Origin of the sequence: Phytohabitans sp. LJ34, from assembly GCF_052068095.1 — a bacterium.
Lineage (GTDB): Bacteria > Actinomycetota > Actinomycetes > Mycobacteriales > Micromonosporaceae > Phytohabitans.
The window spans coordinates 171,152-283,389 of record NZ_JBQHDG010000014.1 but is presented as its reverse complement, the minus strand read 5'-3'; the positions used below and the strand labels follow the sequence as shown (position 1 = coordinate 283,389).

Sequence of the window (112,238 nt, the reverse complement as noted above, 5' to 3'; positions counted from 1 at the left end):
TTTCGCAGCGGAGGCGCGGACTCGCCGGATGCCGTCGAGGATGGCCCGCTCGGCGGCCGCCAGCTGGTCGGCGGTCACCACGGCGCGGTCGGCGTGCCCGCGGATGAAATCGTCGAACGCGGCCGCGGTGGTGCGCGGCTCGAAACCGTACTCCTCGACGAGGCGGGTGGTGTCGACCACCCGGCCGTGCACGAAGAGGTCGAGCTGGTCGAGACCGTAGCGACCGAGCCGCAGCCCGCCGGCGAGCGTGGCGGCGGCGGAGAGGCCGGGCTCGAAGACCGGCACGGCGAGCCGCCCGGCCCGCCGGATGGCCTGGGAGAGCGCGAGCACGCCGGCACCTGCCACGTTGAACGTGCCCGGGTGGTCTTCTACCACCGAGCGGCGCAGCACCTCGAGCGCGTCGTCGACGTGCACGAACTGGAGCCGCGGGTCGCGCCCGAACACGGTGGGCACGAGCGGCTGCGCGAAATAGCGGGTGAGGCTGGTGTCTGCCGTGGAGCCGATGAACGGCGCGAAGCGGAGCACCGTCGCGCTCACGTCGGGCCGCCGGCGGCGGAAGCCGCGCAGGTAGCCCTCGACGTCGAGGATGTCTCGCGCGAACCCGCCGCGCGGCACCTGCCGCGGCTCGGTGTCTTCGGTGAAGACGGCCGGGTCGCGGAACGAGGCGCCGTATGCCGCCGTGGACGAGCGCATCACCAGCTTGCGCAGGTGGGGTGCCCGCTGGCAGGCGGCGAGGAGCTGCAACGTGCCGATGACGTTTTGCTCCTTCATCGCCGCCCGGCCGCCCGGCTCGGGCGACGTGACGAGCGCGAGATGCACCACGACCTCGGCGTCGAGCTCGGCCACGACGGTGTTGGCGGAACCGGCGTCGGCGCGCACGTGCTCGACGCCGCCGAGCATCTCCTGGAGCTCGGCGGCGGGCTCGTTGGGGTCGAGACCCACCACGCGACCGACGCGCTCGTCGGCGGCGAGGCGGGCGGCGACATGCGCGCCGAGATGCCGGCTGATGCCGGTTACCACGACGACGCCCAAGGCGGCAGTCACCGCCACCTCACGATTCGATGGTCGCCCGGCGCACGCGCCCGGACGCGGACTTACTTACCGAGACGGCGACGCTGGACGCGGGTCTTGCGCAGCAGCTTGCGGTGCTTCTTCTTAGCCATGCGCTTGCGGCGCTTCTTGACCACCGAGCCCATACGAAAGCCTTCCCATTGCGATTTCGACTACAGCCGGTCACCGACCGGCGACCAATCTGGACAGCGGACCGGAGCTAACTGGTGGGCGCCGACGCCCGTCGGACTCACGGTCGCCCACCAGGGTAGCCCCTGTTACGCCGACTCTTGGAACGCCCCCCGAAGGTATTCGTGCACCGCGTGCTCCGGGACCCGGAACGACCGGCCAACCCGGACCGCCGTCAACTCGCCGGAGTGCACTAGCCGGTAAACGGTCATCTTCGAGACCCGCATCAGCGTCGCCACCTCGGCGACGGTCAGGAACTTGACCTCCGACAGTCTGCTCTCGGACTGTGGTGATCCTGCCATGGCTCACCAACCCATCCCATCCCCGGCGCGTGCCGCCGGGCCGGATGCGCCGCGGCGGGCAACGCGCGTGTAACTAGTACGGTACCGGGACGGCTGTGACCCACGCGATCCCTTCAGCCAGATGATCATGATCAGTCAAGTCGCCACTCCGGGCGATTAGCTTAATTCACCCCAAGGGGGCATATCCCCTCTTGTGATCGAAGCTCGGTCACTCCGTGCGGAGGGCGACCACCGGGTCGAGGCGGCCGGCACGCTGGGCCGGCACCACGCCGAAGATGATCCCCACCGCGGCCGAGACGCCGAACGCCAGCGCCAGCGACCACCAAGTGATCGCCGCCGGCACCGGGGAGAGCTCGCCGACCAGCAGCGCCCCGCCCACGCCGAGGGCCATGCCGGTGACCCCGCCGATGGTCGTGAGCAGCACCGCCTCCAGCAGAAACTGCACGCCGATGTCGCGCGGCCGGGCACCGACCGCCTTGCGCAGGCCGATCTCCCGGGTCCGCTCGCGCACCGAGACGAGCATGATGTTGGAGACACCCACGCCGCCCACGAGCAGCGAGATGCCCGCGATGGCCGCCAGCACACCGGTCAGCACGCCGAGGATGTCCCCGAGTACACCGAGGATCTGCTCCTGCGTCACGGCGCTGAACTCGGTGTCCGGGTGGCGCTTGCTGAGCTCGGCCACGATCCGCTCGCCGAGCGCGTCGATCCGCTCCCGGTCGGGCGCCTTGACCGCGATGCCGTCGATGCGGTTGGTGCCGTACAGCCGGTGTGCCGTCGTCACCGGGATGTGCACCTCGTCGTCCCGGTCGACGCCGAGGCTCTGCCCGAGCGGCGCGAATACGCCGATCACGCGAAACCGCACGCCCGCGACCGACACCTGCTGGCCGACCGGGTCGCGGTCGCCGAAGAGGGTACGAGCCACGGTCGCGCCGAGCACCGCCACCCGCCGCGCCGTGTCCACATCGGACGCCGTGAGGTAGCTGCCCCGCCCGACATCGCGGACGAAGACCTGCGGCGTCGTCTCCAGCACGCCCTGCACGGTGGTGAACGTGGAACGGGTGCCGGCGCGGACCGTCTCGCCGGACGTGACCGTGACCGCCACCCGCGACGGATCGCCGACCACCCGGCTCACGGCGTCTACATCGGACAGTGAGAGGCGGGAGACGGAGGGCGCGGAGTTGAACTCCAGCCGCCCCGGCACGACGATCAGCAGGTTGGAGCCGAGCCCCTCGACCTGCTGCTCCACCTCGCGCTTGGCACCGGTGCCGATCGCGACGAGCACGACCACCGCGGCGACGCCGATCACCACGCCGAGCATGGTCAGCCCGCTGCGCAACCGGTTGGCCCGCAGGGCGTCGAGCGCGACCCGCCAGGCCTCGACGATCCTCACTCCGCGCCCTCGGGCACGATCTGGCCGTCGCGCATCGCGATCTGCCGGTGGGCCCGGGCGGCCACGTCGCGGTCGTGGGTGACGATCACGAGAGCCACGCCGGAGGTCGAGTTCAGGTCTTCGAGCAGGCCCAGCACGGCGGCGCCGGTCGCGGTGTCGAGGTTGCCGGTCGGCTCGTCGGCCAGCAGCACCGCCGGGTCGGTGACCAGCGCCCGCGCGATCGCCACCCGCTGCTGCTCGCCGCCGGAAAGCTGGTTGGGCCGGTGGTGGAGCCGGTGGCCGAGCCCCACCCGCTCCAGCATCTCCGCCGCCTTCGCCCGCCGCTGCCGGGCGCCCACGCCGCGGTACACGAGGGGCAGCGCCACGTTGTCGACCGCCGACGTCCGGGGCAGCAGGTGGAACGCCTGGAAGACGAAGCCGATCGTCTCGTTGCGCAGCCGCGCCATCTCCGGCGCGGAGAGCGTCGACACGTCTCGCCCGCCGATGACCAGGCGGCCACCGGTCGGCTGGTCGAGCCCACCGAGCAGGTGCATCAGCGTCGACTTGCCCGAGCCCGACGGCCCGACGATCGCCACGTAGTCGCCCGGCTCGACGACAAGGGAGACGCCTCGCAGAGCCGGTACGGAAACCCCGTCCAGCTCGTACGTCCGGGTGACGTCAGCCGCTTCGACCGTCACGATCTCACGGCACTTCTTGGCCGGCGGTGACCTGGTCGGTGCCGCGGACCACCACGCTGTCGCCGGGCGCCACCCCGGTGACGATCTGCACGACGTCTTGCCCCTGCACGCCGACGGTCACGTCGACCCGGGCGGCGCGGCCGTCGCGGACCACCCAGACCGCGTCGCGGCCGTCGGCGGAGAAGACCGCCGCGGCGGGCACGGTGACCGCGTCGGCCGCCTCGCGCACCTGGAGATGGACGACCGCGCTCATGCCCGGCCGGGGTGGCGGGGCGTCGCGGCCGTCGCCGAACTGCCCGGCGCCGAGGGCGAGCCGGACGCGGTACGCGACGCCGCCGCGCGCCGAGGCGGTCGGCAGCACGTCGACCGAGCGGACCTCGCCCGCGTACGTGGCGCCGGTCGCCGCGTCGAGCTCCACCGTCGCCTTCAGGCCGGGGCGGACCAGCAGCACATCGGTCTCGTCGACCTCGGCGACGAGACCGAGTGCGGACACGTCGACGATCGTCAGGATGGCGGTGCCCGCGGTGACCTGGCCGCCGACCGGCACGGCGACGTCGACGCCGGCCGCCGGGCCCTGCGCCGCGGGCGGGTTCAGCGCGCCGGTGGGCAGCTGCGCACCGGACCCGCCGAGCAGCCCGGCCAGCGCCTCGGCGGACGCGCCGCCGGCCGGCGCGGCGGCACCACCGAGCTGCACCACGCCGGGAATCGGCGCCCGCAGGGTCAGCGCATCCACAGTGGACTTTGCCAGGTCGTAGGCCTGCTGCGCCTGGAGGCGCTGGGCGGCCGAGAGCGCGCTGACCGCCGAGCTGAGCCCGGCCACGCCCCGCTGCACCGCGCGGACCGCTTGGCCGGCGGCGCGAGCGGCCGCCTCGTACTGCTTCTCCGCCGCGTCGACGTTGGCGAGCAGCACGCCGCGGATCCGCTGATCGGCGATCTTGCCGGCGGCGGCGCGGGCGGCGTCGAACGCGGCGGCCGCGGCCTTGTCGGTATTGCGCTGGACGGTCGTGAGGTTGACCCCGCCGCCGAAGCCGCCACCCGCCCGCTTGGCCGCGTCGAGCGCCGCCTTGGCCTGGGTGAGCCGCTGCTTGGCACCGGGCGAGTCGACGACCGCGAGCACCTGGCCGCGCCGCACGGTGGCGCCCGGACCCACCCGCATCACGGCGAGCGTGCCGTCGGCCGGTGAAGTGAGCGTGGCGGCCGCCTTCGCGGTGACCGAGGCCGGTGCGTCGACCACCTCCGCCACCTCGCCGCGGGACGCATTGCCAAGGGCCACGGCCGACTCGTCGTCGCCACAGGACGCGGCTGTCGCGCCGAGCGCGAGGAGGGCAGCGCCGGCGAGCAGGATCAGTCTTCGTGGCGGGGGGACGCCAGACACCCGAGTAATCCTACGAGGCCGCGCTCCGCACGTACGACACGCAGTCGTCCTGAAGGGCCTGCCACGGCTCGCCGAAGACCTTGGTGGACGCCGCCTCGGGTGACTTTCGCTCGTGCACGACCGCCTTGAAGAACGCGAGCATCGCCTCCTCGCCGTAGCGGTCGACGAGGTGGCGGACGGCGAGGTAGCCGACCCCGTACGCGGCGCTGACCTGCCAGTCCGTGGCTCGCTCGCCCGGCTCGGCCGCGCTCAGCGGACCGCGCCACCCGCCGGACACGAGCCGCCGCACGTCGCCCAGGCTCTCGTACCGGCTGACCGGCCGCCCGCCCGCGGCGGCGAGGTCGGCGAGGCCCTCGACCAGCCACCAGTTTTCACCGGTGCGGTAGCCGCCGCCGGGCAGCGAGGCCGCGTGCGTCATCTCGTGCCGTAGCAGGTCGTCGAGCACGCTGCTGTGCAGGCCCTTCGCGTTGAGCACCACGTCGAAGTGGCCACCCCCGACCGGCACCGCGTATCCGGCGGTCCACTCCGGCCGGTCGCCGCCGTACCAGCGCCGCCACTCCTTCTCGCCGGCGTAGAAGACCTGGTAGTGCCGGGGCGGCAGGCCACCGACCGCGTACCGGTCGGCGACCTCGGCCGCCCGCTCGGCCTCGCGCAGCACCTCGGCGAGGTGGCCCTTCTGCGCCGCCGTCGTGGCGACCACCGCCCGCTTGCCCAGGGCGACCACCAGGTCGCTGGCCTCCCACGGCCGCGGACCGTCCTGCGCCGAGGGCGACGGCGCCAGGGCGACCATGCGTGGCACGCCGCCGCGGTCGACCCAGGTCGTCTCGATGGATACCGGACCGGTGAGGCAGCCCGGGTCGACGAAGCAGTGCTCGTACGTCACCGCGACCCGCCACCGCGACCCGGCCCGGTCCGGGATGTCGGTGATCCGCACCTGCCAGGCGGTGACCTTCAGCGCCCGCAGCGACCGGAACTGCCGCCGCAGCGCACCGACCGCCGCCGACTTCGGCTCGGCGACCGCGAGGAACCCCCGCTCGTCGCCGCGGAGCAGCGCGCCGGCCTGCTCGGTGAGCACATCCGCGATCCGCTCGCGCAGCCAGAGCTGGGTCATCTGCTCCGGGTCGCCCGGCTCGGGGCTGTGGATGGCGATCGGGCTGGCGCTGGCCGACGCGCCCGGGCCGTGGTCGCGGAGGGTAACGATCACGACCAGCGGGACGGCGCAGGACAGCACCACGGCGACCGACCCGAGCGCCAGCCACAGCGGCCAGCGCCGGCGCGATCCCGGCTCCGGCCCCGGTGCGTCCGTCACACGCGGGACCTTAGCTCACGCCTTGCGGCTGACCGCCTTGAGGAAGAAGCTGACATTCGCCGGCCGTTCGGCCAGGCGGCGCATCAGGTACGGGTACCACTCCGTGCCGTATGGCACGTAGACACGCACCGTGTATCCCTCGGCGGCCAGGCGGGCCTGCTCGTCCGGGCGCACGCCGTACAGCAGCTGGAACTCGAACTCGTCGGGCGACCGGTCGAACCACCGCGCCCGGTCTTCGCCGATCGCGATCAGCCGGGGGTCGTGGGTGGCGAGCATCGGGTAGCCATCGCCCGACATGAGGATGTTGAGGCAGCGCACGAACGACTTGTCGACGTCCAGAGTGGATTGGTACGCCACCGACTCGGGCTCCTTGTAGGCCCCCTTGCACAACCGCACCCGCGAGCCCGCGGTCGCCAGCTCCCGGCAGTCGGCCTCGGTGCGCCGCAGGTAGGCCTGGAGCACGGCCCCGGTGGTCGGGAAGTCGGTGCGCAGCTTGGTCAGGATGTCCAAGGTGGAGTCGGTGGTGGTGTGGTCTTCCGCGTCCAGCGTCACCGTGGTGCCGGCCTCCGATGCGGCCAGGCAGATCGCTCGCGCCCCGTCGTACGCCAGCTGCTCGTCGAACTTCTGCCCGAGCGCGGAGAGCTTGACGCTCACCTCCGCGGCCGGGGTCAGCTCCGCGTCGCGGAGGGCGTGCAGCAACGCGACGTAGGCCTCGCGGGTGGTGACCGCCTGCTCGGGCGTCTCGGTGTCCTCACCGAGCACATCCAGGCTCACCGAAAGGCCGTCGGCGACCAGCTCACCGGTCGCCCGCAGCGCGTCGTCCGGCGACGTGCCGGCGACGAACCGCCGCACCACACCACGCGTGAGCGGCGCAGTCTCGACGAGCCGCTCCATCCGGGAAGACCGGGAAGCGGCGAGGATGACCGATCGCAGCATGAGGCGAGCGTAACGCCCGCCCCGCGGAGTGGCCCGGTTACCGTCCGCACGAGCGTGACGCGCCATGAGGGCCCCAAGTCGTCTACGGTTGTCGGGTGAACTTCGACGCGTACGCCAGGACGGCCGTTGACCTTGTCAACGCGTCGCTGGACGACCTCGACGGCCTCCGGGGCCTCTTCGGCGAGGAAAACTCCTGGATGGCCACCGAGGCAGTCGAGCGCGACCTGGCCATCTTCCGCCGGGCGCAAAAGCGCCTGCGAGATGTCTTCGAGTTCGGCACGTCCGGCCGCGACATCGAGGCTGTCGCCGAGCTCAACGCGCTGCTGGAGACCTTCCCGGTCCAGCCGCGCATCTCCGGTCACGACGCCAACGACTGGCACATGCACGTGACAAGCCGGGGCGCCTCCGTCAGCGCCGAGTACCTCGCCGGCGCCGTCTGGGGCCTGGCCGTGTGGCTCTGTGAGTTCGGCAGCGCCCGCTTCGGCGTCTGCGCCGACGAGCGCTGCGGCAACGTCTACCTGGACACCTCGTCCAACAACTGCCGGCGGTTCTGCTCGGAGCGGTGCGCCACCCGCTCCCACGTGGCCGCCCACCGCGCGCGCAAGAAGGAAAAGCTGCTTACCGCGGTGTGACCGGCGTCGGGGTGGCGAGATGCTGCCGGGCGTAGGCCAGCGACTCTCGCAGGTCGGCCTCGCGGACCGCCCGGCTGCTCGCCTTGCGCGTCGCCACCTCGACCGCCACCGAACCCGTGAAACCCCGCCCTGCCAGCGACGCCAGCAGCTCGCCGCAGGGCTGGCTGCCGCGCCCGGGCACCAGGTGCTCGTCGCGCCCCTCGCCCGTGCCGTCGCCGAGGTGCACGTGGGCGAGCTGGGCACCCATCGTGTCGGCCATGGCCAGCGGGTCGGTGCGGGAGGCCGCGCAGTGGGAGAGGTCGAGCGTGTACGCGTCGTAGCCGGTCTCGGTGGGATCCCAACCCGGCACGTACGGCACGAACTCGCGGCCGGCCATCCGCACCGGATACATGTTTTCCACCGCGAACGTGACATCCGGGTGCTTAGCGGCCAAGCGGGCCAGCCCGGCACCAAAGCCGCGCGCGTAGTCACGCTGCCAGGTGAACGGCGGGTGCACCACCACGGTGGGTGCGCCTAGCGTCTCGGCCAGCATCGCCGCCCGCCGCAGCCGCTCCCACGGGTCGGAGCTCCACACCCGCTGGGTGACCAGCAGGCACGGTGCGTGCACGGACAGCACCGGCACGCCGTAGTGCGTCGACAGGCCGCGCAGGGCACCGGCGTCCTGGCTGACCGCGTCGGTCCAGACCATGACCTCGATGCCGTCGTAGCCCAGGGTGGCGGCCATCTCGAACGCCGCCGCCGTCGGCTCGGGGAAGACGGAGGAGCTGGACAGGAGTACGGGGACGCGGGAACTCACGCTTGCCAGGGTATCGCCACGGTGGTAAATGCGCTTTGGCGCTACGCCGGCTCCAATTGGTCTAGACGGCGAAGAATGACCCCTTCGCGCAGTGCCCAGGGGCAGATGTCGACCGCGTCGATGTTGAGCCGGCGCATCGTCGCCTCGGCCACGACCGCGCCGGCGAGCAGCTGGTGGGCCCGGCGGCCGCTCACACCCTCCAAACCGGACAGTTCACGGGGAGAGATGTGGCGGATGAATCCGATCACCTGCCGGAGTCCGTCGCGGTGCAGCCGCCGGGGCGCCCACAGCCCGGCCGTCGAAGGGGCGGCGCCGGCGAGGCGGGCCAGCGAGCGGAACGTCTTCGACGTGGCGACCGGACGGTCCCAGCCGACCTCGGAAAGCTTCTGCACGGCCGGATCGAGCATCTCCTCGACGTACTCGGCCAGCTCGTCGACCCGGTGCGCGGACGGCGGCGTGGCGGTGCTGCCGTCGATGTGCAGCCGGTCGCGGGTCAGCCGGCCGGCGCCGAGCGGCAGCGACATGGCGAGGTCGGGGTCTTCGTCGATGCCGGCCGCGAGCTCCAGCGAGCCGCCGCCGATGTCCATCACCAGCAGGCGCCCGGCGGACCAGCCGAACCACCGCCGCACCGCGAGGAACGTGGCCCGCGCCTCGTCCGCGCCGGAGAGCACCTGAAGGCGTACCCCCGTCTCCTCCCGGACCCGCGAGAGCACGGCGGCGGAGTTTGTGGCGTCGCGGACCGCGGAGGTCGCGAATGCCAGCAGGTCGTCGGTGACCAGCCGGGCCGCCGCGGTCATCGCGTCGGCGGCCGCCTTGACGAGTGCGTCGGCGCCGGACTTGGTGAGCGCGCCGTCCTTGCCGATCTGCTCGGCCAGCCGGAGCACCGCCTTTTCGGAGTGGGCCGGCCAGGGGTGTGCGCCGTGGTGTGCGTCCACGACCAGAAGATGCACGGTATTGGACCCGACGTCGAGGACACCCAGCCGCATAGTTCAAACCTTACGGGTACCACGCGCGTAAGCTGACCAGGTGGCAAGCCTGCACGTCCTCGTCGACGACCCCCAAGACCCGCGGAGTAAGGAAGTCTCGCTCGACTTCCCCCGGGAGTGGATCGAGTTCGTCGACCCGGAGGACCCAAAGCACGTCGTACGTGCCGATCTCACTTGGCTGCTCTCCCGATGGACGTGCGTCTTCGGCAAGGCGTGTCACGGGATCATCGCCGGCCGCGCAGCCGACGGATGCTGCTCGCACGGCGCGTTCTTCACCGACTCGGACGACGAAAACCGGGTCAAGGCGGCGGTCAAGCGGCTGACGCCGGAGACCTGGCAGCACTACCGGCGCGGGTTCAAAAACTATACGGAGATGGACTCCATCGACGGCAAAAACCCGGCCCGCCGCACGGCCACGCAAGGCGAAGAGGGCCCGTGCGTGTTCCTCAACGACGCCGACTTCACCGGCGGTGGCGGCTGCGCCCTGCACGCACAGGCGCTCCGCGACGGCGTTCACCCGTTGGAGTACAAGCCGGACGTGTGCTGGCAGCTCCCGGTGCGCCGCGAGCAGGAGTGGTCCAAGCGGCCAGATGGCACCAAGGTGCTGGTGACGACGCTGACCGAGTTCGACCGGCGCGGCTGGGGCTCCGGCGGCCACGACCTCGACTGGTGGTGCACCTCGTCGCCGGAGGCACATGTTGGCACCGAGGCGATGTACCTGTCGTACGAGCCGGAGCTGACCGCGCTGGTCGGCAAGGCGGCGTACGCGAAGCTGGCCGAGATGTGCGCGGCACGGGCAAAGCAGGGCGTGATCGCCGAGCATCCGGCGACCACGGCCGCTGCTGTGCCGGTCAAGATCTCGAAGCGCCGGCCGCCCCGGTCTCAGGGCTCGAACTTGTAGCCAAGGCCGCGGACGGTGACGATGTAGCGCGGCGTGCTCGGCTCCGGCTCGACCTTCGACCGGAGCCGCTTTACGTGCACGTCCAGCGTCTTCGTGTCGCCCACGTAGTCGGCGCCCCACACCCGGTCGATCAGCTGGCCCCGGGTGAGCACTCGGCCGGCGTTGCGGAGCAACAGCTCCAGCAGCTCGAACTCCTTCAGCGGCAGCTGCACGGCCGCACCGGCCACGGTCACGACGTGGCGCTCGACGTCCATGCGCACCGGGCCGGCGGCCAGGGTGGGCGCGGAAAGCTCCACCGCGTCGACGCTCTGGCGGCGCAGCACGGCTCGGATGCGGGCGACCAGCTCGCGCGGCGAGTACGGCTTTGTCACGTAGTCGTCGGCTCCTATTTCCAGCCCGACGACCTTGTCGATCTCGCTGTCTCGCGCGGTCACCATGATGATCGGGACGTGGGAGCGCTGGCGCAGCTGGCGGCACACCTCGGTGCCCGACATCTCGGGCAGCATCAGGTCGAGCAGCACTATGTCCGCACCGGTCCGGTCGAACTCGGTGAGGGCGGAGGTGCCGGTCGCGGCGACCGAGACCTCGAACCCCTCCTTGCGGAGCATGTATGACAAGGCGTCGGAGAACGACTCCTCATCCTCGACCACGAGCACGCGGGCCAACGGACTTTCCTTCCTGTTGCTCGTCAGGCCTGTCGAAGCTCGGCCGGACCGGCCTCGATCTCAACTGACGGTGGTAGCGGCAGTACGGCGTCCGGCGGACGGGCGGGCAGCCGGATGGTGAACGTCGACCCTCCGCCCAGCCTGCTCGTCACCTCCACACGGCCACCGTGGTTTGTCGCGATGTGCTTGACAATTGCCAGGCCGAGGCCGGTGCCGCCGGTCGCGCGGGACCTCGCCTGGTCGGCCCTGTAAAACCGCTCGAAGATCCGGTCGAGGTCGCTCGGCCCGATCCCGATGCCCTGGTCGGTCACCGCGATCTCAACGTACTCGTCGTCACCGCGCGTGACCACATCCACTTTCGTGTGCTCCGCCGAGTAGGCGATCGCGTTTTCCACCAGGTTGGCGACGGCGGTGGCGATCTGGCTGTCGCTGCCGTACACCGTCAGGCCGCGGTCACCGGTCACGTCGACCTCGATGCTCCGGGCGGACGCGGCGGTGCGGGTGCGGTCGATGACCTCGGCCACCACCCAGTCGATCGCGACCGGCTCGGGCGCGGGCAACGGCTCGGCGCCCTGGAGCCGGGTCAGCTCCAGCAGCTCGTTGACGAGGCGGCCGAGGCGGGTGGACTCGGATTGGATCCGCTCCGCGAACCGGCGGGCGGCCGCCACGTCTTCGGCGGGGTCGGTGGTGACGCTATCCGGGTCGGTCGCGTCGAGCAGCGCCTCGGCCAGCAGCTGTAGCGCGCCGATCGGGGTCTTCAGCTCGTGGCTGACATTGGCGACGAAGTCGCGCCGCACCCGGTCGACCCGGTGCGACTCGGTCACGTCGGCGGCCTCGACGGAGACGAAGTTTCCACCCAGCGCGACCGCGCGCAGGTGGACGCCGAGCGGCGACTGCGGCCCGCCCTCCCGGCCTCGGGGCAGGTCGAGCTCCACCTCGCGGCGCACGCCCGTGCGGCGCACCTGGCCAGCCAGCGTGCGCACGATCGGGTGGGCGGCGATGGTGCCCGGCTGGGGTCCGGCGCGCAGGAGGCCCATCGCGCGTGCCGCCGGGTTGACCAGCACGGGCGTGTCGTCCTGATCGAGCACGACGACGCCGACCCGCAGCGCGTCGAGGCTCTTGCGGCCCAGCCCGGAGACCTGGCCCTGCTGATCCTTGGCGATAGCCGGCCTCCCGTTGTCGCGAGTGGCTTCTCCGAAGCCCCCGGCAGCAGCGCCCTCTCCCGCCGGCGACCGGCCGCCGGCAGGGACGAGCGGACCGCGCACCCCCGCGCGGCCGCGCACGGCGAGCAACGCAGCGGCTCCGGCCATCAGGCCGATGACGCTGCCGACCACGCCGGCTCCGACCGCCCACTCCACGTCGCGATCGTAGGGTCATTGTTAACCCAACTGATTCGCAGAATAGGACAAACCTGACCCGCTTCCAAGAGTGTTCACCGCTCGGCCGAGCGTCGTTCACCCCCGGACCGCGAAGATCACGAGGTATCGCCTAGCATCAACGCGATGCGTGACGAGCTGCGGGCAGACCTTCTCGAGGTGGGACGCCTCCTGGTTTCCATGGCCGAGGCGGTGCGTACGGCTATGTCTCACGCGACGGAGGCGCTGCTCACCGCCAACCGCGAGATCTGCGAGACGGTCGTCAGCCGCGACGCCGAGGTCGACGATCTCCAGCGACAGGTCGAGCAGCAGGTCTACGACACGCTCGCCCGCCAGGCCCCGGTCGCCACCGACCTCCGGCTCGTGATCACGGGCATCCAGATCGGCGCCGACCTGGAGCGGATGGGCGACCTCGCCGGCCACGTGGCCAAGACCGCACTGCGGCGCTACCCCGCGCCGGCCGTGCCGCCCGAGCTGCGCGAGGTGATCACCTCGATGGGCGGGGTGGCCGACCGGATGGCGGGCAAGGTGGGCCTGGCGCTCACCACGCAAAACGCGCGGCTCGGCGCCGAGCTCGAGGGCGACGACGACGCGATGGACGACCTACAGCGGCGACTCTTCAGCATCCTGCTGCACAAAGACTGGCCACACGGCGCCGAGGCCGCGATCGACGGCGCGCTGCTCGGCCGCTTCTACGAGCGCTACGCCGACCACTCCGTCAACGCCGGCCAGCAGGTCGTCTACCTGGTCACCGGCGAGACCACCGAGCCACCCAGCGCCGGCTGACCCATTCGAGCTACCGGCTGTTGCTCCCGCGACCTCAGCCGTTCGTGCGGCGTCGCGGTGTTTGTCCACAATGTCGCTTTGGCCGCTTGCTCACGCTGCGTGATGCGGCCTCGCGTCGGGATCAGTCGGCGTCGCGGGCGGCCGCCTGCTGGCGGATCCTGCGAACGAGGAAGAGGCTTCCCGCGGCGTGGGGCTTGTCGCGCGGAGCTGGCAGCGGAGGTCGGGGGTTTCGGCTCGCCCGCGAGCCGCCGACCTCCGCGGTCTCCGGCGGGAGCAGCGGTCCGCAGGTGACGCGGACCCGGGAAATACGGGGTAAATGTCCTAACGGCCCTGGTTGGCGACCGCAGCGGCGGCTTCCTTGGCCGCGTCCGGGTCGAGGTAGGTGCCGCCGGCCGTGACCGGGCGCAGGGAGGCGTCGAGGTCGTAGCGGAGCGGGATGCCGGTGGGGATGTTGAGCTTGGCGATTGCCTCGTCGGAGATGCCGTCGAGGTGCTTGACCACGGCGCGCAGCGAGTTGCCGTGGGCGGCCACCAGCACGGTGCGGCCGGCGAGCAGGTCGGGCACGATCGCGTCGTACCAGTACGGCAGGGCGCGGGCGAGCACGTCCTTGAGGCACTCGGTGCGGGGCATCAGCTCGGGCGGGAGCGTGGCGTAGCGGGCGTCGCCGGCCTGCGACCACTCGTCGTTGTCGTCGATCGGCGGCGGTGGCGTGTCGTACGAGCGGCGCCAGAGCATGAACTGCTCCTCGCCGTACTGCTCCAGGGTCTGCTTCTTGTTTTTGCCCTGGAGGGCGCCGTAGTGCCGCTCGTTGAGCCGCCACGAGCGGCGGACGGCGATCCAGTGGCGGTCGGCCGCGTTGAGCGCCAGGTCGGCGGTGCGGATGGCGCGCCGCAGCACGCTTGTGTGCAGCACGTCGGGGAGCAGGCCGTGCTCGCGGAGCAGGTCGCCACCGCGCCGCGCCTCGGCCTCGCCCTTGGCGGTCAGGTCGACGTCGACCCACCCGGTGAAGAGGTTCTTCGCGTTCCACTCGCTCTCACCGTGCCGTAGCAGCACCAGCGTCCCCAGAGTCATAGGGATCATCCTGCCACCGTGACCGCCACCACATGGAAATCGGGATGCGCGGCTCCCACTCACCGGACTAGCTTGTAAGGAACGGCATGGGTGGCAGCCGTTACGGGGGAGGGGTCTGGCGTGCGCAGCTGGTTACGGGAGACCACGGGTGGGCTTCCCACCACCTTCTGGTACCTGTGGACCGGCACCCTGGTCAACCGCCTTGGCTCGTTCGTCATGATCTTCATGGCGATCTACCTCACGAGCGAGCGCCACTTCACCCAGACCCAGGCCGGCCTCGTGATCGGCTTCTTCGGGGCCGGCAGCGCGATCGGCGTGATGGTCGGCGGCGTACTGGCCGACCGCTGGGGGCGCCGCCCCACGCTCTTCACCGCCCACCTGGGCGCGGCGACCACGCTGCTGGTGCTGGGCTTCGCCCGCGACCGCTGGACCATCACGCTCTGCGCGCTGGTGCTCGGCTTCTTCACGGACGCGACCCGCCCCGCGTTTCAGGCGATGATGGTCGACGTCGTGCCGCAGCGCGACCGGCTGCGGGCGTTCTCGCTCAACTACTGGGCCATCAACCTCGGCTTCGCGTTCGCCGCGGTGCTCGCCGGCCTCGCCGCGCAGGCCGACTTCCTGCTGCTCTTCCTGGTCGACGCGACCACCACGCTGCTCACCGCCGGCATCATCTTCGTGAAGGTGCGGGAGACCCGGCGGCCGCAGGGCTTCGCGCGGCGCCGCGACACCAGCGCGCCGGCGGCCGGCCTGCACACCGTCTTCGCCGACCGGGTGTTCCTCGGCTTCCTGCTGCTCAACCTGCTCACCGCGGTGGTCTTCCTCCAGCACATCTCGATGCTGCCGATCGCGATGGGGCAGGACGGGCTGTCGCCGTCGACGTTCGGCTGGGTGATCGCGCTCAACGGGGTGCTGATCGTCGCGGGCCAGCTCTTCGTCCCGCGCCTCATCCGCGGCCGCGACCGCTCCCGCACGCTCGCCGTCGCCTCGCTCGTCACCGGCCTCGGCTTCGGCCTGACCGTGGTGGCCGACGTCCCCTGGGTGTACGCGGTCACGGTCCTCATCTGGACGTTGGGCGAGATGCTCACGTCGCCCTCCAACGCGACGCTGATCGCCGAGCTCTCGCCGGCGAGCATCCGCGGGCGCTACCAAGGGGTGTTCTCGCTCTCCTGGTCGGCGGCGGCGTTCCTCGCGCCGACGCTGGGCGGCTTCGTTATGGAGCACGCCGGCAACAGCGCACTGTGGCTGGGCGCCGCGGGCATCGCCGCCGTCGTCGCGGCCGGCCAGATCCTCTCCGGCCCGTCACGCGAGCGGCGCGTGGCCGCCCTGGCGGCCAAGCCCGAGCCCGTCCTCGTTACCTGACGGGAGTTGGTGGGCCACACCGTTCGCCAGCAACACCTCGGCGTCGGGCACGGACCACTCCTCAAGTACCTCCCGCGTGTGTTCGCCGGGCAGGGGTGGCGGGAGCGACGGCACAGCGGCGGGTGTGGCCGAAAAGCGCGGGGCCGGCGCGGGCTGGCGCACGCCGTCCACCTCCACGAAGGCGCCACGGGCGCTCAGATGCGGGTCCGCGGGCGCCTCGTCCAGTGACAGCACCGGTGCCACGCAGCCGTCGCCGTCCGCGAAGACCCGGGTCCACTCGTCCCGGGTGCGGGCGGCGACACGGGCCGCGATGAGCGTACGGAGGCGGGGCCAGGACGCCACATCGAGCTGGTCCGGTGTCTCGGCCGGCTCGAGCCCCAGGCGGTCGGCGAACTCGGCGAAGAACTTCGGCTCCAGCGGGCCCACCGCGAGGTGGCGGCCGTCGGCGGTCTCGTACACGCCGTAGAAGGGTGCCCCGCCGTCGAGCAGGTTGGCGCCACGCCGGTCCTGCCATAATCCACTGTGGACCAGACCGTACAGCTGAGTGGCCAGAAGCGTTGTGCCGTCTACGATCGCGGCGTCCACCACCTGGCCCGCGCCGGTACGCTGGGCCTGCCACAGCGCGGCGAGCACGCCGGCCACCAGCAGCATCCCGCCGCCGCCGTAGTCGCCGAGCAGGTTGAGCGGGGGCACCGGTGGGCCGTCCGCCGGGCCGATCGCGTGCAGCACGCCGGTACGGGCCAGGTAGGTGATGTCGTGCCCGGCAGTGCTGGCGAGCGGACCATCCTGCCCCCAGCCGGTGACCCGGCCGTACACGAGGCGGGGGTTGACCGCGAGGCACTCGGTCGGCCCGATGCCCAGCCGCTCGGCCACGCCTGGGCGAAAGCCCTCGATCAGCACGTCGGCTCGTGAGGCGAGCGCGCGAACCAGCGCCGCGCCCTCGGGGCGCCTGAGGTCGACGGCGATCGAGCGCTTGCCCCGGCCCTGGAGATCCTCGCGCGGTGGGAGCGGTACCGCGTGTGCGCCAACGCGGTCGACACGCACCACCGTGGCACCGAGGTCGGCGAGCACCATGCCGGCGAAGGGAGCGGGCCCGAGCCCAGCCATCTCGATGACGCCCAGCCCAGCAAGGGGTCCAGTCATAAGAGCGACTCTAGGCGGAACGGGATCTTCGGCCCGGCGGCGGCGGGCGACACTCACCCCCGTAAGCGTCGCCCGCTCTCGCCGCCGGTCTTAGGTGGCGCCGTCCCCCAACGGCGTGTTGTCGCCACCCATCCCCCAGCGCTTATCCTGGCGCGGTCCCGACGACGGACCCTAGCTCCCCCGAACTGTTTGCCAGGTGCGGCGCGTGCTGATCACGTTACGGCGCAACGCTTTCTTGACACAAGGCGATTACGTTGTCTCGCCCGTCACACCGTTTGACTGCCGGTCCGCGGGGAACATGTGGGAAAAAGCCTGAAGGTTGGCCAGCGACTCGCCGCGCTTGACCCGCCACTCCCACTCGCGCCGGATCGCCGTGCCGAAGCCGATTTCGAGCATGGTGTCGAACGATTCGTCCGCGTACGTCAGCACGGATCCCAGCAACCGGTCGAGCTCGTCTTCGTCGAGCCCGGACAGTCCCACCCGGCCGGTCAGATAGACGTCGCCAACGGTGTCGATGGAGAAGGCCACCCCGTACATGCGGGCGTTGCGGCGCAGCAGCCACGCCCACAGCTCCTCGCGCCGCTCGTCCGGCTGGCGCATCACGAACGCCTCGACGCGCAGCGCGTGCTCGCCCACGATCAGGTTGCACACCGTCTTGAGCTTGTGGGTGCCGGGCAGCGTCACCGCGTAGGCGAGCTCGCCGGTCGCCTCGCACGGCAGCTCGCGCTCGGCGCAGACCGACTCGATCAGCGCGCCGACCTCTGCCCGGGTGGTCACGCCAGCGCCCGCAGGGCCGCGGCGTCGGCGTCGATCGAGGAGGCCATGCGCTCGCGATGCTCGGTCACCGCCTCACGGTAGACCGCGAGCAGCCCCGACGCCGTGCGGGTCCAGGAGAAGTTACGGGCGTGCCGGACCGCACCGGCGGCCAGCTCCTCGCGCCGCCCCGGACACGCCAGCAGCTTGCCGAGCACGATCGCCCAGTCGACCGGACAGTGCCCGTCGACGAGCACGCCGCTCACGCCGTCCCGTACCGCCGTCACCAGCCCGCCGACCGCGGCTGCCACCACCGGCGTGCCGCACGCCTGCGCCTCGAGCGCGACGAGCCCGAACGACTCGTTGTGCGACGGCACCGCGACGATGTCCGCGGCCCGGTAGAGGGCCGGCAGGTCCGCGCCGGTCTGCGGCGCCATGAAGCGGACCGAGTCGGCGACGCCGAGCGAGTTGGCGAGGTCGATGAGCGCGGTGGGCTGGTCGAGGCCGCTGCCGCTCGGCCCGCCGCAGATCACCACCGTGACAAGCTCGGCCAGCTCGGGCTCGCGGTCGAGCAGGGCGGCCAGCGAACGCAGCAGCACATCGGGCGCCTTGAGCGGCTGGATGCGGCCGACGAACGCGATCACGTAGCCCCGCTCGGGCAGGCCCAGCCGGCGCCGGGCCGCGGTCCGGTCTCCCGGGCGGAAGCGCTCCAGGTCGACGCCCGGCTCGACGACGGCGACGCGGGCCGGGTCGGCGCCGTACCGCGTGATGAGGTCGCGGGCCTCGACCTGGGTGTTGGCGACGAGCCGGTCGGCGACGGCGACCACCTGGTCCTCGCCCACCACGCGGGCCAGCGGCTCGGGGCGGTCGCCGTCGGCGAGCTGGGAGTTCTTGACCTTGGCGAGCGTGTGCGCGGTGTGCACGAGCGGCACGCCCCACCGCTCCTTGGCCAGCCAGCCGACCTGGCCGGAGAGCCAATAGTGCGAGTGGATCAGGTCGTAGTAGCCCGGCGGGTGGGCGGCCTCGGCGCGCAGCACCCCGTTGGTGAACGCACACATCTGACCCGGCAGGTCTTCCTTGGCCAGCCCTTCGAGCGGGCCGGACATAATGTGCCGGACGGTCACCCCGGGAGACATCTCCACGCACGCCGGGCGGTCCCTCGACGTGGCCCGAGTGAAGATCTCCACCTCGACCCCGGCGTCGGCGAGCCGGCGGGCGACCTCCACGACGTACACGTTGAGGCCACCGGCGTCACCGGTGCCCGGCTGGTCCAGCGGAGACGTGTGCACGGACAGGGTGGCGATGCGCCGCGGCGTCGGCCAGTGCGACAAGGGTGCTCCTTCCACGACGGCGAATACTCACGCCCCCCGGCAATGCAACCCCCGCGGCCGGACCCATCTTCCCGATAACCAGTTGAACGTGCATATAACGTGCCCCCAGACGTGATCCACCTCTCATACGTGAGCGAGCTTGCGAGCGAACCATCAGGCTCAGGGGTCTAACGCACGGCGTTAGGCCGCGCGGCCAGACGGGCTTCAGCCTGAGGAAGAATCGACGCCATGACCTCCTCGATCGCGATCGTGACCGGCGCCTCCAGCGGTATCGGCGCCGCCACCGCCCGGCGGCTGGCCGCCGAGGGCTTCCACGTCGTCGCCGCCGCCCGCCGAGCCGACCGGCTCGACGCCCTGGTGAAGGAGATCGCCGGCGCCGGGGGTGAAGCCACCGCCCTGACCTGCGACGTCACGTCGGACGAGTCGGTGGCCGCGCTGGCCGCCGGTGTCGGCGAGCTCGGCCGGCCGGTCTCGGTCCTGGTCAACAACGCCGGCGGCGCCCGCGGCCTGGATCCGGTGGAGAGCGGGTCGGTCGCCGACTGGCAGTGGATGTTCGACGTCAACGTGCTCGGCACCGTCCGGGTGACCCAGGCCTTCCTGCCGGCGCTGGACGCGTCGGGCGCGGGCACCGTCGTCGTGCTCAGCTCCACGGCGGGTCTCATCGTGTACGAGGGCGGCGGTGGCTACGCCGCGGCCAAGCACGCGCAGACCGCGGTCGCCGAGACGCTGCGGCTGGAGCTGAGCGGCCGGCCGATCCGGGTTGTCGAGATCGACCCGGGCATGGTGCGCACCGAGGAGTTCGGGCTGACCCGCTTCGGCGGCGACGCGCAGAAAGCCGACGCGGTGTACGCGGGCGTGGCCGAGCCGCTCGTCGCCGACGACATCGCCGACTGCATCGCGTGGACGGTGACCCGCCCGCACCACGTCAACATCGACCGCATCGTGGTCCGCCCGCTCGCCCAGGCCGCACAGCACAAGGTGCACCGGGTGTTCTGATGGCCGCTCGGCCGCAGGGCGAGATCACTCGCGGGACCACCAACCCCAACCGGCTCCGGCGGGTGGACAAATGGATCGCGGCCACGCTCGGCGGGATGCTGCGCGACGCGGCCGACCCGCTGGTGATCGACCTCGGATACGGCGCGAGCCCGGTGACCGCCGTCGAGCTGCGCGCCCGGCTGGTGTCCGCGGTCCGCTCCGACGTGCGCGTGGTGGGGCTGGAGATCGATCCCGCGCGGGTGGCGGCCGCCGCGCCCATGGCCGACCCGCCCGGCTTGACGTTCGCGCGCGGCGGGTTCGAGCTCGCCGGCCTGCGCCCGGCGGTGGTACGCGCGTTCAACGTCCTGCGCCAGTACGAGGAGTCGGCCGTGGAAGCCGCCTGGCGGACCATGGCCGTGGCGCTCGCCCCGGGCGGCGCGGTGGTAGAGGGCACCTGCGACGAGCTGGGCCGCCTCGCCTCCTGGGTGCTGCTCGACGCGTCCGGCCCGCGTACCCTCACGCTCGCCGCCAAACTGTCCACTCTGGACACACCGGCCACGCTCGCCGAGCGGCTGCCCAAAGCGCTCATCCACCACAACGTGCCGGGCGAGCCGGTCCACGCGTTCGTGTCCGCATTGGACGAAGGATGGCGGGACGCCGCGCCGTACGCCACGTTCGGGCCTCGGCAGCGTTGGCTGCGCGCGGTCTACGCCATACGGGCGGCGGGCTGGCCGATCGTGGACCGGCCAGCCCGCTGGCGTCATGGCGAAGTCACGGTCTCCTGGCCGGCCGTGGCGACCGGCCAGGGTTGACCGGCGGTCAGAGAGTCAGCCGAAGCCGCCGCCGGCGGGCGAGGAAGATCGCGGCGCCGCCGGCGATGAGCAACCCGGCGCCGGCGCCGGCCATCAGCACCGCGGGGCTGCCGGTCTGCGGCAGGCCGCCACCGGGTCCGGGCGTGGCGCTGGCGCTGGCGCTGGCGCTGACGCTCGCCGACGGGCTGGCGCTCGCCGTCGTGCTTGTCGACGGGCTGGGGCTCGCGGTGCTGCTTGTCGACGGGCTGGGACTCGCCGTGGTGCTCACCGACGGGCTGGGGCTTGTCGTCGAGCTCACCGACGGGCTCGGCGACGCGCTCGTGGTCGAGCTGACGGAAGGACTCGGCGACGGGCTGGTCGTGGAGCTGACCGACGGGCTCGGGCTCTTCGTGTACCCGTAGCCGCGCGTCCCTTCCGGTTGGACCGCGGCCCGCTCAGCCGCCGGACGGGGCTCCGTGCCCGCAAGCACGGTGGATGCCGTGGCGACGACGGCACCACTGATCCCGCAGACCAGGAGGCCAGCTATCGAGGCACGCCGGGCGGCGTGGGAGAAAGAGAAAGACGACACGCTCCGTGTAACGAGCGATCACCCAGATGCGCAACGGTCTGTCGTTTTACCCCGTTCTCGCCGGAAATATTCGTTACAGATTGTGATTTCGCGAGATTTTCTCGGGTACTTGAACGTCCTGTCCGAACGACTCACACGGAGAGGGTGATCGCGATGTCAACTCGTGGGAGATCGGGCCCGTGGGCGACGCTGGCGGCCGTCGCGGGGGCGGCCGTGATGAGCCTGACGCTCGCCGTCCCGGGGTACGCCGCCGCGCCGGTCACCGGCACCGCCCGGGCGTCGGCCGAGTCCGAAGTGATCCGACTGACCAACCAGGAGCGGGCCAAGCAGGGCTGCCGTGCGGTACGACGCGAGCCCAAGCTGAGCAACTCCGCGTATAGGCACAGCCAGGACATGGCCCGCAACAACTTCTTCAGCCACACCGGCAGCGACGGCAGCGACTTTTCGACCCGTGCCGCGCGGGCCGGCTACAAGCACGCCATGAGCGAGAACATCGCCAAGGGGCACCGCACGCCGGCAGAGGTCGTCAAGGGCTGGATGGGCAGCAGCCCGCACCGCAAGGCGATCCTCGACTGCGCTGCCAAGGCCGTCGGCGTGGGCGTGGCCCGGGCCAAGGACGGCGCGCTGTTGTGGACGCAGGACTTCGGCCGGGTGTGACCGGTCAGATGACGCAGTTGACCAGGACCGGTTCGGGGTGGAGCGTCACCCCGAACCGGCCTCGCACGCCGTCTCGGATCTCCCGCGCCAGACCGAGCAGCTCGGCCGTGGAGCCACCGCCCCGATGGGTGAGGGCAAGCGTGTGCTTGGTCGAGATGCCGACCGGGCCGTGGCCGTACCCCTTGGTGAAGCCCGCCTTGTCGATGAGCCAGGCCGCACTGACCTTGACCACGCCGTCGGGGCTCGGCCACGACGGCGGCTCGCCCAGGCCGGCGGCACGCTCGCGGAGCGCCGAGTACGCCGAGGCCTCCAGCACCGGGTTGGTGAAGAACGAGCCGACCGAGCGGGTGTCCGGGTCGTCCGGGTCGAGCACCATGCCCTTGCCGGCCCGCAGCTCCAGCACCGCCGCGCGGGCGTCGGCCAGCGGCACCCGGTCGCCGATCTCCACGCCCAACGTCCGGGCCAGCTCCGCGTAGCGCACCGGCGCCGACTCGCGCGAGCGGAAGAGGCGGAAGTCGACGGAGAGCACCACCCACCGGTCGCTGTGCTTGAAGACGCTGGTGCGGTACGCGAAGCCGCACTCCTCGGGCGTCATCACCAGGCGCTCGCCGGTGGTCCGGTCGAGGACCCTCACCGCCGTGATGGTCTCGGCGACCTCCTGGCCGTACGCCCCGACGTTCTGGATCGGGGTGGCGCCGGCCGACCCCGGGATGCCGGAGAGGCATTCGATGCCCGACCAGCCGGCCTCCACGGCCTGTGCCACCACGCTGTCCCAGGACTCGCCGGCCTCGACCGTCACGGTCGCCGCGCCGTCCTCGGTGTCACGCACCGTCACCCCGGTGGAACGGACCAGCACGACCGTGCCGGGATAGCCGCCGTCGCCGACGACCACGTTGCTGCCACCCGCAAGGATGAACGAGTTCGCGGGTGTTTGGGCCAGCTCATCCGCATTCGTGGCGATCAATACTCGCTGCGCTCGGCCACCAAGGCCCAAAGTGGTGTAGGCCGCGAGCGAATCGGGCACGGTCGGCTGGGCGGCAGTAGGCAGTTCGGCGCTAACGTCGGGCACGCCATTCACCCTAGGCTGGACCGCACGGGGGCAACCCAAGGGCCGCCCGGCCGCGTCGGGAGGGTGTTATGACCAGCAGATTGCACGGGTCGAAAGACTTCTGGATCGCCGGGCTTCGGGCCGAGGGTCCACCCTTCCGCGACGCCGTCACCCAGGCCTCTCCCGACACGCCGGTGCCCTCCTGCCCCGACTGGACCGTCACCGACCTCGTCCACCACCTCGGTTCCATCTACCGCTGGGTGCGCGGTCACGCCACCCGCGGCGTCACCTCCCCGCCGGAGTCGCGCCGCGTACCCGTCCCGGAGGGCCTCCCGACCGGCCCGGCCGCGGTCGAGTGGTGGCACGACGAGTACACGGAGCTTGTCGACACGCTGGAGGCGCTCGACCCGGAGCTCCCCGCGTGGAACTGGGCGCCACAGGCCAAGAAGGCCGGCTTCTGGCATCGCCGCATGGCACACGAGACCGCCGTGCACCGCTGGGACGCCCAGATGGCGATCGCGGCCGGCGAGCCGGTCGAGGCCAAGCTTGCGGTCGACGGGGTGAGCGAGGTGCTCGACACCTGGCTGCCCGCCGGCCGCCGCCACAACCCCACGTCACGGCAGGGCATGGTGCACCTCGTCGCGACCGACGCGTCGCAGGAGTGGTTCCTGCGGCTGCGGGGCGAAGGCGTCGCGCTGCTCGACACCGGCACGATCCTGGACACCGACGAGCACCCCGCCCGGGCGTACGCGGCGGGCACGGCGAGCGACCTGCTGCTGGCTCTCTACGGCCGCGTAGGCTTCGAAATGCTCGAGGTCACCGGCGACGCCACGCTGCTCGACTGCCTGCGTACGGGCTGACCGATGACGTTTGCCCTCGCTCCGCGAGGGCGGCTCGCCCCAGTCGCTCCGGTCGCCGCGCTCCCTCCGCTTGGTGGCGTCTGCGGACGGCGGCGGGCTCGCGCCCCTTCCACCGCGGCACGTGGCACATAATCGTAAGGACCGTGCCAGGGAGTGGTGAGGGGATGACGGTGGGCCTGGAGTTTCCAGACGGCTTCGTATGGGGTGCGGCCACCGCGGCGTACCAGATCGAGGGCGCGGCCCGGGACGACGGGCGCGGCCCTTCGATCTGGGACACGTTCTCCCGCACCCCGGGCAAGGTCTACGCCGGCCACACCGGCGACGTGGCGTGCGACCACTACCACCGCTACCCGGACGACGTGGGCCTCATGGCCGACCTCGATCTGCGGGCATACAGGTTTTCGATCTCGTGGCCCCGCGTGCGGCCCGACGGCACCGGCCCGGTCAACCCGCGCGGCCTCGACTTCTACGACCGTCTCGTCGACGAGTTGATCGGCCGGGGCATCGACCCCATCGTCACGCTCTACCACTGGGATCTGCCCCAGACACTGGAAGACCGCGGTGGCTGGACCAGCCGCGACACCGCCTACTGGTTCGCCGAGTACGCCGCGGCCGTGTACACCCGGCTGGGCGACCGCGTCTCCACCTGGACCACGCTCAACGAGCCCTGGTGCTCGGCCTACCTCGGCTACGCCTCCGGCGTGCACGCTCCGGGTCGGCAGGATCCCGCGGACGCGTTCGCCGCGGTCCACCACCTGCTGCTCGGGCACGGCCTGGCGGTGCGGGCCCTGCGCGCGGCGGGCGCCGAAAACATCGGCATCACGCTCAACCCCGCCGCGGTGCTCCCCGCCGACCCGGAGAGCGCGGCCGACGCCGAGGCCGTGCGGGTCGTCGACGGGCTGGCCAACCGCATCTTCTTCGACCCGATCCTGGCCGGTGGCTACCCGCCCGACGTGCTCGAGCACATGCGCCGCTTCACCGACCTGGGGTTCATCCAAGATGGCGACGAAAAGGCCATCGCGGCGGCGATCGACCTGCTCGGCGTCAACTACTACTCGCCCACCTACGTGGCGGGGCGCCCGGACGCGCCCGGCGGTGGCCTCGCCCACCCCGGCACCGAGGGCATCCTCTTCCTGCCACCGGCCGGCCCGCTGACCGAGATGGGCTGGCAGATCGAGCCGGCCGGCCTCACCGCGCTGCTGGAGCGGATCGGCCGCGACTATCCCACCACCCCGCTGTACATCACGGAAAACGGCGCCGCCTTCGACGACAAGGTGGGGCCCGACGGGCAGGTCGCCGACGCCGACCGCATCGCGTACCTCGACGGCCACCTCCGCGCCGTGCACACCGCCATCCAGCGCGGCGTCGACGTGCGTGGCTACCTGGTGTGGTCGCTGATGGACAACTTCGAGTGGGCGGAGGGCTACCGCAAGCGGTTCGGCATCATCCACGTCGACTACCAGACCCAGCGGCGCACGCTCAAGGACAGCGCGCTCTGGTATCGCGAGGTCGTCGCCCGTAACGGACTGACGTCATGACCATCGCGCGGGAGCGCCCGACCCTGGAGGCAGTGGCCCGCCGTGCGGGTGTCTCCCGCGCCACGGTGTCGCGCGTCGTCAACGGCTCGACGACAGTCGCCGAGCCGATCCAGGAGGCGGTGCGGCAGGCGGTGCGCGAGCTGGGGTACGTGCCCAACCTCGCCGCCCGCAGCCTGGTCACCCAGCGCACCGACTCGATCGCGCTGATCCTGCCCGAGTCGGCGACCCGCGTCTTCTCCGACGACCAGTTCTTCCCCGGCATCGTGCGCGGCGTCAGCCAGGAGCTGGAGGCGGCCGACAAGCAGCTCGTGCTCATCATGGCGGGCTCGGCGGCCAGTTACGACCGGGTCGAGCGATACACGACGGGCCGCCACGTCGACGGCGTCATGTTCGCCTCGATGCACGGCGTCGACCCGCTGCCCGGCACGCTCGCGCGGATCGGCATCCCGGTCGTGTGCAGTGGCCGCCCGATGGGCCGGGGCACGCCCCCGGTGCCGTACGTCGACGTCGACTCGGTGGGCGGAGCGGCGACCGCCGTGCGCCACCTGCTCGACGCCGGCCGCCAGCGGATCGCCACGATCGCCGGCCCGCAGGACATGGTCGCCGGCGTCGACCGGCTGGCCGGCTACCGCAACGAGCTGAAGGGCTCACGCCGCCGCTCGATCGTGGCCAACGGCGACTTCACCCGCGAGTCCGGCGCGGTCGCGATGCGCCAGCTCCTGGAAGACGACCCGTCGCTCGACGCGGTCTTCGTGGCGTCCGATCTGATGGCACACGGCGCGCTCCGCACGCTGCGCGAGGCCGGCCGCCGGGTGCCCGACGACGTGGCGGTGGTCGGCTTCGACGACGTGGAGATCGCCCGCTACACCGACCCGCCGCTCACCACCGTCCGCCAGCCGATCATCGACATCGGCCGTGAGATGGTCCGCCAGCTGCTCCGCATCGCCCACGGCGACGACGTCGAGGAAGCTCTGATCCTCCCCACCGAGCTGGTCATCCGCGAAAGCGCCTAGAGGATCCACTTCAGACAGATCAGGGCTACCGCGATGTCCGCGGTGGTCCGGACCGCTGCTCCCGCGGCCTCACCCTCCGCTTTTGGCCGCGGTCGCCCCTTTGCCTCGGCAGTGCGCGGCCCCGCGGTGCAGCGGTGTATGTCCACAATGCCTGTTGCCGAACAGGCGGCAGGAGGTCGAAACAGGGTTTCGTCGCTCTGAGTAACCGCCGCCATCGCATGCGCGGCTCAAGATTCGAGATCTTGGAGGGTTAGGGCGCTATATCAACCCTAACTGTCCTAGATCTCGACGTTCTCAGCTGAGACTGCTGACGCTGCGTCACAGACGGTGGCCCGCGAGGCCGGCTCACCCTGTGTGGGGTCCGGACCGCTGCTCCCGCGGCCTAACCCAGCGCTTTGGCCGCGCCCACCCCAGTCGGGTGCGCCGGGCCACCCAGACCCGGCGCTGCGATGAAGCGTCGCGGCCGCGCGGCTGTCCCCTGTGTGCTGGATTGCCTTTGCTCTGCTCCCCCATAGTGGGCGGCCGGCATGAGCCCTCGGGCGCAGGGTGTCTCCTATGGGTGAGCAGAGCAAATGCGAACGGCGCCACTACCTGCGCCCTCCCACCCACGGCCGTGACTTGCGCGCGAAGCGAGGCGCGTCCGCGTGACCAGCGGCGGACGGGTGAGGCCGCGGGAGCAGCGGTCTGGACCACGGCGGACATCGCGGTAGCTCAGATCTGGGAATTGGATCCTGACGGCGCGCTAGGAGTCGATGGGGCGGGGGCGTCGATCGGTAGGCCGAGCACCTTGCGGGCGAGCAGCGTGCCGCCCGCCACCGCGGCCGGCATGATGAGCACCGCGCCGAGCGGGATCAGGAAGCAGCAGAACACGCTCACCCCGAAGCCCAGCGCCAGTGGGCGGTGGCCGGCGAGGACGCGGCGGCGGTCCGGCAGGCGCAGGCCTCGGCGGAAGAACGCCACGCCGACAAGTTCGAGCGCGAGGAACCAGCCGCCGATCAGGGCGCCGATCACCGGGATCACCGTCTGGCCGACGAGCGGCAGCAGGCCCAGGAAGAAGAGCGGGATGCCGATCAGGAGGGAGAGGGCGATCAGCCGTATCGAGTCCCACAGGCTGCGCCGCAGGGAGCGCCACCAGGGCACCTCGACCTCGCCCGGGACGCCGCCGAACCGTGCCTCGATCTTCTCGGAGATCTTCTCGTAGAACGGGTCGCCGATGAGCAGCGTGACCGCGGTGAAGGTCAGCACGCCGATGAGTCCGCCGAGCCCGAGGATGCCGATCGCGGCGAGAAACTGCACGGCGTCGCGCAGCCCCTCGGACCAGTCGTCGGCAAACCAGGTGAACAGCTCCGCGAGGTCGGAGACGAAGTAGATCAGCGTCACGAACGCGGCGATGAACAGCAGCCCCGAGATGAGGGCCGGGATGATGCCGAGGATGACCAGGCGGGGGTTCCGGGTGTACATGCCGATGCCCCGGCCGAGCAGCCCGACGCCCGCGAAGAACTCACCAACCACGCCGGGAGCGTAGAACACCCGGCCCAGAACCGCCCGTCAGGCGCTGGGCGACGGGTCGGCGCTGACCGGTGGGGTGGACGGCGGCGGCGTGGGCTCGGCGGTCGCCTCGGGAGCGGTGGTCGGGCTCGGCGTGGGCACCGGCTCGGCGGTGGACGTTGCCGACGGCACCGGCGTGCCGGGCGCGGACGGCGAGGCCGACACCGACTGGCTCGCGCCCACCGGCAGCGAGGCCGGTCCCCTCCCCGGCCAGCCGCGGGCGGGTGCCGAGGCGCCGGGCGGCGCGGTGCCGAGGTTGCCCGCCCCTTCAGGCCTGGACGCCGGCGGCGGCCCGTCGGTGGCGAGGTGCCACCCCACCCAGACGGCAAGCGGCAGCCCTAGCACCACGATTGCCGCGAAAACCACCTTCGGCGTCTTGTCCACACCTTTTCACCGCGCAAGCGGTGAAAAGGTTACGCACCAAGCCGGATCCTCACTCGGCGGTTGGCTTTGCCCTTGCTCTCGACCTTGACGACCTGGACCTTGCCGATCTGGGCCGTCGCCGCCACGTGGGTGCCGCCGTCGGCCTGGACGTCCAGGCCGGTGATGTCGACGATCCGCACCTCTTGCTCGTCTGGCGGGATGAGGTTGGTCTGGGTGCGCACGATGTCGGGGATCGCGAGCGCCTCGGCGCGCGGCAGGACCCGCACCTCGATCGCGCGGTCGGCCACGACCTCGGCGTTGACGAGGTCTTCGAGCGAGGTCTTGAAGTCGGGCGGCACCTGCGGGAGGTTGAAGTCCATCCGGGCCTCGCCGGGCTCCATGTTGCCGCCGGTCACCAGCGCGCCGAAGTCGCGGAAGACCACGCCGCACAGCACGTGCAGGCCGCTGTGGGTGCGCATCAGGAGGCTGCGCCGTTCGTCTTCGAGCGCGCCGGTGACGGCCGTGCCGGGCGGTGGGAGCGGGTCGCCCTCGGCGGGCAGGAGGTAGAGGTCGTCGCCCTTGCGGGTGCCCACGATGCGGGTCTGCACCCCCTGCCAGAGCAGCACCCCGTGGTCTGGCGGCTGCCCGCCACCGCCCGGGTAGAAGGCCGAGCGGTCGAGCACGATGCCCTGCTCCGGGTCGGCGGCGAGCACCGTGCACTCCCACTCGCGCAGGGTCGGGTCGGCCAGGTCGAGCCGCTGGGTGCGGCCGTGGTGCGTGACGCCCATGATCCGGTCCTAGTCGTTCAAGAAGGCTGATATCCGATCGCGCAGGTCGGCCCGCTCGGTCCAGAGGATGCCGGGCCGGTCGTAGATGTGCAGCTCGGCGCTTGGCAGCGCGGCGGCCAGCCGCTCCGCGACCACCGCGGGGTGGAGGTCGTCGCCGATGCTGCCGATGACGAGCGCGCGGGCCGGCACGGCGGAGAGGGCGGCGCGGTCGGCGACCGCGGCCTGGCCGGCGAGACCGGCCAGCTCGGGCGCCAGGCCGTCGCGCATCAGCTGGTCGATGCGCTGCCGCAGATACGCCCAGCCGGCGGGTGTGTTGCGCACCGCCGGCGGGATCTCGGCCGAGACGGCGTCCGCCACGGCGGACACATCACCGGACTGCACCGCGTCGACGAGCGCCGCCAGCCGGTCACGCGCCGCCGTGGTCCTTGGCTCGTCGAGTACGGCCGGGAGGAAGAACACCACCCGCTCGAAGCGCTCCGGGCTCTCCGCCAGCAGCTGGCACAGCGCACCGGCGCCCAGGCTGGCGCCCACCGCGCGGGTGGCACCGGAGAGGTCGGCGATGGCTCGCAGGTCGCGGGCCAGGTCGGCATAGGTGATCGGTCCGGTCGGCGGATCCGACCGCCCGTGCCCGCGAAACTGGAAGAAGACCTTGCGCCCGGTGACCGCGCTGCCGAGGGGTCGGGTGGCCGAGATGCCGGTGGCGAACCCGTGCGCGAACACGGTGGCCGGGTCGCCCGAACCCGATACGAGGCGCTCCAGCCGCACGCCGTGTGGTGTGGTGACCAGCTCGGTCGCCGGCTCGGGCAGTGCCGGCCGGCCGGTGCGTGGCGCCGAGGGCCCCGGTCCGTACGTCCGCGGGCCGCCGTCGGGCGGCGGTGGCCAGCGGAAGTCTCTCACCAGAAGCCCTTGCCGTCCGTCAGGTCGCGCAGGCCGACGCGCACGTCGAGCAGGTAGACGGAGGCGGCGGCGATGCCGATCAGGCCGAAGATGTTGACCGCGCTGAAGAAGAAGAGCGTCAGCAGGAGCGAGACGCCGAGGATGGCCAGCCAGGCACCTTTCGGAATGGTGCCGATAGCCGGAAAAGCGTCGGACCGCTGCGTGAGGCAGTGCACGAGCGCCACGCCCTCGATCACCAGGGCGAAGATGAGCAACGCCATGTCGATGACGTACCGAACGTCGAGGTAGAACAGCGGCGCGGAGATGGCCATGTGTGAAAGCTTAGCCGTGGGCGCCGGCCGGGCCATGCCCTGCCGGCGCCCGTCGCCGTGGCGGTCGGTTACTTCTCCGCGGGGGTGGTGCGCTTGGCGGCCTTGGTGGCCTTCTTGGCGACCGGCTTCGTCTCGGTCTCGCTGGCCGGAGCGGCGGTCACCTCGGCCGGCGGCTCGGTGGCCTCGATGTCCGAGTTGACCGCGTCGGCCGTACGCACCACACCGGTGCCGACCACGCGCTCGCCGTGCGCCACGAGCTGACCGTAGAACGCGAACGCGCGCTCCTGGGCGGCCTGGGCGCCGGCCACGAGGGCGGCGGCGTTGCGACGGGCCGCCGCGCGCAGGCGCTCGGCGTCGAAGTCGGTCGTCGCGGCCCGGTCACGCAGGCTGGTCGCCGTGGTGTTGGCGGCCCGCAGCGTGGCGACGGCCTTGGCGCGCAGGTCGATGGTGCCGGCGGCGGCCTTGCCGCTCAGCTCGTTGACCACGGCCGGCAGCTTGCGCAGCTGCTGGTAGGCCAGGTCACCGGCGCCGGCGGCGGCGTAGAGCGGGGTGGGGATACGGGTCGAATTGTTCTGCTCGGTCATTGGTTCTCCTCCTCGGCCGCGGGTGCGACCGTCTTCTTGACCGCCTTCTTCACGGTCTTCTTCGCGGGCTGGGGGGTGGTGGTCTGCGAATCCGCCTCGTCCGGGTCGACGGAATCGGCGTCGGTGGCCGGGGCCTCCGCGGCGATGCGGGCGTTTTCCCGGCGGAACGTCTCGTAGATCTGGCTCAGCGACTGCTTTTGGGAAACCGTCAGGTCCGGGTCGGCCGCGATCGCGGCGAGCACGCCCTGCCCCTCTTTGGCGTCCAGCGCGTCGAGCAGCCCGGCCCGTAGGTACATCACCGGGGTCGAGACGCGCAGCGCGCTGGCCAGCTGCTGGAGCACCTCGGCGCTCGGCTTGCGCAGGCCGCGCTCGACCTGGCTCAGGTACGGATTGCTGACCCCGGCCTGGTCGGCCAGCTGCCGCAGCGAAATCTTGGCATTGCGCCGCAGGTCACGGATGAACCCGCCGATGTCGCGGGGCAGATCCTTCGGGGTGGCCATGCACTCGACCGTACGCCGGGGCGCTTGCTCTTGCAAGCAAACTGCTAACTGTGGGCTAACTCACCAGACGGCTTGGACGGCCCCCACGATCTCGCCGCCGCCTAGAATCGGCACTTCAGCCAGCTCTGACGCGTCCACTCCCAGCCTTCGCAGCGCCGAGACGACCACCGGCATACGCGCCCGCATCTGGCCGTCTTCGATCTTCAGGGCCACCGCACCCACGTCCGGGACCGCGACGGCCATCACGCCCTCGGCGCCGCCCTTCGACAGCAGCCCCGGCACGGCCCGCATGATCAGCGTGTCTTCGGCACCCGAACCGGCGACCACCTCGGGGTAGGCCCGCATCGCGTCGGCGACGGTGCGCTCGACCGAGCCGGGCGCACCCGACACCAGGCGCAGGAACGCCGAGGCGAGCCCGGCCAGCGACGCCGCGAGCACCGGCGCTCCGCACCCGTCGACGCCAACCGCCGCGGCCGGCTCGCCGGTGAACTCCTCCACCGCCGCCCGCAGCCGTACCTGGAGCGGGTGTTCGGGCAGCCAGTACTCCTCCAGCGACCAGCCGGACGCAAGGCAGGTGAGGAGCATGCCGGCGTGCTTGCCGGAGCAGTTCATCTGCACGCGGGAGGGCCCGCCGCCGGCCCGCAGCACCGCCTCGGCGGTCGCCTTGTGGAGCGGCAGGTCGGGCGGGCAGCGCAGCGCGCTCTCGTCAAGCCCAGCGCTGCGCAGCAGGGCACGTACCCGGGCCACGTGATGGTCTTCGCCGAAGTGGCTGGCGCAGACCAGCGCGAGATCGGCCGGGTCGACCAGGCGCAGCCCGGAGCGGAGCATGCCGATGGCCTGGAGCGGCTTGTTGGACGAGCGCGGAAACATCGGCGACTTCACGTCACCGGCCGAGTCGATCACCGCGCCGCTCGCGTCGAGCACCACCACCGAGCCGCGGTGCAGACCCTCCACGAATCCAGATCGGACGACCTCGGCCAGCGGGACCCCGCCGGTCATGGTGCCTCCGGCGCGGGCACGCCGAGGAGGGCGCGAGCCTGCGTGGGGGTCAGCGGCGGGCGCTGTGCCAGCTGGGCGAACCCGACCGCGCGGGCCACGAGCTGCATGTTGGACTCGACGGGGCTGCCCTTCGCGTACGTGATCGTGTCTTCCATGCCGACCCGCAGGTGCCCGCCGGCGGACAGCGACGCCAGCATGACGGGGATCGTCGAGCGCCCGATGCCGGTGGCGGAGAACGTCGTGCCCTCGGGCAGGTCGCGCATCGCCTGCCGGCACGCGACGAGCGCCTCGGTCGTGCCGGGCATCCCGCCGGGCACGCCCATCACCAGGTCGACGTGCACGTGCTCGCCGGCCGGCAGCCCGTGCTTGTCGAGCAGCCGCTGGAGCGCGGTGAGGTGGCCGAGGTCGAAGATCTCGTACTCCGGCACGATGCCCCGCTCGCGCATGCGGGTGTGCAGCTCGACGACGAACTCCCAGCGGTTCATGAAGACGTCGTCGCCGAAGTTGACGGTGCCCATCGTGCACGAGGCCATGTCCGGGCCGGCGTCGAGCACGGCGAGCCGGTCGGCCTCCGGGTCGGTCACGGCACCGCCCGACGACAGCTGCACGATCAGGTCGGTGGCGCCACGCAGCGCCGCGACGGTGGCCCGCAGCCGCCCGAGGTCGAGCGTCGGGCGCGCCTCGTCGTCGCGGATGTGCACGTGGATCACGCTGGCGCCGAGCGCCTCGCACTCTTTGGCCGTGACGACAAGCTCTTCCGGCGTCACCGGCAGGGCCGGCACGTCCGCCTTCGACGACTCCGCGCCGGTGGGCGCGACCGTGATCAACGTACCCGTCATCCGGTCAGCCTAAATCTATCGCGGCGACCGACTCACCGATCCGCAGGACAGCGTCGTCGGGCAGGTTTCGCTTTAACACCGCGAGGGCGACCATGCCCAGCTCGTAGTGGCGCAGCGCGGTGCCGACAAAACCGACAGCGCGCCCCTCCTCGCTGGTCACTGCCGTGCCCGGCGCCGGCGGCAGGTCGGTGGCCACGCCGTCGAGATGGAGGAGTACGAGCCGGCGCGGCGGCCGCCCCAGGTTGTGCACCCGGGCGACCGTCTCCTGTCCCCGGTAGCAGCCCTTGTCGAGGTGTACCGCGGGCGCGATCAGGTCGATCTCCGCCGGGATCGTGCGGTGGTCGGTCTCCAGGCCCAGCCGGGGTACCCGGGCCGCGACGCGCATCGCCTCGTAGGCCCACAGCCCGGCGAGCGGGACGCCCAGCCGCTCGACGACGTCGCCGACCGACTCGCGCGGCACGAGCAGGTCGATGCCCAGGTGGCCACGGCGGGCGAGCCCACCCTCCGGCAGGACTTTCACGTCGTACACCGTCGTGGGTGTCGCCGGCACGGAGCCGGCGGCGAACTTGGCGCCTGGCACCGCGCGGACCTCCGGCTCCTTGAGGTCGGGGACGACCTCGGCGGCGCGCGGGCCGACGAGCGTGAGCACGGCCAGCTCGCCGGTGGCGTCGCGCGGCTCGACCCGGGTGAGGAAGCGCATCTTCTCCAGGAACGTGAGCAGCTCGGCCGCCGCGCCCGGCTCGGTGTCGAGCCAGGTGGTGGTGCCGTCTTCGGCGACCTGGGCGTGGTGCTCGACGTGCCCGTGTGGGGAGAGCACGAGCAGCTCGGTGCCCTGGCCGGCCCGGAGGTCGGCGAGGTGCTGGGTGGTGATGCTGTGCAGCCAGCTGGCCCGCTCCGGGCCGGGCACGGCCACCACGCCCCGGTGCGAACGGTCGACCAGGCCCACGTCAGTGGCGAGCGTGCGCTGCTCCCGCATCGGGTCGCCGTAGTGCGCCGCCACACCGGCGTCTCGCGACTCCGGCTCCAGCGCCTCGACAGCCACCGCACCGTCCCGGTCGATCATTTCGCTCCCCCACATTCCTCGCAGGTGCCGAACAGCGCCACGTGACCGATGTCGAGCTGGAACCCGCGCTCCTTGGCCAGCCCGCCGGCCAGCGGCGCGAGCACCTCCGGCTCGATCTCGCTCACCGCACCGCAGCCCCGGCACACCAGGTGGGCATGCTGGTCCTCACCCACCGGGTGGTACGTCGGTGACCCGTGCGACAGGTGCGTATGGGTAACCAGCCCGAGGTCCTCGAGTAATTCCAAGGTGCGGTAGATGGTGGTGATATTCACGCCGGCGGCCACCCCGCGCACCGCCGTGTGCAGCTGCTCGGGCGTGGCGTGGCCCAGCTCGTGTACGGCCTCCAGCACCAGCTGCCGCTGGGCGGTCAGCCGCAGTCCACGGGCCCGCAGGATATCCGGGAGGGACGTTTCCGACACCGCCCGATAATAGTTCGGTGCGGGCTTCGATCGTCGCGGTGCTTGGTCGGGGGGTGGTGCCCACCGGCACCCCGGTCATGCGCGCCGACGACCCAGGGGTGCTCGGCGAGGGGCTCTTCGAGACGATGCTCGTCCGCGACGGGCGCCCGTGGCTGCTCGACGAGCACCTGGCCCGCCTCGCCGCCGTGGCACCCTCGCTCGGGCTCGCGGTGCCCACGAGCCTGAGCGACTTCGTGCTGGACGCGTGCGCCGAGTGGCCGGCCGACGTCGAAGGCGCGCTCCGGCTCGTGTGCACGCCGATGACCGCGTTCTGCACGATCGCGCCGGTGCCGCCCCGCGTGCTCTCGCTGCGGGTGCGCACGCTGCCGGCGGCGTCCGGGCTGCCGGTCAAGTCGCTGTCGTACGGCCCGAGCCTCGCCGCCCGCCGCTGGGCCGCGTCGCACGGGGTGGATGATGCGCTGTGGGTCTCCCCGGACGGATACGCGCTGGAGGGCCCGACCGCCAGCCTCGTGTGGCTGGACGGCGACGCCCTGTGCACGGTGCCGCCGTCGGCCGGCGTCCTCCCGGGGGTGACCGCCGCGTGGCTGCTCGCTCAGGCCGCGTCGCAGGGCTGGCGCCCCGAACACCGGATGATCAAGCCGGCCGAGCTGCTCACGGTCGACGGCGTGTGGCTGGCCTCGTCGGTACGCGGCCTCGCGGAGGTGTGCGCTCTCGACGGTAACGACCTGCCGGGGTCCACCCACACCGAACGCCTCCGCGCGCTTCTCGGCTCCTGACTGCGGGTTGGTGCTAGCCGCCCACGCGGATGAGGCGGGCGGACAGGTGTGGGGAGAGGCCGTGGCCGACGGCGGCCATGTCCTGGGCGTAGAGCAGCGCGCCCTCGACGATGCCGTAGAGCCGGTGGCCGGCCGTGACCTCCTTGGCCGTCGACGTACGCAGCACCGCGTCGGTCGCCATCTCCAGCTGGGTGCCGTTGACCCGGCCCAGGTACAGCTCCATGATCCCGGTGGGGTTGGTGAGCAGGGCCTCGACCTCGTCGGTCGCGCGGCCGTCCTGCATCACCGGGCGCAGCCAGCCGACCTCGCGCATCGCCGGGCGCACCGGCTGGCTCTGCCCGTCGAGGATCCACGCCCGTGACTCGTAGTGCAGGAACGGCCGGCCGTCGTGGCTGATCCGGATCTCCTGCGCGTAGTCGAAGTCTTCGATCGTGGGGAAGCCGCCCTTGCCGCGCCCGCGCCACTCCCCGATGTACGGCAGCAGGGCCAGCAGCGCGTGGTGGAGGTCGGGCCCCTTGCGAAGGTCGTACGTGTCTTCGAACGGGTAGGGGTCGACCGGCGGCGCGTTGAGCCAGGGCGGGGGTCCGAGCGGGTTGTCAGTCACCAGCGTCCTCTTGATATGCGCACGGCCAGATAGACCAGGCCACCGGCGAGCAGGCCAAAGCCCGCGACCAGCAGGCTGACGAACCCGATCTCGGTAACCATGACCGAGCAATCTTATGCTTTCCGCATGGCTCGTTCCCTCGTCGTCAAGGTAACCGCAGGGTCGGACGCGCCGGAGCGGTGCGCCCAGGCCTTTACGGTGGCCGCTACCGCCGTGGCCAGCGGCGTCGACGTGTCGCTGTGGCTGACCGGCGAGTCGGCGTGGTTCGCGCTGCCCGGGCGCGCCGCGGAGTTCTCGCTGCCACACTCGGCACCGCTGCCGGATCTGCTCGACGCCGTGCTGGCCGGCGGCCGGGTCACGCTGTGCACCCAGTGCGCCGCCCGCCGCGAGATCACCGAGGCCGACCTGCTCAAGGGTGTACGGATCGCCGGCGCCGCCGTGTTCGTGGAGGAAGCGCTGGCCGACGGCGCACAGGCGCTGGTGTATTAGCAGGGCGTGGTGAGCGTGGCGTCGAGCGCGCTGTCCTCGCCGGCGACGACAGCGACCATCGCCTCGTCGCTGCGGTAGGCGTACCGCTCGGCCGTGTCCACGAGGGCGGGGCCGGCCTGGGCCGAGCCGAAGAGCGGCACCAGCACGTCGCGCAGCGGCTTGCCGGCGCCGGTGCGGGAGCCGGCCGCGGCGACGGTGCGGACCGTGCCGCCGGCCGGGCAGGGCGCTTCGGCCACGGTGACCTCGTCGAGCGTGCCGCCCAGCGCCACCAGCATCCGGTCGGCGATGCGGCGGTCTTCGTCGCCGGGTGCCGGCGCCTGCGCGCCGAGCGACGCGGTCGGGCGGCAGCCGGTGCCGACGGTGAGGATCACGACGCCGGGAGCGGTGGCGCCGCCCCGCACCGAGACGAACTCGCCCGCGTCCGCGCGCAGCGTGTCGTGCTCCTTGCCGTGGTGGACCCCCGCTTGGTACGAGCGCGGGAGCCGCTCCGCGATCCGGTCGAGCAGGGCCGGCGCGTCGGTCTCGCCGGTGTAGACGGTGACGTCCCGCTCCAGCGTCTCCCCCGAGCGGAACGGGGTGATGCGGCAGCCGCCCGTCACCTCGTACCCGGAGATGGAGAGCACCGCGTCGGAGCCGGCGGCGACGGCCAGCTCGCCCACCGCGCGGTCGACGAGCGGTCTCGCCTCGCCGATGGTCCGCTGGTCGCGAACGGTCGGCGGGTCGTTTCGCACCGAGACGTAGGCCAGAACGCCGAGCGCCGCCGCCCAGGCCACCACGATCCCCACCAGCCAGCGCCCGCGGCGGCGCGGCGGGGTGCGCGGGGCGGGGCGGCTCCGTCCAGACGCCGCCGCGCCAACTCGCTCGCTCACCCGGTCATGGTGCCAGGCGGCGGCCAGCCGGCGGCTGCGGGGCCGAAGGCGGGCGGTCTCAGACGGCGGCCAGCCGGTAGCCCACCCCGCGGACCGTCTCCACCGACGGGCCGTCCGGGGCGGCACGCAGCTTGCGGCGCAGTCGCTTTACCGCCGAGTGGAGGATCGAGGTGTCGCCCAGGTAGGCGCCGCCCCACACGGTGTCGAACAGCCGCTCGTACGTCCACACGCCCACCGGCGGGCTGGCCAGCCGGGCCAGCAGCTCCCGCTCGAGCCGGGTCAGCGCCAGCGGCTTTTCCCGCCAGGTGACCAGATGGCCGGTGGTGTCGACGACGAGCTCGCCGAAACGCACCGGACCGTTGGTTGGCACGCCCGCCGGCAACGTGACCGCCGGAACCCCGGCCGGAAAGAGCATCGCCCGCAGCTCGGAAAGATCGGCGCAGAGCACGACCGCCCCGCAGTCGTCCAGCCGCCGCACCACCCGCTCCCGGACCGCGACGTCCGACGACACGCAGACGACGAACGGCACCTCTCCGCTGGCCACCGCATCCCCTCCCCAGGCCCACAGTGTCGCGTGAAGGACAGCCAACGCCGCAGAATTGACGAAGTCAACTGGATGTCGCCGAAACGTCGCAATCCGCAGGCAATTAAGGGCCAGTTGACAGGCTTCTGACCGACAACTGCCCGCCGGAATCCATTGATCACCGCCACTGCGCCGCAACAGCATGGCTGCAATGCGAGCACGGGGAGGGGCCATGTCGCGGTTACTGGTGCTGGGCTTGGTGACGACGCTGGCGGTGACATCGGGACCGGCGGTCGCGACCGCGGCGGCGCCCGGTGCGGAGGTCAGCAAGGAGGTCGTCGCCACCCTGGAGGCGAAAGGCACGGCCAGCTTCATGGTCTACCTCCGCGAAAAGGCCGACCTCGGCCCCATCGCCAAGCAACGCGGGTCGACCAAGGCCACGCAGGTGTACGGGAAGCTGACCGGCACCGCCGAGCGCACCCAGAGCGGCATCCGGGACCTGCTCGACTCCCGCAAGGCCGGCTACCGCCCGTTCTGGATCGCGAACGCGCTCCGGGTCACCGCCGACCGCTCCACATTGGACGCGCTCGCCGCGCGCGGTGAGGTGGAGCGGATCGAGCCGGTACGCGTACTCCCGCTGCTGGCACCCACCCGGGCGGCCGAGCCGATCGCACCGGCGGCGACCGAGTGGAACGTCGGCGCGGTCGGCGCGCCACGGGTGTGGAGCGAGTACGGCGTGCGCGGCGAGGGCATCGTCGTGGCGACCATCGACGGCGGCGCGCAGTTCGACCACCCGGCGCTGGTCAACCAGTACCGCGGCAACCTCGGCAACGGCTCCTTCGACCACAACTACAACTGGTACGACCCGGCCGAGGTGTGCGCCAACCCGCTCGTGCCGTGCGACGACGATGACGGCCACGGCACGCACGTGGCGGGCACCGCGGTCGGTGACGACGGCGGCGCCAACCAGATCGGCGTGGCGCCCGGCGCCAAGTGGATCGCCGCCAAGGGCTGCGACCCGCGCGGCTGCCCGACCGACGCGCTGCTGGCCGCCGGCGAGTGGGTGCTCGCGCCGACCGACCTCAACGGCGCCAACCCGCGTCCCGACCTGCACGCCGACGTGGTCAACAACTCGTGGGGCGGCGAGCAGGACGACCCGTTCTTCAACCAGATCCTCGCCGCCTGGACCGCGGCCGGCATTTTCCCCTCGTTCGCGATCGGCAACGACGGCCCGGCCTGCGGCACCGCCAACTCGCCCGGCGACGAGCCGCTCGCCTACGGGGTTGGCGGCCACGACGTCGACAACGCGATCTACACCAGCTCCGGCCGCGGTGCGTCCGCTGTGGACGGTGGAATCAAGCCGGACATCAGCGCGCCCGCGGTCAACGTGCGCTCCAGCCTGCCGGGCGGCCAGTACGGCGCGTTCAACGGCACCTCGATGGCGGCGCCGCACGTGACCGGCACGGTCGCGCTCATCTGGTCGGCCGCGCCGAGCCTGCGTGGCGACGTGGCCGCCACCCGCGACCTGCTCGACCGCACCGCGATCGACGTCGACTCGACAGGGTGCGGCGGCACCGCGGCGAACAACAACAACTTCGGCGAGGGCCGGCTCGACGCGTACCAGGCGGTCACCGCCGCGCCCCGCGGCGCGGTCGGGCGGATCGCCGGGCTGGTGACCACCGGCGGCGCGCCGCTGGCCGGCGCCACCGTGAGCGCCGCCGGGCGCAGCACCACCACCGGCCCGGACGGGCGCTACGCGCTGACCGTGGCGGCCGGCGAGCAGGAGGTCACCGCCTCGAAGTACGGCTACCAGGCGCAGACCGCCACCGTGACCGTGCCCGAGGGCGGCGCCGCGGCGCATGACTTCGCCCTCGTCACCGCACCGCTGGTCACCGTGAGCGGGCGGGTCACCGACGGGTCCGGCCACGGCTGGCCGCTCGCCGCCACCGTCGAGGTGGCCGGGCGACCGGGCGGTCCGGTGCGGACCGACCCGGTGACCGGGCGCTACTCGCTCGAGGTCCCGGGCGGTGCCACGTACCGGTTCACGGTCACCACGCGGTACACCGGATATCGCGTCGTGACCCGGGACGTGGCGGTCGGCGACGCGGACCAGACCGTCGACTTCGCCGTGATCGTCGAACCGGGCTGCACAGCGGCCGGCTACGCGCCGGTGCTCCGGGATCCGATCCTCAGCGAGTCCTTCGACGGCACCACCGCGCCGCCGGGCTGGTCCGTCGTCAACCGCACGGCGAGCGGCGGGTGGGTCTTCCAGGACGTGCGCAACCGCGGCAACCTGACCGGCGGCTCAGGCGGCTTCGCCATCGTCGACAGCGACGCGCTCGGCAGCGGCAACAGCCAGGACACCGACCTCGTCACACCGCCGCTGGACTTCTCCGCGATCGCCTCGCCGTTCCTGCGGTTCAACAGCGACTGGCGCGCGGTCGAGACCACCGACTCCGCCGACATCGACGTCTCCAGCGACGGCGGGGCGACCTGGACGAACGTGTGGCACCAGACCGCCAACCGCCGCGGGCCCCGCGTCGAGGAGGTGCCGCTCTACCCGGCCGGCGGCTTCGCGAACGTGCTCGTGCGGTTCCGCTTCCGCGGCACGTTCGCCTGGTGGTGGGAGGTGGACAACGTCCAGGTCCACAACCGCGCCTGCACGCCGATCCCGGGGGGCCTGGTGGTCGGCGACGCCACCGACGGCAACACCGGCGCGCCACTGCCCGGTGTCAAGGTGTCCAGTGTGGACGCTCCGGGCGACGCCGGCACCTCCGCCGCGGACGGCTTCTACTGGCTCTTCTCCTCGCTGGCCGGCGCGCAGCAGTTCACCGCCACCAAGTCGGATTACCAGAACCAGACGAAGCTCGTGCAGGTCGTCGCGGACTCCGCGACCAGGGCCGACTTCGCGCTCGCCGCGGGGCGCCTCGCGCTGTCGGCCACCTCCATCGAGGCGACCCAGGGGTACGGCAGCACGCGCAACGCCAACGTGCGGATCACCAACACCGGCAACGCACCGGCCACTGTGGACCTTCTGGAGATGGGCGGCGGCTTCGACCTCTTCGGGCGGCAGGGCGCCCCGCTCGCCGAACGGACGGTGCCCGGCGGCGCCCGGCGGGAGCGCGTGAGCGACGGCAAGGTGCCGCTCGGCGACGGCACGATGCGGGCGGCCCCGCTGGTCGAGGACGCCTGGAACACGGTGGCCGGCTACCCGGTCGACGTCTTCGACAACTCCGCCGCCGTGCTGGACGGCAAGGTGTACTCGGTCGGCGGCGGCGCACCCGGCACCGAGCGCCTCGCCTTCCGGTACGACCCGGCCGCGAACACCTGGACCCGCCTGCCCGACCTGCCGGTGGCCCGCAGCAGTCCCGCCGTGGCCGCGGTGGGCGGCAAGGTCTACGTGCTCGGCGGCTGGGAGGGCCCGGGCGAACCGGTCACCTCGGTCGACGTCTTCGATCCGGCCGTCGGCGTGTGGCGCACCGTGCCCGGCGCGGTAAACCCGGCACCCCGTGCCGCGCAGGCCGTCGCCGTGGCGGGCGGCCGCGTGTACCTGGTCGGCGGCTGCGTCGACGGCAACTGCACCGACTCCGCCGACCTGGTGGTGTTCAACCCGGCCACCGGCACGTTCGCGACCCGGCAGCCCTATCCGCACCTGTCGTCGTACATGTCCTGCGGCGGCATCCGCGGCAAGATCTACTGCGCCGGCGGCTCGACCAGCCAGGCACACCGCGACGCGCACGTGTACGACCCGGCCACCAACGCCTGGACCCGCCTGCCGGACATGCCGTTCGCCCTCTGGGGTTCGCAGTACTCCGCGGCGAGCGGGACACTCGTCATCGCCGGCGGCATCATCAACGGGCTGACCACGATCACCAACCGGGTCGTCGCGTTCGACCCCGCGGCCAACGCCTGGCGGGAGCTGCCCAACACCCGCTTCAGCCGGTACCGGGGCGCGGGCGCCTGCGGCGTGTACGCCATCGGCGGCGCACCGACACCCTTCGTCGGCTCCTCGGAGACCGAACACCTCCGCGGCCTCGACCTCTGCGACGAGCTCGGCGACGTGCCGTGGCTGACAGCCGAGCCGACGGCATTCACGCTCGCGCCGGGCGCCTCCCGCATGGTCCGCGTGTCACTGACGGCCACAGCCGCCGCCGGGATCGCACAGCCCGGCACGTACACGGCACGGCTGGGCATCCGCTCGGACACGCCGTACCAGGTGCCGCAGATCCCAGTCCGCACGACGGTGACGCCGCCGGCGAGCTGGGGCAAGGTCCAGGGCACCGTCCTCGGCACGACGTGCGGCGGCAACCAGGTCGGCGTACCCGTGACGATCCGCGTCAACCCGGTCGCCGACCCGTCCGCCGGCTACACGGTCCTGGCCGACTCGTCCGGCCACTACGCGTACTGGGTGCCACAGGGGCGGTACGACGTGGTGGTCGCGAAGGACGGCTGGCTGCCGGAGAGCCAACGCGTCCGCGTCCAGGCCGGCTTCACCCAGACCGCCGACTTCGCCCTCGCCCCGTCCGAACCCTGCCCACCCCCACCCAGCGGCCACTGACCTCATCCGATCGGGCGCTCGCCGGCTGGCTTGGCGAGCGCCCTGGGCATGGGACACTTCCGGGTGGCTCATGTCAGAGAGGGCTCGCGATGGAACTCGGCAGTTTGTGGGACACCCTCGAAGTCGATCTCCTCGAAGCCTTCCGCCATTACCGAGCACGCCTAGACACCCTCGATGTAGGCAAAAAGCCGGACGACACACTGCTCACCGAGGCCGACGTCGCGGTCGAAAAACTGATCGTCCAGCGAATTCGCGAGGTTGATCGCAATGCCGTTGTCGTCGCCGAGGAGGACAAACGGACGACCATACGCGGCGATGTGCTCGCGTCGCCCGAGCTGATCTGGGTCATCGATCCGATCGACGGCACGGCAGAGTTCGTCCGACACGATCGAGTCGAATTTTGCTCGGTTGTGTGCCTTCTCCGCGACCGTAAGCCTGTCGCGGCCTTTGTATTCGCGCCCGAACTGGGCAAGGGCCGGCAGCCGATCACCGTCACGACCGATGTCGCCACACCGGCCATATCGGTCAACCGTGTTCCGGCCGGACCTCGTACTGATCACCGGAAGTCGGCGTCGGTGACACGCAGCTCCGGGGTTACCCCTCGACCGTTCGAAGAGCCGATGCTCCAAGCGGGCTACCGACTCAAGACAAGGACCACCTCGCAAACCCTCGACATGGTCCGCACCGCCGTGGACCTCACTGAGGTGACCGACGGGCAGTTGTTTCCTTTCGACGTCTTTCACCGCAGACGCCAGAAGGTGTGGGACGGGTTGGCGGGCCTGTGCATGGGAGCGGCCGCCGGACTGTTGGCGGTGGACGCCAAAGGGCACAATCGAACTCCGGTGGACATCGAAACACTCAGTCAACCCGAGCCGACCTTCGATGCGACCACCATGGGGACGCCCGAGGAGGTCCGGTGGTTCCTGGGGATCACGTAACTCATCCGCTGAGTGGGAGCAGCGTCCTCGTCGACGTAACCTCACTCATCGGCGCCGAGGAATACATCGTGTCCCAAAACAGGCGGACACGGCCGCAGGATCCATTCGCTCGCCAATGCTTCGTCGAGATCGTGCAATCGCTCATATTCGTGCCGCAGGTCCACGTCGTTCACCCCACGCTGCCGGCGCCCACACCCGACGATTTCGGGGAGCAGCCGCAGCTTCTACGCGAGTTGATCCAGGCCGATCTCGTAAGCCCACTCGTCCTTCAGCCCGATGGGTGGGCGAGCGCCACCACCGCTCAAGCGCGGGCTCTGGACGACCTGACGACGACTCTCGGCACGACGAGCGTCATTCAGTTCGTCGACCAGGCTCTCGCCTGCGACAGCGCTCGCCCAGGCCGCGATTCGTTGTCTGCGAGGCTGGTCGATTGGGCTCGCTTCCAGCAAGCCAACGTGCGGGTGACCGGGCACCACAACGTCCGTATCGACAGCCACGACGGCATCGAGTCGGACGAGTTCGGCGACTGGGCCCGCTCGGCCGCGGTCGTGCTGCACCGCGCGCTGGCGCCGGTAGCGCCACCTGGTGAGGGCAAGTACCTGATGGCCACTCTGGCGCGGGGCCTCAAGTACCAGGCACGTGCGGACGCGGCGGCGATGTGCTACCAGCCGCATCCGATGCGACGGGACTTCCTGCTGACCTTCGACCTCAACCGGCAAGGTGCCGAAGACGTCCTCGTCCTGGACGTCATCAAGACCATTCGCGGCATTCCTGGTTCCATCGCCGAAGCCGCCGGTCACGCCGCGGCGCTCCGGCTGCGGCTGATGGAGTTCGAGCTGCCCCTGCTTGGCGGCCGGCTCTGGTCGGACGCGGAGACGGGCAAGGTGACCGACGGCGCGTGGATTCGTCACGTCGCCGACCGGATCAAGCGGTACCGAGCGGAGGCAACCGATCTCCGGGAAGCCATCGCCGCATGCGTCACCGACGAGGACCACCTGCTCCTGGCCCGCGACATCGAGGCGGTGCGGACCCGGCTGCTGGAGACGCTCGGCATTCGCCGCGCCGAGCCGTCACCTCTCGAACGCGACCTCGTGGAGGGGGTGGCGTCGGTCACGCAGACCGCTACCGGCCTGCCGATCGTAAGCGCGCTCTACTTCGGATCCCGAGGCATCGGACGAAGCGTCGTTCGGCGGCTCCGAAGCCGGCCCTTCCAGCAGTTTCTCTACCGGGAGTTCATCCGTGCCTGGAAGCTGTCCGGGTCCTGACGGCGGCGGTCGTGAGTCTGGGCGCTGCCACGAGTGCCAACCGAAAGAGCGGCCCGCACCGGGGTGCGGGCCGCTCTGCTGTCGACGGGGGTCAGGCGACCGTGACGCCGACCTGGTTGATGCCCTGGCTGGCGGTCACCGTGGCGTCGCCGTTGCCGTGGCGGGACAGGGCGCGCAGGGTCCAGGTGCCCGGTGCCGCGAAGAAGCGGAACAGGCCCTCCGGCGAGGTGACGACCTCGGCGGTGAACTCGCCGGTCGAGTCGAGCAGGCGCACGTAGGCACCGGCCACCGCCTCGCCCGAGTCGGCGAGGACGGTGCCCGTGATCACGGTCTCCTTCTCCAGGTCGACGCTGGCCGGGAGTGGAGCCGACTGGTCGGGCGCCGCGCAGCCGGCGGCGGTGTTGGCGGAGGTAACGGCAGTCATCGTCACGCCTTCCCCGGCTCGTCGCCGAGCGCGACCGGCACGCCCACGAGCGAGCCGTACTCGGTCCACGAACCGTCGTAGTTCTTTACGTCCTGGTGGCCGAGCAGCTCCTTCAGCACGAACCAGGTGTGCGAGGAGCGCTCGCCGATGCGGCAGTACGCGATGGTGGCCTTGCCGTCGTCGAGCCCGGCCTCGCCGTAGATCTGGCGCAGGTCGTCGTCGGACTTGAAGGTGCCGTCTTCGTTGGCGGCCTTGCTCCACGGCACGCTGAGTGCGGTCGGGATGTGGCCGGCCCGCTGCGCCTGCTCCTGCGGCAGATGGGCGGGGGCGAGGAGGCGACCGGCGTACTCGTCGGGAGAGCGGACGTCGACGAGGTTCTTCGTGCCGATCGCGGAGACCACCTCGTCGCGGAAGGCGCGGATGGAGACGTCGGGCTCCTGCGCCGTGTACTGGGTGGCGGGGCGGCTCACCGGGTCTTTGGTGAGCGTGCGGGCGTCGAGCTCCCACTTCTTGCGGCCGCCGTCGAGCAGCTTGACGTCGCGGTGGCCGTAGAGCTTGAAGTACCAGTACGCGTAGGCCGCGAACCAGTTGTTGTTGCCGCCGTACAGGATCACGGTGTCGTCGTTGCCGATGCCGCGCTCGGACAGCAGCGCCTCGAACTGCTGCTTGTTGACGAAGTCTCGGCGCACCGGGTCTTGCAGGTCGGTCTTCCAGTCGAGCTTGATGGCGCCCGGGATGTGGCCCGCGTCATACGCGGCCGTGTCTTCGTCGACCTCGACGAAGACCACACCGGCTGCTTCCAGGTTCTTTTCGGCCCAGTCGGCTGATACGAGTGCAGTGTCGCGACTCATCGAATGAACTCCTCTTGAGGATTGATTCGAGGTCGGCGCGCGGGCGCTCAATCTTCGCCGTAGCGCGCGACCCATGGGTTGGGACGGATCACGGGTACGTGCGACGGCGCCACTGCCGGGCGTAATGGATCAGAGGGTACGCAGAACCGGCCCCGCCGTCAGATGACGGGGCGACACAGGCAGGCGGCCACGCGGCACAGGTCGACCGCGCGCCGTTTGGTGAGGAGCGTCCCCATGGGGAGGGAGCTTACCAGCCGTTCTTCGAGTCGTGACAGAACCGACTCACCATCCGGGATGAGGTAGTTACCACTGGTTGAGTGCGACGTTGAGCGCCTGGGCGTCCACGGCGAGCCCATCCGGGCGTGCCTCGACGCCCTTGACGTCCAATTTGAACGGCAGCTCGGGCAGCGCCATGCTGATCGAGATCTGCTGGGCGTACTGGTTGAGGACCGCATCCGCGCCGGGCAGCTGGGGCAGCCCGTCGGCGGTCAGGTCGCGGAACCGGATCTGCACCCGCCCGTTCGTCACGCTCAGCTCGGCGGTGCCGCTGACCGTGACGCGCTGACCCACGACGTCGAGCGGGGCGGTGACGCGAAGCTGGCCGTCGCGCTCGGACAGCCGCAGGCCGGGCTGGTCCATCAGGGCGACGACGCTCGCGTACGCGATGGTGGCGGTGCCGTTGACGGTCTGCGCGACAACGTCGCCCTGGCCGTTGCGGATCGTCTCGAGCGGCGCGGAGACGTCGCGGGCGTCGACGTCGAGCCGAGGCACCCGCACGCCCTCGCCCTCGATGTTGCCCTCCAGGTCGCGGAGGCCGATCGTGATCGACTCGTACTTGCCCGAGAGCACCTGGGTGAGGAACGGGAACCCGCCGACCCCGACGTCCGGCGGAGACGACTTGACGTCCTGCGCGACGAGTTCCTTGGCGATCTCGTCGCTGATCGCGCGCTCGGCCACGCTCGCGGCCACCCGGTCGGCGACGACGAGCAGCCCGCCGAGCACCACCAGCAGCACGATGAAGACGATCAGCAGGCGCCGGCCCCAGCGCCGCCGGGGGCGCGCCGGTGCCGGTTCATAGGTGTACGTCGTCACGGCGGCCGTTATACCCCGCTCTCCTGGATGCGAGTCGTGCCTCAGGTCAGGAACAAGACGCACATGGCGTACGCGGCGGGCGCGGCGAGCGCGAACCCGCCGAGCGGCCCCTGCATGTGCCGGGCGATCCACATGGTCGGCGGCTCGCCGGCCATCTGCCGCCCCGCCTCCGCGTAGCCGACCGCGAGGTCGGCGAGCGCGCCGAGGCTGGCGGCCACAAGACCCGCGATGGCGGCGCTCGTGGGCGTGAAGCCGACCACGTAGCTGCCGATCACGGCGGCGACCAGCGTGCCGGCCATGGCGCCGAAGACCACGCCGGCGGCGCCGCGGGGCACCTGTGGGGCGAGCCGTGGCCAGGCGAGCACCGCGTCGGTAAGCCGCGCCACGATCAGCGACACACCGGTCGCGGTCAGGCACACGAAGATCGTCTGGGTGCCGAGCGGCTCGCGGCCCAGCACGATCAGCGACGCGAACGCCACCACGCCGAGCACGATGAGCAGCGTGGAGCCGAGCGAGTCTTTCGCCCGGGCCCGGTCGACGGCGCGGATCAGCTGGCTCACCACGGCGGCCACGAAGCCACCGATCGACACGTACACGAGTGGGACGACCGTCGCGCTCTGCGGCAACACGGCGCCCATGTCGGCGAGGAGCGCCGCCACCCCGCAGACCCCGGCCACGGCGGGCAGCGCCGGGGGGCGGATGGCCATCGTCCAGGCCAAGATGAAGAGGAGCTGCACCCCGAAGATCACGATCGCGTACGGGACGCGGGCACTGCCCGGGCCGGCCGTCTGCGCACCGAAGACCAGCCCGATGGCCAGCAGCGCGGCGAACCCGGCGATGGCTACCGAGAGGCTCGGCCGGACCGGGACGACCTCGACCTCCTCCACCTCGTCCTCGTCGCCCGCGGCGGTGGCCACGGCGCGCGGGGCGGTGTCGGAGGCGGAGGGGAACACGCCCCCGATACTAGGGCCCTGGCGCGCATCCGGCCGACCGGCGAAACAGAGATCGATGCTGGCCAATCTATGGCCGATCACACAAATGAACGGCCGGACACCGGAGTGTTTACAGCTGACCATCGGTTAAGCTCTTCCGAAGTCAACAGCACCCGCCCGTCAGCGACGCCGGGACCGACACAGAGTCACACCGGTAAGCCGGTCGTCCGGATTACCGCCGGTCACCGCGCGGCCCAGCGCCGCGAGGACGGAGGTCAGAGTGGAAATCCTGTTGCTGGTGACAGCCCGCGCCGGTGAGCCGTCAGCCGTGCTTCCCGCGCTCGACCTGCTCCCTCACTCGGTGCGCACCGCGCCGCGCGACGTGCGCACCCTGGTCTCCGGCCCAAGCCCTGACGCGGTCATGGTCGACGCCCGTTCCGAGCTGGCCGAGGCCCGCGCGACCTGCCGCATGCTCCACGCCACCGGCCTGGGCGTGCCGCTGGTCGCCGTGGTCACCGAGGCTGGCCTGATCGCGCTCAACGCCGACTGGGGCGTCGACGACGTGATCCTGGCCAGCGCCGGTCCCGCCGAGGTCGAGGCCCGCCTCCGCCTGGCGGTCGGTCGCCTCACCAACGCGACCTCCGGCGCCGGCGGCCTGATCCGGGCCGGCGAGCTGAGCATCGACCCGGACACCTACGCGGCCAAGCTCAAGGGCCGCCCGCTCGACTTGACCTACAAGGAGTTCGAGCTGCTGAAGTTCCTGGCCCAGCACCCGGGCCGGGTGTTCACCCGCGACCAGCTGCTGCGCGAGGTCTGGGGCTACGACTACTTCGGCGGCACCCGCACGGTCGACGTGCACGTGCGGCGGCTGCGGGCCAAGCTCGGCTCGGAGTACGAGTCGATGATCGGCACGGTCCGCCAGGTCGGCTACAAGTTCGTCGTGCCGCCGAGCCGCCCGCTGCCCGACAGCGAGCCGGCTCCGCTGCCCGTCTGACACCCGGCTACCCCGAAGCGCCATCCAGCGAAGGCTGGGTGGCGCTTCCTTATATGTAATGCATTTGGGCGTTTTTGGCCTTAAGTTTCTTAAGAGCGATTTATCCTCAAGGTCGTGCCTGTTACCCAGGAGGCCACCGAGGCCGGTGAGACCGACGAGCGCACCGGTACCGCTCTGTCCAACGTGCGCACGGTGGCGATCGTCGCGGGTGTGATAGCCGCGATCGTGGCGAGCGCCTACCTGGTGGGGCACCATCTCGCGCCCGACACCGCCCGGGAGCGCACGGCGCGCACCGTCGCGCCGGCCACCGGCGCGGCCCGACCCGTCGCCGCCGCGCCGAAGCCGCCCATCGCACCGGCCCCGCCGATGGCCGCGCAGCCGATCACCGGGCCCGGCCGCCCGCCGCTGCCCGCCGAGCGGGGCGGTCCGTTCGGCAGCCGCCGCACCACGGGTACGACCGGGGTGGCGCTGACCTTCGACGACGGTCCCGACCCGTCGCAGACCCCGCAGGCGCTCGCGATGCTGCGACGGTACGGCGTGAAGGCGACGTTCTGCCTGGTCGGCGTCAACGTCAGGGCGTTTCCCGGGCTGGTGCGGCAGATCGCCGCCGACGGCCACACCCTGTGCAACCACTCGTGGGAGCACGACGTGCGGCTCGGCGTGCGCACCAGGGCCGGCATCCGCACCGATCTCCTACGCACCAACCAGGCGATCCGCGACGCCGCGCCCGGTGCCCGGGTGTCCTACTACCGCCAGCCCGGCGGTGCGTGGACGGCGTCGATCGTGGCGGTATCCCGCGAGCTGGGCATGACGCCGCTGCACTGGACGGTGGACCCGCAGGACTGGCGCAAGCCCGGCGCGGGCAGCATCGCCAGCACGGTCAACTCCGGCACGACCCGCGGGGCGATCGTCCTGCTGCACGACGCGGGTGGCGACCGCCACGGCACGATCTCGGCGCTCCGCTCGATCCTGCCCAACCTGGGCCGCCGCTTTCAGCTCTGCGCGCTCCCGCCCGGCATCGACCCGCCCCGCATGCACGGCCGGGAGTGGCCGCTCAAGCTCGGCCAGATCTGAACCTGGCATACCGTGACGTGGTGACCTCCGTACATCCCGTCGCGGCCCGGACCGATCAGCTGACCGCGGAGGAGGTGCGGGAGGTGCTCGCTCTCGCCCAGGCCGCCGGCGACACGGACGGGGCGTACCCCCTCTCCGAGCACGTGGTGCTCCACCTGCGGCACGGCGGCGACGTACCGGCCGTTCACCTGCTGGCGCGGGACCACGACGGCGCGCTCGCCGGATATGCCCACCTGGACACCACCGACAAGGTCGAGGGCGCGTCCGCGGAGCTGGCGGTGCACCCGCTGCGCCGGCGGCACGGGCTCGGGCGGGCGCTCGTGCGGGCGGCGATGGACGTCACCGACAAGACCGACCCGCGCGGGCGGCTGCGTCTGTGGGCGCACGGCGACCACCCCTCGGCCGGCGCGCTCGCGCTCAGCCTCGGGTTCGTACGCGCCCGCGTGCTGCTGCAAATGCGCCGCTCGCTCTACGCACCGCTGCTGGAGCCGAGGCTGCCCGAGGGAGTGGCGCTGCGCCCGTTCCGGCCGGGCCAGGACGACGAGGCATGGGTGACGCTCAACGCGCGCGCCTTCGCCGACCACCCCGACCAGGGCCGCTGGACACTGCGTGACCTGCGGCTACGGATGGCGGAGCCGTGGTTCGACGCGGACGGCTTCCTGCTCGCGGTGGCCGGAGACGGCCGGCTGCTCGGCTTTCACTGGACCAAGGTGCACGGCGCCCGGGGGCACCAGCACGAGCCGATCGGCGAGGTGTACGTGCTCGGGGTCGACCCGGACGCGCACGGCACCGGCCTCGGTTCCGCGCTGACCGTGGCCGGCCTGCGCTACCTGCGTGGCCGAGGGCTGGATCAGGCGATGCTCTACGTCGATGAGTCGAACGTCCGGGCGGTGGCGCTGTACACCCGGTCGGGGTTCGCCCGTTGGTCTACGGATGTGAGTTACCGACGGGTTGTTCACCCGGTCACAGCAACGTCAACGTAACGTCGCGTAGCGATAACGGGCGACCGCCAATATCGGATATTCCCGGCACAAGCACCCTGGTTCACGGAACGGACAACTCCCCCTCAGCATTGCGCAATCTTGCCTGGTAGACGTGTTCACTCCTCGTTCATCCACGCCGTGGAAGCCGGCTACCTGCTGCTTTTAGCGTCGCCAGTGTTCGGCCCGTTCATGGCCGGACGCTCCCAACAGAGAGGCTTACCTGAGGTGAACCGCAACGTGCTCTCGCGGCGTGCCCTCGTCGGCGTCGCGATCGCCGCGCTCGCACTTGCCGGCTGCGGTGGCGGAGACGACGACAACGGCACCGACACCGGGACCGGCAATTCCGGCTCTGGCGCGGGCAACTATGAAAGCCTGTCCGGCGACATCAAGGGCGGTGGCGCCAGCTTCCCGAACGCTTTCTACACGGAGGCGATCGCCGAGTTCAAGACCGTGGCGTCGAAGGTGACTGTCACCTACAACTCCGTCGGCTCGGGTCAGGGCAAGAAGGACTTCGGCGCCAACCTCGTGGACTGGGCCGGCACCGACAGCACGGTCAAGGACACGGACGGCGTCGCCGCCGACTCCTTCCTGTACGTGCCGACCGTGGCCGCGCCGATTACGGTCTCCTACAACCTCTCGGGCGTGGACAAGCTTCAGCTCAGCCCGGACACGCTCGCGAAGATCTTCCAGACGGACATCAAGAAGTGGAACGACGCGGCGATCGCCGCCGACAACCCGGGCGTCAACCTGCCCGACAAGGCGATCACGGTCGCGCACCGCGCCGACGGCTCGGGTACGACCAACAACTTCACCAAGTACCTGAAGGCCGCCGCGCCGAGCTGGAAGCTGGACAGCGGTGACACGGTCAACTGGCCGTCCACCACCCAGGGCGCGCAGAAGAACACGGGTGTCGCGCAGATCATCAAGCAGAGCGACGGCGCGATCGGCTACGTCGACTTCAGCGACGCCAAGGAGAGCGGCCTCAAGTTCGCCGCGATCAAGAACAAGGACGGCCAGTTCGTCGCGGCCAGCCTCGACGGCGCCACGGCCGCCCTGGAAGGCGCGACGGTCAAGGACGACCTCACGTACGACCCGCTGAACGCGGCCGGCGCGACGAGCTACCCGATCACCGCCCCGACCTACATCCTCGTCCGCACCTCGTACCCGGACGCGGCGAAGAAGGACGCGGTTAAGGGCTTCGTCACCTACATCCTCAACGAGGGTCAGACGCTCGCCCCCGAGGTGGATTACGCCCCGCTGCCCGCGGCGCTCAAGACGAAGGCGCTCGCCCAGCTCGACAAGATCCAGTGAATCGATGACAGAGCCCAGGGGCGGGGTCCGACGATCCCGCCCCTGGCGGCGTCCCAGCCACCGGAGTTAGGACCGTGACGACTCAGACACCCGATCCGCCCAGCCCTCTCGCGAGCCGGGGCGGCGGCCCGAGGGCCGACCGCTCCTTCATGGCGTTGACCATCGGGGCGGGCCTGCTGGTGCTCGCCGTGCTCGCTCTCATCCTCATCACGACCACTCGCGAGGCGTGGCCGGCGCTGAGCAAGATGGGCCTCGACTTCATCACCAGCAAGACCTGGGACCCGCCGGCCGGGGTCTTCGGCGCGCTCGCGTTCATCTTCGGCACGGCGGTCGTCTCCCTCATCGCGCTGATCTTCGCGGTGCCGGTCTCCCTCGGCATCGCACTCTTCCTCACCGAGTTGGCCCCGCGCCGGCTGCGCGGCCCTGCGGTCACAGTGATCGACCTGCTCGCGGCCGTGCCGTCGGTGGTCTTCGGCCTGTGGGGTGTCCTCGTCGTCGCCCCCAAGCTCGTGCCGATCTACCAGTGGTTCCACGACGTGCTGGGCTGGATCCCGCTCTTCGGCGAGCCGGTCGGCAGCGGCCGGAGCTTCATGACCGCCGGGCTCATCCTGGCCATCATGATCACGCCGATCATCACGTCGATCTCCCGCGAGGTGTTCAGCACCGTGCCGCGGGCCGACAAGGACGCGGCGCTCGCCCTCGGCGCCACCCGCTGGGAGATGATCCGCGGCGCGGTCTTCCCGCACAGCTTCGGCGGCCTGGTCGGCGCCGTCATCCTCGGCCTCGGCCGGGCCATGGGCGAGACCATCGCGGTCGCCCTGATCATCGGTAGCTCGACCCAGATCACCGCGAACGTTTTCGCCAGCGGCAACGCGTTGCCGGCGGTGATCGTCGACCAGATCGGCGAATCGACGGGCGACTTCACCGCCGCCCTGATCGGCCTCGGCGTCGTACTGTTCGTGATGACGGTGATCATCAACACCGTGGCGCAGGCCATCGTCCGCCGTGCCGAGATCCGGATGAAGGGAGCGGCGTGATGACGACCACGGCTGAGCGTGTCAGTCGGCCAGGTGCCGGCGCGCCCGACCTGACCCGCCGTTCCCTCTCCGCCCGGCGCCGGATCACCAACCAGATCGCCACGGGGGCCATCGTGCTCGCCCTGATCGTCGCGGTCGTCCCGCTCGGCCTGGTGATCTACTCGGTGATCGCCAAGGGCGGCGGCGTGATGAGCTGGGAGTTCCTTTCCGAGGACATCTCGCTCTCGACGAGGCGCGCCGGCGGGGGTATGTGGCCGGCGATCGTCGGCACGCTGCTCACCACGGGCATCGCGGCCCTGATGGCGATCCCGCTCGGCGTCCTGGGCGCGATCTACCTCAACGAGTACGGCAAACAGCGGCCGCTCGCCCGGATCATCCGGATGCTGGCCGACATCATGACCGGTGTGCCCTCGATCGTGATGGGTCTGTTCATCTACACGATCTGGGTGCTGACCTTCGACGAGCGGACCGCCTTCGCGGGCGCGCTCGCGCTGGCCTGCCTCATGCTCCCGGTGGTCATCCGCAGCACCGAGGAGATGCTCCGGCTGGTGCCCGACGAGCTGCGCCAGGCCAGCCTGGCGCTGGGCGCCCGGAAGTGGCGCACGACCCTCACGGTCGTGCTGCCGGCCGCGATCTCGGGCATCACCAGCGGCGCGCTGCTGGCGATCGCTCGCGCCGCGGGCGAGACTGCGCCGATCCTCTTCGTCGTCGGCGCCGTCAACGAAACGAACTGGAACCCCTTCAGCGGCGAGAACACGGCACTGACCGCCCAGATCTTCCGCAACGCCAGCGAGCCGTTCGTGCCTCCTCAGGACCGGGCATGGGGCGCCGCGCTGACCCTGATCGTGATCGTGCTGCTCTTCACGATCATTGCCCGCATCATTGCAAACCGCTTCGCTATTAAGGAGCGCTGAACATGACCAGGCCCGACCCCAAGGTGGAGACAGTGACCGCCAGCGACCGCCCCTCTGTCAGCATCGGCGCGCCCAGCAGCGGTTGGGGTGCCGTCGGTGTCGACACGCCGCAGGCAGCCGGCGCTCCCGTCATGGACCTGCGTGACGTCAGCGTCTTCTACGGCAACTACGAGGCCGTCCGCGGCACCACGTTGCCGATTCGCCAAAACCAGATCACCGCCATGATCGGCCCGTCCGGCTGTGGCAAGTCGACCATCCTGCGCTCGCTCAACCGGATGAACGACCTGATCCCCGGCGCCCGCGTGGCCGGCAAGGTCACCTACCACGGCCAGGACCTCTACGCCAAGGATGTCGACCCGATCCAGGTGCGCCGCCGCATCGGCATGGTGTTCCAAAAGCCCAACCCGTTCCCGAAGTCCATCTTCGACAACGTGGCGTACGGGCTGCGGATCAACGGCATCAAGGGCAACCTCAGCGACCAGGTCGAGGAGGCGCTCACCGGCGCCGCCCTGTGGGACGAGGTGAAAGACAAGCTCAAGCAGAGCGGCCTCTCCCTCTCCGGCGGTCAGCAGCAGCGGCTGTGCATCGCCCGCACGATCGCCGTCCGCCCGGACGTGATCCTGATGGACGAGCCCTGCTCCGCGCTCGACCCGATCGCCACCGGCAAGATCGAAGACCTGATGCACGAGCTGACGAAGTCGTACACGATCGTCATCGTCACGCACAACATGCAGCAGGCCGCCCGCGTCAGCCACTACACAGCGTTCTTCACCGCCGAGGTTGACGACAAGCAGGTGCGGCACGGGCGGCTGGTCGAGTTCAGCGAGACCGGCAAGCTCTTCACCAACCCCAGCGACAAGCGCACCGAGGACTACATCACCGGCCGCTTCGGCTGACCCGCTCCACCGGCTTACGGCCGGGCGGCCCGCGGGTCGCCCGGCCGCTTGCTTTTACGTGATCCGCAGCCGCACGGTGCCGTCGGCGGCGATCTCCGCGCGCGGTGTCACGGCCGTCGCCGCGTCCCGCGCGGCCGCCGCCGCCAGCACCGCCGCGCTGTCCGGGTACCCGGCGAGCTCACGCAGCATCACGACGGTAGGCGGCAGCATGGCGATCTGGCCGGCCTCGTAGCGCGCGACCGCGTCCGCCGGCCGTACCCACATCGTGAGGTCGGCCTCGCCCGAGACGTCGCGGGCCAGCTGCCCCTCGGGCAGCGCGGCGACGAAGAAGTAGGTGTCGAAGCGCCGGGGCTCGAACTCCGGCGTGACCCAGCGCGCCCACGCGCCCAGCAGGTCCGAGCGGAGCACGAGCCCACGCCGGGCCAGCAGCTCGCCCAGGCTGGCGTCCCGGCGGACGAGCGCCTGGCGGTCGGCCTCCAGATCGTCACCGCCCGCCCCTTCGGCGAGCAGCACGCCGGACTCCTCGAAGACCTCGCGCACGGCCGCGCACACCACCGCCTGCGCCTCACCCGCGGGGCGCCCGAGACGGTAAGCCCACTGCTCCGGCGGCGGCCCGGCCCAGCCGATATCGGCACCGGCGTCGGCCGGGTCGACCCCGCCACCCGGAAAGGCGTACATCCCCGAGGCGAACGCCATCGAGGCCGCCCGCCGCAGCACGTACGCCTCGAAGCCACCGCCGGCGGGCCGCAACAGCACGACCGTGGCGGCGAGCCGCGGCGGCGGCGCCGGCCCGCTCTCGCCGGCCTCGAACCGCCGCACCTGCGCGACCAACGCCTCCGGCAGCCGCCACCCGTCCACGTCAGTCATCGGCCCCAGTATGCCCGTACGATCGCGAGTCATGAGTGAGCGCACGCGTTGGGGGATCCTGGCCACCGGTGGCATCGCCACCGCCTTCGTACACGACCTGAAGCTCATGCCGGACGCGGAGATCGTGGCCGTCGGGTCTCGGTCGCCCGAGTCGGCGCAGGCGTTCGCCGGCAAGCACGACATCCCGCGGGCGTACGGGTCGTGGCGCGAACTGGCCGACGACCCCGATGTGGAGGTCGTCTACGTGGCCACGCCGCACTCCGCCCACTACGCCGCCACCCGCATCCTGCTGGAGGCCGGGAAGGCGGTGCTGTGCGAAAAGCCGTTCACGCTGGATCTGACCACCACGGTCGAGCTGATCGACCTGGCCCGCGACCGCGGCCTCTTCCTGATGGAGGCCATGTGGATGCGGTGCAACCCGAGCGTGCTGCGGATGGTCGAGCTGATCCGCGACGGCGCGATCGGTGAGGTGATCAGCGTGCACGCGGACTTCGGCGTGGCCGGCCCGTTCGAGCCGACCCACCGGATGCGGGCGCCGGAGCTGGGCGGCGGCGCGCTGCTCGACCTCGGCGTCTACCCGGTCAGCTTCGCCCACCTGATCCTCGGCATGCCCGAGCACGTGCGCGCCTGGGCCAAGATCGGTCCCGAGGGCACAGACGAAAACACCGGGATCATCTTCGGGTACGACTCGGGAGCCCTGGCCGCGCTCACCAGCGGCATGCTCGGCCAGACCGCGCTCGGTGCCACGGTCAGCGGCACCACGGGGCGGATCGTCCTCGACCCGCCGTTCTTCCGGCCGGACCGGTTCACGCTGCACCGGGACGGCGCGGAGCCGGAGGTCGTGGAGGTGCCGCGCGAGGGCCTCGGCTACCGGTACGAGGCCGCGGAGGTGCAGCGCTGCCTCCGCGAAGGGCTGACCGAGAGCCCGCTCGTGCCGCACGCGGCGACGATCCAGGTCATGGAGCTGCTCGACAAGATCCGCGAGCAGATCGGCGTCTCGTACTAAGGACCTTTTGTCGGGGTGGCTAGCCCTGAATTCCTGTGAGGACGGAGATTTGAGCTACCGCGACGTCCGTCGTGGTCCAGACCGCTGCTCCCGCGGCCTCACCCTTCGCGGTTGGTCGCGTCACCCCTTGCGGGGTGACGATTTGCCCACGATGTCTGTTGCCGGATCGGCGCGAGGGCGGACAGCGGAGCTTCGTCGCCGACAGTAACGGCCGCGAGGTGCGGCCGGGGGTGGGCCGCGAGATCCTTCGGGGCTTGGCTCGCGGACCTGGCAGTGGACGGCCGGGGATCTCGGCTCGGTCTGCGAGCCGCCGGCCGGGAGCGGTGCCCGCGGGAGCATACGGTCCGCCGCTGACGCGGACGGGGGAAATCTGCCCTGGGAAAGTGACCCTAGGGCGGCGGCGACCCTGACTCCGAAAGCTCTGGTGCGGTAGGCCACCACCTTCGCCGGTCCGGCGAAAGCCGGCCAACGTTTGTGGGCCAACCGCACCAGGCCGCTCAGAAGAGGGGGCGGACCACCAGATACGCGAGGCTCGCGATCAGGCCGGCGGCGGGGAAGGTCAGCACCCAGCCGCCCACGATCGTGCCCGCCACCTCCCACCGCACCGCGGAGAGGCGTTTGGTCGCACCCACGCCCATGATCGCCGAGGTGATCGTGTGGGTGGTGGAGATGGGTGCGTGCAGCACGAGCGCGTTGAAGTACAGCACGGAGCTGGCCACCGTCTCCGCCGCGAAGCCCTCCGGCGGGCGGAGGTCGACGATCTTGCGGCCGAGCGTGCGGATGATCCGCCAGCCGCCCGCGTACGTGCCGAGCGCCAGCACGGTCGCCGAGGCCCAGAATGTCCACTCCGGGATATGCTCGGGGCTCCCCTGGTATCTGCCGACGTAGAGCGCGAGCACCACGATGCCGATGGTCTTCGCGGCATCCTGCATGCCGTGGCCGACGGACATGAAGGCCGCGGAGACGGTCTGTGCGATACGGAATCCACGGTTGAGCTTGGCCGGATGCCCGTGCCGGAAGATCCACAGGATGGCGAGCATGACCAGGAAGCCCAGCACGAAGCCGACGAGGGGCGACAGGATCATCGGCAGGATCACGTCTTCGACGATCCCGCGCCACAGCACGGTGCCGGAGGCGGCGAGCGTGGCGCCCACCAGCCCGCCGATCAGCGCGTGTGACGACGAGGAGGGCAGGCCGAAGTACCAGGTGATCAGGTTCCACACGATCGCGCCGAGCACGCCGGCGAAGACGATGCCGAGGCTGTCCCGGCCGGTCGGCAGCGCGACGAGGCCGGCACCGACCGTCTTGGCCACGCCGGCGCCGAAGTGTGCGCCCACGAAGTTGCCGACCGCGGCCATCAGCAGGGCCACCCGCGGCGTGAGGGCGCGCGTGGAGACGCTCGTCGCGATCGCGTTGGCCGCGTCGTGAAAACCGTTCGTGTAGTCGAACGCCAGCGCGATGACGATCACCGCGAGGACAGCGACGAGCTCCCCGCTCAACGGCTAAGACTCCTTGACCGCGATGGTCTCGACCGTGTTGGCCACGTGCTCGAACGCGTCGCAGGCCGCCTCCAGCTCGTCGGCGACCTCCTTCATCTTCAGCACGGTCAACGCGTCGTACTCACCTGAGAAGAGCCGCACCAGCAGCATCCGGTACGCGCGGTCGCCGTTGTTTTCCAGCCGGTTGCATTCGATCCAGTAGTCCTCCAGGGCCTTCATCGTCTTCAGCCGGGGCATCGCGTCGGCGGTCAGTTTGGCCTGCTCGTCGAGCACCGCGATCAGCTCGTGCATCTCGCGGGGCAGCGAGGGGAGTTTGGTGAGCCCGTAGAGGTAGAGCAGGCTTCCGACCGCCTCCAGGTGGTCCATCACGTCGTCGAGCTGCGAGCCGAGCCGGTAGATGTCTTCGCGGTCGAACGGCGTGATGAACGAGGAGTTGATTTTCTGGTACAGCTCGTGCGTGATCTGGTCGCTGTCGTGCTCGACCTCGGTGAGCCGCTCGCTGACCGACTGCACGTCGACGCCGGGGAGCGCGAGCTCGTTGAGCAACTCGGTGCCGCGGACCAGATTCTGCGCAGCCTTGGTGAAAAGCTCGTAGAAGGCGCCCTCCGTGGGCCGGAAGGAGAACCTCACGAGGCCATCGCCGGCGCGCGGTCCGCTTCCAGCCGCCGACGCTCCGCGTCGAGGTCGAAGTCAGCTTCGGGGTACGACAAACGCATATCCTTCAACGCCTCCAGCACGATGTTCGCGACTGCCCAGTCGCGGTACCACTTGCGGTCGGCCGGCACGACGTACCACGGGGCATGGTCTGTCGAGCAGCGGCTAAGCGCATCGTTGTAGGCCGCCTGATAGTCCGTCCACCGGGACCTGGCGTCTACATCGGCCGGATTGTACTTCCAGTGCTTGGTCGGGTCGGTCAACCGTTCCAGAAGGCGTTCGCGCTGCTCGCTGTATGAGATGTGGAGCATGACCTTGACGAGCGTGAATCCCTCGTTGGCCAGCTCGCGCTCGAAGCCGTTGATCTGCCAGTACCGCGACCGCCACACCCGCTCCGGCACGAGCGAGGCGACCCGCGCGACGAGCACGTCTTCGTAGTGCGAACGGTTGAAGACACCCACCAGCCCGGCGGGCGGCAGGGCGCGCCGGATCCGCCACAGGAAGTCGTGCTTGAGCTCTTCCTCGGTCGGCGGCCCGAAGCCGACGATGTGCAGGCCGAGCGGGTTCATCGCGCCGGCGACCTTCTTGATGGTGCCGTCCTTGCCGCCACAGTCCATCGCCTGGAGCACCAGCAGCAGCCGGCGGCGGTCGCCGGCGGCCTTCGCGGCCGCGAACAGCATCTCCTGCTGGCGCGCGAGCTCGACGCCCAGAGACCCGAGCTGCTCGCGAGCCCAACCCTTCGGGTCCTTGCCGGTCACCCTACGGCCGGGCAGACCGGGTGTGGAGCTCGGGTCGATGTCCTTGAGATCAACAGCCGGACCGACGCGCAGCAGCTCAGGTACAGACGTCATCCACCGATCATCGCTTACCCAGGGCGTCTGCGCCGCTTTAGGGTCTATCTGGTGGATCTTGTGGGTGCGAGGCGAGGTCCAGGCGGCGGTCCAGGGATGCCGCTGGCCGTCGCCTGGGCCCGCCGCCGCAGCCCCACAAGATCCACCAGATAGACCCTAAGGTGGGTAACACTGGACGGGTGCGGGATCTCGCCACGGAGTTCGAGGCAGAGCGGAGCCACCTGACGGCGGTGGCCTACCGGATGCTCGGCAGCCGAGCCGAAGCCGAAGACGCCGTGCAGGAGACCTGGCTGCGGTACGCTGACGCGCTCGCCGACCCGGCCGCCCGCGCCCAGATCCGTGACCTGCGCGGCTGGCTCACGACCACGGTCGGCCGCATCTGCCTCGACGTGCTGCGCTCCGCGCGGGTACGCCGCGAGGCGTACCCAGGTCAATGGCTCCCGGAGCCGCTCGTGAGCCGCCTGCCCGACGGCGGCCCGGACCCCGCGGAGCTGGCGGCCCGCTCCGACGAAGTGAGCATCGCGCTTCTCGTGGTGCTCGAACGCCTCACGCCCGAGCAGCGGATCGCTTTCGTGCTGCACGACGTGTTCGCGGTGCCGTTCGACGAGATCGCGAACGCCTTGGGCACGACCGTGGAGGCCGCCCGGCAGCTGGCCTCACGGGCCCGCCGGGCGGTCGCCGACGGCCCACCCAAACACACGGCCGACCTGGCTGAGCAGCGCCGCCTCGTCGCCGCGTTCTTCACCGCCGTGGAGTCCGGCGACGTCGACGCGCTGCTGGCGGTGCTGGCACCCGACGCCGTGATGATCGGCGACGGTGGCGGCGCCTTCCCCGCAGCCGGGCGCCCACTCTCCGGCGCCGCCGAGGTGGCCCGCTTCCTGCTCGGCCTCTTCAAGCAGGCCGGCAAGTTCATGCTGGAGGTCCGGGCGGCTCCGGTCGCGGTCAACGGCGGGTTCGGCATCCAAGTCGAAGGCATCTACAAAGACGGGCGCCCGTTTCGCGGCGTCATGGCGTTCGCGGTGGCAGACGGCCGGATCACCGGCGTCTTCAACCAGATCAGCCCGGAGAAGACCGCCGCCGTGCAGCCGCTGCCCGCCGAGGGCACGGCCTGGCCACCGCCGGGCCTCTAAAGGGCAGATCTGTCCCGGGCCGCGGCCGGCGCGGACCTTTCGGAGGATGCCTGTTCCCGGACCGGCGATCCGGGAAGGCAACAGGGGTCTCGTCGCCGCGAGTAACCGCCGGTGACGCTGCGTCAGGATGACAGGTCCGGGGATCTTCTAGGCGACCAGGGCCAGCCACTTTCGATACGCGGACGCGAACGGCTCGGTGCCGTCGCCGAGCGCGCCGAGGAGCCACCGTGCGGCGCCCTGGGCGTTGTCGGCCACGTCGGCGGGATAGCCGAACCGCTCGCGGTGCTCGGCGAACTCGTCTTCGTCGCGCAGCTCCACCGCGCCGGTCGCGCGCCGCCGCACGACGTCGAGATCCAGGTCGATGATGCGGACCGTGTCGCCGTCCCACTCGGCGGGAGTGGCGATGTCGCAATACACCTCGCTGGTACGCGGCGGCGGGTTGAACATGCCGGTCCACCACGCGTCGTGCGGCACCAGCACCACGAACGGGATCTGCTCCACCGAGGGGCGCCCGTGGTAGACGGAGCGGGTGCCCGCGCTCACGCCGAGCCAGGTGCCCAGGTCGTCTTCGGCCAGCCGGCGCGCGGGATAGTCACGGTGGGCTGTGCCGTCGTACTTGCGGTAGACGACCCGGACCATGTCGCTCGACATGCCCGAACCCTAACCGATGCCCCGATCGGTGGATGGGCACGTCCTCTGTCCGGCCGCTCGGCCACCCATCGAGAAACTTCGTTTTTCGCAATCCGTTGTCGTACAGTATTCGCCGGCGGCGCTTCGAAAAGACGATGAGGCCATGATATGTCCGAGTACGACAGTGCCCGACTCCTCGCCGATCTCGACGCACTACGCGCGCGAGCCGATGCCCTTACCACACGGCTGTCCGCAAAGCACGATCCGCGATTTCGCTACACCGGAGAAGATCGAAACAGTTTGGTGCGTGTGATTGTGGACAGTCATGGGCGTGCCACAGACGTGGTGGTGTCGCGCGATTGGCGGCAGGAAACAGATCCGGCCGGTCTCGCCCGCGCCATCCTGTCCGCGGTGGGAGAAGCGCAGGCCCGGCGCGTGGAAGCCGTGGGGGCGGGCAGCGCGCCTGCGACCGCGGCACTGCTCGACCGCACACCGGCGGCCGGCGGGTCGCTAGCCGGCGTGTCCGGCCCGGACCTGATTCGCGACCTGCTGCCGTTGCTCGACGATGCCGAGCGCCAGCTCGATGAAGCGCGCCACCAACTCGAACACCATTTCACCGAGAAATCACGCCTGACCAGCCCAGGCGGCGAATTGACCATTACCACGCAGGCGGGCCAGGTGACCGAGATCGAATTTGCCGATCGCTGGATCACCGCGGCCGGCAGTGACGAAGTCGCACGCCAGGTGTGCCATCTTTTGCAGGATGCACACGAGCGTGCATGGGCCGGAATCGGTGACCTCTTACCGCGGGAGCTGGGCGAACTAATGTCCTTTGCCGCCGACCCGGAACAAATGCTGCGACGTCTCGGCTTCCACACCTGATCGCCGCGCCACTCCGGGTGATGCCCGCCGTCGCGTTCAGGGCAAGGGCCTGTGGATAACGCGCGCCGCTTGTGGATAAGCGCGGATGCGTCGGTGGGGGCGGGTACGGTCGCACGGTGACCACCGCGACCAACGCACCACCGTCACCCTCCACGGCCCCAAAGCCCCGCTCCGGCGGGCAGGAGCCGACGGCGACGGACTTGTTGGCCGCGGCGGTCGGCGCGGTCCCGGGTGGTACATCGCGGCCTGGCCAGCAGGAGATGGCGCTGGCCATCGAGCGTTCGATCGAGACCGGCGAGCACCTGCTCGTCCAGGCGGGCACCGGCACCGGCAAGTCGCTGGCCTACCTCACGCCCTCCCTGCTCGTCGACGGGCCCGTCGTGGTCTCCACGGCCACGCTCGCCCTCCAGTCCCAGCTCGTCGACCACGACCTGCCGCGCCTGGCCGACGCGGTCGAGCCGGTGCTGCGCCGGCGGCCGACGTTCGCGGTGTTGAAGGGGCGGCACCACTACCTGTGCCTGGCCCGGCTCGACAACTCCGCGGAGGAGGAGCCCGACGACGGCCTCTTCGACGCGCCTGCCCCGGGCGCGACCAAGTGGCTGGGTGAGGCGGGCCGGCTGGGCAAGCAGATCCAGCGGCTGCGCGAGTGGGCGATGAAGACGACCACCGGCGACCGCGACGAGCTCGACCCGGGCGTCGACGACACCGCGTGGCGGCAGGTGTCGATGCCGGCGCGGGAGTGCGTCGGCGCCAACCGCTGTCCGTATGGCGGGGACTGCTTCGCCGAGGCCTCCCGCGCGCGGGCCCGCGAGGCCGACATCGTGGTGACCAACCACAGCCTGCTCGCCGTCGACATGCTGGCCGGGCGCCACATCGTGCCGCCACACAAGCTGCTCGTCGTCGACGAGGCGCACGAGCTGGCCGATCGCGTCTCGTCCGCGGCGCAGGCCGAGCTGACGCCCGACATGGTCGACCGGGCGGCGCGACGCGCCCGCACGTTCATCTCTCCGGAGGCATACGAGGCGCTTGCCGAGGCGGGCGACGCGCTCACGGTCGGGCTCGCCGAGGCGCCGGCCGGGCGCATCACGACCGGGCTGCCGCCGGCGCTGAGCGGTGCGTGCACGCTCCTCGACGCGGCGACCCGCACCGGGCTCGAAGCGATCGGCGACATCAAGTCCGACGACCCCGACCCGGTCCGCAAGCAGCAGGCCAAGGCGGTGCTCGACGAGCTCTCCAAGACCGCGCAGCGCCTGCTGGAGGAGGCGGCCCACGACGTGGCCTGGGTGGAAAAGCCAGACGTCGGCAGCCGCCGCGCGCTGGTGGTCGCGCCACTTTCCGTGGCGGGCACGCTCGCCACCCACCTGTACGACGAACGCACGGTCGTCGCGACCTCGGCCACGCTCACGCTCGGCGGCCAGTTCGAGACCGTGGCGAGGGCGCTGGGGCTGGCGGCGCCCGACGGCAAAGATGGCGACGACGGCGACTGGCACTCGCTCGACGTCGGATCGCCGTTCGACTACCCGCGGCAGGGCATCCTCTACGTGGCTTCACACCTGCCCCGGCCCGCCGCCTCCGGCCTGCCCGACGCCGCCGGTGAGGAGCTGCTCGCGCTGGTCGGCGCGCTCGGCGGCCGCACACTCGGGCTCTTCTCCTCCCGCCGGGCCGCCCAGCAGGCGGCGGAGCTGCTACGGGCCAAGACCGACCTGCCCGTGCTGCTCCAGGGCGAGGAGGCGCTGCCGCTGCTCGTCCGCCGCTTCCGCGAGGAGCGGGCCAGCTGCCTGTTCGGCGTGATGTCGCTGTGGCAGGGCGTCGACGTGCCGGGTGACTCCTGCCAGCTCGTGGTCATCGACCGGCTGCCGTTTCCACGCCCCGACGAGCCGCTGGCCGCGGCGCGCGCGGCGGCGGTCGACGCGAAGGGCGGATCCGGCTTCGCGTCGGTGAGCGTGCCGATCGCGGCGATCCGGCTGGCGCAGGGCGTGGGCCGGCTGATCCGCTCAAACGGCGACAAGGGCGTGGTGGCGGTGCTCGACTCGCGGCTGGAGACGGCCCGCGGCTACGGTCCCTTCCTGCGCAAGTCGCTGCCCCCGTTCTGGTATACGACGAAGCGCGAGGTCGCCCTCGGCGCCCTCAAACGCCTCCGCGAAAGCTAGCGCCCTAGGGCGGCGTCGCCTTCACCACGACCGCCTCGGGGGGCACCTCCGGACGGCGCGGGTTGCTCAGGCGACGGATGGCCGTGTTGAGGACGGCGACCAGCGGCACCGCCACCAGCGCGCCCACGATGCCGGCCAGCACCACGCCGGCGGCGATCGCCACGATTACGGCGAGCGGGTGGATCGCCACCGCGCGGCCCATGATGAGCGGCTGGAGCACGTGGCCTTCGAGCTGCTGCACCGCGATCACCGCGCCGAGCAGGATCAGCGCGCTTACCCAGCCGCGGTCGACGAGCGCGATGAGCACCGCGACCGCGCCGGAGAGGGTGGCACCGACGATCGGGATGAACGCGCCGAGGAAGACGAGCGCGGCCAGCGGCAGCGGGAACGGCACGCCGAGGATCCACACGGCCACGCCCACGCCCACCGCGTCGATGAACGCCACCAGGACCGTCGCCCGCACGTATGCCACCAGCGTCAGCCAGCCGGCCCGGCCCGCGTCGTCGACCTGCCACCGGGCCCGCAGCGGCAGCATCCGCACTATGAAGCGCCAGATGCGCCCACCGTCGCGGAGGAAGAAGAACGTCGAGAAGAGCACCAGGAACATCCCGGTGAGCACCTCGAAGAGCGTGGTCGCGGTGGAGACGCCGGCGCTGGTGAGCGACTCGGTGTTGTCGTCGAGCCACTTTTCCGCGGTGTCGACGTAGCTGTCGATCTGCTTGTCGGACAGGTGCAGCGGCCCGGTCTGAAGCCAGTCCTGGATCTGCCGGATGCCCTGCGTCGCGCTGTCGCTGAGCTGGGGCAGGCCGTCGATGAACTCGGTGATGACCAGCGTCAGCGTGCCGGCGACCGCGGCGAGGCCGCCGATGAGCACGACCGCGGTGGCGAGCGAGCGGGGGAAGCCGAGGCGCAGCAGCCAGCGGACGGCCGGTGACAGCAGCGCGGAGAGCAGGAGCGCGATCACCAGCGGGATGATCACGATGTGGACCCGGCTGATCACCTGGACCAGCGCCCACACGATGATGCCCAGGACGATCAGGCGCCACGACCACGCCGCCGCGATGCGCAGGGAGCGGGGCACCTCGCCGTCGTCGCGGCTCGCCGTCGTCGAGTGCACATCCGGAGGGGTCGTGACGGGCGGCTCCTCCTCACGGAACGCACCGTTGCCGTTACCCGCCTCGGCGGCGCGGCGTGCCTCCTCGCGGCGCGCGCGCACGGTCTCGCGACCCGCCTCGTACGCCCGGCGCAGATTAGCCCGCACCCGCTCGACCCGACTCACGAAACACCCCCTCCGCTGCCACAACGTTCCCTACCGTATCGGGCACGAACCTCTCAGCCCGGTCCATTCGTCCCTGAGTTCTCCCCCACATCGGGAGGCTGTAGCGTTCCGTACGTGACCGCCGATCCCGACCTCGATCCGGGCTTGCCGATCCGGCTGCTGCATGACCGTGTTCTCGTTCGCCAAGAGGGCAACGAGGGCGAGCGCCGGTCGACAGCTGGCATCGTGATACCGGCGACCGCCGTCATGGGACGCCGGCTGTCGTGGGCCACCGCCGTCGGCGTCGGGCCGCACGTGCGCTCGATAGTGGCCGGCGACCGGGTGCTCTTCGACCCCGACGACCGCTCCGAGGTCGAGCTGCACGGCCGGGAGTACGTGCTGTTGCGCGAGCGCGACGTGCACGCCGTGGCCGCCCAGCGGGTCGAGCCCGACGCGACCGGCCTCTACCTGTAAGGCCGGTAGTACCCGTAGTAGGGGGCCGGTGGCGGCGGCGGTGGCGGAGCCAGCACGACAGGGATCGGCACCACCGGCTCGTCCGGCGGCTCGAGTGTGCGGGCCACCCCGTCCGGAAACGTCACCGCGTAGCGGGCGCCATCCCAGCGGGCCACCGGCGCCTGCGGGTCGCGCCCCGCGAACGCCTGGCGGTAGCCGGTGATCGCCTCCAGCAGCTGCCGCTCCTCCGCGAGCGCCCGCTCCACTTCGTCAGGTGCACGGTAGAGCCCCCGGCGCATCCCGTCGCGCAGCAACGCCAGCCGGGTCGCGGCGAACTGGTATCCCCGCATCGCCTTCAGCCCGGCCTCGCCGGCCACCCGCCGCGCCCACCGCCGGGCGGAGTGCCGCCGCCCCAGGCTGCCGAGCGCGGCGACCTCGGGCGGGGAAAGCCAGCCGGCCCGCACGTACTCCGGGAGGGTGCGCTCGGTGAGCCGCCCTTCCCAGCTGCGCAGCCACACCGCGAAGCCGACCATGCCGAAGAACACCGGCACCATCACGCCGATGAACCCGTACAGCAGGATGAGGTTTTCGCCGGTGGCCTGGGCGAGCGTGGGGATCAGGTTCCACGAGCCGTGCAGGATCATCGCGAGCAGCAGGCCGGCGAGCGGGGCGATCCACCGGATGTGCCGCTCGCCGGTGCGGGCGGCGATGCCCAGCCCCACGCCGGTCATCGAGGTGAAGAGCGGGTGGGCGAAGCCGAAGAGCAGGATGCGCCCGATGAACAGGGCGAACACCATCTGCGCGCCGGTCGCCGGGCCGTACTGGTCGGCGCCCGACGCGTAGCCGTGGCCGCCGAGGTAGAGGATGTTTTCCACCATGGCGAAGCCGAGCGCCGACAGGCCACAGTAGACGATGCCGTCGGTGATGCCGGACCACTCGCGCCGGCGCCGCCACAGCAGCAGGAAGGGCCCGAGCGCCTTGCCGGTCTCCTCGATGAACGGGGCGACCAGCACCGCCACCAGCGCGTCCGGGATGCCCCACCGCTCGAAGAGCGCAGCGGCGCTGGAATTGACGGTCAGGGCGGCCAGCGTCGAGGGAAACGCGCCCCAGGCGAAGCAGAAGACGAGGTACTTGGCCGGCTCCGGCTCGTACCGGTCGAGCCACAGGAAGCAGGCGACCAGCGCGGGCACCGGCAGCACGGCCGCCACGAGGCCGACGATCAGCGCGGTGACGCCGATGTTGTAGCCCAGGAAGCCCAGCATCACGATCGCGCAGACCGCGATAAAAAGGATGACCGCACCGACCTGGAGGCCGCGCCGGACCGCCGACCGCCGGGACGGCGGCGCCGCCGCGACGTCACTCATGCCGCCCAGCCTAGCTTTCGCCCCCGAGCGTCAGCGGGGGTCCGCCGGGACGTGCCGGCCGACCGCCCGCCGGACCAGGCGGTTGGCCTCCTTAGCCTCCAGGCCGGTCGCCCGCACCAGGTCGACGGCCGTGGAGCGGACCTGGGCGACGATGACGCTCCCGGAGAAGCCGACCCCCTCCGCGTACGCGACGCCGGCCTCGCTCGCCGCCCGCAGCGCCCGCTCGCGGGCGGCCACCGGCTCGACCGCGTCGGCCAGCTCCCGGCGCAGCCAGGTCACCGCCTCGCCGAGCGCCCGCACGGCCTCGACCAGCGCCGGCGGTAGCTCCTCGCCGTCACGCACGAGCACCAGCGCCCGCCGTAGCAACACCCGGCTGTTGCGCAGCGCCCGCGCGACGTGCTCGGCCGCGTCGATGTACTGGTTGAGCGCACCCCGGGTCCGCCATCGCACCGGTGCCAGCGCCGCGGTCTCGCTCGCCGCCTCGATCGCCTCCTGGAGCGCGCGGAGGTCGCCCTCCGCCGCCCGCAGCCGCGCCAGCGCCGCCTCCACCTGGTCACCGTCGCGCGCCGCCAGCGCGTCGGCGGTCTCCGTCAGGCCGTCCGCGAGTACGTCCAGGGCCGGCCCGGCCGCGCGACCCACCACCGTCAACGGGTTGAGCGGGAGCAGCAGCGCCATCACGCCGAGCCCCACGAGGCCGCCGACGAGGGCGTCGACGAAGCGGTCGTAGGAGATCCCGGTCGTCGGCGGGGTGAGCGTGGCGACCAGCACGGCGGACGAGGCGGCCTGGGTGATCAGCGCGGACCCGCCGCCGGCGAAGATCGCCGTCACGATCGCGAGCGTGACCACGAGCCCGATCTGCCACGGCCCGCTGCCGATGAGGTAGATCAGCACGTCACCGACCGCGATGCCGATGGCCACGCCGAAGACCAGCTCGAACGCGCGCCGCAGCCGCTGGCCCACCGACACGGCCAGCGTGACCACGGCCGCGATCGGCGCGAAGAACGGCGCGCGGTGGCCGATCAGCTCGTGCGCGATCAGCCATGCCAGGCCGGCGGCGATCCCGGTCTGGAGGGCGAGCAGCACGTTCATCCGCACGCGCCGGACGCGGTCACGCAGGTGGGCGCCGGTGCGCCGGGCCAGCCCATCGGTCGCCAGCGCCATGCTTACCCCGCTCCGCCGCTCGGCGCTCGTCCGCCGTCGTGGTCGCGGTCCGTAGCCTCCCGGCTCCCGCTCATGCCGGGAGACTACCGGCATGATCGGCACATGACGCTTGTTGAGCGCTGGGTCGCAGCGGCGCGTGGTGCCGGTGCGACGGCCGGTGACGAGGCCCTGAGCGCGGCCGGCGAGGCCCTGCTCGCCCGCTGGCGGGAGCCGCAGCGGCACTACCACACCGTCGACCACCTCGCCGCGATGCTGTCCATCGTGGACGCCGAGGGCGGCGGCGACCCGGTACGCCTGGCGACCTGGTACCACGACGCCGTGTACGACCCGCGCTCACCGGGCGACGCCAACGAGCGGGAGAGCGCCGCGCTCGCCCGCGCCGAGCTTGCCACGCTGGGCGTACCCGAGCCGGTCGCCGCCGAGGTGGCGCGGCTGGTGCTGCTCACCGCCGGACACGCGGTGACGCCCGGCGACGGCGACGGCGAGCTGCTGTGCGACGCGGACCTGGCGGTGCTGGCCCGCCCGCCGGCCGAGTACGACGCCTACGCCGCCGCGGTGCGCCGGGAGTACGCGCACGTGCCCGACGAACTCTTCCGGGCCGGGCGGGCGGCCGTGCTCACCAGCCTGCTCGACCTGCCGGCGCTCTACCGCCGCCCCGCGCTGGCCGAGCGCTGGGAGGCACCGGCGCGGGCCAACCTTGAGCGCGAGCTACGCGCGCTGGCTTAGGTGCTTCGGGCGGCGCAGGCCGGCGCCACGCAGGAGGCGGACGATCTCCCGGCTGGTGACGAGCCGCGCGCCCAGCCACACCGCCATCGGCACCCGCTCGGCCGGCAGGTCGTAGTGATCGCGGTCGAACCCGCGCCGGGGCGCGCCGAGCATCTCCGCGAACGCGTGCAGCTCCTCGTACGACACGTCGCTGACCAGGTGCGACCACAGCCGCCCCCGCGCTGGCCAGGCGGGCGGGTCGACGTAGAGCATGGGGCCACCGTAACCCGGCGGGATAGCCTCCGAGACATGGCCGACCTGCTCGACGCGCTGCGTGCCGCCCTCCCCGCCGAGGCCGTCCTGACCGACCCCGACCTGCTCATGGGGCACTCGCGCGACGAGGCCGACCTTGTCGCGGCGGGCCTGCCGGCCGTGGTGGTACGCCCGCGCACGACCGAGCAGGTGTCCGCCGTCGTACGGATCGCCGCCGAGCATCGCGTGCCGCTCGTGCCGCAGGGCGCCCGCACCGGCCTGGCCGGCGCCGCCAACGCGGTGGAGGGCGGAATCGTCCTCTCCACCGTTGCCATGGACCGCATCCTCGAGGTCGACCCGGTCAACCGCATCGCGGTGCTCCAGCCCGGCGTGGTCAATGCCGCCCTCGCGGCGGAGGTGGCCCGGCACGGCCTGCGCTACCCGCCCGACCCCGGCTCGTGGGAGTCGTCCACCATCGGCGGCAACGTGGCCACCAACGCGGGCGGCATGTGCTGCGTCAAGTACGGCGTCACCAGCGAGTACGTGCTCGGGCTTGAGGTCGTGCTCGCCTCCGGCGAGGTGCTGCGCACGGGGCGGCGCACCGCCAAGGGCGTGGCCGGCTACGACCTGACCCGCCTCTTCGTCGGCTCGGAGGGCACGCTCGGCGTGATCACCGAGATCACCGTGGGCCTGCGCCCGGCCGCCGAGGAGTCGCTCACGCTCGTGGCCCTCTTCCCGTCCACGGCCGCCGCCGGTGCCGCCGTCGCCGCCATCGCCGCGCAGGGCCTCTCGCCGAGCCTGCTGGAGCTGCTCGACCAGACCCACTTGATCGCGCTGGAGGCGTACCAGCCGATGGGCCTGCGCACCGAGGCGAAGGCGCTGCTGCTGGCCGCCTCGGACACCGGTGGCCGGGCCGCCGCCGACCTCGAACGGATCGCCGCGCTGTGCGAGGAGGCCGGCGCCGACGAGGTGTACGCGGCCACCGACTCGATCGAGGCCGCCCAGCTGTTACAGGCACGCCGGCTGGCACACGCGTCGATGGAGAAGTACGCGGCCGAGATGTTCCCCCAAGGCAACGGCGGCCTGATCATCGACGACGTCGCCGTGCCCCGCTCGGCGCTGTCCACCCTGCTCGACGGCACCGAAAGGATCGCCGCCCAGCGCGGCGTAGCGATCGGCGTGGTAGGCCACGCCGGCGACGGCAACATGCATCCCAACATCGTGGTCGACCGCGCCGACCCGGCGAGCGTGGCACGCTGCCAGCACGCGTTCGACGACATCGTGGAGCTGACGCTCTCGCTCGGCGGCACATGCACCGGCGAACACGGCGTCGGCCTGCTCAAACGGGAGTGGCTGGCCCGCGAGATCGGCCCGGTGGGCGTGCGCGTGCAGCAGGCCATCAAGTCCGCCCTCGACCCCGACGGCCTCCTCAACCCCGGCAAGGTCCTCTAAATCGGACCCCCTTCGGAGCAGGTCTCCCGGGTCCGCGTCAGCTGCGGACCGCCGCTCCCGCCGGAGTACGCGCGGGTCGGCGGCGAGCTGGCGCTCGCCGAGACCCCCGACCCGCGCTGCCAGGTCCGCGCCGCAAGCCCGGCGGGACCTTGTCGGACGGGGTGCCCGCGGGTCGGTGCGGTGGTCGCCGCGCCACTTGGTGACACACCGTCAGGGTGTCGCAGATAGGGGCTTGTCCCGCGGACCTGGCAGTGGACGGCCGGGGATTTCGGCGAGCGCTGCGAGCCGCCGGCCGGGAGCGGTGCCCGCGGGAGCATACGGTCCGCAGCTGACACGGACGTGGGCAAATCTGCCTCGATGCAACGCCACGACGAGCGGCGACCCTGACCCCGAAGCCCTCTAGAACGCGGTGCTGGTGGACAGCAGGTCGACTATGCGCATCGCTGTCGGTGGGGAGCCGGTGCCGCAGTCGGCCCACTGGATCTTGGTCGGTCCGGTTACCAGCGTGTAGGTGAAGCCGTCCGCGCATTCAGCCGGCTCGCTCGCCTCGCGGCCCAGATCGGGGTCGGCGAGGAGCGCCTGGAGGTCGGCGAGTTGGGCTTCGTTGAGCCGGCCGCGCACTGGCGTGCCGCCGCCCGCGCCGACGCGGCTGCGGTAGTACGTCCACCGCCCGTCCGGCTCGACGCTGATGTTCTGGTCGATGCCCACGAAGCCGCCGGTCCGCTCCACGGTCACACCAGCCGCCTTGGCCGTCGGCGAGGGCCCGGCCGTGGTCGGCGGCGCGAGGGAGGACGGCGACGGCGAGGACGATGGCGATGGGGAAGGAGCGGGGCTGGCGGTCGGATCCGCCGTGCAGGCGGCCAGCGCGAGCACCACAAGCACACATAGACGCCCATAGGCCATCCTCATGGGACGGACGGTACGCCCACCCGGTTCCGCTTACGAGGCCAGTGGGCTCCCGCCGCGAACGTCCGGCGCGCCGAGACGGGCCGCGTCCGCCGTGGCGTCGTCGGGCATCTTCTGCGACTGCCGCTCCGCCTCGACGCGGGCCAGGTAGTGCTCCACCTCGCGGGCCTGCGTGTCGGCGTCCCAGCCCAGCACCACACCCATGATCTCGGCCGCGTGCTGGGCCGACTCGGTGCCACGGTGGGGCGTCTCGAACGAGATCCGCGTGCGCCGGGTCAGCACGTCGTCGAGGTGCAGCGCGGCCTCGGCACGGGCGGCGTACGCCACCTCGGCCGCGAGGTACTCCGGCGCACCGGCCAGTGGCGCGGCTAGCGCCGGCTCGGTGTGGATCATCGCGATCAGCTGCGGTGCCAGCGTGCCGTACCGCTCGAGCAGGTGCTCCAGCACCCCGGCCTGGACGCCGTGCCGCCGGGCCAGGTCGAGCCTGTCGCGCCACATCGCCGGGTATCCGTCCGCGCCGAGCAGGGGCAGGTCCGCGGTGCGCGAGGGCACGCGCACGCCGAGCCGCCGCGCCGCCCGGTCGACCACGTCGGCGGCCATCACGCGGTAGGTCGTGTACTTGCCGCCGGCCACCAGCATCAGCCCGAGCATCGGCTCGACGACGGCGTGCTCGCGGGAGAGCTTGGACGTCGAGTCGGCCTCGCCGGACAGCAGCGGGCGGAGCCCGGCGTACACGCCCTCGATGTCCGATGTGGACACTGGCCGGTCGAGGACGGCGTTGACCTGGTCGAGCAGGTACTCGATGTCACGCGCCGACGCGGCCGGGTGGTCGCGGTCGAGCTGCCAGTCGGTGTCGGTGGTGCCGATGATCCAGTGGCCGCCCCACGGCAGCACGAAGAGCACCGAGGTGGGCGTGCGCAGGATCAGCCCCGCGTCGCCGGTGATCGCCGAGCGGGGCACCACCACGTGTACGCCCTTCGAGGCACGCACCCGCAGCCCGGGCCGCACACCCACGTCGCCGAGCATCGCGGAGATGTCGTCGCTCCACACCCCGGTCGCCGCGATCACGGTGCGCGCCCGCACCTCGAACTCGCCCGTGGCCGACTCCAGATCACGTACCCGTACCCCCGTCACCTCCCGCGCCTGCCGCACCATGCCGACGGCACGGGCGCTGGTCACGACGGCCGCGCCGAGGCTGGCCGCGGTACGCGCGAGCGTGACCACCAGGCGGGCGTCGTCGACCTGCCCGTCGTAGTAGCGGACCGCGCCGGCCATCACGTCCGGGCGGAGGCTCGGGAAGACGTGGCGGGCACCGTCGCGGGTCAGATGGCGGTGCAGCGGCATACCCCGCCCGCCGCCGAAAAGCCCCGCGAACACGTCGTACGCCGCGACACCCGCCCCGTAGTACGCCCGGCGCCAGGCACGGGCCGGAAACTCCCGCGGCGAGTGGCCGCCGGGCAGCGGCACGAGGATCGGCACCGGACGCACCAGGTGCGGGGCGAGGCGGGTGGCGAGCAGGCCGCGCTCGGTGAGCGCCTCGTGCACGAGGTGGAGCTCCAGCTGCTCCAGGTAACGCAGGCCGCCGTGGATCAGCTTGCTGGACCGGCTGGAGGTACCCGACGCGAGGTCACGGGCCTCGACCAGCGCGACCTTGAGCCCGCGGGACGCGGCGTCCAGCGCGGCGCCCGCGCCCGTGACGCCGCCGCCGATGACCAGCACATCGAAGCGTTCGGTCCGCAGCCGGTGAACGTCGGCGGCGCGGCGCTCCGGTGAGAGCTCGCTGGCGGCGTACCGGGATACAGCAGGGTCTCGCACCCGTCCACGGTAACCGGCCGTACTGTTTCGCTCATGGCGTATCCCTCCCCGGTGCCAGAAAGGCCCACCAGCCCGTGGGTGGTGGCCGCCGCCGCGGCGATCGGTGTGTGGGCGGTCGTGGTGACCGTCCTGAGCCAGGCGGTGGGTTGGCTGGCCGACCAGGTGCTGCTGGTGACCGGGCTGGACACGCCGACCTGGACCTGGCCGGTCGTCGCGGTCGTCAACGCGGTGCTGGCCGGCACGCCCGCGGTCATCCTGGCGTTCGTACCCCGCTCCCCCGCGATACGCACCGCCGGCCGCGTGTGGCTGATGGGCGCCGCCGCGCTCGCCGGCCTCGGCCTGCTGCGCGCGGTGCCCGAGCCGCGCAACGAGCTCTACCTCGCCCTCTTCACCCTCGCCGCCGCGGGTGCCGCCGCTCTCCTGCACGGCCGCCCCTCGCTGCCCGCTCTCGGCTTCGCCGGCGGGCTCGCCGTCCTGCTCCCCTGGCTGTGGATCGGCGCACTCGGCGGGCTGGCGGAGACGGTGCTCGCGGTGCTCGCGGCCGCGGCGGTCGGCTGGCTCGCCGCCGCGATCCTGAACGCCGGCTTCTGGGAGCGCTACGGCGTCGTGCTCGGCGGCTTGATCGCCGGTGTCGCGCTCCTGCTGCTCGCCGCCGGCGTGGGCCAGGCCGGCGCCCAGCTTGCCGCGATGCTGGTGCTGCCGCCGCTGGGTTTCGCGGCCGCCGCGCTGCGCGGCGCCGGGCCGCTGGTCGCGGTCGCCGCGCTGGGCCCGCTGGCGTTCGCCGATCCGGAGGAAATCACGCTGCTGCTCAGCACCGGGCGGGATCTGCCCGTCTGGGCGGCCATCGCCGCCGCCGTCTCACTCGCCGTCGCACTCGTCATCGGCATCGGGTACGCCCTCGTGCTGGCAAGGTCCGGCCCGAGGAGCGCAGCGACGAGGGCGGACCTTGCCAGCACCCCGGGCACTGCGGGAGCGGAGCGAGCGTCAACCGGCACAACGCTGGCACGCACCCGGCTCGCCGGACGGTGGGTCGGTGCGGGGGCGGTCGTGCTCCTCGCAATCACCGGTGGGGCGATCTACCTGGGCCCGGGGCAGCCCGGCCTGCACGGCGAACGCCTCTTCGTCATCCTCAAGTCGCAGGCCGACCTGACCGGCGTGGCCACCGCGAGCCGCGAGGCGCGCGTCGCCGACGTCTACCGCCGGCTTGTCGAGCATGCCCAGAGCAGCCAGGCCGACCTGCGTAAGACGCTCGACCGCTGGCACCTGGACTACACGCCGTACTACCTCGTCAACGGCATGGAAGTGGACGGCGGGCCGGCCGTCCGCGCGTGGCTGTCCCGGCGCCACGACGTCGACCGGGTGCTGCTCAGCCAGCGGCTGCGCCCCCTGCCCGCCGAGCCCGGCGTGGCGCACGGCGATGAGCCCGCACCCTCCGCCCCGCCGTGGAACATCTCGCTGATCGGCGCCGACCGTGCCGCCACCCAGCTCGGCATCAACGGCTCGGGCGTGGTGGTGGGCACCTCGGACTCCGGTGTGGACGGTCGGCATCCCGCGCTGTCCGGCAACTTCCGGGGCGGCGACGACTCCTGGTACGACCCGTGGAACGGCACCCGCACGCCCACCGACCGGGGCGGCCACGGCACGCACACGCTCGGCTCGGCCGTGGGCCGCACCGTCGGGGTCGCGCCCGGCGCGCAGTGGGTCGGCTGTGTCAACCTCGACCGCAACCTCGGCAACCCGGCCCGCTATCTCGACTGCATGCAGTTCATGCTGGCGCCGTTCCCGTTCGGGGGCAACGCCTTCACCGACGGCCGGCCGGAGCGGGCCCCGCACGTCCTCACAAACTCGTGGGGCTGCCCGCGGATCGAGGGCTGTGACGAGGGCGCGCTGCGCGCGGCGACCGCGGCGTTCGCGGCCGCCGGCGTCTTCTTCGCGGTCGCGGCCGGCAACACCGGCCCGTTCTGCGGCTCGGTCGACGACCCGCCCGCCCCGTACCCGGACGTGGAGACCGTCGGCGCGGTCGACCGGCGCAAGGAGGTCACGCAGTTTTCCAGCCGCGGGCCGACCGGCGCCGACCTCGCCAAGCCGGACGTGGTGGCGCCCGGCGAGGACATCCTGTCGGCGATGCCCGGCGGCGGGTACGCCGAGCTGAGCGGCACCTCGATGGCGACACCGCACGTGGCCGGCGTGGTGGCGCTGATGTGGTCGGCCAACCCGCGGCTGATCGGCGACCTCACCCGTACCCGCGAGATCCTGCGCGACACCGCGGTGCCCGCCACTCCCGGCGACAGCAGTGGCGAGTGCGCCCCGGTCGACGTGACCGGCGCTGGGATGGTCGACGCGTACGCCGCGGTGCAGGCGGCGCGCACGGCGTCCTGACCGCCGGTTAGTGTCGGCGATCGTGGAGTTTTCGATCGCCGCCCTGACCGACGCCGACGTACCCGCCGTGGTCGACCTTTGCCGCGAGGCGCTGGACCTGCCGGAAGACGCCGCGGAGGCGGACCGGATCGTGGCCCGGATACGCGAGCAGCCGGGGATCGGCTTCGTCGCCACCGCGGACGGCGAGCTCGCCGGCGTGGTGCTCGGGTCGAGCTCGCAGCGTGACGACTCGATCGGCCATGTCGACCTGATCGCGGTGCGGCCGGCCGCCCGGCGGCAGGGCATCGGGCGGGCGCTGCTGGTCCGCGCCGAGGGCGCGCTGGCCGGCCGGGGCGCGGTCGAGGTGCTGCTGGCCGGCAACCCGCCGTACTACGCCTGGCCGGGCATCGACGTCCGCTACACGCCGGCGGTGTGCGCCGCCACCGCCCTCGGGTACGAGCAGGACCGCACCGCCTGGAACATGACGGCCGACCTCACCGGCCTCCGCCCCACCGAGGCCGCCGAGGAGCGCCTGGCCGCGAGCGGCGTCACGATCCGGCGCGCGGAGCCGGGCGACGTACCCGCGCTCGTCGACTTCGCCGAAGCCAACTTCAGCGACAGCTGGGCCGGCGAGGTCTCCGACTCGGTCGGGCGGCCGGGCGCCGGCTGCCACATCGCGCTCCGCGAGGCGGAAGTGCTCGGGTTCGCCGCCTACGGCTCGTCGCGGCCGAGCTGGTTTGGCCCGATGGGCACCGCGCCGGCCGCGCAGGGCCTCGGCATCGGCGGCGTGCTGCTCCGCCGATGCCTCCGCGACCTGCGCGACGCCGGCTACGAGCAGGCCCAGATCGGATGGGTGGGCCCGGTGCCCTTCTACGCGTCAGCCGTGGGCGCCCGGATCGAGCGCGTGTTCTTCCTCTACCGCAAGCAGCTATGACTCCGCGGGGAGCTGCGCCCGAGCCTCCTCGTAGCCACCTTCGCGCGCCTGGCCCGGCCCGTAGACGAGGTAGAGCACGCCGGTCGTGAACGTCGCGGACGACAAGAGGTCGAGCGGGATGGGAGCGTCGCCCTCGTCGAAGAGCCGCATGCCCTTGCGCACGGCGATCGGGTGCACCAGCAGGTGCAGCTCGTCGATCAGGCCCGCCGCGAGCAGCTGGCGCACGACCGAGACCGACCCGCTCATGCCGATCGCGCCGTCGCCCGGCTCGTTCTTCAGCGCGGTCACCGCCTCGACAAGGTCGCCCTGGAGCAGCTCCGAGTTGCGCCAGGTGAACTCCAGCGGCTGCCGCGACACCACGATCTTGCGCATGTCGCCGAGCTTCTTGGCGAACAGCGCGTCCTCGTCACCCGCGGTCTCCCGCTCCGGCCACGCACCGGCGAAGCTGTCGTACGTCACCCGGCCGATCAGCAGCGTGTCGGCCGCACCCAGCTGCCCGTCGACCGCCACGCCCATCTCGTCGTTGAAGTACGGGAAGTGCCACTGGTCCGGCGCCTCGACGACACCGTCGAGCGAGATGAAAAGCCCAGCGCTGATCTTCCTCATGACGCATCTCCCCACGTGATAGCCACTCGAACTCATCGGTCCGGCCACCCTATCCACGAGCCGAGCCGTCAAGCGATCTTGGCGGGCCAATCACGCGTAATGGTTGCGGTTTATCGCAACCACGCCGCCGAGTTGAGCTACCGCGATGTCCGTCGTGGTCCACGCCGTTGCTCCCGCGGCCTCACCCGTCCGCCGTTGGTCGCGGTTACCCCCTGATGCCCGCGCGGCCATCGGGAGCAGCGGTCTGGACCACGGCGGACATCGCGGTAGCTCAGGTCTGTGTCTTGGGTTGGATCCGCCTTACGGCCCGGACCGGCCGTCGAAAACGGGCATCGGGCGCATCCGGATCGATAGTCTCGTTTCTCCGCGAGCCTCCCTACCGGCCCATAACGTTGCCCGTGGAAGGAGGAGATCATGGCCAAGGAAAAGCGACCGAAGGACGATCTCCAAACCGTGGCGAAGTCCCGTATGGCCCAGACGCCGGCCGAGACGGCTGGGGGCAGGCTCGACCAGAGCCTCCCACCGGGCGCGGCCCGACCAGACCGGTCGGACCGCCCGGAGCGGCCGGACATGGCGACCAGGCGGGACGCGAATTCGCCACAGCCCAACCAGCACAACCAGCCGCGAACCGGACAGCCCCGCGAGATGAGCGGGCCTCAGGCGTCCACTGAGGACATGCCGCCGAAGCCGATGTCGCGGGCGGATAAGCAGCGCAACCAGCCACGTCGCTGACGCCGGTAAAGCCGGCCGCGGCGCACGGCCGCCGCGCAAGCGACGCGAGCGCTGACCAAATAGCGAAGGGGCGAGCCGGGTTAACCGGCTCGCCCCTCCATTTAGGACAGGTTGACCCTCACCTGAGCACAGGTAGGGATCAGAAGTCCATGTCACCGCCGCCGGGCGCACCCGCCGGGGCCTTCTCCTTCTCCGGCTTGTCCGCCACCACAGCCTCGGTGGTGAGGAACAGGGCCGCGATCGACGCCGCGTTCTGAAGCGCCGAACGGGTCACCTTGGCCGGGTCGATGATGCCCGCCGCCAGCAGGTCGACGTACTCACCGGTGGCCGCGTTGAGGCCGTGGTTGGTGTCCAGGTTGCGCACCTTCTCCACCACGACGCCACCCTCGAGGCCGGCGTTGACGGCGATCTGGCGCAGCGGCGCGTCGAGCGCGATCTTCACGATCGTGGCGCCGGTGGCCTCGTCGCCGACCAGGTCGAGCTTGTCGAAGGCGCTCTTGCCGGCCTGCACCAGCGCGACGCCGCCACCCGGGACGATGCCCTCTTCGACGGCGGCCTTGGCGTTGCGGACCGCGTCTTCGATGCGGTGCTTGCGCTCCTTGAGCTCGACCTCGGTGGCCGCGCCGACCTTGATGACCGCGACACCGCCGGCCAGCTTGGCCAGGCGCTCCTGGAGCTTTTCGCGGTCGTAGTCGGAGTCGCTCTTTTCGATCTCGGCGCGGATCTGGTTGACCCGGCCCTGGATCTGGTCGGCGTCACCGGCACCGTCGACGATCGTGGTCTCGTCCTTGGTCACCACGACCTTGCGGGCGCGGCCCAGCAGGTCGAGCGAGGCGGCGTCGAGCTTGAGCCCGACCTCCTCGCTGATGACCTGACCGCCGGTGAGGATGCCGATGTCGGTCAGCATCGCCTTGCGGCGGTCGCCGAAGCCGGGCGCCTTCACGGCGACGGACTTGAACGTGCCGCGCACCTTGTTGACGACCAGGGTGGCCAGCGCCTCGCCCTCGACGTCCTCGGCGATGATCGCGAGCGGCTTGCCCGACTGCATGACCTTCTCGAGGATCGGCAGCAGGTCCTTCACCGACGAGATCTTGCTGTTGACGATCAGGATGTAGGGGTCGTCGAGGACGGCCTCCATCCGCTCGGCGTCGGTCCAGAAGTACGGCGAGATGTAGCCCTTGTCGAAGCGCATGCCCTCGGTGAGCTCGAGCTCGAGGCCGAAGGTGTTGCTCTCCTCGACGGTGATGACGCCTTCCTTGCCGACCTTGTCCATCGCCTCGGCGATGATCTCGCCAACGGTGGCGTCACCGGCCGAGATCGACGCGGTGGAGGCGATCTGCTCCTTGGTCTCGACGTCCTTGGCGAGCTTCGCCAGCTCCTCCGCGACGTTGGCGACGGCCGCCTCGATGCCCCGCTTGAGGGCCATCGGGTTGGCGCCGGCAGCCACGTTGCGCAGGCCCTCGCGGACCAGCGCCTGGGCCAGGACGGTCGCCGTCGTCGTGCCGTCACCGGCCACGTCGTCGGTCTTCTTCGCGACCTCCTTGACCAGCTCCGCGCCGATCTTCTCGTAGGGGTCCTCGAGCTCGATCTCCTTGGCGATGCTCACACCATCGTTGGTGATGGTGGGCGCGCCCCACTTCTTCTCGAGCACGACGTTGCGGCCCTTCGGGCCCAGCGTCACCTTTACGGCGTCGGCGAGGGTGTTCATGCCCCGCTCAAGGCCGCGGCGCGCCTCCTCGTCGAACGCGATAATCTTGGCCATACGGCGTTGTCCTCCAGCTGGACATCCACGGCACTCCGGGCCTCAGGCTCGAAGCGCGCAGCGACCTTCCGTCGGCCGGGCCGGATAGCCCGCGACGACCGGCCACGTGCCGCGTCACCATCTGAGGTGCGCACGACCGCGGCCCCACCGCCCCGACCATTTGGCACTCACATGCCGCGAGTGCCAACAACCTGTTTAGCACTCTCCCCTAGGGAGTGCAAGCGCGTCCGGTGAACGGGCGATGAGGGCTGGGAAAAGCCGCACTAGAAAAGCTGGGAGGCGGGGCCGGATACCGGTGCCCCGCCTCAACGCGTTACTGGGCGGCTCAGGCGATGACCCGAACCTTCTCGGCCTGTGGCCCCTTCTGGCCCTGAGCGATCTCGAACTCCACGCGCTGGCCGTCGTCCAACGCCTTGTATCCGTCCATCTCGATCGCCGAGAAGTGGACGAAGACGTCCTGACCGCCGTCTACCGCGATGAAGCCGTAGCCCTTTTCGCTGTTGAACCACTTGACGGTGCCCTGTGCCACGGTGCACTTCCCTCACTTCGATGGTGCTGGGTTCGACAACCCCCGGCCGAACTGTCTGCTTGGCCGGGGCCGCCGATCCGTGGTCCGGGGTGGTCCGTCGAACACAGCGGCCGAAATCGCACGCTACACGAGGACCCCCGCCCGCGCACTACCCCAAAACGGACACCCGGGTCGTCACCCGGCATCCTGCCGCCCCTACCAGCACTCCTGCCTCGTTGAACTCACGTGGTTTCACACAGGCCAAACGGGCGGGGAAAGCACCGCGCACGGCTCGGTCAAGGGTGGCTCGCGGCGGCGTACGTAGCAGCCGCGCTGACCACCGTCGCCCTGGTCGCGACGGTGAGCACCAGCGAGGGTGCGGCGGTGCCCCGCTGGGTCTCCGGAGCGGACCGGGCGGCGGTGCCTTCGCCGGCGCCACCGCCACCGCGGGTCCACGTCGAACACGCCGGCTTCCTCTCCTGGGCATTGCTCGACCGCGGCACCGGCAGGATCAGCGGCTCGGCCAACCTCGCCGCACCCAGCGACACGATGTCGATGGTCAAGGCCTGGATCGCGGCCGACTACCTGCGGATGGCAGCGGACGGGGAGATCAGCGAGGCGCGGCTGCGCCAGCTCACCATCATGATCCGGGACAGCGACAACGCGGCCGCGGAGGCGCTGTTCGAGGCGGTCGGGCGCCGGGCCTCGATCGAGCGGCTGATCGCGAGTTGCGGGCTCACCGAGAGCAGCGCGTACGGCGAGTGGTGGAGCAAGACCACGATCTCCGCGCGGGACACCGTACGGCTCGGCGCCTGCATCGCGGACGGGCGGGCGGCGGGTCCACGGTGGACGGACTGGTTGCTGGACCAGATGCGCCAGGTACGCGGCGCCGGCGACTTCGGCGTGCGGCTCACCCTCCCCGACCCCGGCCGCGTGGCGATCAAGAACGGCTGGCTCCTGCGCGACGAGGACAAGCTGTGGCACATCAGCTGCCTCGCGATCACCGGCGAGTGGGTGCTCGGCGTACTGGTCCGCTACCCGGGCACGCTCGGCTTCGACTACGGCACCGCGCTTTGCGAGGAGGTCGGCCGCCAGGCCGTTGCCGCCGTTTAGGGTGGCCTGGTGACTGTGCGGCGGGTGCGAATCGAGGACGCGGGCCGGATGCGCGCACTCCGCCTGGAGATGCTCGCCGACACCCCGCTCGCCTTCCTGGAGACGCTCGCCGAGGCGGCGGCGCTCCCGCACCGCGAGTTCACCGAGCGGGTCGCCCGTGCCGCGTTCGGCGACTTCTGCGCCCAGTTCATCGCGGAGGTGGACGGGCGCTTCGTCGGGCACGCCGGCGGGATCGCCTCGCCCGACGACCCCAAGCTCACGATCATCTTCGCCGTGTACATCACGCCCGCCCACCGCGGCAGCGGCGTCCTGCGTGACCTCGTCGACGGCGTGGCCGCCTGGTCGCGCGGCGCCGGCCGCCCCGACCTGCTGCTGGAGGTCGTGGTCGGCAACGACCGGGCCGTGCGGGCCTACGAGCGGCTCGGCTTCGTCGACACCGGCATCCGCGTCGTCCACCCGGTGATCCCGGTGCTCACCGAGCTACAGATGCGCCGCCCCGCCTAGGCGGTGTGGCGGCGCGACTGGACGATGCGGAAGCGACTGGCCACGTACGCGCCGTCGGTCAGTGCCGCGTTCGCCGCCGGGTTGGCGCCGCTCGCGTGGAAGTCGGAGAACGCCGCCGACTGGTTGACGAAGACGCCACCGGTCAGGTTGCAGGAGAGGTGGACGCCCACGTCGAGCGCGGCCGCCTCGGCGTCGTCGAGCACCTTCTCGTCGGTCGAGTACACGGAGGCGGTCAGCGCGCCCCGCTCGCCCACGGTCGACCGGAAGATCTCCAGGCTCTGCGCCGTCGAGTCGGTCGTGATCACGAACGAGATGGGCCCGAACCACTCCCTGCCGTAGGTCTCCTCGGCGTCCGCGGGCAGCTTCAGGATCACGGGGGTACGGACGACCGCGCCCTCGAACGCCGGATGGTCGACGACCCGCGACTCCAGCACCGGCTCGCCGATCGACTTGACCTCGTCGAGCCGGTCGAGCACGCCGTCGTTGACGATCGCGCCGGTCAGCTCGACCGCGCGGGCCGGGTCGCCGGTCAGCTTGCCCACCGCGCCAGCGATGCCGGCCGCCACCTCGTCGAACGACTTGTGCCCCTGGTCGGTGCCGATGCCGCCGGCCGGCACCAGGACGTTTTGCGGCGTGGTGCACATCTGTCCGCTGTAGAGGGTCAGCGAGAAGCCGATATTGCGGCACATGCCGGCGAAGTCGTCGGTGGAGTCGACCACGATCGTGTTGACGCCGGCCTTTTCCGTGTACACGGCGGCCTGGCGCGCGTTTTCCTCCAGCCACTCGCCGTACGCGGTGGAGCCGGTGTAGTCGATGATCTTGACCTCGGGCCGCAGCGCCAGCGTGGACGCGAGCGCCTCGCCGGGCGCCTCGGGGGCGAGCAGCACCACATTCGGGTCGAAGCCCGCCTCGGCAAGCACCTCGCGGGCGTACCGCACGGTCACGGCGAGCGGGAGCACCGCCCGGGGGTGCGGCTTGACGATCACCGGGTTGCCGGTGGCGAGGGAGGCGAACAGCCCCGGGTACGAGTTCCAAGTCGGGAACGTGTTGCAACCGATGACGAGACCGATGCCGCGCGGCACCACGTGAAACCGCTTGGTCATCCGCAGCGGGTCGCCCTTGCCTGCCGGCTTCTCCCACGCGGCCTCGCCGGGGTGGCGGGTCATCTCCGCGTACGAGTACGCCAGCGCCTCCAGCGCGCGGTCGAGCGCGTGCGCCCCGCCCGCCTGGAACGCCATCACGAACGCCTGCCCGCTGGTGAACTGCACGGCGTTGGCGAGCTCGAAGACGTGCGCGTGCAGCCGGGCCAGGATCTCCAGGCAGACGCCGACGCGGACCTGCGGGCCGGCGTCGCGCCAGGCCGGCAGCGCGGCGGTCGCCGCGGCGACCAGCGCGCCGGCGTCGGCGTGCGGGTAGGTCACCGCGAGCTCGACGCCGAACGGGCTCGCCTCGGTCGCGATCCAGCCGTCGGTGCCGGGCTGGTCGAGCGGGAAGCGATTGTTGTGGTACGCCCGGAAGGCGGCTTCGCCGTCGGCGGCGGCCGTCTCGCCGTACACGCGGGGGCTGGGCGACTCGGGGTAGGCCGACCAGTAACCGCGCTCGGAGATCGCGGTGAGCGCACGCGAGAGGGTGTCGGCGTGCTTGTCGTACAGATGGCGTGGGGTGTCCGTCATGCCGCCATCATGCCCCACTCCAAGTGAGATGCTGGTGACTATGCCGAGGTGGCCTACGGTGCGTGCCACGCTGACGTGGGTTAACGGCACGACGCTCGCCGCCGTGGTGCTGTCCGCCGCCACGCGCACCCGCCTCGCGCGCGGACCGGGCGGCGTCTTGGTGGCCGGCGGCTACCGCCTGCGCCTGCCGAAGCAGTCGTGCTTCACCGTCGGCACGGTGGTCTTCACCAAGCGCCCGGCCGACTGGCTGCTCGACCCGGACCGGGCGGAGCTGCTCGCCCACGAGACCCGCCACGTCGCCCAGTACGCGGTGCTCGGCCCCTTCTTCTTCCCGCTCTACGCCGCCGCCTCCGCGTACTCGTACCTGATGACCGGCGGATACGGCTGCCGCAACTTCTTCGAAAAGCACGCGGGGCTGGCGGCCGGTGGCTACCACCAGCTCCCACTGCGTCCCTGGGCCTCGCGGGCCGGCGCCGCTATAGGTCGTGCTGCCAGTTCTGCCAGCCGTCGACGGGGCGGAAGCCCATCGCCTCGTTGATCGAGATCATGTGGTCGTTGACCGCCGCGTTCCACGTGTCGATCGCCCGCAGCCCCGGCTCGTGCACCCGGGCGTAGCGGAAGTTTTCCAGCTTGACGACCGTGCCGAGGCGGTGGCCCCGGTGGGCCGGCTCCACGATGGTGATCTGTTGAAACGCGTGCCAGTCGACCGTGCCGGGCAGGTCGATCGTGGTGAACGCCACCACCTTGCCGCTCTCGTCGTGGCGCACCGCCGAGTGGTAACGGCGTCGACCGCGGGCCATGACGACCGCGTCCATCGCGCGGAGGCGGTCGGCGTCGATCTTCTCGACCTCCCACTCGAGCTCACCCATCGGCGCGTCGGCGGTCAGCCGCCCGTCGAGGTACGCGATGTCGTCGATGATCTCCTCGGGCGTGGCGCCCCGCCACTGGATGAGCGAATAGCCAGCCGCGCGCTCCCAGGCGGCGGCGAGCTGCCGGTCGAGATCGGCCTCGTCGACCTTGGTGACGTCGAGGCGCCGGCGCACGTCGCTCAGCGCGCCCTTGGCGCCCATCGCGGTGGCGAACCCGCCGCCCGCCTCATCGCGCGCCACGCCGCCGGGCAGCGTCTCGACGGACATGCCCATCAGCCGCTTGCGGCCCAGCCCCCGGACCACGTCCTTGGCGTACTCGTACAGCGCGCGTCCCACGCCACGCCGCCGATACTCGGGATGCACCATGAGGTCGACCTCGGCGTTGTCGAGGTTGTCGAGCTGCGGCAGCTCGATCACCACGTAACCGGCGGCGACACCGTCGATCGTGGCCAGTGCCCGCTCGTGCGCGTTGCCGGGCCACGGGTGGCGCAGCTCGGCTAGGAAGCGCTGCCGCCCCACAGGCGGGAAGTCCGGCACATCCGCGGCCAGCGCGGCCTCGGTGATCTGGTAGGCCTGCTCGACGGCTTTCTCGTCGGCCGGATCTAGGGGCTTGACGGCGATGTCCATGCCACCGAGGGTGCCTCGCCAGGAGGCTCGTCGCGACCGATTTTGCGGGGAGATTTGGTCGGGAGGGACGGTCGCACAGCGCCTCCGGCGCTGGGACGTTAGAGCTAAAGCCTACGGCGACCGCCCTCCCGCACGGAGCATCCTGCGTCGTCCAGATGGCGCCGTCAAGTCCCCGGAGCGGTGTTTTCTCGACGGACGGCAAATTCACGACTACGGAATGCAACTCCCATCCCGGTAAAACTTTTCCTACCTGCGGCTCCCTCCGTGGTCGCGCTCCCACGGGCCGTGACCGGGAATCGCATGATCAGGAGTCGAGGAGGCCGGCGTCCCGGGCACCGCGGAGCGAGGGCTTGATCCGGTACGTCGGACCGACCTGCTCCGCCACCGCATCGATGGTCTTGAGCCCTTCGCCGGTGTTGAAGACGACCGTCTCGGCGTCCGGGTCGAGCTTGCCCGACTCGACGAGCTTTTTGAGCACGGCCACGGTCACGCCACCAGCCGTCTCGGCGAACACGCCGGTGGTACGGGCGAGCAGCTGGATCGCGTCGCGGATCTCGTCGTCGCTCGCGTAGTCCATCCAGCCGCCGGTGCGGCGCACGGCCTCCAGCGCGTACAGCCCGGCGGCCGGGTCGCCGATGTTGAGTGACTTGGCGATGCCGACCGGCTTGACCGGGATGATGTCGCTGACGCCGTTGTGCAGGGCCACGGCGATCGGGTTGCAGCCGGCGGACTGGGCGCCGAAGACCCGCCACCCGTTGGCCGGCGCCTCGACGAGGCCGATCTCGACAAGCTCGCTGAACGCCTTGTCGATCTTCGTGAGCAGCTCGCCGCTCGCCATCGGGATGACCACCTGCTCGGGCAGGCGCCAGCCCAGCTGCTCGGCCACCTCGTACCCGAGGGTCTTGGAACCCTCCGCGTAGTACGGCCGCACGTTGACGTTGACGAACGCGGTGTCTTCGAACTCGTCCGTCTCGACGAGCTCGCTGCACAGCCGGTTGACGTCGTCGTACGAGCCCTCGATCGCCACCAGGTCGCCGCCGTACACAGCCGTGGTGACGACCTTGCCGGGCTCGAGGTCACCGGGGATGAACACGATCGACGGCACACCGGCGCGGGCCGCGTGCGCGGCGACCGAGTTGGCCAGGTTGCCGGTGGAGGCGCAGGCGAAGCGGGTGAAGCCGAGCCCGCGCGCCGCGGTGAGGGCCACCGAGACGACCCGGTCCTTGAACGAGTGGGTCGGGTTGGCGCTGTCGTCCTTGACCCACAGCGGCCCGCGCACGCCCAGCTCGGCGGCGAGCTGGGAAGCGGAGACGAGCGGCGTGAGCCCCGGGTCGAGGGTCACCCGGCTCGCCGGGTCCTGTCCGGTGGGGAGCAGCGCCGCGTAACGCCAGATGCTGTGCGGGCCAGCCTCGATCTGTGCCCGGGTTACCCGCGCGAGAGCGGCCTGGTCGTAGGCCACCTCGAGCGGGCCGAAACACTCGTAACAGGCGTGCTGGGCGGCGAGCGGGTACTCCTTGCCGCAGCCGCGACAGGCGAGTGCGCGGGCAGGGCTGGTCTGGGTGGGGGCGTCCGAGGTGGTGATGGTCGTAGCGTCGAGTGTCGACGGCATCGAGGCGTCCTCTCATCTTTCCCCTGCGCCGCACCGTGCGGCGGGGACGGAATTGGCACCTGCTCCGCGATTGGCCTCGTCATCGAGTCACGCGGGTGGTTGCCGGGGCTTCATCGGGCCGTATCCCTCTGCCCCTCTGGATGAGGTATTCAGTTGTGTGTTCCCGACACAGTGTACGGGGCGAAGCCGGCTACCGCGCCTTTCCGGTGATCTGCCTCACGACACCACGTCTTTGCGGGTGAAGCGCCAGAAGGCGAGCGACCAGAAGAGCGTGGCGTACGCGACCGCCGAGATGCAGCCCTTGACGATGTCGTCGGACTGCACGGGCGTCGACAGCAGCCCCAGCCAGGCGTCGCTGTAGTGCGTCGGCAGGAAGGAACGGATGCTCCCCAGCGCGGTGATCTGGTCCAGGATGCTGGAGAGGATGAAGAGGAGCACCGCCCCGCCGACCGCGCCGAGCGGCGCGTCGGTGAGCACCGAGAGCAGGAACGCCAGCCCGGCCACCACCAGCAGGCCCACCGCGAGGTAGCCGAGGATGCCGAGCAGCCGCAGCAGGCCTTCCCCGGCCGGGATCTCGGCCGCCACGGTGCTGCGCAGCGGCGACCAGCCGTAGCGCAGCGTGCCGACGAGCAGGGCGGTGCCGGCGAGCAGGGTCAGGGCGACGGCCGAGTACCCGAGCGCGACGACCAGCTTGACCGCGAGCAGCCGGGCCCGGGGCACCGGTACCGCCAGCAGGTAGCGGAGGCTGCCCCAGCTCGCCTCGCTCGCCACCGTGTCGCCGCAGAAGAGCGCCACCACGACGGTGAGCAGGAAGCCGGCCGAGACGAAGAGCGTGAAGAGCGTGAAGTTGAGCCCGCCCGACGTGGCCAGGTCGATCAGGCTGGCGAACTCGCCGCCGCCGTTGTCGTCGTCGCCCCCGCTGTCGAACTGGAACGCGACCAGCACGATCAGCGGCAGCAGCACCATGAAGCCGAGCGCGAGCTGGGTGCGCCGCCGGGACGCCTGCCGCCGCCACTCCTGCCACACCGTGAGCGTGCGGCTCGGGCGGTAACCGGTGGCCGCGCCGATCGTCGCCGTGCTCATCGGTCACCACTCCCTCGCGAGTTGTCGCCCACCAGGGCCAGGAAGGCGTCTTCGAGCCGCCGCCGGGGCACCACCCGGTCGACCCCGACGCCGGCGCGGACGAGCTCGGCCACCACCTCGCTGCGCGCGGTGCCGTTGATGTCCACCACCAGCCCGTTGGCGCCGTCGCCGGCGACCGAACGCACCCCGGCGAGCCGCTGGAGCACCGCCTCGGCCGCGTCCACGTCGGAGACGTCCAGCCGCACCGTCGGCGAGTCACCCACGATCTCCTCGACCGGCCCGGACGCCACGATCTCGCCCTTGTTGACGACAACCGCGTGGGTGCAGGTCTGCTCCACCTCGGCGAGCAGGTGGCTCGACACGAGCACGGCCCGCCCGTCGGTGGCGTACCGCTTGAGCACCCGGCGCATCTCGGCGATCTGCGGCGGGTCGAGCCCGTCGGTCGGCTCGTCGAGCACCAGCAGCTCAGGCAGGCCCAGCATCGCCTGGGCGATCGCGAGGCGCTGCTTCATGCCGTGGCTGTACTTGCGGACCTTGCGGTGGATCGAGTCACCGAGCCCGGCGATCTCGACCGCCTCGTCTAGCCGGCCGTCCGCCTCCGGCCGGCCGGTGGCCCGCCAGTACGCCTTGAGGTTGTCGAGCCCGCTCATGTGGGGCATGAAGCCCGGCCCCTCGACAAGCGCGCCGAGCCGGGAGAGCACCGGCGAGCCGGGCACGAGCCGGTGGCCGAATACATATATCTCCCCGCCGGTCGGCTGGGTCAGCCCCATCAGCACGCGCAGCGTGGTCGTCTTGCCCGCGCCGTTCGGCCCGAGCAGCCCCATCACCTGACCGCGCTCGACCGTGAAGTCGACATTGGACACCGCGACGAAGCCGTCCGCGTACTCCTTGCGCAGCCGGCGGACCACGAGCGGCGTCTGCGCGTACTCCTCGTGGATCGTGGAATCGGCGCGGCGGTGCCGGCGCCGCACGACCAGCAGGACCACCGCGAGGCCCAGCAGCACCGCGGCGAGGAGCCCGGCGAGCACCCAGCGCCAGAGCACCGCGGTCGTCGGGATGGGTTCACCCGTGACCGTCGGCACCGTGATCCCGTCGCCGCCGAGCGCCACCGTGTACACGGCGGGTTGGGCCGGCGTCGCGTACCCCTGGTCGGAGGTGGCCACGACGACCCGCAGCCGGTGGCCGGCCTCGACCCGCCGCACGATCGCCGGCAGCGTCACGGTGACCGCCCGCGCCTGTGCCGGGTCGGCGGGCAGGCCGGTCAGCCGCACCGGCGCGACGATGCCGCCGGGGAGCGTGGCGGTGCCGTTTTCGTCGACGTCGTAGAGCTTGACGAAAAGCACGGCCTCGCCCGCCGGCGCCGCGGCCCGGATGGAGACGGTGGGCGTGCCCGCGATGTCGACCGCCTCGGCGAGCGGCTCGGACTGGAAGATCGCGTGCTGGCCGGGCAGGTCGCCGACCAGCCCGCCCACCTCGGAGGCGGCCGTGGTCAGGCTCCCGCCCCCGGGTATGGCGGAGATGGCGGCCGGGTTGCCACCGGGCGGGTTGGCGATCGGCTGCGGCGGCCCGGCGAGCGGCACCCGCTGGCTGGCCGTGCCGGAGAGCCCGGGGTAGTCGTCGACCGAGTAGCCGTTGGTGACGAGGCCGCGGTCCATCGCGTCGAAGCCGGCGACCCGCGACCAGGTGAAGCTGTTGGCCGGCGCGTCGCCCTCGCCCTTGACGTAGTGGTCGAGCCACTGCGCGGTGAGGAACCGCACCCGGTCACGGTCGGAGCGCGGGCCGTCGCCGCCGTCGTGGCCGCCGGTGAACCAGGCCACCCGCACCGGCGTGCCATTGGCCGCGATGCCCCGCGCGTTGGCGTCCGCCTCGGCGAGCGGGAAGAGCGTGTCCGCCTCGCCCTGTACAAGCAGGGTCGGCGCCTTGATCCGGTCGAGCACGGTCGCCGGGCTGGAGCGGCGCAACAGCTCGACGGCCTCCGGGGTGGCGCGGCCGGTGGTGGCGGTGCGCTGGTACATCTCGCAGACGTCCCGCGCGAAGCGGCCACAGGTCCCCCCGAAGAAGACCCCGGCCCAGCCTTTCTTGAAGACCCCGTCGACCGGATCACCGCCGGTGGACTGGGGCAGGAAGGAGCGGGCCAGGTCGTTCCAGGTGATCATGGGAACGATCGCGTCGACCCGCTGGTCCTGGGCGGCGAGCAGGAGCGCGAGCCCACCGCCGTACGAGCCGCCGACGACGCCCACCCGCGGGTCTCCGCCGGCGTCCTTGCGGACCTCGGGGCGGGCGGCGAGCCAGTCGAGGAGGCGCTGCGCGTCGCGCACCTCGTAGTCGGGGCTGTCGAGGTGGATCTCGCCGCCGCTGCGCCCGAAGCCTCGTGCCGTGTACGCCAGCACCGCGTAGCCGAGCCCGGCCAGGTCTTCGGCGTCGGTGCGCACACTCTCCTTGGTGCCGCCGAAGCCGTGCGCGAGCAGCACCGCCGGCACCGGGCCACTCCGCTCGGTGGGCAGGTAGAGCGTCGTGTCCAGGTCGACCGGCTCGTCGCCGCCCGGCCCGGAGCGGACGGAGACGATCTGCTGCTCCGTCGTATACGCCGCCGACTCTGGCCAGGCCACCCACACCGTCGCCGCGGCGAGCAGGGCGAACGCGACCGCCGCCGCGGGCAGGGCGCGGCGGACGCGCGGCGACCGGATCGATGGCATGAGCCAAACGGTACGGCGCGCCGCCCCGACCTGGCTGAGAAGCCTCTCAGGATGAACCGCCGGGCTACTCTCGGCGGGTGGCCGAACGCGATCTCACGCTGACCGCAAGCATGCGTCCGGCGGCACTTGACGCCCGCCGAGGGGTGGTGCGGCTCCATCCCGAGGTGCTGACCGCGCTCGACCTCAACCCCGGCGACCCGGTGCGGATGACCGGCCGGCGCGCGACCGCCGGCATCGCGGCCCGCGCCGAGGCCGGCGCCAGCCGCGCCCTGCTCTATGCCGACGACCTCATCCTCGGCAACCTCGGCGTGCGCGACGGCGGCCAGATCACGGTCGCGCCCGCGCCGGTCGTGGCCGCCCGCCGCGTCACGCTGGCCGGGCCCGCCGAGATCATCGCGGCCGTCTCCCCCGAGATGCTCCGCCTCGCGCTGCTCGGCAAGGTGGTCACCGCCGGCGACAACGTCTCGCTCCTACCCCAAGACGTGGTGACCGAGTCCGGCGTCCGCGCCCTCATCCAGGCCGCGCGGCGCAGCCTCGCCAACACAGTGGGGTACGCGTGGACGAGCACCCTGCTCACCGTCGGTGCCGTCGAGCCGGCTGACGCCGCACTGGTCACAATGGACACCGTCGTCGCCTGGGACGGTGGCCAGGCCACGCACGAGCCCGGCTCGGTGGCGGTGCAGCCACCCGCCACCGCTTCGGCCGAGGAAGCGCCGTCCATCGACGACCTGCCGGGGCTGCGCACCCAGGCGCAGGAGCTGACCGAGCTGCTCGACCTCGGCTTCCACCACCGCGAGGTGCTCACCAAGCTCGGCACCACGGTCGCGCTCGGCGTGCTCGTCACCGGCCCGGCCGGCTCGGGCAAGTCGGCACTCGTACGCGCGGTCGCGGCCGCCGTCGGCGCCACCGTGACCACCGTCTGGGCCCCCGAGGTGGCCGCGCTCACCAACAACGACGCGGCCGGCCGGCTCCGGTCGGCTGCCGCGAGCGTGCGCAAGAGCGGCCCGGCCGTCCTCCTCGTCTCCGATGTGGAGGCGCTGGCACCGCGCGACCAGCCTGGTCCACTGTCGACGGTGTTCCGCCAGCTGATCGCCGAGCTCGTCCGCGCCGGCGCCGCCGTCATCTGCACCACCAGCCGCCCCGAGTCCGTCGATCCCACGCTGCGCGGCCCAGACCTGCTGGCCGTGCAGCTAGCCGTGGCCCTGCCCGACGCCGCGATGCGCCGCGAGCAGCTGGCCGTCCTCACCCGCGGCATGCCGCTCGCGGAGGACGTCCGGCTGGACGACGTGGCCGGCCGTACACCAGGCTTCGTCGCCGCCGACCTCGCCGCGCTCGCCCGAGAGGCCGGCGTACGCGCGGCGCTGCGCATCCGCTCCTCCGGCGACGACGCACCCTCCACCGTCTCGATGGCCGATTTCGAAGCCGCGCTGGAGGTCGTCCGCCCGACCTCGATGGCACAGTCCACACTGGAGCTCGCCGCCGTCACCGTCGACGACGTCGGCGACATGGTCGAGGTCAAACAGGTGCTGACCGAGTCGGTGCTGTGGCCGCTGACGTATCCCGACACCTTCGCCCGGCTGGGCGTGCAGCCGCCCCGCGGGGTGCTGCTCTACGGCCCGCCCGGCTGCGGCAAGACCTACCTGGTCAAGGCCATCGCCGGCACCGGCAAGGCCAACGTGCTGTCGGTCAAGGGCGCCGAGCTGCTCTCCAAATGGGTCGGCGACAGCGAGCGGGCGGTACGCGAACTCTTCCGCCGCGCCCGCGAGGCCGCCCCCACCCTCGTCTTCCTGGACGAGGTGGACGCGCTGGCCCCGATACGCGGCCAGGCCACCGACGGCGGCACGACAGACCGCGTGGTCGCCGCCCTGCTGACCGAGCTCGACGGGGTAGAAGAACTGCGCAACGTTGTCGTGGTCGGCGCCACCAACCGCCCCGACCTGGTAGACGCCGCCCTGCTCCGCCCCGGCCGGCTGGAACGCCTCGTGTACGTGCCACCACCCGACGCCGAGGCCCGCGGCGAGATCCTGCGCGCCGCCTCCCGCAACGTCCCCCTGGCCGAAGACGTCGACTTGACGGCGCTGGCGTCGTCTCTGGAGGGCTTCTCCGCCGCCGACTGCGCCGCGCTGATCCGCGAGGCCGCGCTGGCCGCGATGCGCGAGTCCCTGGAGGCCTCCTCCGTGACCGCCGTCCACGTAACCACCGCACGGAAACGCGTGCGGCCGTCATTGGATCCGGGCCAGGTCGCCTGGCTGGAGACCTACGCCGAGCAGCAAGCCACCCACTGAGCGCTGACCCGAGGTACTGAGGTACTGAGGTACCACGGTGCGGTGAACGGAGGTGCTCGTATGGAAACCGACACGCGCGCCAAGCGCCAGGCCCCTCTCAAGGTCGACCCCGAGACCGACGAGCTGATCTCGCAAGGCGCGCACTTCCTCGGCATGACGAAGAAGGACCTCGTTGCCGAGGCGGTCCGCGCCTATCTCGCTGAGCGTCGCGAGGAGATCCACAACGCTATGTCCGAGGCATGCGCGTGCTGGACGGCACCACCAAGTCGCGCGTTGCCGTTATAACCGCAGTATCGTCGCAAGATATAGACCGGCTCGGCGGAATCAGGTGGTAATCGTCGGCGTGGAAGATGCCCGCCCGACTCTGCGCTGTCTACGCGATGATCTAAAGCTCCCCCTACCCACCATCGACGAGCCACTAGATGAGATAGATCATCCAATTCTAGGGAAGGCGACGGAGCAGTTCAGCAAGAACGACGTCGCCCACGAACGCATCCGCGCTATCGATGACCACGTCTTGTTCAAGGTCAAGGTACGGCGGTGGAGAGGCGCGGTGTGGCCTGAGGCCGATCGCCCGTGGGTCGTCGCGGCGGGCATCCGTGAGGCGGGGAGCCCGGACGACTTCTATGCGATTCTCGCAGCTGAGGGCAGGTCGGCGCGCGCACACTACAACAGGGACCACAGGCCAACCCTGACCACCGATACGTTTACAGATCATCTAATGCCTACGGAGGACGACCTGCTGCGCTATCGCTTGGAGGCGGGCGCGCGGCTCGAGTCGGTGATCCCGCGACTGGTTCGCGACTCGCTCTTTGACGGACGCGAACACACTGCGGATCTAGCAGCTTTCACAATTGGCGTACATGTACGCGCCGATCGTGGACATGAGACTTACGTCGCGATTTGTGTCGCTGGCTCAGTGCCACGTTAGCGGCGGCGGGTGCGGGCGCGGGTGGAGCGGATGCGCCTCAGCCGGCCGATCAGGATCGGGTCGTGGGCTAGCGCCGCCGGGTTGTCGAGCAGTCCATTGAGGATCTGGTAGTAGCGCGTCGCGGACAGGTCGAACTCGTCGCGGATGGCCTGCTCCTTCGAGCCGGCATGCTTCCACCACTTGCTCTCGAACGCCAAAATCTGGAGCTCCCGCTCGGAAAGAGCCGGCACCTCGTCCTCGACCGGGGCCGGAGCCGCGTCGAGGTCGGCGGCCGAGTCGAGGTCGGCGGCCGAGTCGAGGTCTGTGTCGGGCTCGACGTCGAGGTCATCCTCCACAGTGGGGGGAGCCTCGGCGTCGAGCGCGCGAGGGTTGGCGGCGGGGTGCTTCATGAGGCGCCTCGCGGAGATATCGATTAGCACGGAAGTGCTAAGAGACTACCTCACGTGATGTCTCGGCTGCGCATCAGCCAGACCGCCGCGGCGATCACCGCGGCCGTTCCCACGCCGAAGACCAGGGCGGACTGCTGCCAGGTGACGATGAACTTATCTGGTTCGCATTCGCCGCTGAAGCTGAAGTTGCACGAGTTCCAGTCGGTCAGCTCCCACCGCTTTTCGAACCAGGCCAGCGCGTACGTGGACAGCACCCAGCGGTCGGCGAAGCGGACCTGGGCGATGCCCAGCGCGATCCGTATGCCGATCTCGCTGACCACGCCGAGGCCGATCGCCACGCCGAGGGCCATCGCGGTGTGGCGGCCGACCGACGCGAGGCCGAACGCGATCGCGGTTACCGCGAGCACCAGGCCGGCGCCGCGCGCGCCGCTGAGTGCGAAGGACTCCCAGGCGCCCTGGGTCATCTTGCCGGTCTGCCCGTCGAACTTGCCCATGAACCAGAACACGACCGTCCACACCGCGCCCAGCACGACCGTCACCGCGAGCACGCCGCCGAGCAGCACACCCAGCTTGGTGAACAGCACGGGGAGCCGGCGGGGGCGCCACAGCAGGAGGTTCATCATGCCGCCGCTGTGCCACTCGGCACCGACGTACGAGGCGCCGACGATGAAGCCGAAGAGTGCCACGATGCCGGCGAACACCGAGATGAAGACGCCGAACTGGTCGCGGAAGTGGAACTCGTACGGCAGGTGCCACGACGAGTCGAACTGCTCGCGCTGCGGCGCGAAACCCTCCTCCTTGCCGCAGTCCGGTGGGAAGCGCTGCGTGACGTCCTCTCCGCGCGCCTTCGCCGCCTCGCACTCGGTGACCATCTGCTGGTGGTATTGCAGAGCCTGCTCGTAGTCGCGCTGGGCGTCCGCCTCCGCGGCGGCCAGCTGGGTCGGGCCGATCTTGTGGCTGGCGATGGAGAAGGCCACCGCGATCGTGCCCAGGCCGAGCACCAGCAGGATCATCATCAGCCGGGTGATGCGGCGCTTGGCGAGGCGACGGACCTCCGCCTTGACCAGACCCTTCATGCCGGCACCTCCACGGACTGGTCGACCTGACGGTGCACGCCGGCCACCGGGGCGGTGCCGGTCAGCTCCAGGAACACGCTCTCGAGGTCGACGGTGACCGGGGCGAGCTCGCTCACGTAGAGCTCGCGGCCGGCCAGCGTGCGGGTGACCCACGCCGGCTTTTCGACGCCGGTGACGAGCAGGTGGTCGGGCTTGAGGTCGACCCGCGCACCGGCCGCGACCAGCACCTGCGCCGCCACGGGAAGATCGGTCGCGGACTCCAGCCGCACCACGACTCCGCCGCCGGAGTGCTGCGCCAGCACCTCCGCGACCGGGCCGGAGGCGACCCGCCGGCCCAGCGAGATGATCGTGACGGAGTCGCAGATCTGCTGCACCTCGCCGAGGATGTGGCTGGAGAGCACCACCGTCATGCCGGACGCGGAGAGCTGCCGCATCAGGTCGCGCATCTCCCGGATGCCGCCCGGGTCGAGACCGTTGGCCGGCTCGTCGAGGATCAGCAGCTCCGGGCTTTTGAGGAGGGCGGACGCGACGGCCAGGCGCTGCTTCATACCCAGGGAGTAGGTCTTGACCCGCTCCTTCGCCCGGTCACGCAGGCCCACCAGCTCAAGCACCTCGGCCACCCGGACCTGCGGCACGTCACCGGCGTCGGCCAGCAACGACAGCGTGTCCTGCGCGGAGAAGTGCGGGAAGAACTGTGGACTCTCCACAATGGCGCCGACCCGGCCGGCGACCTCCGGCAGGCGGGCCGGCACCTCCTGGCCCAGGATCGCCATCCGGCCGCCGTTGGGGCGGATGAGGCCCAGCAACGTGCGCAACGTCGTGGTCTTGCCGGACCCGTTCGGGCCGAGGAAGCCGTGCACCTGGCCGGCCTCCACCACCATGTCGAAGCCGTCGAGCGCCCGCCGGGCGCCTTTACGACGGCTGCGGTAGGTCTTTCGCAGACCTTCTATCTCCAGCACCGCTGTCACGCCGACAACATACTCGGTATGCACCAGGGCCGCTGCCCCGTCGATCTTGCCCCGAATTAGGCGGAGATGACCCGCACTCCAGCCGCCTCGAACGCGGCCAAGGTCTCCGGAGGTGCGCCCGAGTCGGTCACGAGCATCTCGATCCGCTCGATCGGGCAGATCCGGGCGAACGCGTGGCCGCCCAGCTTGGACGAGTCCGCGATGATGACGACGCGCTTCGCGCGGGCCACCATCAGGTTGTTCATCGAGGCCTCGCCCTCGTGGTGGGCGGCGGCGCCGAGCTGCACGTCGATCGCGTCTACGCCGAGCAGCGCCACGTCGAGCGTCACCTCGCGCAGGAGTGCTCCGCCGAGGGGTCCGACCAGCTCGTACGACTGCGGCCGCACCACACCACCGGCCACCACGATCTTCATCCGGGAGCGGACGAGCAGCTCGTTCGCGATGTTGAGCGCGTTGGTCACGACGGTGAGCTGAGCGCCGTCGTTGCCGCTGTTGAGGTCGGGGCGCACGGCCAGCGCGCGGGCGACCTCGGTCATCGTGGTGCCGCCGTTGAGGCCGACGACCATGCCCGGCGACACCAGAGCGGCGGCCGCCGCGCCGATGCGCTGCTTTTCGGCCGAGTGCTTGGCCGTCTTGTACCGCAACGGCAGGTCGTACGAGACGCCGTTGGCCACAGCGCCGCCGCGCGTGCGCGTAATCATCTGCTGCTGGGCGAGCTGGTCGAAGTCGCGCCGGATCGTGGCCTGCGAGACGTCGAGGCGGGTGGCGGCGTCTTCCACGCTGACCCGCCCGCTGTCGGTCAGCAGCTCCAGCAGGGCGTTCCAGCGTGCGTAGCGATCCACGGTAGCCTCCGCAGTACGGACCGTGCATGAATGCGTGCACAATAGTGCGCGAAACATCCGTACGCAAAGCAGCCCGCTGCGCGAAGCTGCGCATGGTTGCCACCGGCCGGCCAGACCGCGCACAATGACGCGCGAAAGCCGGTCGGTCTGAACCGTTACGCGCAGGAGAATCATGGCTTACGTCGACGGTGAGATAGCCAGCCAGCCGGACTGCTGGCGCCAAGCGGCAGACCTGGCCGGCCGGTCGGAAGCGCTGCCACGCCCCGGCGAGCGGGTCGCGGTCGTCGGTTGCGGCACGTCGTGGTTCATGGCGATGGCGTACGCGGCGCTGCGCGAGCGCGCCGGCCACGGCGAGACCGACGCGTTCCAGGCCTCCGAGTTTCCCGCCTCCCGGCGCTACGACCGCGTCGTGGCGATCACCCGTTCGGGCACCACCACCGAGGTACTCGACCTGCTCGGCGCCGTCGACGCGCCGACCACGGCGATCGTCGGAGACCCGTCGGCACCGGCGGCGCAGCTCTCGAGCGACGCGGTGCTGCTGCCCTTCGCCGACGAGCGGTCGGTGGTGCAGACCCGCTTCGCGACCACGGCGCTCGCACTACTCCGCGCCCACCTCGGCGAGGATCTCGGCCCGGTCGCGGTCGACGCGGAGGTCGCCGTGCGCGCACCCCTGCCGGTCGACCCCACGATGATCGACCAGGTCACGTTCCTGGGGCGGGGCTGGACCGTGGGTCTCGCCCACGAGGCGGCGCTGAAGGCCCGTGAGGCGGCCACGTTCTGGGCCGAGGCCTACCCGGCCATGGACTACCGCCACGGCCCCATCTCCGTCGCGGCGACCGGCCGCGCGGTGTGGGCGTTCGGCGAGGTGCCGGAAGGGCTGGCCGAAGACGTGGCGGCCACCGGCGCCGCCTTCGTGCACGGCAGCCTGGGCGGCGGTTACTCCGCGCTCGGCCGGTGGGGCGGCGGCCGCAAGCCGCTCGACCCGATGGCCGACCTCATCCTGGCCCAGCGCTTCGCGGTCGCGCTGGCCGCCAGCCGCGGCCTCGACCCGGACGCACCCCGCCACCTGAGCAGATCGGTCGTCCTCGCATGAGCGAGCGAGACGACGCCTCGCGCCCGCCTGCGGCGCGGCGAGGCCGGGCGTGACCAGCGCGGTCGTCGCGCTGGACGTCGGCGGCACCGGCATCAAGTGCGCGCTCGTGTCCGGCGCTGGCGAGGTGCTGCACACCGAGCGCCACCCCACCGGCGCCGCCCGCGGCCCCGCCGCCGTCGTAGAGACGATCCTCGACCTGGCCAGCGGCCTCGCCGACAAGGCACGCGCCGACGGCCTCACCCCGGTCGCGGTGGGCCTGACCTCGCCCGGCGTCGTCGACGAGGCGGCCGGCGTCGCGGTCTGGTCCGCGAATGTGGGCTTCCGGGACGTACCCCTGCGTGATCTTGTGTCGGCGCGGCTCGGACTGCCCGCGGCGCTCGGCCACGACGTGCGTGCGGGTGGCCTGGCCGAGGCCAGGCTGGGGTCCGGGCGTGACTTCCGGCACGTGCTCTTCGTCGCGATCGGCACCGGCATCGCGGCCGCCCACGTGGTCGGTGGGCAGGGCTTCGCCGGCGCGCACGGCGCCGCGGGCGAGCTGGGACACATCGTGGTACGCCCGGGTGGCACCCCGTGCGGCTGCGGCGCGCGCGGCTGTCTGGAGGCGGAGGCGTCCGCCGCCGGGGTGAGCCGCCGATACGAGGCGACCGCCGGCAGGCAGGCGACGGCCGCCGAGGTGGTCGCCCTCGCCGCCGCTGGCGACCCCGTCGCGATCGAGGTCTGGACCGAGACCATCGAGGTACTGGCGGACGGGCTGGTCACCGCCCAGACGCTCTACGACACGGAGGCGATGGTGCTCGGCGGCGGCCTGGCCGAGGCCGGCGGCATGCTGCTCGACCCGCTGCGCGTGGCGATCCGCGAGCGGCTGCGCTTCCAGCGCGAGCCGGCCCTGGTGCACGCCGCACTCGGCGACGAGGCCGGCTGCGTCGGCGCGGCCCTCCTGGCCCTGGACGCACGCACATGAGGGTCGGGGGGCGGGTGGTGACGCCGGACGGCGTTGTCGAGAGCGGCTACGTGGAGGTGGCCGGCGACACGATCGTGACGGTCGGCACCGGCGCCCCGGCGAGCGACACCTGGATCGTGCCCGGGTTCGTCGACATCCACACGCACGGCGGGGGCGGGCACACGTTCACCACGGGCGACCCGGCGGCGGCGCGCGAGGCGGCCGCCTTCCACCTGCGACACGGCACGACGACGCTGCTGGCCAGCCTGGTCAGCTCGCCGTACGAGCTGATGCGCGCCGCCACCGCCGCCTTCGCCCCGCTGGTGGCCGAGGGCGTGCTGGCCGGCGTCCACTACGAGGGGCCGTACCTGTCGGAGGTGCGCTGCGGTGCGCAAAACCCGGCCTACCTGCGCGACCCGTCCACGGAGGAGCTCGCCGCGCTGCTCGCGCTCGGCGGGGGTGCGGTGCGAATGGTCACGATCGCCCCGGAGCGCACGGGCGCACTCGACGCGATCAAGCTGCTCGGCGCCCACGGCGTGGTGGCCGCGATCGGGCACACCGACGCCACGTACGACCAGACGCTCGCCGGGATCGAGGCCGGCGCCACGGTCGGTACCCACGTCTTCAACGGCATGCGCCCGCCGCACCACCGCGAGCCCGGCCCGGTCTTCGCGCTGCTCGGGGCCGACTCGGTGGTCTGCGAGCTGATCCCCGACGGCATCCACCTGCACGACGGCACGCTGGCGTTCGCCGCCAAGGTCGCCGGCCCTGACCGAGCCGCCCTGATCACCGACGCGATGGCGGCGGCCGGGATGCCCGACGGCGAGTACGAGCTGGGCGGCCAGGCCGTCGTCGTGGCCGACCGCGTGGCCCGGCTGTCCCGCGACGGCTCGATCGCCGGCAGCACGCTCACGATGGACGCGGCGCTGCGCCAGGCGATACACGCGGGGGTGTCCATCGTGGACGCGGTCCGCATGGCCACTCTGACCCCGGCGCGCGCGATCGGGGTCGCCGGCGACGTGGGCGCGCTGGCGCCCGGCTTACGCGCCGACCTCGTCGTGCTCGACGACACCTTGCGCGTCGAGCGCGTGATGCGCGCCGGCTCCTGGCTCTAGGCGTCCGGGCGGGGGAGTGACGGCCAGGGGATGCGCGTCAGGAGGCGGTCGAGCAGCAACCCGAGCAGCAGGCCGGCCACCGAGTCGGTGACCCAGTGGAAGTTCAGGTAGACCGTCGTGCAGAAGACGATCGCCGGGGGCGCGATGCGGATCCAGCGGCGGGCCGTCCGGCCGAGCCAAGGTGCCAGGAGCAGCGTGAGCACGCCGTACCAGACGATCGTGTTGACCAGGTGGCCGGAGGGATAGGAGAGGCTGTACTCGCCCGGCGGCAAATGGTTGAAGAGCTCCACCGCGTCCGGGAGGGTCGAGCGCGGCGCGGCGCGGTCGGTCCAGAGCTTGAGCGGCAGGATGGCGAAGCCGGTGGCCAGGAAGGCCGACACCACCAGTGCGAACGGCCACGCCGAGCGGCGGCGGACGCCGAGCCAGATCGCGATGCCGGCGCTGATCAGCGTGAGCGGGCTGCCGCTGCCGAGGAAGTTGAGCGTGCGGGTGACCCAGTAGGCCGGGTCCCACTCGTGGTCGAAGACCCAGTCGGCGACGGCCTGGTCGAGGTCGAGGAGCCAGCCTGCCGCGAGCGCGGCGGTCAGGCCGGCGAACCCGACCAGCAACAGGGCGTCGAACCACCAACCCGCGGGCCACACCTGGCCGAGCCGGCGGCCCGCTGACCTGGTGGGCTCGGCGCGAGTCTCCTGCACGAACCCCAAGCTACAGTTGCGACTTGATCTTGTTGTAGATCAGGTCCATGCGCACGCCGGAGTTGGGGCAGCCACCGAAGTGGTGCACCGCGAGCACCTTGTCGGTGCGCTTGGAGATCACCGGTGAACCGGACGAGCCGCCCTCTGTGTCGCAAAGATAGGAGATGTCGGAGCCCGCGGCGTACCCGGTGTAGTTGGGGTCGTCGACCGCGCAGTTGCCCTTGGCGTCCTCGTCGCTGGTCATCGCGATCTCGGTGGGGTTACCGGCCGGGTGCTGCGGGATGTAGAGCTCCTCGCCCTTCGCCGGCCGCCGCAGGTCGAACTGTAGGTAGCCGAACTTTTTCACCAGGTCGAAGTCTTCGACGGTGAACAGCGTGTAGTCGAGCTCCTCGTTGGTGCTCAGCACCTTCTCGCCCCACACCTTGGTCGCCCGGAAGACCGCGTGCCCGCCACACTGGGCGCACTGGTAGTTGAACCACACCTCGGTGTCGTACGCGTCAGCCGAGGTCACGATGCAGTGGTTGTTGGTCATCAAGCGGTTGTTCGGGCCGGCCCGCCACGCGGTGCACAGCTCGTTGCCGTTGATGAGCAGGCGGGCGACGGCCTTCGAGCGCTCGTACGCGACCGGGTCCTTCGACTTGTAACAGACGGCGTCCGCCTTCTGGTCGCCGCCGCAGACGCTCTCCGGCACGCGCCGCGGCTGGCTGGCCCGCTCGTCCGGGGTGAAGCCGTGCGCCACCCGGTCGACGCCCACGCCCAGGTTGGCGATCGTCGACTCCAGGCCGAGCAGGTCGGGGCGGATCGAGTGCAGCTCGACCACGGCCGTGTCGCCGGAGACCGACATGCCCCACCGGCCGGCGCTGGGCAGCAGGCCGGATTCGACCCGGTGCACCTCGGCGCCGCTGGGGTCGGAGACCGTCAGGTAGTCGCCGGGCAGCAGCAGGATCCGGCTGAAGTGCGGCTTGACGTAGGTGGCGCCGGGATACCGGAGGGTCATCTTGCGCTCGCCGTCCAGGTACCCGATGACCCGGTCGACCTGCTCGATCGCCCCGATCTGCTCCCGCCCGACGAGCCCGCGGCCCTGACCGCGCTCCTCGGTCCGCGGTGGGCCGGCCGCCTTGCGGGGCGGCGCGGCCTGGTCGGGCGCCGCGCCCGCACCCGCCGGATCGGCCTTCACCTCGCCCGCCGCCGGCCGCGCGCTCGCCACCACGGCTTCCGGCTTTTCCCCCGTTCGGGCGTACGCCGTCGCGCCGGCCACCCCCGCGAGCGCCACCACTGTGCAGGCCCCCGCTGCCAGCGCCACAGTTCGCCGCATTCCACTCCCCCACAAACACATACCGTGACAATCCGTTCCGACTGTGTGTAACGAGCCACGGTTAGCAGCGACGCGCACCCTCGAACCGGCATGCTTGTGGGCGTGCGGATCACATCGGCCCTCGTAGACCCCGCGTTGCTCGACCTCCCATGGTCGACTCCGCTGGAGGAGTGGCCTGCCGACCACCTGGTAGCGCTCCCCCAGGGCATATCGCGGCATGTGGTGCGATTCGTGAAGCTCGGCGGCACCGTGTACGCGGTCAAGGAGACCGGCGAGCGGGTGGCCGAGCGTGAGTACGACCTGCTGCGCGCGCTGGAGCGGATCGACTTCCCGGCCGTGCAGGCGGTGGCGATTGTGGCCGACCGGGCGACCCTGGACGGTGAGCCGCTCGACCCGGTGCTGATCACCCGGCACCTCCAGTTCTCGCTGCCCTACCGGGCGCTCTTCTCGCACACGCTCCGCCCCGAGACGATGACCCGCCTGCTCGACGCGCTGGCCGCGCTGATCGTGCGGATGCACCTCACCGGCTTCTTCTGGGGCGACTGCTCGCTCTCCAACACCCTGTTCCGGCGCGACGCGGGTGCTTTCGCGGCGTACCTGGTCGACGCCGAGACCGGCGCGCTGCGCCCGTCGCTCTCCAAGGGCCAGCGCGGCGAAGACCTGGAGATCGCGCGGGTCAACATCTTCGGCGAGGCGCTCGACCTGCAAGCCGCCGGGCTGCTGCACGACTCGATCGACCCCGAGGTGGTCTCCGAGGAGGTCGTCGAGCGCTACGAGCGGCTGTGGCACGAGATCACCTACGAGCAGGAGGTCAAGCGCGAAGACCGCCACGACATCGAGGGACGCATCCGCCGCCTCAACGACCTCGGCTTCGACGTGGCCGAGGTGGCGATGGCTCTCGTCGACGGCGACGGCGGCTACCGCGTGCGCCCGAAGGTCGTCGACGCCGGCTACCACACCCGCCGGCTACTGCGCCTGACCGGGCTCGACGCCGAGGAAAACCAGGCCCGCCGGCTGCTCAACGACCTCGACACGTACCGCGCCGAGAGCGACCTCTCCGACGAGCAGCAGGCCGCGCACCGCTGGCTGACCGAGGTGTTCGAGCCGGTCGTCCGGGCGGTGCCCGCGCACCTGCGGCGCAAGCTGGAGCCGTCGGAGCTGTTCGTACAGATCATCGAGCACCGGTGGCGCCTGTCCGAGGAGGCCGGCCGCGACGTGGGCCTGGCACCCGCGGTCCAGTCGTTCCTCGCCGACGTGCTGGTCCACCGCCCCGACGAGCAGGCCGTACTCGGCGTCGAGCTGACACCGTCGCTCTAGGGCGCTTGCACCTGTCCGCGAAGATCCTCCGGGCCGACAGCGACGGGTGAGGCCACCCGAGCACGACGGACGCCGCGGTTATGACGTTTCGGTGGCGGGTTCGACGGGTTGTTCGGTCGCTTGTTTGAGGAGCCAGCCCAAGCCGGAGCGGCGGGCGACGACGGTGATGCGGTCGCCGCCGCTGATCCGGAACGCGTCCGACGGCGTCCAGATCGGACGGGGCTCGCCGAACTTGGCGAGCGCGATGACCCGCACCTCGCCGGCCCGGCTGGCGTCGGCGACCGAGGCGCCGTCGAGGGACGAGCTGCGCGCGACCACCACCTCGGAGACCAGCAGCACGTGGCGGTCGACGGGGATGGTGGCGATCACGTCCCGGTTCATCAGCGCGGCCACGAACGCGGGCGCGGCCAGGTAGGACACGCTGCGCGAGGTGCCGATGTTGAACGCCCTCTGTATCCGGTAGGCCAGGTCGCCGTCGAACAGGCGCATCACCACCCGCACGTCCGGGCGGATCGAGCGGCCGTTGAGCGCGGCCTGGAGGTTGCTCACATCGTCGGTCGAGACCACCACCAGCGCCTGGCAGGTGTCGACCGAGGCGGCGCGAAGCACGGACTCCTGCGAGGCGTCCCCGATGATCAAGGGGATGTTGAGGTGGCGGGCGACCGGCGCGCCTCGGGCTGCCGGGTCCTTGTCGATCGCCACGACCTCGATGCCGAGCTCGTGCAGCTGGCGGATGATGCGCGTGCCGACGTTGCCGACGCCCACCACGACCACATGGTTTTCCCGGGGCATCCGCAGGCGGCCGGCGTTGAGCGCGAGGCGGGCGTTGACGATCGCGTCGACCACGACCGCGGTGATCAGCGGTACGAGCGCGAGCCCCGCCAGCGTCAGCACGATGTGGATGATCTGCACGCCAAGCGACTCGTCGAGGTCCACATCGGACCCGGTGACCGTGGTGAGCAGCGTGGAGTAGAGGGCCTGCCACGGCGAGAGCCCGTCCGTCCGGGCCAGGAGTGCGCCGAAGATCGCCGATACCAGCAGCACCGCGATGGTGGCGATGCCCAGCTTGCGGCTGACAAACCAGCGCAAGCCACGGAAGAGCACCGCGAACGGCCGCTGCCGCCGGCGCCTCTGCACGATCCGCCGGGCCGCGATGACCGTGCCGGCCTGCTGGCCGCGGACCTCGGCGAGCACAAGGTCGGCCCGGCTCTGGTCGGCCGGCAGCACCCGTGGGTTGTTGCGCTCGCGGGTGTCGGCCAGGGCGCAGACGATGCTGTCCGGCAGCACCTCCGACCGCCGCGCCACGTAGAAGTTGCGGCCGGCGTGGTGGAAGTCGGTCGGTGCCGGCTCACCCAGCGCGGCGGCCACGAACGCGGGCGCCGCCATCGCCGAGTCGGACATCACATCGCAGTCGGTGAACAGCCGTTTCACGCCCTCGGCCAGCCGCGGCGTGAACATGCGGATCACCAGGCGCACGCGGGGCTCGATATCCTGCGCGACAAGGGCGGCGTGGATGTTGCCCACGTCGTTTTGATGGAGCAGCGCGAGACCGTCGGCGCCGACCAGGCCCGCCCGGCGGAGCGTGTCTTCGTCGAGCCGGTCGGACCGGATCAGGTGGATGCCCTTGATCTCGGCGATATCCGGCCCGTCGGGGCGCCGGCGGGTCGGCACGATCACGGTGATCCGCGCCTCGTACGACTGCGTCAGCTCCATGACCACGCGGAATGCCAAGGGATCGCTGCCGCAGACGACGTAGTGCGGCGCGTCGCCGTTGGCACGAAACCCTTCTCGCAGGCGGGAAACCACCGCGCGACGCGCCCGGTTACGCCAGGGGTCCACCGACATTCCCCGGATGGTAGCCAGGGGGGTCACCCCACGCAGCCCTCGCGATCATGAACTTTTGCCGTGACAGGAACGGTTTGGCGCGCGGCTCGTTGGACGCTTTGGCGTACTTAGCACCAATTGCTCGGTGCTACCGGTAAGCACTGAATGGATGGACATGAACAAGTGGTTCTATCGTGCGGTGGGGACTGTCGGCATCGCCGGCGGGTTCCTGCTGCTCGGCGGCGGCGCCGCACAAGCCGAGGACGTCGACGCCACCCCGACCAACGACCCGCAGCAGCTTCAGGGCGTGCTCGACGGCTTCTTCACCCCTCTCGGCGGTAAAGACTTCTCGCAGGTCAACATGGGCCCGAACGCCCAGGTGGGCCGGTCGGACCTGGTGCTGGGCGGGCAGCTCGGCTCCCTCGGCGGCGACGTCGCACCGACCCGCGACCTCGGCTTCGTCGGCTCCGCGCCGTCGTCACCCACCGCCTCGGTCAGCGCCGACGCGCTGGGCCACGGCTCGCTCGACCGCGCGCTCGGCGCGGGCAGCGAGGCGCAGACCGAGAAGCCAAACCTGATCTCGGACCTGCCGGTCGCCGGCACGTTCACCGACACCGTAGGCGCGACCCGCGCGGTCGACTCGCTCGGCCTGAGCGGCACCACGACCACGCTGCTCAACGGCGCGAACGGCATGAGCGCCAACGCCGGCGGCATGGACGACCTGGTGCCCGCGACGTCCGATGTGGACGCCTCGCGCGCCGGCGCCGCCGTGCCCGCCTCGCTGGGGCTCGTTCCCGGCGACGCGATCCCCGGCGTGAGCACCCGCAAGGCGGTGCGCGGCAACACCAACGGTGTCGCCCGCTCCACCGGCTCCCAGGCGCAGGACATGGTGCCGGCCCTGATCGGCGAGGCCATGACCGCGCAGAACCCGGAGCTGTTCACCCGCTCGTTCGAGTACGGCGAGCCGGAGGCCCTGCCGCCGGTCGCCACGCTCCCGCTGGTCGGCGACCTGAACCTCAAGGGCGTCCCCGGCGCGTCGGACAACCCGACGAACGACCTGCCGGTAGTGGGCGCCCTGGGCTCGCTCACCGGCGGCCTGCCCGGCGCGGGCGGCCCGGCGACGACCCTGCCCGCCCCGGCGGACGCGGACGACGCCGACAGCAAGGCGCCGAACCACCGGCGGCACAGCACGAACGAGCGCCCGGTGGCCGGCGAGGACGCCGACTACACCGAGGCCGCGCAGGTCGGGCTCCCGCTGGTGGGTGACATCAGCAACGTCACCCGCGTGCTGCCCACCAACGGCAGCCTGGCGGGAATGCCTGGCTTGGCGTACATGCCGTTCTGAGTGTTCTCTTCGAGGGGCGCGGGGTCAGTCCGACCCGCGCCCCTCAGCCTTTCCCAGCAGGCGCTCCAGCAGCTTCGGATCGCCGGGCCAGGCGCCGAGCAGGACTTCTCGGGGCACACGACGGCCCGCGTACCGCAGGGCGAGCGCGACTACGACGATGTCGTCGAGCGGGCCGATCACCGGCAGAAACTCGGGGATCAGGTCGATCGGGCTGGCCACCCAGAGGCCGGCCACGACGATCGCCACCTTCGCCCGGCGGGGCACGCGCGGATCCTTGCGCAGCCGCCGCACGGTCGTCACGCAGTCGGGGATGAACGCCGCCAGGTCACGCAGGATGCCGGGCGGCAGCCGCCGGGCCAGCAGCACGAGCAGCGCCCAACTCGCGATGAGGCAGCCGGCTGCGATCGCCAGCCCGACCAGCCAGCTACGCACGAGCCCCCGGTCGGATTCGAACCGACGACCACTCGCTTACAAGGCGAGTGCTCTGGCCAGCTGAGCTACAGGGGCATGTCGTCCGCAAGCATAACGACCGACGGGCATGCCTCGTGATCCGCGTTTAGCCAGCGTACGCGGCGTGTTGAAAGGCCCTCGCTGTGTGACGGTGCGACCGGCGCGTCGTTCGTGCCCGTGTGACCGAATGATCCTCTCGGGCGCGCCCAAGGAGTGGCTCTGACCTTGGCAGGCAGGCGGAAACCGTTTACCGTTGCGTGACACGGGCGACACCTGGTGCGCGCCCGTTGACCGGCACGGCGTGTGCCGGTCGCTCCTTCACTCGGATCGTCCGGCACGTTCCTGCCGGTGAAAGGAAGCGCTTCACCATGGCTACGGTCAGGTACAGCAACGCCACCCGGATCTACCCGGGCACTGAGCGTCCCGCGGTCGACCACCTGGATCTGGAGATCGGCGACGGGGAGTTCCTCGTCCTGGTCGGCCCGTCCGGTTGCGGAAAGTCCACGAGCCTGCGGATGCTCGCCGGCCTGGAGGACGTCGACGAGGGCTCGATCCACATCGACACCCGCGACGTCACCCACCTGCCGCCCAAGGCCCGCGACATCGCGATGGTCTTCCAGAACTACGCGCTGTACCCGCACATGACGGTGTACGAGAACATGGCGTTCGCCCTCAAGCTCCGCAAGACCTCGAAGTCGGAGATCGACCGGCGGGTCAAGGAAGCGGCCGCGCTGCTCCAGCTCGAGGAGTACCTGAGCCGTAAGCCGAAGGCGCTCTCCGGCGGTCAGCGCCAGCGTGTCGCGATGGGCCGCGCGATCGTGCGTGAGCCGCAGGTCTTCCTCATGGACGAGCCGCTGTCCAACCTGGACGCCAAGCTCCGTGTGCAGACGCGTACCCAGATCGCGACCCTCCAGGCCAAGCTCGGCATCACCACCGTGTACGTGACGCACGACCAGGTCGAAGCCATGACGATGGGCCACCGCGTGGCGGTCCTCCTCGACGGCGTGCTCCAGCAGGTGGACACCCCGCGCGCGCTGTACGACAGCCCGGGCAACGTCTTCGTGGCCGGCTTCATCGGCTCGCCCGCCATGAACATCAAGACCGTCCCGCTCACCGAGCAGGGCGCCGTCTTCGCCTCCATGATCGTGCCGCTCACCCGCGAGCAGATCGCCGCGGCGCAGGCCGACAGCGGCAACGGCAAGGTCACGGTTGGCTTCCGGCCCGAGGACTGCGACCTGGTGAGCGCGACCGAGGGCGGCCTGCCCGTCGTCGTCGAGCTGGTCGAAGACCTCGGCTCCGACGCCAACGTGTACGGGCACGCGGCCCTCGACGGCGGTTCCGAGCGGTTCACCGTCCGCACCGACCGCCGCCACATGCCCAACATGGGCGAGACGGTCTTCGTCAAGCCGCGCGTCGGCGCGAACCACGCGTTCCACGCGGTGACCGGCCAGCGTCTCTGACGCCAACTGGCAAGCGATGAGGGGGCGGGCCCGGCGGGTCCGCCCCCTCACGGCTGTCTGAGGAAGTCGCGGATCTCGTCTCGCAGCTCCGCGCCGACCGGGTCGCGCGGCATTATCCCGTGCACGCTCAGGATCAGGTCGAACGCCGTGAGGAAGTAGTCGTCCGGCCGCCGGAAGTCGCCGTACACGCGGCCCTGGAGCAGCGGCGGCAGCGCGTCCTGCTCGGTGCCTTCAAGCAGGATCGGCAGCACGGTCTCCTTGCGGCTCTCGACGCCGATCATCCGGGTGCCGATCAGGTCGGCCTCGGCGGCCAGCACGAAGCCGCCGATCGCCTCGTTGTTGTCGTACTTGCGCCGGTAGAGCGGCGTGCCCACGACCACGACCCGGTCGGCGGCGTGCACCCGCTCGATGAAGCGTGGCACGCTCGCCCCGATCCGGCTGTTTTCCCAGCGGTCGAGGATCACGGTGATGCCCGCCTTGGCGAGGTCGGTGGCCAGCTCGCGGGCGACCCACCGCTCCTGCTCCGGGTTGCCCCACGCGTAGCTGATGAAGCAGGTCGGCTGGGCCGGGCCGGCCTGCGTCACGTACGTCTTCAGCCGGAACACCGCCTGCTCGAACCTGGACCGCTGGCCCGCGGTGAGGCGTTGCGCCTGCACGTCGCGGGACTGCCCGCGGGTGAGCCGGATCGGCTCGTCCGCGCGGGCGAGCGAGAGCTGCTCGCCGCACCCGGTGCAGAACACGTCGACGGCGCCGGCGGCCAGCCGCTCGCGGACCACCGCGCGGTGGATACGGTGCCCCTTGCTGCACTCGACCGCCTCGAACCGGCGCACGGTCACGTCTCGCCGGGCGAGGAAGCTCTCGAACAGGCTCTGGAAGAGCCGGCGGATCGGCTCGCCCATGTCCACGCCGAAGTAGAGGACCAGGTCGAGCTCGCCCTCCCGTTCGGCCTCCAGCCGGAAGCCGCACGCCTGGCCGTCGCCGAACGCGTACTCGGCCTGGCTGCGCCACTGGTGGGCGCGGGCGAAGACGTCCGTGTACCCGAGCAGCACGACAAGCGAGGCGTAGACATTTTCGATCGCGCCGGTGACCGTGTACGCCGCGCCCTCCTCGACCGGCGCGTCCTTGACCGCCGGGCGCCTGAGATTGATCAGCTCGGGGAAGACGAGGTAGACGCGGGAGGTGAGCGGGTCGGTCTCGCGGAAGCAGACGTTGTGGCTGAGGAAGAGCCCGACGGCGGAGTCGACGAGGGCCTCACGCTCCCCTGTGGACAGGCCGGCCAGCTCGGGAAACGGGTAGTCGCCGGCCAGCACCCGCCGCTCCTCCAGCGAGCCGAGCCCCTTCGGGTTGCGGCGCGCCTCCAGCACGATCGAGGCCGCGACGTTGTTGAGCAGCTCGGGCGCGAGCAGGATGCGCGTCTCGTTCGTCGACGTACGCAGCAGCGCGACGTAGCCGTGGGTGGCGAGGTGGCCGACGGCGCTGAGCATCTCCGCGTCGGTGAAGCGCCGAGCCGGGCCGTCGCGCTCCAGCCGCTCGCGCAGCTCCTGGGGCGAGAGGATGACCTGCTCGCCGGGCTCGCCTTCCTTCAACCCCAGGACCGTGTCCTTGATCCACTTGAACGTCGCCGTGGTGACCGTGGTCGGCCGCTCGTCCCACCGGATCGCCGAGCGCATGACCTCGACGAGCTCGGTGAGGCCGCCACCCTCCAGCGCGGACGTCTCGACGTACGCCCGGATGCCCCGCTCCGCCCGGAACCGCTCGATCTCCTCGCCGGCGAGGCGGGCGCTGCCCCGGTCGGAGCGCGCGGCCACCAGCACGATCTCGCGGTCGGGGCCGAGCTGGCGCAGCCAGTAGTCGACGCCGCGGAGCGGGTCGTCGTCACGGGTCGGGTCGAAGAGCACGAGCGCGATGTCGGCGTCGTCGAGGAAGAGCGCGTGGACGAGGCGGTAGTCCGGCTGGCCCGCCAGGTCCCAGAGGACCGCCTCGCACTGTGCGCCGTCGACCCGGGTCGCGCCCAGCTCGTCCATCACCCAGAACTGCTGGCCGTGGGTCGACGGATGCTCCTTGAACCGGCCGGTGACGAGCCGGAAGCCGAGCCCGGTCTTGCCGACACCGGAGTCACCGACGAGCACGATCTTGGCGGAGGTGTACGTGACGTTCGCCGGCTGGGACCACCGGCGCAGCAGGCGATCCGGGTCGAGCCGCCAGACGTGTACCAGGGAATCGTTGTCCAGGGAGCCGTCCGCGCCGACGGTGGCCAGGGTCGGCTGGGTGGGGTGGAAGGCGAGGGTCGGCGACAGGCTGCTGGCGTCGGGCTCGGGCAGCGCGGCGATCTCCATCCAGGTGTCGCAGGCCCACAGCCGCACCCGGCCGTCGGTGCCCTTCGAGGCCAGCAGCCGCCCGTCGGAGAGGAACGACACGGACCGCACCGCGCCGGTGTGCCCTTCGAGCGTGGTGACGAGGCGGCCGGAAAGGCGGTCCCAAATCTTGATCGTGTGGTCCCAGCCGCTGGTGGCGAGCCTGCGCCCGTCCGGCGTGAAGGCGGCGCTCGTAACCGTGCCGGAGTGGCCGTCGAGGACCGCGGTGGGCACCCCTTCGGCGGCGTCCCAGAGCCGCACATCGCCGTCCGGTGTGCCGGTGGCGAGGGTGCGGCCGCTCGGGTCGAAGGCCAGCGCGGTGACGACGGCGCCCTCGTGCAGCCGGTGGCGGACCTCCTCCTTGCGGACGTCGTAGATCTCCGCCCAG

Annotated in this window: 110 protein-coding genes, 1 tRNA gene, 1 pseudogene and 1 riboswitch (2 of these 113 running past the window's edge); of the genes and pseudogenes, 45 read left to right on the top strand and 67 right to left on the bottom strand. The window is 71.5% G+C overall.

Going from position 1 to position 112,238, the window contains the following annotated elements; all coding sequences use genetic code 11:
* From ACTMTJ_RS25425 to ACTMTJ_RS25390, 8 genes are all read right to left on the bottom strand, one after another.
* A protein-coding gene (locus ACTMTJ_RS25425; RefSeq protein ID WP_441220211.1) for an NAD-dependent epimerase/dehydratase family protein crosses the window boundary here: on the bottom strand, window positions 1-1,044 show its 5' portion. It extends 12 nt beyond the left edge of the window; only the first 1,044 of its 1,056 coding nucleotides appear in the window; it begins with the start codon at window positions 1,042-1,044; the stop codon falls past the left edge of the window.
* A 50-nt stretch (window positions 1,045-1,094) separates the two neighbouring features.
* Window positions 1,095-1,196 carry a 30S ribosomal protein bS22 gene (locus ACTMTJ_RS25420; RefSeq protein ID WP_007465623.1) on the bottom strand — a complete coding sequence of 34 codons (102 nt, stop codon included), beginning with the start codon at window positions 1,194-1,196 and terminating at the stop codon, window positions 1,095-1,097.
* A 132-nt stretch (window positions 1,197-1,328) separates the two neighbouring features.
* Window positions 1,329-1,541 (bottom strand): helix-turn-helix domain-containing protein, encoded by a 213-nt coding sequence (locus ACTMTJ_RS25415; RefSeq protein ID WP_173040309.1) that lies wholly within the window; start codon window positions 1,539-1,541, stop codon window positions 1,329-1,331.
* A gap of 208 nt (window positions 1,542-1,749) precedes the next feature.
* A complete protein-coding gene (locus ACTMTJ_RS25410) occupies window positions 1,750-2,934 on the bottom strand; it encodes an ABC transporter permease (protein ID WP_441220210.1) in 1,185 nt (394 codons plus the stop codon).
* A complete protein-coding gene (locus ACTMTJ_RS25405; protein ID WP_441220232.1) occupies window positions 2,931-3,614 on the bottom strand; it encodes an ABC transporter ATP-binding protein in 684 nt (227 codons plus the stop codon). The genes ACTMTJ_RS25410 and ACTMTJ_RS25405 overlap by 4 nt, the downstream gene beginning before the upstream one ends.
* Before the next feature lies 1 nt (window position 3,615).
* Window positions 3,616-4,995 carry an efflux RND transporter periplasmic adaptor subunit gene (locus ACTMTJ_RS25400; protein ID WP_441220231.1) on the bottom strand — a complete coding sequence of 460 codons (1,380 nt, stop codon included), beginning with the start codon at window positions 4,993-4,995 and terminating at the stop codon, window positions 3,616-3,618.
* 1 nt (window position 4,996) lies between these two features.
* Window positions 4,997-6,295, bottom strand: coding sequence for a hypothetical protein (locus tag ACTMTJ_RS25395; protein ID WP_441220209.1), 1,299 nt, complete (start codon window positions 6,293-6,295; stop codon window positions 4,997-4,999).
* Window positions 6,296-6,310: 15 nt separating this feature from the next.
* A complete protein-coding gene (locus tag ACTMTJ_RS25390; protein WP_441220208.1) occupies window positions 6,311-7,231 on the bottom strand; it encodes a proline dehydrogenase family protein in 921 nt (306 codons plus the stop codon).
* 95 nt (window positions 7,232-7,326) lie between these two features.
* Here ACTMTJ_RS25390 and ACTMTJ_RS25385 point away from each other — a divergent pair, with 95 nt between their 5' ends.
* Window positions 7,327-7,863: a CGNR zinc finger domain-containing protein gene (locus tag ACTMTJ_RS25385; protein ID WP_441220207.1), complete on the top strand. Its 537-nt coding sequence runs from the start codon at window positions 7,327-7,329 to the stop codon at window positions 7,861-7,863.
* On the opposite strand, the gene ACTMTJ_RS25380 is transcribed toward ACTMTJ_RS25385, so the two are convergent.
* Window positions 7,850-8,659, bottom strand: a complete 810-nt coding sequence (locus ACTMTJ_RS25380; protein ID WP_441220206.1) for a sugar phosphate isomerase/epimerase family protein — start codon at window positions 8,657-8,659, stop codon at window positions 7,850-7,852. The two genes, ACTMTJ_RS25385 and ACTMTJ_RS25380, sit on opposite strands and share 14 nt — an antisense overlap.
* Window positions 8,660-8,700: 41 nt before the next feature.
* On the bottom strand, window positions 8,701-9,645 hold the full coding sequence (locus tag ACTMTJ_RS25375; RefSeq protein ID WP_441220205.1) for a Ppx/GppA phosphatase family protein: 945 nt from the start codon (window positions 9,643-9,645) through the stop codon (window positions 8,701-8,703).
* Between the two features lie 40 nt (window positions 9,646-9,685).
* Here ACTMTJ_RS25375 and ACTMTJ_RS25370 point away from each other — a divergent pair, with 40 nt between their 5' ends.
* The gene (locus ACTMTJ_RS25370; protein ID WP_441220204.1) at window positions 9,686-10,546 is read left to right on the top strand and encodes a hypothetical protein; all 861 of its coding nucleotides are present in this window, start codon (window positions 9,686-9,688) and stop codon (window positions 10,544-10,546) included.
* Here ACTMTJ_RS25370 and ACTMTJ_RS25365 read toward each other — a convergent pair.
* Window positions 10,528-11,211, bottom strand: a complete 684-nt coding sequence (locus ACTMTJ_RS25365; protein ID WP_173040329.1) for a response regulator transcription factor — start codon at window positions 11,209-11,211, stop codon at window positions 10,528-10,530. The two genes, ACTMTJ_RS25370 and ACTMTJ_RS25365, sit on opposite strands and share 19 nt — an antisense overlap.
* A gap of 23 nt (window positions 11,212-11,234) precedes the next feature.
* Entirely contained in the window at window positions 11,235-12,569 is a 1,335-nt protein-coding gene (locus ACTMTJ_RS25360) for a sensor histidine kinase (protein ID WP_441220203.1), read from the bottom strand.
* 144 nt (window positions 12,570-12,713) lie between these two features.
* On the opposite strand from ACTMTJ_RS25360, the gene phoU reads away from it, so the two are divergent.
* On the top strand, window positions 12,714-13,373 hold the full coding sequence (gene phoU / locus ACTMTJ_RS25355) for a phosphate signaling complex protein PhoU (protein WP_441220202.1): 660 nt from the start codon (window positions 12,714-12,716) through the stop codon (window positions 13,371-13,373).
* A 321-nt stretch (window positions 13,374-13,694) separates the two neighbouring features.
* Here the strand turns inward: phoU and ACTMTJ_RS25350 are convergent, their stop codons facing one another.
* A complete protein-coding gene (locus tag ACTMTJ_RS25350) occupies window positions 13,695-14,444 on the bottom strand; it encodes a phosphoglyceromutase (protein WP_441220201.1) in 750 nt (249 codons plus the stop codon).
* A gap of 120 nt (window positions 14,445-14,564) precedes the next feature.
* Here ACTMTJ_RS25350 and ACTMTJ_RS25345 point away from each other — a divergent pair, with 120 nt between their 5' ends.
* Window positions 14,565-15,803 (top strand): MDR family MFS transporter, encoded by a 1,239-nt coding sequence (locus tag ACTMTJ_RS25345; RefSeq protein ID WP_441220200.1) that lies wholly within the window; start codon window positions 14,565-14,567, stop codon window positions 15,801-15,803.
* On the opposite strand, the gene ACTMTJ_RS25340 is transcribed toward ACTMTJ_RS25345, so the two are convergent.
* The 3 genes from ACTMTJ_RS25340 to mshA form a co-directional block, all read right to left on the bottom strand.
* Complete coding sequence (locus ACTMTJ_RS25340) at window positions 15,744-16,946, bottom strand: CaiB/BaiF CoA transferase family protein (protein WP_441220199.1); 1,203 nt, start codon at window positions 16,944-16,946, stop codon at window positions 15,744-15,746. The two genes, ACTMTJ_RS25345 and ACTMTJ_RS25340, sit on opposite strands and share 60 nt — an antisense overlap.
* A gap of 249 nt (window positions 16,947-17,195) precedes the next feature.
* Complete coding sequence (locus tag ACTMTJ_RS25335; protein WP_441220198.1) at window positions 17,196-17,723, bottom strand: YbjN domain-containing protein; 528 nt, start codon at window positions 17,721-17,723, stop codon at window positions 17,196-17,198.
* Window positions 17,720-19,030, bottom strand: coding sequence for a D-inositol-3-phosphate glycosyltransferase (gene mshA / locus ACTMTJ_RS25330; protein ID WP_441220197.1), 1,311 nt, complete (start codon window positions 19,028-19,030; stop codon window positions 17,720-17,722). The genes ACTMTJ_RS25335 and mshA overlap by 4 nt, the downstream gene beginning before the upstream one ends.
* Before the next feature lie 228 nt (window positions 19,031-19,258).
* On the opposite strand from mshA, the gene ACTMTJ_RS25325 reads away from it, so the two are divergent.
* Complete coding sequence (locus ACTMTJ_RS25325; RefSeq protein WP_441220196.1) at window positions 19,259-20,026, top strand: SDR family oxidoreductase; 768 nt, start codon at window positions 19,259-19,261, stop codon at window positions 20,024-20,026.
* Complete coding sequence (locus tag ACTMTJ_RS25320; protein ID WP_441220230.1) at window positions 20,023-20,817, top strand: class I SAM-dependent methyltransferase; 795 nt, start codon at window positions 20,023-20,025, stop codon at window positions 20,815-20,817. Before ACTMTJ_RS25325 ends, ACTMTJ_RS25320 begins: the two co-directional genes overlap by 4 nt.
* 7 nt (window positions 20,818-20,824) lie before the next feature.
* Here ACTMTJ_RS25320 and ACTMTJ_RS25315 read toward each other — a convergent pair whose 3' ends face one another.
* Window positions 20,825-20,911 (bottom strand): hypothetical protein, encoded by an 87-nt coding sequence (locus ACTMTJ_RS25315; RefSeq protein WP_441220229.1) that lies wholly within the window; start codon window positions 20,909-20,911, stop codon window positions 20,825-20,827.
* Between ACTMTJ_RS25315 and ACTMTJ_RS25310 the strand changes: the two genes are divergently transcribed.
* Together ACTMTJ_RS25310 and ACTMTJ_RS25305 are read left to right on the top strand one after the other, a co-directional pair.
* Window positions 20,883-21,218, top strand: coding sequence for a hypothetical protein (locus tag ACTMTJ_RS25310; RefSeq protein ID WP_441220233.1), 336 nt, complete (start codon window positions 20,883-20,885; stop codon window positions 21,216-21,218). The two genes, ACTMTJ_RS25315 and ACTMTJ_RS25310, sit on opposite strands and share 29 nt — an antisense overlap.
* A gap of 320 nt (window positions 21,219-21,538) precedes the next feature.
* On the top strand, window positions 21,539-22,042 hold the full coding sequence (locus ACTMTJ_RS25305; RefSeq protein ID WP_441220195.1) for a CAP domain-containing protein: 504 nt from the start codon (window positions 21,539-21,541) through the stop codon (window positions 22,040-22,042).
* Between the two features lie 4 nt (window positions 22,043-22,046).
* Here the strand turns inward: ACTMTJ_RS25305 and ACTMTJ_RS25300 are convergent, their stop codons facing one another.
* Window positions 22,047-23,111, bottom strand: coding sequence for a UDP-N-acetylmuramate dehydrogenase (locus ACTMTJ_RS25300; RefSeq protein WP_441220194.1), 1,065 nt, complete (start codon window positions 23,109-23,111; stop codon window positions 22,047-22,049).
* Between the two features lie 68 nt (window positions 23,112-23,179).
* On the opposite strand from ACTMTJ_RS25300, the gene ACTMTJ_RS25295 reads away from it, so the two are divergent.
* From ACTMTJ_RS25295 to ACTMTJ_RS25285, 3 genes are all read left to right on the top strand, one after another.
* The gene (locus tag ACTMTJ_RS25295; RefSeq protein ID WP_441220193.1) at window positions 23,180-23,950 is read left to right on the top strand and encodes a maleylpyruvate isomerase N-terminal domain-containing protein; all 771 of its coding nucleotides are present in this window, start codon (window positions 23,180-23,182) and stop codon (window positions 23,948-23,950) included.
* 164 nt (window positions 23,951-24,114) lie between these two features.
* A complete protein-coding gene (locus tag ACTMTJ_RS25290; RefSeq protein ID WP_441220192.1) occupies window positions 24,115-25,488 on the top strand; it encodes a GH1 family beta-glucosidase in 1,374 nt (457 codons plus the stop codon).
* The gene (locus tag ACTMTJ_RS25285; protein ID WP_441220191.1) at window positions 25,485-26,501 is read left to right on the top strand and encodes a LacI family DNA-binding transcriptional regulator; all 1,017 of its coding nucleotides are present in this window, start codon (window positions 25,485-25,487) and stop codon (window positions 26,499-26,501) included. The genes ACTMTJ_RS25290 and ACTMTJ_RS25285 overlap by 4 nt, the downstream gene beginning before the upstream one ends.
* A 711-nt stretch (window positions 26,502-27,212) precedes the next feature.
* Here the strand turns inward: ACTMTJ_RS25285 and ACTMTJ_RS25280 are convergent.
* The 11 genes from ACTMTJ_RS25280 to ACTMTJ_RS25230 form a co-directional block, all read right to left on the bottom strand.
* On the bottom strand, window positions 27,213-28,040 hold the full coding sequence (locus ACTMTJ_RS25280; RefSeq protein WP_441220228.1) for an EI24 domain-containing protein: 828 nt from the start codon (window positions 28,038-28,040) through the stop codon (window positions 27,213-27,215).
* 9 nt (window positions 28,041-28,049) lie between these two features.
* Window positions 28,050-28,433, bottom strand: a complete 384-nt coding sequence (locus ACTMTJ_RS25275) for a hypothetical protein (protein WP_441220190.1) — start codon at window positions 28,431-28,433, stop codon at window positions 28,050-28,052.
* A gap of 29 nt (window positions 28,434-28,462) precedes the next feature.
* Window positions 28,463-29,200: an alanyl-tRNA editing protein gene (locus ACTMTJ_RS25270; RefSeq protein ID WP_441220189.1), complete on the bottom strand. Its 738-nt coding sequence runs from the start codon at window positions 29,198-29,200 to the stop codon at window positions 28,463-28,465.
* Between the two features lie 9 nt (window positions 29,201-29,209).
* Window positions 29,210-30,097, bottom strand: coding sequence for an alpha/beta fold hydrolase (locus ACTMTJ_RS25265; protein WP_441220188.1), 888 nt, complete (start codon window positions 30,095-30,097; stop codon window positions 29,210-29,212).
* The gene (locus ACTMTJ_RS25260; protein ID WP_441220187.1) at window positions 30,094-30,408 is read right to left on the bottom strand and encodes a DUF2516 family protein; all 315 of its coding nucleotides are present in this window, start codon (window positions 30,406-30,408) and stop codon (window positions 30,094-30,096) included. Before ACTMTJ_RS25260 ends, ACTMTJ_RS25265 begins: the two co-directional genes overlap by 4 nt.
* Window positions 30,409-30,476: 68 nt before the next feature.
* Window positions 30,477-30,992 carry a hypothetical protein gene (locus ACTMTJ_RS25255; protein ID WP_441220186.1) on the bottom strand — a complete coding sequence of 172 codons (516 nt, stop codon included), beginning with the start codon at window positions 30,990-30,992 and terminating at the stop codon, window positions 30,477-30,479.
* The gene (locus ACTMTJ_RS25250; protein WP_441220185.1) at window positions 30,989-31,492 is read right to left on the bottom strand and encodes a helix-turn-helix domain-containing protein; all 504 of its coding nucleotides are present in this window, start codon (window positions 31,490-31,492) and stop codon (window positions 30,989-30,991) included. Before ACTMTJ_RS25250 ends, ACTMTJ_RS25255 begins: the two co-directional genes overlap by 4 nt.
* A gap of 60 nt (window positions 31,493-31,552) precedes the next feature.
* Window positions 31,553-32,491, bottom strand: coding sequence for an asparaginase (locus ACTMTJ_RS25245; RefSeq protein ID WP_441220184.1), 939 nt, complete (start codon window positions 32,489-32,491; stop codon window positions 31,553-31,555).
* Window positions 32,488-33,330, bottom strand: coding sequence for a 3-keto-5-aminohexanoate cleavage protein (locus ACTMTJ_RS25240; protein ID WP_441220183.1), 843 nt, complete (start codon window positions 33,328-33,330; stop codon window positions 32,488-32,490). Before ACTMTJ_RS25240 ends, ACTMTJ_RS25245 begins: the two co-directional genes overlap by 4 nt.
* Window positions 33,331-33,334: 4 nt before the next feature.
* Window positions 33,335-34,393, bottom strand: coding sequence for a CAF17-like 4Fe-4S cluster assembly/insertion protein YgfZ (ygfZ, locus tag ACTMTJ_RS25235; RefSeq protein WP_441220182.1), 1,059 nt, complete (start codon window positions 34,391-34,393; stop codon window positions 33,335-33,337).
* The gene (locus ACTMTJ_RS25230; RefSeq protein ID WP_441220181.1) at window positions 34,390-34,812 is read right to left on the bottom strand and encodes a Fur family transcriptional regulator; all 423 of its coding nucleotides are present in this window, start codon (window positions 34,810-34,812) and stop codon (window positions 34,390-34,392) included. Before ACTMTJ_RS25230 ends, ygfZ begins: the two co-directional genes overlap by 4 nt.
* Window positions 34,813-34,829: 17 nt before the next feature.
* Between ACTMTJ_RS25230 and ACTMTJ_RS25225 the strand changes: the two genes are divergently transcribed.
* The gene (locus ACTMTJ_RS25225) at window positions 34,830-35,588 is read left to right on the top strand and encodes an aminotransferase class IV (RefSeq protein ID WP_441220180.1); all 759 of its coding nucleotides are present in this window, start codon (window positions 34,830-34,832) and stop codon (window positions 35,586-35,588) included.
* Window positions 35,589-35,601: 13 nt separating this feature from the next.
* Here ACTMTJ_RS25225 and ACTMTJ_RS25220 read toward each other — a convergent pair whose 3' ends face one another.
* Complete coding sequence (locus ACTMTJ_RS25220) at window positions 35,602-36,195, bottom strand: FABP family protein (protein WP_441220227.1); 594 nt, start codon at window positions 36,193-36,195, stop codon at window positions 35,602-35,604.
* Window positions 36,189-36,293, bottom strand: a complete 105-nt coding sequence (mtfM, locus tag ACTMTJ_RS25215; RefSeq protein WP_269476287.1) for a small membrane protein MtfM — start codon at window positions 36,291-36,293, stop codon at window positions 36,189-36,191. Before mtfM ends, ACTMTJ_RS25220 begins: the two co-directional genes overlap by 7 nt.
* 25 nt (window positions 36,294-36,318) lie before the next feature.
* Between mtfM and ACTMTJ_RS25210 the strand changes: the two genes are divergently transcribed.
* Window positions 36,319-36,681, top strand: coding sequence for a DsrE family protein (locus ACTMTJ_RS25210; protein ID WP_441220179.1), 363 nt, complete (start codon window positions 36,319-36,321; stop codon window positions 36,679-36,681).
* Here ACTMTJ_RS25210 and ACTMTJ_RS25205 read toward each other — a convergent pair.
* Together ACTMTJ_RS25205 and ACTMTJ_RS25200 are read right to left on the bottom strand one after the other, a co-directional pair.
* Window positions 36,678-37,550 carry a hypothetical protein gene (locus ACTMTJ_RS25205; RefSeq protein ID WP_441220178.1) on the bottom strand — a complete coding sequence of 291 codons (873 nt, stop codon included), beginning with the start codon at window positions 37,548-37,550 and terminating at the stop codon, window positions 36,678-36,680. The two genes, ACTMTJ_RS25210 and ACTMTJ_RS25205, sit on opposite strands and share 4 nt — an antisense overlap.
* 58 nt (window positions 37,551-37,608) lie before the next feature.
* Complete coding sequence (locus ACTMTJ_RS25200) at window positions 37,609-38,094, bottom strand: winged helix-turn-helix domain-containing protein (RefSeq protein WP_441220177.1); 486 nt, start codon at window positions 38,092-38,094, stop codon at window positions 37,609-37,611.
* A gap of 190 nt (window positions 38,095-38,284) precedes the next feature.
* On the opposite strand from ACTMTJ_RS25200, the gene ACTMTJ_RS25195 reads away from it, so the two are divergent.
* The 3 genes from ACTMTJ_RS25195 (at window position 38,285) to ACTMTJ_RS25185 (ending at window position 44,834) form a co-directional block, all read left to right on the top strand.
* On the top strand, window positions 38,285-42,631 hold the full coding sequence (locus tag ACTMTJ_RS25195; protein ID WP_441220176.1) for a S8 family serine peptidase: 4,347 nt from the start codon (window positions 38,285-38,287) through the stop codon (window positions 42,629-42,631).
* 89 nt (window positions 42,632-42,720) lie between these two features.
* The gene (locus tag ACTMTJ_RS25190; protein ID WP_441220175.1) at window positions 42,721-43,569 is read left to right on the top strand and encodes an inositol monophosphatase family protein; all 849 of its coding nucleotides are present in this window, start codon (window positions 42,721-42,723) and stop codon (window positions 43,567-43,569) included.
* Entirely contained in the window at window positions 43,548-44,834 is a 1,287-nt protein-coding gene (locus tag ACTMTJ_RS25185) for a hypothetical protein (protein ID WP_441220174.1), read from the top strand. The genes ACTMTJ_RS25190 and ACTMTJ_RS25185 overlap by 22 nt, the downstream gene beginning before the upstream one ends.
* A 91-nt stretch (window positions 44,835-44,925) precedes the next feature.
* On the opposite strand, the gene ACTMTJ_RS25180 is transcribed toward ACTMTJ_RS25185, so the two are convergent.
* From ACTMTJ_RS25180 to ACTMTJ_RS25160, 5 genes are all read right to left on the bottom strand, one after another.
* Window positions 44,926-45,258, bottom strand: a complete 333-nt coding sequence (locus ACTMTJ_RS25180; RefSeq protein ID WP_441220173.1) for a DUF1416 domain-containing protein — start codon at window positions 45,256-45,258, stop codon at window positions 44,926-44,928.
* A 2-nt stretch (window positions 45,259-45,260) separates the two neighbouring features.
* Window positions 45,261-46,109, bottom strand: a complete 849-nt coding sequence (locus ACTMTJ_RS25175) for a sulfurtransferase (protein ID WP_441220172.1) — start codon at window positions 46,107-46,109, stop codon at window positions 45,261-45,263.
* 158 nt (window positions 46,110-46,267) lie between these two features.
* Window positions 46,268-46,345 (bottom strand): Ms5788A family Cys-rich leader peptide, encoded by a 78-nt coding sequence (locus ACTMTJ_RS25170; RefSeq protein WP_334619740.1) that lies wholly within the window; start codon window positions 46,343-46,345, stop codon window positions 46,268-46,270.
* A 67-nt stretch (window positions 46,346-46,412) separates the two neighbouring features.
* Window positions 46,413-47,201 carry an LmeA family phospholipid-binding protein gene (locus ACTMTJ_RS25165; protein ID WP_441220171.1) on the bottom strand — a complete coding sequence of 263 codons (789 nt, stop codon included), beginning with the start codon at window positions 47,199-47,201 and terminating at the stop codon, window positions 46,413-46,415.
* A gap of 41 nt (window positions 47,202-47,242) precedes the next feature.
* Window positions 47,243-48,154 (bottom strand): hypothetical protein, encoded by a 912-nt coding sequence (locus ACTMTJ_RS25160; protein WP_441220170.1) that lies wholly within the window; start codon window positions 48,152-48,154, stop codon window positions 47,243-47,245.
* 259 nt (window positions 48,155-48,413) lie between these two features.
* Here ACTMTJ_RS25160 and ACTMTJ_RS25155 point away from each other — a divergent pair, with 259 nt between their 5' ends.
* The 7 genes from ACTMTJ_RS25155 to pstB all read left to right on the top strand — a co-directional run bounded on the left by ACTMTJ_RS25155 (window position 48,414) and on the right by pstB (window position 55,342).
* On the top strand, window positions 48,414-49,127 hold the full coding sequence (locus ACTMTJ_RS25155) for a winged helix-turn-helix transcriptional regulator (RefSeq protein WP_173057698.1): 714 nt from the start codon (window positions 48,414-48,416) through the stop codon (window positions 49,125-49,127).
* A 174-nt stretch (window positions 49,128-49,301) separates the two neighbouring features.
* Window positions 49,302-50,201: a polysaccharide deacetylase family protein gene (locus ACTMTJ_RS25150; RefSeq protein ID WP_441220226.1), complete on the top strand. Its 900-nt coding sequence runs from the start codon at window positions 49,302-49,304 to the stop codon at window positions 50,199-50,201.
* Window positions 50,202-50,221: 20 nt separating this feature from the next.
* Window positions 50,222-51,184: a mycothiol synthase gene (gene mshD, locus ACTMTJ_RS25145; protein WP_441220169.1), complete on the top strand. Its 963-nt coding sequence runs from the start codon at window positions 50,222-50,224 to the stop codon at window positions 51,182-51,184.
* A 225-nt stretch (window positions 51,185-51,409) separates the two neighbouring features.
* Window positions 51,410-52,495: a phosphate ABC transporter substrate-binding protein PstS gene (pstS, locus tag ACTMTJ_RS25140; RefSeq protein WP_441220168.1), complete on the top strand. Its 1,086-nt coding sequence runs from the start codon at window positions 51,410-51,412 to the stop codon at window positions 52,493-52,495.
* A gap of 149 nt (window positions 52,496-52,644) precedes the next feature.
* Window positions 52,645-53,532 (top strand): phosphate ABC transporter permease subunit PstC, encoded by an 888-nt coding sequence (gene pstC / locus ACTMTJ_RS25135; RefSeq protein ID WP_441220167.1) that lies wholly within the window; start codon window positions 52,645-52,647, stop codon window positions 53,530-53,532.
* On the top strand, window positions 53,532-54,446 hold the full coding sequence (gene pstA / locus ACTMTJ_RS25130; protein WP_441220166.1) for a phosphate ABC transporter permease PstA: 915 nt from the start codon (window positions 53,532-53,534) through the stop codon (window positions 54,444-54,446). The genes pstC and pstA overlap by 1 nt, the downstream gene beginning before the upstream one ends.
* A 2-nt stretch (window positions 54,447-54,448) precedes the next feature.
* Window positions 54,449-55,342, top strand: a complete 894-nt coding sequence (pstB, locus tag ACTMTJ_RS25125) for a phosphate ABC transporter ATP-binding protein PstB (RefSeq protein WP_441220165.1) — start codon at window positions 54,449-54,451, stop codon at window positions 55,340-55,342.
* Window positions 55,343-55,396: 54 nt separating this feature from the next.
* Here pstB and ACTMTJ_RS25120 read toward each other — a convergent pair whose 3' ends face one another.
* Complete coding sequence (locus ACTMTJ_RS25120; RefSeq protein ID WP_441220164.1) at window positions 55,397-56,209, bottom strand: NUDIX hydrolase; 813 nt, start codon at window positions 56,207-56,209, stop codon at window positions 55,397-55,399.
* Between the two features lie 31 nt (window positions 56,210-56,240).
* On the opposite strand from ACTMTJ_RS25120, the gene ACTMTJ_RS25115 reads away from it, so the two are divergent.
* Window positions 56,241-57,215: a Gfo/Idh/MocA family protein gene (locus ACTMTJ_RS25115; protein WP_441220163.1), complete on the top strand. Its 975-nt coding sequence runs from the start codon at window positions 56,241-56,243 to the stop codon at window positions 57,213-57,215.
* 497 nt (window positions 57,216-57,712) lie between these two features.
* Here ACTMTJ_RS25115 and ACTMTJ_RS25110 read toward each other — a convergent pair whose 3' ends face one another.
* From ACTMTJ_RS25110 to ACTMTJ_RS25100, 3 genes are read right to left on the bottom strand one after another with little or no spacing between them, the layout of a single operon-like run.
* Complete coding sequence (locus ACTMTJ_RS25110; RefSeq protein ID WP_441220162.1) at window positions 57,713-58,714, bottom strand: anion permease; 1,002 nt, start codon at window positions 58,712-58,714, stop codon at window positions 57,713-57,715.
* Window positions 58,715-58,717: 3 nt separating this feature from the next.
* Window positions 58,718-59,344, bottom strand: coding sequence for a DUF47 domain-containing protein (locus ACTMTJ_RS25105; RefSeq protein WP_441220161.1), 627 nt, complete (start codon window positions 59,342-59,344; stop codon window positions 58,718-58,720).
* The gene (locus ACTMTJ_RS25100) at window positions 59,341-60,219 is read right to left on the bottom strand and encodes a PPK2 family polyphosphate kinase (protein WP_441220160.1); all 879 of its coding nucleotides are present in this window, start codon (window positions 60,217-60,219) and stop codon (window positions 59,341-59,343) included. The genes ACTMTJ_RS25105 and ACTMTJ_RS25100 overlap by 4 nt, the downstream gene beginning before the upstream one ends.
* A 179-nt stretch (window positions 60,220-60,398) precedes the next feature.
* On the opposite strand from ACTMTJ_RS25100, the gene sigJ reads away from it, so the two are divergent.
* A complete protein-coding gene (sigJ, locus tag ACTMTJ_RS25095) occupies window positions 60,399-61,349 on the top strand; it encodes an RNA polymerase sigma factor SigJ (protein WP_441220159.1) in 951 nt (316 codons plus the stop codon).
* A 147-nt stretch (window positions 61,350-61,496) separates the two neighbouring features.
* Here sigJ and ACTMTJ_RS25090 read toward each other — a convergent pair whose 3' ends face one another.
* Window positions 61,497-62,000 carry a DUF402 domain-containing protein gene (locus ACTMTJ_RS25090; RefSeq protein ID WP_441220158.1) on the bottom strand — a complete coding sequence of 168 codons (504 nt, stop codon included), beginning with the start codon at window positions 61,998-62,000 and terminating at the stop codon, window positions 61,497-61,499.
* A 147-nt stretch (window positions 62,001-62,147) separates the two neighbouring features.
* Here ACTMTJ_RS25090 and ACTMTJ_RS25085 point away from each other — a divergent pair, with 147 nt between their 5' ends.
* Window positions 62,148-62,861 carry a hypothetical protein gene (locus ACTMTJ_RS25085; RefSeq protein ID WP_441220157.1) on the top strand — a complete coding sequence of 238 codons (714 nt, stop codon included), beginning with the start codon at window positions 62,148-62,150 and terminating at the stop codon, window positions 62,859-62,861.
* Window positions 62,862-63,121: 260 nt separating this feature from the next.
* Complete coding sequence (locus tag ACTMTJ_RS25080) at window positions 63,122-65,011, top strand: ATP-dependent DNA helicase (RefSeq protein ID WP_441220225.1); 1,890 nt, start codon at window positions 63,122-63,124, stop codon at window positions 65,009-65,011.
* A 4-nt stretch (window positions 65,012-65,015) separates the two neighbouring features.
* Here ACTMTJ_RS25080 and ACTMTJ_RS25075 read toward each other — a convergent pair whose 3' ends face one another.
* Window positions 65,016-66,314 carry an AI-2E family transporter gene (locus ACTMTJ_RS25075; protein WP_441220156.1) on the bottom strand — a complete coding sequence of 433 codons (1,299 nt, stop codon included), beginning with the start codon at window positions 66,312-66,314 and terminating at the stop codon, window positions 65,016-65,018.
* 90 nt (window positions 66,315-66,404) lie between these two features.
* Between ACTMTJ_RS25075 and ACTMTJ_RS25070 the strand changes: the two genes are divergently transcribed.
* Complete coding sequence (locus ACTMTJ_RS25070) at window positions 66,405-66,743, top strand: GroES family chaperonin (protein WP_441220155.1); 339 nt, start codon at window positions 66,405-66,407, stop codon at window positions 66,741-66,743.
* Here ACTMTJ_RS25070 and ACTMTJ_RS25065 read toward each other — a convergent pair.
* Window positions 66,734-68,083 (bottom strand): annotated as a pseudogene (locus ACTMTJ_RS25065) (PrsW family intramembrane metalloprotease); the annotation flags it as partial. The gene ACTMTJ_RS25070 and the pseudogene ACTMTJ_RS25065 sit on opposite strands and share 10 nt — an antisense overlap.
* Before the next feature lie 33 nt (window positions 68,084-68,116).
* Window positions 68,117-69,247, bottom strand: coding sequence for an FUSC family protein (locus ACTMTJ_RS25060; RefSeq protein ID WP_441220154.1), 1,131 nt, complete (start codon window positions 69,245-69,247; stop codon window positions 68,117-68,119).
* A 102-nt stretch (window positions 69,248-69,349) separates the two neighbouring features.
* Between ACTMTJ_RS25060 and ACTMTJ_RS25055 the strand changes: the two genes are divergently transcribed.
* The gene (locus ACTMTJ_RS25055) at window positions 69,350-69,973 is read left to right on the top strand and encodes an HD domain-containing protein (protein WP_441220153.1); all 624 of its coding nucleotides are present in this window, start codon (window positions 69,350-69,352) and stop codon (window positions 69,971-69,973) included.
* Here ACTMTJ_RS25055 and ACTMTJ_RS25050 read toward each other — a convergent pair.
* Window positions 69,956-70,225 carry a DUF4031 domain-containing protein gene (locus ACTMTJ_RS25050; protein ID WP_441220152.1) on the bottom strand — a complete coding sequence of 90 codons (270 nt, stop codon included), beginning with the start codon at window positions 70,223-70,225 and terminating at the stop codon, window positions 69,956-69,958. The two genes, ACTMTJ_RS25055 and ACTMTJ_RS25050, sit on opposite strands and share 18 nt — an antisense overlap.
* Before the next feature lie 36 nt (window positions 70,226-70,261).
* Between ACTMTJ_RS25050 and ACTMTJ_RS25045 the strand changes: the two genes are divergently transcribed.
* Window positions 70,262-71,656, top strand: coding sequence for an FAD-binding oxidoreductase (locus ACTMTJ_RS25045; RefSeq protein ID WP_441220151.1), 1,395 nt, complete (start codon window positions 70,262-70,264; stop codon window positions 71,654-71,656).
* 399 nt (window positions 71,657-72,055) lie between these two features.
* On the opposite strand, the gene ACTMTJ_RS25040 is transcribed toward ACTMTJ_RS25045, so the two are convergent.
* Together ACTMTJ_RS25040 and ACTMTJ_RS25035 are read right to left on the bottom strand one after the other, a co-directional pair.
* Window positions 72,056-72,391, bottom strand: a complete 336-nt coding sequence (locus ACTMTJ_RS25040; protein WP_441220150.1) for a hypothetical protein — start codon at window positions 72,389-72,391, stop codon at window positions 72,056-72,058.
* A gap of 204 nt (window positions 72,392-72,595) precedes the next feature.
* Complete coding sequence (locus tag ACTMTJ_RS25035) at window positions 72,596-74,377, bottom strand: glycerol-3-phosphate dehydrogenase/oxidase (RefSeq protein WP_441220149.1); 1,782 nt, start codon at window positions 74,375-74,377, stop codon at window positions 72,596-72,598.
* Between the two features lie 33 nt (window positions 74,378-74,410).
* Here ACTMTJ_RS25035 and ACTMTJ_RS25030 point away from each other — a divergent pair, with 33 nt between their 5' ends.
* Both ACTMTJ_RS25030 and ACTMTJ_RS25025 read left to right on the top strand, forming a co-directional pair.
* Complete coding sequence (locus ACTMTJ_RS25030) at window positions 74,411-76,756, top strand: S8 family serine peptidase (RefSeq protein ID WP_441220148.1); 2,346 nt, start codon at window positions 74,411-74,413, stop codon at window positions 76,754-76,756.
* Window positions 76,757-76,778: 22 nt separating this feature from the next.
* Window positions 76,779-77,669: a GNAT family N-acetyltransferase gene (locus ACTMTJ_RS25025; RefSeq protein ID WP_441220147.1), complete on the top strand. Its 891-nt coding sequence runs from the start codon at window positions 76,779-76,781 to the stop codon at window positions 77,667-77,669.
* Here the strand turns inward: ACTMTJ_RS25025 and ACTMTJ_RS25020 are convergent.
* A complete protein-coding gene (locus tag ACTMTJ_RS25020) occupies window positions 77,664-78,275 on the bottom strand; it encodes a dihydrofolate reductase family protein (RefSeq protein WP_441220146.1) in 612 nt (203 codons plus the stop codon). The two genes, ACTMTJ_RS25025 and ACTMTJ_RS25020, sit on opposite strands and share 6 nt — an antisense overlap.
* A 414-nt stretch (window positions 78,276-78,689) precedes the next feature.
* Here ACTMTJ_RS25020 and ACTMTJ_RS25015 point away from each other — a divergent pair, with 414 nt between their 5' ends.
* On the top strand, window positions 78,690-79,007 hold the full coding sequence (locus ACTMTJ_RS25015; protein ID WP_441220145.1) for a hypothetical protein: 318 nt from the start codon (window positions 78,690-78,692) through the stop codon (window positions 79,005-79,007).
* A 139-nt stretch (window positions 79,008-79,146) separates the two neighbouring features.
* On the opposite strand, the gene groL is transcribed toward ACTMTJ_RS25015, so the two are convergent.
* Both groL and ACTMTJ_RS25005 read right to left on the bottom strand, forming a co-directional pair.
* The gene (gene groL, locus ACTMTJ_RS25010; RefSeq protein WP_441220144.1) at window positions 79,147-80,769 is read right to left on the bottom strand and encodes a chaperonin GroEL; all 1,623 of its coding nucleotides are present in this window, start codon (window positions 80,767-80,769) and stop codon (window positions 79,147-79,149) included.
* A 325-nt stretch (window positions 80,770-81,094) separates the two neighbouring features.
* Window positions 81,095-81,298, bottom strand: coding sequence for a cold-shock protein (locus ACTMTJ_RS25005; RefSeq protein WP_033342363.1), 204 nt, complete (start codon window positions 81,296-81,298; stop codon window positions 81,095-81,097).
* 339 nt (window positions 81,299-81,637) lie between these two features.
* Between ACTMTJ_RS25005 and ACTMTJ_RS25000 the strand changes: the two genes are divergently transcribed.
* Entirely contained in the window at window positions 81,638-82,390 is a 753-nt protein-coding gene (locus ACTMTJ_RS25000) for a serine hydrolase (protein ID WP_441220143.1), read from the top strand.
* 9 nt (window positions 82,391-82,399) lie between these two features.
* The gene (locus tag ACTMTJ_RS24995) at window positions 82,400-82,894 is read left to right on the top strand and encodes an N-acetyltransferase family protein (protein ID WP_441220142.1); all 495 of its coding nucleotides are present in this window, start codon (window positions 82,400-82,402) and stop codon (window positions 82,892-82,894) included.
* On the opposite strand, the gene paaN is transcribed toward ACTMTJ_RS24995, so the two are convergent.
* On the bottom strand, window positions 82,891-84,567 hold the full coding sequence (paaN, locus tag ACTMTJ_RS24990) for a phenylacetic acid degradation protein PaaN (RefSeq protein WP_441220141.1): 1,677 nt from the start codon (window positions 84,565-84,567) through the stop codon (window positions 82,891-82,893). The genes ACTMTJ_RS24995 and paaN overlap by 4 nt on opposite strands.
* Window positions 84,568-84,625: 58 nt before the next feature.
* Between paaN and ACTMTJ_RS24985 the strand changes: the two genes are divergently transcribed.
* Window positions 84,626-85,105 (top strand): hypothetical protein, encoded by a 480-nt coding sequence (locus ACTMTJ_RS24985; RefSeq protein WP_441220140.1) that lies wholly within the window; start codon window positions 84,626-84,628, stop codon window positions 85,103-85,105.
* On the opposite strand, the gene ACTMTJ_RS24980 is transcribed toward ACTMTJ_RS24985, so the two are convergent.
* The 4 genes from ACTMTJ_RS24980 to ACTMTJ_RS24965 form a co-directional block, all read right to left on the bottom strand.
* Complete coding sequence (locus ACTMTJ_RS24980) at window positions 85,044-86,063, bottom strand: GNAT family N-acetyltransferase (protein ID WP_441220139.1); 1,020 nt, start codon at window positions 86,061-86,063, stop codon at window positions 85,044-85,046. The two genes, ACTMTJ_RS24985 and ACTMTJ_RS24980, sit on opposite strands and share 62 nt — an antisense overlap.
* A gap of 304 nt (window positions 86,064-86,367) precedes the next feature.
* Window positions 86,368-87,672, bottom strand: coding sequence for a threonine synthase (gene thrC, locus ACTMTJ_RS24975; RefSeq protein ID WP_441220138.1), 1,305 nt, complete (start codon window positions 87,670-87,672; stop codon window positions 86,368-86,370).
* A 9-nt stretch (window positions 87,673-87,681) separates the two neighbouring features.
* Window positions 87,682-87,819: riboswitch (SAM riboswitch) on the bottom strand.
* A 69-nt stretch (window positions 87,820-87,888) separates the two neighbouring features.
* The gene (locus ACTMTJ_RS24970; RefSeq protein ID WP_441220137.1) at window positions 87,889-88,755 is read right to left on the bottom strand and encodes an ABC transporter permease; all 867 of its coding nucleotides are present in this window, start codon (window positions 88,753-88,755) and stop codon (window positions 87,889-87,891) included.
* Complete coding sequence (locus ACTMTJ_RS24965; RefSeq protein ID WP_441220224.1) at window positions 88,752-91,442, bottom strand: alpha/beta fold hydrolase; 2,691 nt, start codon at window positions 91,440-91,442, stop codon at window positions 88,752-88,754. The genes ACTMTJ_RS24970 and ACTMTJ_RS24965 overlap by 4 nt, the downstream gene beginning before the upstream one ends.
* Before the next feature lie 119 nt (window positions 91,443-91,561).
* Here ACTMTJ_RS24965 and ACTMTJ_RS24960 point away from each other — a divergent pair, with 119 nt between their 5' ends.
* The 3 genes from ACTMTJ_RS24960 to ACTMTJ_RS24950 are packed head-to-tail and all read left to right on the top strand — an operon-like array spanning window position 91,562 to window position 94,667.
* Window positions 91,562-93,736 carry an AAA family ATPase gene (locus ACTMTJ_RS24960; protein ID WP_441220223.1) on the top strand — a complete coding sequence of 725 codons (2,175 nt, stop codon included), beginning with the start codon at window positions 91,562-91,564 and terminating at the stop codon, window positions 93,734-93,736.
* Between the two features lie 60 nt (window positions 93,737-93,796).
* A complete protein-coding gene (locus ACTMTJ_RS24955) occupies window positions 93,797-94,021 on the top strand; it encodes a hypothetical protein (protein WP_441220136.1) in 225 nt (74 codons plus the stop codon).
* A gap of 43 nt (window positions 94,022-94,064) precedes the next feature.
* Complete coding sequence (locus tag ACTMTJ_RS24950; RefSeq protein ID WP_441220135.1) at window positions 94,065-94,667, top strand: hypothetical protein; 603 nt, start codon at window positions 94,065-94,067, stop codon at window positions 94,665-94,667.
* Here ACTMTJ_RS24950 and ACTMTJ_RS24945 read toward each other — a convergent pair.
* From ACTMTJ_RS24945 to ACTMTJ_RS24930, 4 genes are read right to left on the bottom strand one after another with little or no spacing between them, the layout of a single operon-like run.
* Window positions 94,664-95,056, bottom strand: a complete 393-nt coding sequence (locus tag ACTMTJ_RS24945; protein ID WP_441220134.1) for a DUF3263 domain-containing protein — start codon at window positions 95,054-95,056, stop codon at window positions 94,664-94,666. The genes ACTMTJ_RS24950 and ACTMTJ_RS24945 overlap by 4 nt on opposite strands.
* A gap of 50 nt (window positions 95,057-95,106) precedes the next feature.
* Window positions 95,107-96,132 carry an ABC transporter permease subunit gene (locus ACTMTJ_RS24940; protein WP_441220133.1) on the bottom strand — a complete coding sequence of 342 codons (1,026 nt, stop codon included), beginning with the start codon at window positions 96,130-96,132 and terminating at the stop codon, window positions 95,107-95,109.
* Complete coding sequence (locus ACTMTJ_RS24935; protein ID WP_441220132.1) at window positions 96,129-97,100, bottom strand: ATP-binding cassette domain-containing protein; 972 nt, start codon at window positions 97,098-97,100, stop codon at window positions 96,129-96,131. The genes ACTMTJ_RS24940 and ACTMTJ_RS24935 overlap by 4 nt, the downstream gene beginning before the upstream one ends.
* A 56-nt stretch (window positions 97,101-97,156) precedes the next feature.
* A complete protein-coding gene (locus ACTMTJ_RS24930; protein ID WP_441220131.1) occupies window positions 97,157-97,942 on the bottom strand; it encodes a DeoR/GlpR family DNA-binding transcription regulator in 786 nt (261 codons plus the stop codon).
* 172 nt (window positions 97,943-98,114) lie between these two features.
* Between ACTMTJ_RS24930 and ACTMTJ_RS24925 the strand changes: the two genes are divergently transcribed.
* The 3 genes from ACTMTJ_RS24925 to nagA are packed head-to-tail and all read left to right on the top strand — an operon-like array spanning window position 98,115 to window position 101,090.
* Window positions 98,115-99,035 (top strand): SIS domain-containing protein, encoded by a 921-nt coding sequence (locus tag ACTMTJ_RS24925; RefSeq protein WP_441220130.1) that lies wholly within the window; start codon window positions 98,115-98,117, stop codon window positions 99,033-99,035.
* Window positions 99,036-99,084: 49 nt separating this feature from the next.
* A complete protein-coding gene (locus ACTMTJ_RS24920; RefSeq protein ID WP_441220129.1) occupies window positions 99,085-99,996 on the top strand; it encodes an ROK family protein in 912 nt (303 codons plus the stop codon).
* On the top strand, window positions 99,993-101,090 hold the full coding sequence (gene nagA / locus ACTMTJ_RS24915) for an N-acetylglucosamine-6-phosphate deacetylase (protein WP_441220128.1): 1,098 nt from the start codon (window positions 99,993-99,995) through the stop codon (window positions 101,088-101,090). The genes ACTMTJ_RS24920 and nagA overlap by 4 nt, the downstream gene beginning before the upstream one ends.
* Here the strand turns inward: nagA and ACTMTJ_RS24910 are convergent.
* A complete protein-coding gene (locus tag ACTMTJ_RS24910; RefSeq protein WP_441220127.1) occupies window positions 101,087-101,785 on the bottom strand; it encodes a phosphatase PAP2 family protein in 699 nt (232 codons plus the stop codon). The genes nagA and ACTMTJ_RS24910 overlap by 4 nt on opposite strands.
* Window positions 101,786-101,795: 10 nt before the next feature.
* Window positions 101,796-103,100 (bottom strand): trypsin-like serine peptidase, encoded by a 1,305-nt coding sequence (locus ACTMTJ_RS24905; protein WP_441220126.1) that lies wholly within the window; start codon window positions 103,098-103,100, stop codon window positions 101,796-101,798.
* A 90-nt stretch (window positions 103,101-103,190) separates the two neighbouring features.
* Here ACTMTJ_RS24905 and ACTMTJ_RS24900 point away from each other — a divergent pair, with 90 nt between their 5' ends.
* The gene (locus ACTMTJ_RS24900; protein ID WP_441220125.1) at window positions 103,191-104,417 is read left to right on the top strand and encodes a DUF4032 domain-containing protein; all 1,227 of its coding nucleotides are present in this window, start codon (window positions 103,191-103,193) and stop codon (window positions 104,415-104,417) included.
* Between the two features lie 78 nt (window positions 104,418-104,495).
* Here ACTMTJ_RS24900 and ACTMTJ_RS24895 read toward each other — a convergent pair whose 3' ends face one another.
* Window positions 104,496-106,262: an NAD-binding protein gene (locus ACTMTJ_RS24895; protein ID WP_441220124.1), complete on the bottom strand. Its 1,767-nt coding sequence runs from the start codon at window positions 106,260-106,262 to the stop codon at window positions 104,496-104,498.
* Window positions 106,263-106,440: 178 nt separating this feature from the next.
* Between ACTMTJ_RS24895 and ACTMTJ_RS24890 the strand changes: the two genes are divergently transcribed.
* Window positions 106,441-107,586, top strand: coding sequence for a hypothetical protein (locus tag ACTMTJ_RS24890; RefSeq protein ID WP_441220123.1), 1,146 nt, complete (start codon window positions 106,441-106,443; stop codon window positions 107,584-107,586).
* Window positions 107,587-107,610: 24 nt separating this feature from the next.
* On the opposite strand, the gene ACTMTJ_RS24885 is transcribed toward ACTMTJ_RS24890, so the two are convergent.
* Window positions 107,611-108,018: a YkvA family protein gene (locus ACTMTJ_RS24885; protein WP_441220122.1), complete on the bottom strand. Its 408-nt coding sequence runs from the start codon at window positions 108,016-108,018 to the stop codon at window positions 107,611-107,613.
* A 1-nt stretch (window position 108,019) separates the two neighbouring features.
* Window positions 108,020-108,093, bottom strand: a tRNA-Thr gene (locus ACTMTJ_RS24880).
* 311 nt (window positions 108,094-108,404) lie between these two features.
* Here ACTMTJ_RS24880 and ACTMTJ_RS24875 point away from each other — a divergent pair.
* Window positions 108,405-109,496, top strand: a complete 1,092-nt coding sequence (locus ACTMTJ_RS24875; RefSeq protein ID WP_441220121.1) for an ABC transporter ATP-binding protein — start codon at window positions 108,405-108,407, stop codon at window positions 109,494-109,496.
* Between the two features lie 47 nt (window positions 109,497-109,543).
* Here the strand turns inward: ACTMTJ_RS24875 and ACTMTJ_RS24870 are convergent, their stop codons facing one another.
* A protein-coding gene (locus ACTMTJ_RS24870) for a TIR domain-containing protein (RefSeq protein WP_441220120.1) crosses the window boundary here: on the bottom strand, window positions 109,544-112,238 show its 3' portion. The gene runs 386 nt beyond the window's last position; 2,695 of the gene's 3,081 nt are visible here — the last part of the coding sequence; its start codon lies beyond the right edge, outside the window; its stop codon occupies window positions 109,544-109,546.

Coding starts and splice junctions, on each gene's coding strand:
- ACTMTJ_RS25420 (WP_007465623.1), bottom strand. CDS start 1,196: ATGGGCTCGGTGGTCAAGAAGCGCCGCAAGCGCATGGCTAAGAAGAAG.
- ACTMTJ_RS25415 (WP_173040309.1), bottom strand. CDS start 1,541: ATGGCAGGATCACCACAGTCCGAGAGCAGACTGTCGGAGGTCAAGTTC.
- ACTMTJ_RS25390 (WP_441220208.1), bottom strand. CDS start 7,231: ATGCTGCGATCGGTCATCCTCGCCGCTTCCCGGTCTTCCCGGATGGAG.
- ACTMTJ_RS25375 (WP_441220205.1), bottom strand. CDS start 9,645: ATGCGGCTGGGTGTCCTCGACGTCGGGTCCAATACCGTGCATCTTCTG.
- phoU (WP_441220202.1), top strand. CDS start 12,714: ATGCGTGACGAGCTGCGGGCAGACCTTCTCGAGGTGGGACGCCTCCTG.
- ACTMTJ_RS25350 (WP_441220201.1), bottom strand. CDS start 14,444: ATGACTCTGGGGACGCTGGTGCTGCTACGGCACGGTGAGAGCGAGTGG.
- ACTMTJ_RS25340 (WP_441220199.1), bottom strand. CDS start 16,946: ATGACTGGACCCCTTGCTGGGCTGGGCGTCATCGAGATGGCTGGGCTC.
- ACTMTJ_RS25325 (WP_441220196.1), top strand. CDS start 19,259: ATGACCTCCTCGATCGCGATCGTGACCGGCGCCTCCAGCGGTATCGGC.
- ACTMTJ_RS25310 (WP_441220233.1), top strand. CDS start 20,883: ATGAGCAACCCGGCGCCGGCGCCGGCCATCAGCACCGCGGGGCTGCCG.
- ACTMTJ_RS25315 (WP_441220229.1), bottom strand. CDS start 20,911: ATGGCCGGCGCCGGCGCCGGGTTGCTCATCGCCGGCGGCGCCGCGATC.
- ACTMTJ_RS25305 (WP_441220195.1), top strand. CDS start 21,539: ATGTCAACTCGTGGGAGATCGGGCCCGTGGGCGACGCTGGCGGCCGTC.
- ACTMTJ_RS25295 (WP_441220193.1), top strand. CDS start 23,180: ATGACCAGCAGATTGCACGGGTCGAAAGACTTCTGGATCGCCGGGCTT.
- ACTMTJ_RS25290 (WP_441220192.1), top strand. CDS start 24,115: ATGACGGTGGGCCTGGAGTTTCCAGACGGCTTCGTATGGGGTGCGGCC.
- ACTMTJ_RS25285 (WP_441220191.1), top strand. CDS start 25,485: ATGACCATCGCGCGGGAGCGCCCGACCCTGGAGGCAGTGGCCCGCCGT.
- ACTMTJ_RS25270 (WP_441220189.1), bottom strand. CDS start 29,200: ATGGGCGTCACGCACCACGGCCGCACCCAGCGGCTCGACCTGGCCGAC.
- ACTMTJ_RS25260 (WP_441220187.1), bottom strand. CDS start 30,408: ATGGCCATCTCCGCGCCGCTGTTCTACCTCGACGTTCGGTACGTCATC.
- ACTMTJ_RS25255 (WP_441220186.1), bottom strand. CDS start 30,992: ATGACCGAGCAGAACAATTCGACCCGTATCCCCACCCCGCTCTACGCC.
- ACTMTJ_RS25250 (WP_441220185.1), bottom strand. CDS start 31,492: ATGGCCACCCCGAAGGATCTGCCCCGCGACATCGGCGGGTTCATCCGT.
- ACTMTJ_RS25245 (WP_441220184.1), bottom strand. CDS start 32,491: ATGACCGGCGGGGTCCCGCTGGCCGAGGTCGTCCGATCTGGATTCGTG.
- ACTMTJ_RS25240 (WP_441220183.1), bottom strand. CDS start 33,330: ATGACGGGTACGTTGATCACGGTCGCGCCCACCGGCGCGGAGTCGTCG.
- ygfZ (WP_441220182.1), bottom strand. CDS start 34,393: ATGATCGACCGGGACGGTGCGGTGGCTGTCGAGGCGCTGGAGCCGGAG.
- mtfM (WP_269476287.1), bottom strand. CDS start 36,293: ATGGTTACCGAGATCGGGTTCGTCAGCCTGCTGGTCGCGGGCTTTGGC.
- ACTMTJ_RS25210 (WP_441220179.1), top strand. CDS start 36,319: ATGGCTCGTTCCCTCGTCGTCAAGGTAACCGCAGGGTCGGACGCGCCG.
- ACTMTJ_RS25195 (WP_441220176.1), top strand. CDS start 38,285: ATGCGAGCACGGGGAGGGGCCATGTCGCGGTTACTGGTGCTGGGCTTG.
- ACTMTJ_RS25190 (WP_441220175.1), top strand. CDS start 42,721: ATGGAACTCGGCAGTTTGTGGGACACCCTCGAAGTCGATCTCCTCGAA.
- ACTMTJ_RS25180 (WP_441220173.1), bottom strand. CDS start 45,258: ATGACTGCCGTTACCTCCGCCAACACCGCCGCCGGCTGCGCGGCGCCC.
- ACTMTJ_RS25175 (WP_441220172.1), bottom strand. CDS start 46,109: ATGAGTCGCGACACTGCACTCGTATCAGCCGACTGGGCCGAAAAGAAC.
- ACTMTJ_RS25170 (WP_334619740.1), bottom strand. CDS start 46,345: ATGGGGACGCTCCTCACCAAACGGCGCGCGGTCGACCTGTGCCGCGTG.
- pstC (WP_441220167.1), top strand. CDS start 52,645: ATGGCGTTGACCATCGGGGCGGGCCTGCTGGTGCTCGCCGTGCTCGCT.
- pstA (WP_441220166.1), top strand. CDS start 53,532: ATGACGACCACGGCTGAGCGTGTCAGTCGGCCAGGTGCCGGCGCGCCC.
- pstB (WP_441220165.1), top strand. CDS start 54,449: ATGACCAGGCCCGACCCCAAGGTGGAGACAGTGACCGCCAGCGACCGC.
- ACTMTJ_RS25120 (WP_441220164.1), bottom strand. CDS start 56,209: ATGACTGACGTGGACGGGTGGCGGCTGCCGGAGGCGTTGGTCGCGCAG.
- ACTMTJ_RS25115 (WP_441220163.1), top strand. CDS start 56,241: ATGAGTGAGCGCACGCGTTGGGGGATCCTGGCCACCGGTGGCATCGCC.
- ACTMTJ_RS25100 (WP_441220160.1), bottom strand. CDS start 60,219: ATGACGTCTGTACCTGAGCTGCTGCGCGTCGGTCCGGCTGTTGATCTC.
- ACTMTJ_RS25090 (WP_441220158.1), bottom strand. CDS start 62,000: ATGTCGAGCGACATGGTCCGGGTCGTCTACCGCAAGTACGACGGCACA.
- ACTMTJ_RS25085 (WP_441220157.1), top strand. CDS start 62,148: ATGTCCGAGTACGACAGTGCCCGACTCCTCGCCGATCTCGACGCACTA.
- ACTMTJ_RS25080 (WP_441220225.1), top strand. CDS start 63,122: ATGGCGCTGGCCATCGAGCGTTCGATCGAGACCGGCGAGCACCTGCTC.
- ACTMTJ_RS25060 (WP_441220154.1), bottom strand. CDS start 69,247: ATGGCGCTGGCGACCGATGGGCTGGCCCGGCGCACCGGCGCCCACCTG.
- ACTMTJ_RS25055 (WP_441220153.1), top strand. CDS start 69,350: ATGACGCTTGTTGAGCGCTGGGTCGCAGCGGCGCGTGGTGCCGGTGCG.
- ACTMTJ_RS25050 (WP_441220152.1), bottom strand. CDS start 70,225: ATGCTCTACGTCGACCCGCCCGCCTGGCCAGCGCGGGGGCGGCTGTGG.
- ACTMTJ_RS25045 (WP_441220151.1), top strand. CDS start 70,262: ATGGCCGACCTGCTCGACGCGCTGCGTGCCGCCCTCCCCGCCGAGGCC.
- ACTMTJ_RS25030 (WP_441220148.1), top strand. CDS start 74,411: ATGGCGTATCCCTCCCCGGTGCCAGAAAGGCCCACCAGCCCGTGGGTG.
- ACTMTJ_RS25020 (WP_441220146.1), bottom strand. CDS start 78,275: ATGAGGAAGATCAGCGCTGGGCTTTTCATCTCGCTCGACGGTGTCGTC.
- ACTMTJ_RS25015 (WP_441220145.1), top strand. CDS start 78,690: ATGGCCAAGGAAAAGCGACCGAAGGACGATCTCCAAACCGTGGCGAAG.
- groL (WP_441220144.1), bottom strand. CDS start 80,769: ATGGCCAAGATTATCGCGTTCGACGAGGAGGCGCGCCGCGGCCTTGAG.
- paaN (WP_441220141.1), bottom strand. CDS start 84,567: ATGACGGACACCCCACGCCATCTGTACGACAAGCACGCCGACACCCTC.
- ACTMTJ_RS24980 (WP_441220139.1), bottom strand. CDS start 86,063: ATGGACATCGCCGTCAAGCCCCTAGATCCGGCCGACGAGAAAGCCGTC.
- thrC (WP_441220138.1), bottom strand. CDS start 87,672: ATGCCGTCGACACTCGACGCTACGACCATCACCACCTCGGACGCCCCC.
- ACTMTJ_RS24970 (WP_441220137.1), bottom strand. CDS start 88,755: ATGAGCACGGCGACGATCGGCGCGGCCACCGGTTACCGCCCGAGCCGC.
- ACTMTJ_RS24960 (WP_441220223.1), top strand. CDS start 91,562: ATGCGTCCGGCGGCACTTGACGCCCGCCGAGGGGTGGTGCGGCTCCAT.
- ACTMTJ_RS24955 (WP_441220136.1), top strand. CDS start 93,797: ATGGAAACCGACACGCGCGCCAAGCGCCAGGCCCCTCTCAAGGTCGAC.
- ACTMTJ_RS24945 (WP_441220134.1), bottom strand. CDS start 95,056: ATGAAGCACCCCGCCGCCAACCCTCGCGCGCTCGACGCCGAGGCTCCC.
- ACTMTJ_RS24940 (WP_441220133.1), bottom strand. CDS start 96,132: ATGAAGGGTCTGGTCAAGGCGGAGGTCCGTCGCCTCGCCAAGCGCCGC.
- ACTMTJ_RS24925 (WP_441220130.1), top strand. CDS start 98,115: ATGGCTTACGTCGACGGTGAGATAGCCAGCCAGCCGGACTGCTGGCGC.
- nagA (WP_441220128.1), top strand. CDS start 99,993: ATGAGGGTCGGGGGGCGGGTGGTGACGCCGGACGGCGTTGTCGAGAGC.
- ACTMTJ_RS24905 (WP_441220126.1), bottom strand. CDS start 103,100: ATGCGGCGAACTGTGGCGCTGGCAGCGGGGGCCTGCACAGTGGTGGCG.
- ACTMTJ_RS24900 (WP_441220125.1), top strand. CDS start 103,191: ATGCTTGTGGGCGTGCGGATCACATCGGCCCTCGTAGACCCCGCGTTG.
- ACTMTJ_RS24895 (WP_441220124.1), bottom strand. CDS start 106,262: ATGTCGGTGGACCCCTGGCGTAACCGGGCGCGTCGCGCGGTGGTTTCC.
- ACTMTJ_RS24875 (WP_441220121.1), top strand. CDS start 108,405: ATGGCTACGGTCAGGTACAGCAACGCCACCCGGATCTACCCGGGCACT.